The organism is Streptomyces sp. NPDC002680, assembly GCF_042889145.1.
Classification (GTDB): Bacteria; Actinomycetota; Actinomycetes; order Streptomycetales; family Streptomycetaceae; genus Streptomyces; species Streptomyces adonidis.
This window is the reverse complement of record NZ_JBIAQP010000030.1, coordinates 1-107,230: the sequence shown is the minus strand read 5'-3', so window position 1 is coordinate 107,230 and position 107,230 is coordinate 1. Positions and strand designations below refer to the sequence as shown.

Genomic DNA, 107,230 nt, shown 5'->3' with positions numbered 1-107,230 from the left:
ACGCAGAGAACGTGACACCACCACTGACCAGTGGGTTTGTGTTCTGGTCGAGGATCTGAGTCCTGGATTTTCCGACAAGGTTTCCCACAAGCCCCCGCCTTCGTAGCTCAGGGGATAGAGCACGGCTCTCCTAAAGCCGGTGTCGCAGGTTCGAATCCTGCCGAGGGCACAGCGGAAATCGCAGCTCAGGGCCCTTCCGTCCGACAGACGGGAGGGCCCATGAGCTGTCGGGGACCCGGTCGGTGCCCGCCCGGTCACTGGCGGCTGATCGCCCGGGAGATTCCCGCCGTGACCGTCGTCGCCAGGATCCAGCCCGACGCGATCAGTGTGTAGGCCAGCCATTGGCCCGTGTTCCGGGGGGCGAAGGCGGATTCCTGGCCGAAGGTGATGATCGGGACCAGCAGGTCGAGGGTGTAGAAGACGGCGTTGAACTGTGGTGCCTTCCCCGCTTCGAGTGGGGCCGGGGGATGCGGGCCGAAGTACAGCGCGCCGCCGACGAGCAGGGCCAGCAGCCAGAGGCCGGCGCGGAGGGGGCGGTAGCCGTAACCGACGGCCGCGTCCTGGACGTACCCCCAGACGCGGACGTGCGGGGCGAGGATCGTACGGCGGTGGCGCTGTCTGGCGAGCAGTACCGTGCGCGCTTCGTCCTCGTGCCCCAGTTTCCGGTAGGCCGCGGCCAGTTGCTCGTACGGCTGGGGCAGGTAGCCGTCGCCGGTGCGTCTGATCCAGCGGACTCTCTCGGCGGCCGGGAGGGGGTTCGCGAGGGCGTCGTACGTCGTCTCGGCGAGGCGGAGGTCGGCGGGCCAGGTGTCCGGGGCGTCGTACAGCGTGCCCAGGTGGGCGTTGCGGGCATCGACCGTGCCGTCGACGGGCCGCCGGGTGCGCAGGTCGGTCTCCCTGGCCTGGGTCGCGCGCAGGGACAGAGCGGTGGCGTCGGGGTGGGTGAGGGTGGCGTCGCGGAAGCTGAGTTCCGTGCCGATGCGGGTGCCGTCGAGTTCGATGCCGCCCTCGACCGTCAAGCCACGGCCGAGGTCGATGTTGCGGTTGACCGTGACATCGATCGCTTCCAGGGCGATGTCACCGGAGTTGGTCAGTCGGGCGCCGCAGAAACCGAGGCCCGCTCCGACCGTGGCACCGGAGAGGATGATCCGCCCCTCGGCGCTGAATCCCGGGTGGAAGGTGACGTCCTCGGTGATCCGGACGTGGTAGGCGTCGAGGGCGTGACCGCCGGGGTTGCGCAGGGTGGCGCCTTCGAGATCGAACTCGCCGTCTATCGACGCCCCGGAGAGACGGAACCCGCCGTCGACGGTCAGGTTGGCGCACAGTGCGTCGCCGCCCACCGTGGCGTGGACGGCTGATATCGCCTCGCCGCCGGGAGCGGTGATCGTCGTGTCGCGCAGGTCCAGGTCGCCGTCGATCTGAGCGCGGGTGAGGACGAGAGGACCCGTCAACCGGCAGTGGGAAAGCACCAGTCGGGCGTCGATCTGCGCCGCGTCGGCGACCAGACCCGGCAGGCCGCAGCCGGTCATCACCAGCTCGCGGGTCCGGGCGCCCCGCAGGTCCGGGGCCTCGTCGAAGCGGCAGTCGGTCAGGACGACGGGTACGGCGATCTCGGTGAACCGGAGATCCAGGCGGCCGGTGACCCGCGCGCCGGTCAGGCGCAGCGCGGGGCGGTCGCCCGGAGCCTCCGCCTCCTCCGCTTCTTCCGCTTCTTCCGTCGACGCCGACGCTGTGGCGTCCCGGAGGTCGACGGTGCGCCCTTGGGCGAAGGAGTCCCACAACTGTCGTTCTGGAGCGTTGAGTTCGTCGAGGCGCATGATCGACGATCATCCTGGCAGGGCGACGCGCCGGACAAGTCCTTTCAGACGTCCCGCGCCCGGCAGTCGCGAGAGCGTTCTTCCTGCGCTCGTATGTCAGTCGCCGGGAGTGGCAGCCAGCGCGTCGACCAGTTGCCGGGCGCGTGTCCCCTCGCTCAGGAGGAGCTCGACCAGGGGGCCCGTGCCCGGGTCGGCCGGCGATTCGCCGCCGGAGTCGGCCGTACTCACCGCGCTCGGGCCCGTGGCCTCGTCGAGGTACTGCTGGACGGGCCGGGCGTCGGCCGTCAGAGGGACGCGCTCGCCGGTCAGCGCGCTGTACACCGAGGCGTAGTCGATGCCCAGGCGGGCCAGCCGCTCGCCGCCCGCGTACCGGGTGTCGGGAGCGGGAGCGTTCTCCCTCGCCAGGTGCGGGTACCGGAGTGCGACCTCGTGGGTGGCGAGGACCGCCAGCAGGACGTGCTCGGTGCCCACCGTGCGGTTACCGAGGCGGTGTGCCTGCTCGTAGGTCTCCATGGCGGCCCACCAGGCAGGCTTCGACGCCAGGTTGGTCCCGGCGCTCTTGACCAGCCACCGCTTCCAGAAGGTCAGATGGCGGTAGGGGGCGCGGCCGAGAAGTACGTCGCGGGTGGCGTGCAGCTGGGGTGCGAGGCCGTCCTCCCGGCCGCCAGCGACTCCGGTGCCTCCGGTGCCTCCGGTGCCTCCGTCGAGGCGGTCGCGTACGGCTTGCGGTGAGATCCCGCAGACGCCCAGCAGCTCGACCGCGCGGTTCTCCACCGCACGGTTCTCCTCCGTGCGGCTGTCCTCCGTGCTGGTGTCCTCCTCCAGCAACGCCCGCAGCAGATGAACCGCGCCGAACTTCGCCGCGCCCTCTCGTCGCGCCTGCCCCATCGCCGCCGTCAGTGCCCCGGCCGCGGCGCCCGTGAAGCGGTCGCGCCGGTCTCCGTCCTCCCCCAGCACGTCCTGCGCGCCGACGCTTCCTTCCACGCCATCGGTACCGCGCCACGCGTCGTCCCGACCCATCCTGCCCCGTATCACCGCCAACAGCGCGGTCTGGGTGGCCCCTTCGTCGGCGAGAGCTTCACGCGCGGGCCCTTTGGTCGTGGTGATGGCGGCGAGAAGGTGCTCGGTGCCGATGGCCGCCCCGTCGGTCGCCAGCGCGCCGCCCCGAGCAGCCCCCAGGATGCCCACGGTCTTCCAGTCGGGCTCGATGATCGCTTCCACAATCGCTTCCATGCTGTCTTCCCGCTTCTCGCCGGTCATGGCATCCAGCCTCCCCGACGGCGGGTGGAGATCGCGTCGCACCAGGGGTGGATCTCCTTCTCCATCTGTGGATAGGGAACGGGCTCGAATGACGGAATGCGGGGGGGGCGGCGTCCCGTGACCGGGACGCCGCCCCCCGTGTCGCCGACGCGGATCAACTGGTCGCGCAGGCGGTGCCGTTGACGGTGAAGGCGGTCGGCGCCGCGTTGGTCGCCCCCTTCACCCCGATGAAGCCGACCGTGACCGAGCCCGCCGCCGGGATCGTGGCCGTGTAGGAGGCGGGTACGACGCTCACGGCGGCGCCCGTCTGGGTGGGCGTGCCGCCCCACATGTTGCTGATGGTCTGGCCGTTGGCGAAGGAGAAGCCCAGGGTCCAGTTGGTGAGGGCGGCCGTGCCCGTGTTGCGGAGGGTGATGTCGCCCTGGAAACCGCCCGGCCAGTCGCCGACGACCCGATACGCGACCGAGCAGCCGACTCCGGGGGTGCCGCCGCCCTGGGACGTGGTGACGTTCACCGTGGCCGAGCGGGGCGAACGGTTGCCGGCCGCGTCACGGGCGTACACGGCGAAGGTGTACGCCGTGGCCGCGGTGAGGCCGGTGACCGTGACGGTGCTGGTGGTGGAGGCGGCGACCGTGGTCTCCGTACCGCCGCTGCCCACTCGTACGACGTCGTAGCCGGCGACGCCGACGTTGTCCGTCGAGGCGGTCCAGGTCAGGGTGGTCGAGGTGGCGGTGGTCGCGGAGGCGGCCGGGGTGCCGGGGGCGGTCGGGGCCTGGGTGTCGGTGCCCGTGCCACCGCCGTAGATCGTGGCCTCCTTGGACGTCTGTGCGATGCCGTTGGCGCCGTTGAAGATGCGCCGGCCCCAGGAGCTGAGCTGCGTCGGGTCGAAGCCGATCGACAGGTCGAGGATCGGGTCCGTGTTGCCGCTCCAGGACCAGGCCAGGTAGCCGAGGTCGAGTTGCTCGGCCGTGGCCATCATGGTGTCCTCGTCCGGGTCGCCCCACTGGTCGGCGGGGCCACCGAACTCACCTATCAGGATGGGGAGTTCGGCCGCGACGAAGGCGTTGAGATAGTCGGTGATCTCGGCCGCCGTGTCGAACACGCTGTACATGTGGATCGAGAAGATCAGGTTGCCGGTGGTGTCCGCGTCGTACACGGCCTGGGCGTTGGCGCGCATGACGCCCTGCCAGTCCTGGCCCCAGTTGGGCGCGTCCACCATGATGGTGTGCTCGAAGCCGGCGGCGCGGAGTTTCTGTACGGCGGCGATGGTGGGGGCCGTCCAGCCCGCTGGATCGGTGTTGCCCCAGGGCTCGTTGCCGATGTTGATGATGACGTAGTTCTCCTGGCCCGCGAGCACGCTCTTGAGACCGATCCAGTAGTCGGCAGCCTGGTCGAGCGTGCCTGCGGCAGCGTCCTCGCCGTAGCCGGTGGTGTCGTGCACCTCCAGTACGCAGATCAGCCGGTTGGCCTTGCACTGGGCGACGACAGCGGCGACGTCGGCGGCGGTGTTCGCGGTCCAGCGGTGACCGTCGGCGAGGACGACGCGGACGGCGTTGGCGCCCAACGCCTTGACGTCCCTGAGGGATTGGGTCTGGTTCGGGTACCAGGTGTGGGCGTGGTTGACGCCCCGCATCACGAAATCGTTGCCGTTGCCTTCGAGGAGACGGCCGTTGGAGATGTGGATGCCGGTGGCCTGGGTGGCGGGGAGCGGCTCGGCCGCCTCATATACCTCTGCCCGGGCGGGAGTTGGGGCGAGTGCCAGGAGACCGAGGAGGGTGATCAGCGCGGTCAGCAGGACGGCTAATGGGCTCTTTCGCGTGGTGCTTCTCGTTGTTCTCACTGCGACTCCAGAAAGTGAGCGCCAAGAAACTTCAGCATCAGCGGAAACGTGGGAGCGCTCCCATGAACCCACCGCGACAGGGACACGTCAAGGTGTCGCGCACGCACAGGCGGCCCGGGCTTATACTTGCATAAAAGAAAGTTTCATTGCCGAAACGCTCCCAGCACGGAGCCGACCATGCGAGGTCGTACGTCGTGAACGGGTTCATCGGACGCCGAACCGAGCTCTCGCGGCTGGACGCCCTGACGCACGCCGTCCAAGCCGGCGGGCGCAGCGGACGGCCAGGGCGGGCGGTACTGATCCGCGGGCGGCGCCGCGTGGGCAAGTCCCGGCTGGTCGAGGAGTTCCTTGAGCGCGCGGAGATTCCACATGTCTTCTTCACGGCCGTCGGCGGATCCCGCGAGGAAGATCTGGCAGGTTTCGCTACCGAGGTGGCCGCATCCAGCCTCCCCGAAGCCGCCCGTTTCGCAGAATTCGCAACCCCTCAGTCCTGGGACGCGGCACTAGGTCTGCTCGCAACGGCCCTGCCCACCGACAGGCACAGTGTCGTCGTACTCGACGAGATGCCCTACCTCGTTCGCGAGGACCCCGCCTTCGAGGGCGCCCTGCAGAAAGCCTTCGACCGGAACCTGTCCAAGTTGCCCGTACTGCTGGTCCTCATCGGCTCCGACATCGCCATGATGGAGAAGCTGAACACCTACGGGCGCCCCTTCTACCAGCGCGGCACCGAGATGGTCGTCCCCCCGCTCACCCCGCACGACGTCGCCACCATGCTCGATCTGCATCCCGCGGATGCCTTCGACGCCTATCTCGTCTCCGGCGGGCTCCCTTTGATCCTGGAGGAGTGGCCGCACGGCACAGACCTCTGGGGGTACTTGCGGCAGGCTCTCCGTATGCCCACCTCGGCCCTGCTCGTCAGCGGCGAGCGCTCCCTTGCCGCTGAATTCCCCACTGAGGCACAGGCCCGTACCGTCCTTGGTGTCATCGGACACGGCGAGCGCACCTTCACCCTCATCGGCCGGGCCGCCGGCGGCCTCAACCCCGGCTCCGTCACCCGCTCCCTGGATTTTCTCACCGGCCGCCGCATGGTCGCCGCCGAGCTGCCCCTGTCCACCAGGCCGAGCCGTGAGACCCGCTACCGCATCGACGACCCCTACCTGCGCTTCTGGCTCTCGTTCATCGGCTCCGGTATCCCAGCCGTCGAGCGCGGACGCGGCGACCGAGTACTGGATGCCATCCACACCAGCTGGACCTCGTGGCGCGGCCGGGCCATCGAACCCGTGATCCGGGAAGCGCTCTGGCGCCTGGCCGACGACCGCCTCCCCGAGGACACCAACGCCATCGGCGGCTACTGGACCCGCACCAACAACCCCGAGATCGACCTCATCGGCGCCGACCGCTCCCCCATCGCCAAGAAGATCACCTTCGTTGGCTCCATCAAGTGGCTGGAGAACAAGCCCTTCGACCACCGCGACCTCGCCCGCCTCATCACCCACCGCTCCCAGCTCCCCGGAGCCGACGACGACACTCCACTCGTCGCCGTCGCCCGCAGCAACTGCACCGCCGAAGGAGTTCTCGGCTTCACCCCCGAAGACCTGATCAACGCCTGGTCCTGATCCGACGGATCGTCATCCAGCGCTGGATCGCGAGCTGCGGAACGTACGGCGATACGTGTCCGGGGGCACTCCGATCGTGCGGTTGAAGTGGCGGCGCAGGGTGGTGGCGGTGCCCATGCCGACGGCCTCGGCGATGGCGTCGACGCTGTCGCCGGTGGCCTCCAGCAGCTCCTGCGCGCGCCGGATGCGCTGGGTCAGCAGCCACTGGAGTGGGGTGGTGCCGGTGATCGTCCGGAAGTGGCGGCCGAGGTTGCGCGAACTCATGTTCGCCCGGCGGGCCAGGTCCTCGACGGTCAGCGGGTGGTCGAGCCGTTCGATCGCCCAGGGGAACAGTTCGGCGAGCGGATGGTCGTCCCGCGCGGGCACCGGCGCGGTGACGAACTGCGCCTGTCCGCCTGCCCGGTGCGGGGGTACGACCAGGCGGCGGGCGACGGTGTTGGCGATCGCCGAGCCGTGGTCGAGGCGTACGAGGTGCAGGCACAGGTCCATCGAGGCCGCCTTGCCGGCGGAGGTGAGGACGCTGCCGTTGTCGACGTACAGCACGTCCGGATCGACCTCGACGAGGGGATGACGGGCGGCGAGGACGTCGGTGTGCGCCCAGTGCGTGGTCGCGCGCCGCCCGTCCAGGAGTCCGGCAGCGGCCAGCACGAAAGCGCCGGTGCAGAGCGAGGCGATACGCGCTCCCGCCTCGTGGGCGGCACGCACCGCGTCGACGAGTTCGGCGGGCGGCGCCTGATCCACGTCGGCCCAGCCGGGGACGATCACCGTGTCGGCGTACGGAAGTCGGTCGAGGCCGGCGTCGGGTTCCAGGAGGAACCGGCCGACGCGGACCGGGGCCGGGCCGCAGAGGGCGACGTCGTACCAGGGAGCGGTCACATGGGAGAGGTCGGAGCCGAACACCTCGTAGGCGATGGCGAGTTCGAAGTGGAGCATGCCGTCGGTGAGGGCGAGCGCGACAGTGCTGGTGCCCGTACCGGTGCCCTTTTCCATGTCCGGAACTGTACGGGGTGTGTCGTTCCGGACACTCGTGCGGGTCGGATGTCGCGGCCAGGATGACGACTGGCAACGATTCGTGAAGCGCGACGGGGAGAAGACATGGGATCGGTATCGGGGTCGGGGCAGACGGTTGCGGTGTTCGGCGCGTACGGGCACACCGGGCGCTTCGTGGTGGCGGAGCTGCTGGTACGGGGGTACGTCCCGATCGTCTCCGGCCGGGACCCGGAGCGGCTGCGGGCGCTGGCCGCGTCGTACGAACCGGGGCTCGACGCCCGCCCGGCCCCGGTCGACGACCCGGCGGCGCTGGACCGCGCGCTGGCCGGTGCCGCGGCCGTGATCAACTGCGCCGGGCCCTTCGCCGTGACGGCCGCGCCGGTGATCGAGGCGGCGCTGCGGGCCGGGATCCCGTATGTGGACGTGGCGGCCGAGATCGAGGCCAACCTCGACACGTTCACGCACTTCGGGGAGCGTGCCCGGGCCGCGAACGCCGTCGTGATCCCGGCGATGGCCTTCTTCGGCGGCATCGGCGACCTGCTGGTCACCGCGGCGATGGGCGACTGGACGTCGGCCGACGAGGCGCACATCGCGTACGGCCTGAGCAGCTGGCACCCCACGGCCGGGACGCGCACCGCGGGCGCGGTCTCCCGGGAGCGCCGGGGCGGCCGCCGGGTCCGCTACAGCGGAGGGCGGCTGGAGTACCACGAAGACGCGCTGCCGACCCTGAAGTGGCCGTTCCCGGACCCGATGGGCCCCCGGGAGGTGATCGGCGAGTTCTCGATGGCGGATGTCGTCACCGTCCCGAGCCACCTTGACGTACCCGAGGTGCGCAGCTACATGGCGGCCGAGGCGGCCCGCGACCTGACGGCAGCCGACACTCCGGCGCCGGTCGCGGTCGACGAGGACGGGCGGTCCGCGCAGACGTTCGTCGTCGATGTCGTCGTACGCGCCGGTGGGGTGGAGCGGCGGGCGGTGGCTCGGGGGCGGGACATCTACGCGGTGAGTGCGCCGTTGGCGGTGGAGGCGGTGGGGTGGGTGTTGGCGGGGCGGGGTCGGGGGGTGGGGGTGGTGTCTGCGGGGGCGGTTTTCGAGGCGGCGGATTTCCTGGGCGCTCTGTCGGCGCACATCTCGGTCGAGTTGTTCCGGTAGGTGGCCGTCAGGCCCTGCGCCAGGCGCCGAGGAGTTCCTCGGGGCCGTATGCCGCCTGGAGCCCGGTACAGCTGACGCCGTTGCGGGAGACCGCCACGAGCGGTACCGGCTCATCGGTGATCGCCGCGCGGTGTTTCTGGAGGGCGGCCAGGTCGTGGCTGTCGAACGCGGAGTTCTCCAGCCACTTGACGGAGCCGAGGAAGAGAAGGTGCCTGGCCACCGGCTGGCGGTCGGCGCCCACCAGGTCGATCTCGACGTCGTTGCTGCGGGTCCAGTACCCGCCGATCGCCGGGGTGGCGGGCAGGGTGCCGTCCGGCAGGAGTCGGGCGAGGGACTCCCGGACCAGGGGCTCGACCGCGCGGCCCCGCCAGCTCGTCCACCGTTCCTTGATCCGGCTCAGGGTGAGGTCCCCTCGCCCGCGTTCGATCTCCGCCATGTGCGGGTCCAGGAACGCCAGCCAGAACCGCAGGTAGGGGTCGGCGACCCGGTAGCGGCGTTCCTTCGACGGCCGTAGGGAGAGGGGCAGCTCGGCCGCCACGACACCTTTGCCGGTCAGAACGTCCGTGGCCCGGGTGAGGGTGGTGTGGGAGATGCCGCCGGCAGCGCGCGCGATGTTGGTGAAGGTCCGCTCGCCGGTACCGATGGCCCGTAGGACTTCCCCGCTCATCGCCTGCGGCGGGAACTCCGCGGCCAGTGAACGCTCGGCGGAGACCAGCAGTGCCGAGATGGGATTGTCGAGGGAGTCACGAAGGAAGTCCCACACGTCCGCGCCGGGCCGCCACTCCGCGCAGATCAGCGGGAGGCCGCCCGTGATCAGGGCGGCATCGAAGGCGGCCGCCGGTTCCAGGTCGAGCATCTCGCCGATGTCGGCGGGGTTGAGCGGGCCCACGACCATCTCCCGCCCGCGCTGGTGGAAGGGGCGGTCGTAGCTGTTCAGCGCCTCCATCATGGACAGGTCGGAGCCGACGAGGAGGAGGAGTACGGGTTTGCGGCTGAGCAGCCGGTCCCAGGCCCTCTGCAGCATCCCCTCGAAGGCGTCGATGCGGTCCATGAGATACGGGACCTCGTCGATGACGACCACGCTCGGGCGGTCGTCGGGCAGGGCCTCGGCGAGGAGCCTGAAGGCCGCGTTCCACTGCGTCGGGGTCTCCTCCGAGAACAGCTCCCGGTCGGGGAGCGTGGACCGGGCGACGGCGTCGAGCAGCTCCGTCAGCTCGTCCTCCGCCGTACCGCCGGCCGCGGTGAAGAAGAGGTACGGCGTCTCGGTACGCCGGAGGAACTCCTCGACGAGGCTGGACTTACCGACTCGGCGCCTGCCTCGCATGAGGACGCACCGGCCTGGTCTGGGTGCCCCGGCGGCATCGCCGACCGCTTGCAGGGCGGTGCGGAGGACGGTCAGCTCGCGGTCCCTGCCGATGAAGCGGCGCATGAGAACACTCCCGTGGGCAATGGTATCGATAGCGATACTATCTCCGTCGATACCATCTTGCCCGCGGTCCTGCGCAGACGCGGCTCCTCAAGGAGGCCGTGCCCCGGGCAGCAGCCGATGGCTCGCCAGGCAGACCTCCCGTATCTTCGGGCAGCTCTGCCTGCTCGGGCTGGTCGGCGACCGGGCCGGCGGAAGAGGATCGCCTCAACGGAGTGGCACGTGAGGCGAGTTCGTCCCGAAGGGTCGCTCCGCCTCTGCTCCTGGAAGGTGGACAACCCCCCATGAAGCAAATCGCCAAAAACGCGGTCCTGGCCGCGCTCACGTCCGTCGCGGTGACGGCCTCGCTCACCGTCGGCGCGACGAGCGCGTTCGCGATCAACGAGGGCACGTGCAGCAGGACCGATTTCCTGCAGATCACCATCCACCGGCCCGGCGAGAGCTCGCAGATGCGGTGTTACGCCAACGCCGGAGAGGCCGACCTGATCTCCACGAACTGGTGGGTCACCCGGATCTCGACGGGCAACAACCGCGTCCAGTGGCTCGGGGACGGAAGCTGGCAGCCCGCTTCCGGGATCAACAAGTGGACCGTCATGACCTGGCCGAACCACCCCGGCGGGGTCAGCATCAACAAGGTCAGGATCCTCTGAGGCACCGGCTGACCGGCTGACCGGTTGCACGGGACGGCGGTCCTGGCGATCGCCGTCTCCGGCCGACATGGCCGCGGCAAGGCCACGGCACGCCTATGAGAAAGCCCAGCCGCTCCACTGCCCGACCCGAACGGCGACCACGGGGCCCTGGGGAGGAGAATCCCCGTACTGGCCGTACCGGTCGTACTTCCCGCACAGCGACTCCACCGCGTGGAGCCGCTCCTCGCCGTCCACCAGGAGTTCCCCGCGCCCGTCGGCACGCGCCCACCACAGCCGTGACCAGTCCTCGTCATAGTGGTCGACCAGCACCGACACCGACGGGTTCTCCCTGATGTTGCGCAACCGCCGCAGGTCCCACGTGGTTTTGGGCTTGTGGTCGACGGCGAAGTACAGGATGTCGTCCAGGATGACGAAGGTCACGGGTACCGCGTGGGGTACCCCGTGGCGGTCGGCAGTCGCCAGCCGGGCGACGGACGACGCGATGAAACGTTGCCGGGCAACGAGCGGCGAGAGTTTCATGCGTCCCACGGTAGTCACGCGGATCTCCATTGCTCCTGCCGTCATCCGCTGCTTCTGCCGTCATCCGCCATGAAACGGTCGCCAGGAGTCGGAGGTCGCCCTGCGGTCGGCATGGGCGCACTTTTGCAGAGAAGAGACAGGGGTGGCCCGGCACAGCCGACGGCTGCGCAGGGCCGGCGGGGGCGGGTGGAGGGACTTTGGCGCAAGCACTTCTTACCCGCGCGCCGACAGGCCGGTCTTTGGCGGGCACTCTTCCGGAAAGGTGACGCGGTCCCCGGGACGGGCGTGGCGACCCCGGAGGAGACAGACGTCCAGGAGCCCCCGGCCGCCGACGAAGACCCGGAAGCCTCCGTCGCCGTACCACCGGCCCGGGGCGCCAACTCGCCGCGCCCCGACCGGAGTTCGAGCCCCTCCCCCGCGTACGACACCCTCGCCCGGCTCGGCCTCCAGGAACCCCGCCTCGCCCTGTCCGCCGCCGACTGCGCGGCCCTGGAACAGCTGGCCGCCGAGTGGGTGGCCCGGGGTGCGACGCGCGAGCACCTCACCCATGCCCTCCTCGCCGGACTCCCGGACCCCGTCCACTCACCCCGGGCGTTCGTCCAGCGGCGGCTGCTCGACAAGATGCCGCCCGAGCGGATCGTCGTACCGCCCCCTCCCGGACCCCGGCGCAGTCTGCTGATGGAGTGCACGGATTGTGGGGTACCGGTACGTGCGGGGATTCACGTGCCTCAGCGCGTCTGAGGCGTACGCACGGACAACCACGGCAACCGCCTGAACGCCCGAAGGGCTCACCAGCGCTGCCGCTGGTGAGCCCTTGGCTCTTCGATGTCGCGTCAGACTCTCGACGGGGCCGCGTTCCTAATCGGGGTCGCCGTACACCTTGACCTGTTCGGCGATCTCCTCCACCGCCTCTGCCCCGATGGCGCCTTCCAGGGAGTCGATGACGAATCTGCGATCCCGTGCCAGTCGCGCGGGAAGGCCGTGCTCGACCACGTAGTCCACAAGAATGCCGGGGTCGTCCCCCGCACCGATCCTCGACAGCACCCGGTCCAGAGACACCACGTAGCTCTCCAGATCTCGGTACAGATCGGTGAAGCCCGCCAGTTCGACCTGAACTGTCCGCGCCACGTCGGTCACCCCCTCACCACCCTGATGTTGTCCACTGCGAGATCACCGTCGGCGACCCATTCAGTGATGTTCATCCTGGCATTGTGCCGCGAACGAACCCTGCTGACCGGGACATCGAACTCGAGGACCACGTTGCCTCGGCCCTGGCGGATACCCAGTTTGTCCACCGCGTCACGCGGGCTGTACGGCTTGCCCTTCGCGGGAAGCAGGAAGACCTTGTTCTGGTCGCTCGCCCTGATGACCTTGCTCTCCAGGATGCCCCGCTTGCCGGCCGCGTTCGTGTAGTGCCGCATCCGGATGGTCGCTTCCGGCTTGGCGTTGGAGCTGCCACCACCGGCCGAAGGACAGTTGTGGACCAGAACCGGTTCGGACCCGGCAACCACGTAGTACGTGTGCAGGTTGCTGACAGTGAGGTTGTGGACAGTGGCCTGCAGCGTGGTCCACCGCTCGACGGCGGTGATGCGGACCAGGGAACCGGTGGTCGTCCGGAGCTGCTCGCCGGCCTGCAGGTCGGTCGCGTAGATCCATTCCCGCAGTTCCGGCACCCAGAAGGGGTGATGGTCGGTCGCGGTGACCTCGGCGGTCTTCGAGCCCTTTTCGCCATCGGTGTCGATGGTGACCTTGACGAGGTGCTTGATGCCCTCGCCCTTGATCTCGGCGGTGACCTCCTCGGCCTCGGTCTCGCCCGTTTCGGGGTCGGTGGCCATGACCTGGTCGCCGACCTTGATGTCCTTGATCGCCTTGGTGGAACCGTCGGCCATCAGGACCGCTGTGTCAGGTGTGAAGCTGTTGGTCGGGTCGCCGTCCTTGCAGCTGCCGCCGGAGCCGGAGTCCGACCCGCCGTCGGAGTCACCACCCGAATCGTCCTTGCCGGAATCGTCCCGGCCCGAATCGCCCCGTTTCCCGCCCGACTTGGACTCGGCCCGCCCGCCGCCGGACGACCCCTTCTGCTGGGCGGTCTTGCGGGCCTGGACCTGCGGAGTATTGCCCCGAGCGCCCTTGGAACCGGTATGGGCCTTCTTCTTCGCGGCCTCAGCCGCAGCCTTGGCCGCCTCCCTGGCCTTGCGTTTGGCCTCCGCAGCGGCAGCCTCCGCCGCCTTCTTCGCCTTGATCAGCGCGGCCTTCGCGGCCTTGGCCACCTTCATGCCGGCTTCCGCCGCCACCTTCGCCGCGCGCCACGCCTTCACAGCGCTCAGCGTGCCCTCGAAGGCCCGCCACATCTTCTTGCCCTTGGAGAAGATGCTGGTCCACGGAATCGCGTCCATCAGGAGGCTGCCGCAGGCCCACAGGTCGCCCTGCGAGAAGCAGCCGACCACGTCGTTCCAGCCGATGAACTCCTTGAACACCGCCCAGCCGACCGACAGGATCACGTCGCCGATCGAACGGGACAACGTCCGCTGATATTCGGCGATCTTCGCGTCCAGCGCCGCGATCGACGCGTCGAAGCTCGATGCCGTCGACGTCAGACCGCTCGGGTCCGCGTGCGTGACCGGGTTGTTGTTCGCGTAGGAGTAGCCGTTCGCCTGGAGCGGGTCGCTCGAATCGAGCACGGGGTCCGCGGTGATGAAACGCCCGGTCCACGGGTCGTACTCCCGCGCCCCCAGGTGCACCAGGCCCGCTGCCTTGTCGTCGTCGCCGGTGGCGAACGTCGTGTCCGAGCGGGCCGGCGTCTCGGCGGTGCGGTCGACGCCCCACGGATCCTTCTTGGTGATGCGGACCGACTGGCCGCCGTCCAACCGCACCTCGGCGAGCGGGGTGCCGTTGTGGTCGACCGCCTGGGCGAACACCTGCTCGGAGGCTCCGGTCGTGGAACTGGTCTCGCGGTAGCGCGTCACCGTCGGGGCGCCACCGAGCGAGTAGGAGCGCTCGGCGGAGCGGAGCTTGCCCGTGGCCGTCAGGGAGACGCTCGTGTCAGGCAGGTGCAGCACCGCACCGGCGCTCGAACGCTCCAGCAGACGGTTGCCCAGGGCGTCGTACACGTACGTCGTCTGTGACGCCGGCTTGAACACCTGGCCCGTCGCCGACGCCGAACACGTCGCCAGGGTCAGGTCGGTGCTGTTGGTGAGCGCCGAGGCGGACATGCACAGGCCGGTCGCGACGTGCTTGATCAGACCGGTGCTGAGGGTCTGCCAGCGCTGCGCCGTCGAGGCGTTGTCACACACCTGGACCAGGACGGCCGCGCCCGCGGCCGTGCCGTTCGGCTGTGCGCAGGCACCCGCCGCGATGAACTGTCCGATCGTGGGGTCTTCGACCGTGCCGTCGTTGTTGGTGTCGGCGGCCTTGAGACGGAAGCTCTGTGCCTTGGACGCGTTGCACACATAGATCTGAAGGACGTTGCCGGCCGTGGGGTGGCCGCCCGACAGGTCCAAACACATGTCGGACGCGCCCACCCAGGCTCCGGAGCCGTCGGGGCCGAAGCCCGTCACCGACTCGATCTGCCCGTCCCAGGTCCACTTCAGGGCCTGGGCCGTGTCGCCGCTCGTGACGCGTTCCTTGAGGTTGCCCGCCGCGTCGTAGGTCTGCGTGGAGCGGGCCTTGACCTCGGCACCGGCCGCCGTCCTGTACGTGGTGTCGTACGTGGTCAGGGTGTGCGGCTGGTCGTTCTTCTTCGTGTCATCGCTGTTGGTGCCGAAGTTGTAGTCCGTGACGACGTCGTTCTTGGTGTCGACCACCCCGGAGGTGACCGTCGGGTCGGCCTTGTGGACCGTCTTCGTCTCACGGTTGCCCAGCACGTCGTAGGTGTACGACTGCCAGTAACCGTCGTTGTTGGACGAGACGTTGACCTTGCCGTCCGAGTACACCGGCTCGGCCGTCGACTTGCCGGATGCGGTGCAGGACGCTCCGCCCGGTGTGGTCCACGCGGTCGTCAGCTGGCCGAGTGCGTCGTACGTGAAGCACTGCTGGTCGGTGGTCCCCGTGCCGATCTTGTCCGAGACGGACAGGATGTTGCCCGAGGGGTCGTAGGCGTAGGCGCGCTTGCTCACCGTGTTGCCGGTGATGGTGGCCGTGTCGGTCGCGGTCTCCCGGACGAGCTTGCTGGTGAGCAGTTCGCCGGTGGACTCGTCGAAGGAGTTGTCCTGCCAGACCCGGTGGCCGACCTCGCCCACCGTGGAGCGCATGACCTGGCCGTAGGGCGAGTAGGACGTCTCGGCGACGTACCAGTCCTGGCCGGAGAGCGTGGTGGGGAGTCCGGCCTCGTTGTAGCGGGTGATGACGGACTCGGCGCTCAGGCCGCCCACCTCGGGGGTGGTGTACTTCTCCAGCTGACCGTCGTCGTTGTACGTGTAGTTGTACGTGTACTCGGTCTTGAAGCCGTCCGCCGTCGTGCCCGATGTCGTACCGTCCGGCATCTTCATTGTCATCGACGTCGGCTGGTAGTCGGCCGTGTAGCCGGCGACCGAGGACGTGTACGCCTTGCCGTCGGTGTAGCGAGTCGCCGAGGCGAGCTGGCCCTTGCCGCCGGGGGCGGAGTCGTAGACATAGGACTGGACCGCCGTGCCGGAAGTGGCTCCCACCGCGGTGAACTTGATCTCCGACACCCGGTTGTAGCGCTCGTAGCTGTAGGAGACCTTCTGCCCGAGGGCGTCCGTCGCCGTGTCGACCCGGCCGTAGGCGTCGTACGTGGTGTGGGTGGCGCCGGTGTCGGGGTCGGTCGTGTCGGTGACGCGGCCCAGCGCGTCGTACTTCCAGGTGCGGGTGTGGCCCACCTCGTCGGTGGACGTGGTCATGTCGCCGCGCAGGTCGTACTCGTACGTGGTGGAGATCGCCCCGGCCTCGGTCAGCGCCGTGTCGCTGTACGTGTCCTGCTGCACCGTGCGGCCCAGCGCGTCCGTCCACACCCGGGAGCCGGGCGTGCCCTTCGGCTGGCGGACGATCGTGTAGTCGAGGCCGTACTGGTAGCGGGTACGGCGGTCCGTCGTCGGCACTGTGGTGTTGCCGTCCGCGGCCGGTTCACCGGTCTGCGCGAAGGAGTGCTGGACGGGGGTGACCGTGAGGACGCGGCCCAGGCCGTCGTACGTGTAGGTGGTCGCGTTGGGAACCTGCGACTCGGAAACGGGAACGATCAGGTCGGTGCCGGGGTCGCCCGCCATGTAGTAGGCGTTGCGGGTGAAACTGACCTGGCCGGCCGCGTTGTGGAAGGTGTCGGTGATCAGCTTGCCGCCACCCACCGCCGGGGTCTGGGACTGCCGTTCGCGGCCCAGGCCGTCGTAGATCGCGGTGGAGGTGGAGTACACGCCGTCGCCGGACGCGCTGCTGGGGTTGTCCTTCAGCGACTCGGTGACCACGGACACGGGCTTGCCCTCGACCGTGTTGTACGTGTACCGCGCGGTCGGGTCGTCCGTAGCGGGCTGGGTCGGGTCCCAGGCTGCCGTCGTGCGGCCCAGCGGGTCGTACGTGTACGACGTGGCGCGGCCGTTGGGGTCGGTCGAGGTCAGGGTGGCGCCACGGCCGGGCTCCACGGTGGTGACCGTGGTGAGGCCCGTCTCCACGCTGTCCACGACCTTGGTTCCCTGAACCGTCGTGATCTTGTAGACCTGGCCGGAGGACGGCGTGTAGGTCGTGGTGTTCGCCAGCCCGGTCGCGTCGGTGACCTTCGCGACTCGGCCGAACTCGTCGTATTCCGTGCGCGACTCGGGGGTGGCCGAATCCCAGACCGTACCCGCCGTCGTCGGCGTCACCGTCTTGGTGATCTGCCCCTTGGAGGGGGTGGCGGTGAGGGTTGTGGCGCTGTCGTAGAAGACCTGCGAACCCGAGAGCAGCGTCGAAGCCGTCGCCGCCGACAGGTCGGTCGAACAGGTCGAGGTACCGGTCGTGGTGAGCGTCTGGCTGACCAGGCCGACCAGATAGACGCTGTCCGTGGCCCCGGAGTTGTTGTGCACGTACGACGTACGCGTGCACGACTCGTCGTTGGGCTTCGCCACGTCGCCGAACTCTCGAACCTCGGTAGGCAGACCGTACGTCGAGTCGTAGTCCGTCTCCGTCCGTTCCGTCCGCAGCGTCGCCGAATCCCCCGGCCGCGTACCCGACGACTTGGTCACCGTCTTGACGGCACCCAGAGTCACCCGCTCCGAGACCACGTCCGGCCCGTCCGTGCGATCCCGCGTAGCCAACCGCACCGGCGCATCCGGATAGTTGACCGTCCGCGACAGCCACCCCGACGCCGTCGACGCACCCGAGTCCGGATAAGTCAACGACTCCGCGACCATCCCCGCATACGCCTTGCGGTCGGTCGCGATGTCCGCGCCCGTGACGTCCTGGACCGCGAACGAGCGCTTGACGTCGTCGCTCGAGTCCTTCGGCGTGCTGTCGTCCAGGACGTCGTCGCTCATGCCCCGGAAGTAGCGCGTCACCGACTTCGACGCCACGCTGCCGTCCGGTGCCGACGGGACGCCCGAGATCGTCGTGATCACCGGGTAGCCGCGCCAGTCGTCCCAGGTGCGGGTCTTCGGGCGGGAGAACTCCGCCTGGTTCTTGGCCCAGAGGGCGCCTACCGTCTTGTTGGACGTGTCGGTGTCGTACTCGTATGTCGTCGTGACGTCTGTGGCGTCAGCCAACTGCGGGTACTCCGTGATCGACTCGACCACGTACTTGTGGAACCACGAGATCCGCTTGTCGGTCAGTTCGCCGTCCGCGTGCCAGTAGGCCGGGTAGCAGCGCAGGGTGTTCTTGTCGACCGCCGGGAAGTTGTCGCCTGTCGCGCAGGCGCCCTCCGGTGCCTTGTACGTGACGTGCGTCCGGCCTCCGTACTCCGAGACCACGTCCTGGATGCGCAGGCGGCCGAACAGGGGGTCCGTGTCGCCCGTTGCCTTCTTGACGCGGTTGGGCAACACCAGCTTGTTGCGGCCGAAGATCACCGGGTTCAGGCGGTCCGTCGAACCGTCCACCGCGTAGCCGGTGCGGGTGATCGACTCCAGCCAGAGTGCCGTGTATTCGCCCGTCAGGCCCCACGGGAACGACTGGGCCAGGCTCCAGGAGTCCACCTTCGAGAGGGCGGTCGTGCCGTACGTCGAGTCGTCGATGCCGCAGGCGTTGCGGGCGCCCGTGTCGTCCGTGGAGTTGTACTCCGTCAGCTTCACGCCCTGCTCGCGCTGGGCGCACGCCGTCACCGTCGCCAGGCGCTTGCGCGACCAGAACGTGGGGGCGTACGTCGAGCACTTCGAACCTGTTTTGCACGCCAGGTCTGCCGGGGTGTCGAACCACGGGCGGGTCAGGTACGACTGCTTCGAGTCGAAGCTCGTGGTCGAGCAGTCCCAGGTGTTGTCGCCGTCCTTCTCGAAGCAGCGCTCCTGGGCCGTGAACTTCATCCGGCCGAGCGGTTCAGTGGTGAACAGGGTGTTCGCGCGCTGGCCGTAGTCGATGCGGGAGAGGTAGCCGGCCCGGTCGTACTCGACCGCCTTCGCCTCCTTGTTGTTCTTGGCGTAGGCGTTGGTCTCCTTGTGCCACCACAGCGACATCGCGTTGCCGTTGAGGTCGACGACGTAGTCGAGCTGGAAGCGCCAGCCCTGGTCGCAGAAGGAGTCCTCGAACTTGGTGGCGTGGCACGGGTCGCTGCTGTGGTTGCCGGCGACCGGCACGTTCAGGACCGACTTGGTCTCCTCCTTGCCGGAGGTCCAGCCCGGCAGGCGGTTCATGCCGAAGTAGTACTGGGTGCCGTCGCTGGTGGTGACCCGCCAGAACTCCCCGTTGTTGTCACCGTTGTTGGAGCTGGCGATGCCGGTGATACGGGTGTAGTCGGCCGAAGTCAGCAGTTCCACGCGGGTGTTGTCGCCGCGGGAGGTCTTCCACGTTCCGTCGGCGTCGGCGCGCACCAGCTCGGTCGTCGTGCCGTTCAGCGTCAGGACCGCGTTGTTCGAGCCCCAGCACTGGTCGCCCGTGAAGTGCTTGTCGTTGTTCGCGTCGGCCGTGTCCGCCGCGCAGCCCACGAAGGTGCGGGTGATCGCGCCGGGGTTGTAGTCCCAGCCTTCGCCGATCCACGAGACCTGGTTGTTGGTGCCGGACGTACGGCCGTCCGAGGACTGGGAGTTGTAGCTCAGCGTCACGTTCGGGGACGGGCCGGACGGGACCTGCGGGCCCGCCATCGTGTACGCGTACGTGAACGCGCCGGACGAGCCGCCCTGCGACCACGTGCCCGCCGAGGACAGCGGGGTCGCGGCGAAGTCGCCGCCCGAGCCGGCGCCGTAGGAGGTGCCGACCAGCAGACCGCCTGCGGAGTCGGCCACCTGCTGCACGCCGGTCGCGCTCTCACCGCGCCATACCGCCGAGTCGACCGATCCGTCGTCGGTGCTCGCGGCCGTGGAGGCGCTCGTCGACGTGGCCGTGGACACCGAGGCCAGGGCGGCGGTGTCGACGGTCAGGTTGAGCAGGGTCTCCTGGATGTCCTTGGTGGTCGCCGTGGAGTCGGAGGTTTCGTCGGTCGCGGTGTCCTCGCCTGGGTCCGCCTCCGAGCCGGAGTCGTCGCCGCCCGCGTCTACCGAGACGGTCACCTCGTCGGTGGTGCGCTCGACCTCGGTGGTCACCGGGATGCCCGTCGAGCACGCCTCTTCCTCCGGCGTGGTCGCGTAGCAGGCCGGCATCAGGGCGAAGGACAGGCGGTCCAGCCACTGCGCGCTGTACGTCTCGGCGAAGCGGGTCGCGTCGATCTGGATGACCGCGTTGCCGGTGGCGGTGTCGGGGGCGTCGACCTGGAGCAGCACACCCTGCGTACCGGCGGCCACCGCGTCGGCCTCGGGCTCGACCGTGACGTTCCAGGCACCTTCGAGGGAGTCGGCCTGGGCCTGTGTCGCGCCGTCGGGTGCGGTGACACCGACGGTCAGCGTGCCGTCGGTGGAGGCGGCGACCGGCTTGGGCGTGCCGCCCGCGGTCACGTCGGCGACCGGGGCGGTCACGTCGACGGCCTCGGGGACCTCGACCACGGCCGCCGGGGCGTAGTCCGTCAGCTTCTCCAGCGCGGGCGCTTCGAGCTGCTCCAGCTTGTCGGTCTTGGTCTCGTCGAGCGGGACGGTGTCCGTCTCCTGCAAGTCGTCCAGCTCGACCGTCGTACGGGCGTCGTTGTCGGGGCCGAACGCCACGGCGCCCTGCAACGAGGCGACGTTGAGGGCGAGGAAAACGGCGGCGACGACTCCTAGTCGCGCTCTTCGGCGGAACAGCCGATCACGTGGCGATCTCTCCGTCAGCCAACCTTTGCCGCACCACGACAAACCCCCACGCATGGCCGGAACGACCTTTCCCCGTTTCCCCGTATCACCGTGTGCCGCAGGCCATCCGGAAAACGTTCGGAGTGATGGCACACGGTGATCAATGACGGGATGAAATTGACGCGTCGTGAAGATCTGCGTCAAGGCCAGATAAGTTTGTGTTAGCTATGTCACGCGCCAAAATCAGACAAAGAACAGCAAAGAATCTCCATACCCCACAGTCACTTACGCCCCTCCTACTTCTCGGCTTCACAGGGGTGTTGATCTCGCCGGGGTGGCTTGCACATACTCCACACGTCCAAAACGGGGGGTCGTGCGTTCAAGCGAGGCCCAAGGACAACGGGAGAAGGGTCCCTTGAGCGACCACGACAGTCATGACATTTCATCAGAAACCCCTGACAGACGGGGAGTTCGACGCGGCGTCGCCGCCGCGGTCGCCCTCGCGCTGCTCGCCGGCGGTGCCACCGTCCTGGCCCTGAGCGACGACGGGCCGGCCCCGGAGAAGTCACCCGCGGCAGGCGCGAAGGCCAAGGCGGCGAAGAGCGAGGCCGGCGCCGAGGACACGGCTCAGAAGAAGGCCCGTAAGACCGGCAAAAAGGTCGAAGTGGCCGCGCTGACCGACGAGTTCTCCCAGACCTTCGCCAATCCCGACGGCTCGTTCACGTATACGGCCTCTGTCGCGCCGGTGCGGGCGAAGAACGCCAAGGGGAAGTGGGCGCCGGTCGATGTCTCGCTCCGGGAGGGAAAGGCCGGCTGGTCCACCGTCAACAGCCCGTATCCCGTGACTTTCACGTCGGGGGACTCGGACTTCGCGCCTCCCACAGGAAACTCAAAGGTAAATAACGCGGGCTTTTCCGGTAAAACCACGGTCAATCACGCCGCCTTCACCACCTCCACCCACGGAAACGGCCCGAACTCCTCAGGTGAATTCCAGGTGAACGGCACGCATTCCGCCGACACCGTCGCCGACGACGCCGAGAACACCTGGACCCCGCTCCTGACGATGTCCGCCGAGGGCCACGAGATCCAGGTCGAGTGGCCCGGCGGGCTTCCCGAGCCGGTCGTCGAGGACAACAGGGCACTGTACGAGAACGTGCTGCCCGACGTGGACCTGATGCTGACCGCGCGGGACACCGGGTACACCCACGTCCTGGTCATCCACACCCCGGAAGCCGCCGCCGCACTGGCCGCCGACCCGCCGCGCTACCGCTTCACCTCGCCCACCCTCGCCTTCTCGCTCGACCCGTCCACCGACGTCGTGCACGGCAAGGACAAGGACGGCAACGAGGTGGCCGTCTCGCCCACCCCGTTCCTGTGGGACTCGGCGGGCACGCACGACTCGGACACCCCGGCCGCCGACCCGGACGCCGCCACCGGAAGCAACGAGGACACCGAGGACGTAGAGGCCTGGACCTCGGAGGTGGACGAGTCCGCCGAGGCCAACCCCGAGGAGAACGCCGGGAGTTCGTCGGACGACTCCGACTCCCAGCTCGCCGGCGCGGACATCGACCCCGCCGCCTACGCGCTCCCGGCCGCCGCCGCGAACGAGACCCTCGCGCTGCCCGCCGTGAACGGGCCCGGCGAGGGCGCGCACGCCACCACCGCGGGGGCCTCCCTGAACCAGGTCAGCCGCGTCCTGACCATCGACCCGCCGAGCGGATACCTCGACGGGACCGGTGCCAAGGCCCCGGTGTACCCGCTGTTCCTGGACCCCTCCACCACCGCGACCCGGTCCAACTGGACCACCGCGTACAAGAAGTTCCCCAGCTCCAGCTTCTACGACGGCGCCAACTACAACCAGGACACCAAGGAAGCCCGTGTCGGCTTCGAGCGGGACACCTGGGGCACCGCCCGGTCGTTCTTCAAGCTCAAGCTCCAGAAGGCCATCAAGGGCGCGGACGTCTCCAGCGCCACCCTGAAGGTCCTGGAGACCCACTCCTGGTCGTGCAGCAAGCGCACGATGCAGGTGTGGCGCACCGGCGCCTTCTCCAGCTCCACCACCTGGAACAAGCAGCCCAGTTGGAGCCGGAAAATCACCTCGAAGTCGTTCGCGTACGGCTGGAAGTCCAACAGCTCCTGCCCCGACACGAACGTCAACTTCACCGTCACCTCGCTGGCCCAGGAGGCCGCGGACGCCGGCTGGACCTCCTTCAACATCGGTCTGGTGGCCTCTACTTCGTCCTCCGCGCCGACCGGTTCGGCGTCGAGCCTGGAGACGGACACGTACTCCTGGAAGAAGTTCAAGGCCGAGGGCGAGGGCTCGCCGTCGGTGGCCATCACCTACAACCGCAAGCCCGGCCTGCCGACCTCGGTCACCATGAGCCCCGGCTACTGCGACACCAGCGCGTCGCCCTACATCAGCCTCGGCAAGACCGTCCCGACGATCAGCGCCAAGGCCACCGACCCCGACAGCGACCTCGCCAAGCTGGAGTTCGAGGTCTGGCGCGAAGGGTCGTACGACGCCACCCACAAGTACTTCTCCGACGCCGTGGACGACGGCGAGACCGCCTCGGTCAAGCTCGACTCCACCAAGTTCACGCTGGCCAACGGCTACAAGTACGTGTGGCGGGTGCGGTCCTGGGACGCGAAGGTCAGCAGCGCCTGGTCGCCCACGAGCGGCGCCGGGCTTTGCCGCTTCGCCTACGACAGCGATCTGCCCGACTCGCCCACCAAGGTCACCTCGGCGCAGTTCCCGGCCGACACCGAGAACGACAGCAACGGCGAGGTCTGGTCCACGGTCAAGTTCGGTACCGCCGGTGACTTCACCTTCACCAAGGGCGCCGACTCCGACATCGTGAAGTTCGTCTTCTCCGTCAACAACACCACCTACAACTACTACGCCTGCGCGGGCACCAAGCAGGGCACGGGCGCGGCGACCTGCACCACCGCCATCACCTCGACGGAGAACTACACCGGGTTCCAGCCCCCCGCGGCCGGCCCCAACACCCTCTACGTCAAGGCCGTCGACTCGGCGGGCAACATCTCGCCGAACCCGTACAAGCACACCTTCTACGTCACCCCGCGCCCGACCGCCGACGCGGCCGGCGACCTCAACGGCGACGGCTCCCCCGACTACGGGCACGTCACCGCCGCCGGGAACCTCTGGATCAACACGACGGACCAGGCCGGCAAGTGGAACGTCAGCTCCTGGGGCACCCACGACAACGGCACGCTGCTGCGGGACGCGGGCACCGCCCCGCACATCTGGAACGGCGACAGCGCGGCCCCCGCGTACTCGCTGGTGACCCACAACGGCGACTTCGCGCCCGGCGACGGTGTCACCGACTGGGTGATCCGCACCCCCGACAACCGGCTCTTCATCTACCCGGGTGACGGCTACGGCGCCATCAACGTCAGGGAGCGCGTCGAGGTACGGCTGCCCGCCAACATGCCGGCCCCGTCCACCTGGTCCGAGATGAAGGCGGCCGGCGACCTCACGGGCGACGGCCAGCCCGAGCTGTTCGTCGCGGGCGGCGTCAACGGCGCCGAGCTGTGGATCCTGTCCGGCTACACGGGCGGCGCCTTCACCACCGCCACCCAGCACACCACCACCTCCTGGGAGGGCCGGGACTTCGTGGCCATCGCCGACTACAACGGCGACAAGGCGATGGACATGACGTACCGGACCGCGGCGGGCAACATCATCCTGCGCAAGGGCATCCTCGGCAGCGACGGGGTGAGCACGGTCCTCAGCAGCCTGGGCACCTCGGGCGGCAGCCTGGACGGCGACGACACCTACGGCGCCACCTCGTTCACGGTCGCCAACTACCCGCTGGTGTACGGCAGTCCGGACCTCACCGACGACGGCATCCCGGACATGCTGGCGACCAACACCGCCGGCGCTCTGCTCCTGTTCGCGGGCACCGCCACCGCCAACGACGCGTCCCCGGACACGCTGGACGCGGACGGGTGGACGACGGTGAGGCAACTGGGCTAGCAGCCGGCAGTACGACGAGGGGCCCTGTCCATCCGGCCGGATGGACAGGGCCCCTCGTCGTATGTCAGGCGGCCGGTGTCGGCGACCCGGTCGCGGTCGTCGCCTCGCCCTTCGCCAACGGCCACTCCTGGTGCAGCTCCCCCAGCGGAATCCGGTGCTGGAAGATCGGCGTACCGAAGATGGTCAGCTGGATCTGGAGGGCGCCGGAGAGATCCACGCCCCCGTACAGCGCCCAAGAGCCGCTCGCCGATCCCGTCCCGTCGCTCGACCCCTCGGCCGCCGCGTCCGCCTCCACCCGGAGATACGGGGCGAGGTCGGCGCTGACACCGACGGTGCCGTAGAGACCGATCGACGCCTCCGCGCCCAGCGACGCCTTGACGTCACCGGTCGCCGTGACGCTCACGTCCAGCGGCGTGCCGGTCATCGCGGACTCGCTGACCGGCGTCCAGCCCTTGCTCCAGGAGAAGCTGCCGCCGACGCGGAAGTCGCCCTTGAGGTCCTGCTCGACGTCGACGGTCACCGTGCCGTCGGCGGCGACCTGGAAGTAGCAGACCAGATCGAGGTTGACGACGATCGGGACCGGGCCCGCCTGGATGACGGGGTCGGCGTGCAGCTCCGCGAAGGGGATGCGCAGCGGCTTGCCGTCGGTCGTGGTGGTCCCGGCCGCGCGGCCCTTCAGCGACCACTGCGAGGCCCAGTCACCGGTCAGCCCGAGGAAGGCACCGCCGGGCGCGGCCCCGGTCCCGCTGCCGGAACCGTCGTACGAGAAGGCGACCTCGGGCGCGAGCTGCACGAAGCCCTGCACGGAGGCCGCCGCCGAGGCGGGAGCGCCCTCGGCCGTGGCGATCGCGGCACCCACGTCGATACGCAGGCTCCCCAGCGGGAGCTTGGCGCCCTCGGGGCCGAAGGTGAGGTCGCCGGTCTTCGCCCAGGAGACCTTCACGCCCTCGACGAGCGGCTCGACCTCGATGGCGGCCGGGTCGACCGGAACCTCGCCCTCGGCCTTGGACTCACCGAGTACGGAGCTGAGTTCGGCGGCCTTGGTGATGACCTCCGTCCCGCCGCTCGCGTCCTCGCCGACGACCTTCGTCACCTCGGCCAGCAGACCGTCGGGCGCACCGGGAGCGGGCGCACTGGCGATGACGTCACCGACGGCGACGGGGGCGGTCGTCTCCGACGTGGGAGACGAGGACGGGGTGGCGGTGCCGTCGGCCGGGGCAGTCACCGACTTGGCGGCGATGACCGCCCGCCCGCTCTTCTTGTCGTACGAGGCGACCTTGAGCGACGACTTCCGCGCCGCGTCGCCGGTCTCCGTGGCGTCCTGGGTGGCCAGGGCGGTCGGCGCCGACTTGCCCAACGGGGCCTGTACGACGGCGAGTTGATCCGGTGTGGAGGAGGCGGCGGGGGTCTCGGCCGCAGCCGCGCCCGCGTTGTCGGTCTCCGTCGACGAGCTTGCGGAGCAGCCGGTGGTGAGCAGGGCGGCGACGGCGACGGACGCCAACAGGGCATGTCTGGTGAGCTTGTGCACGCGTGGGGGTCCTCGGGATCGAGTTGATCGAACTGGGGGACGGGGCACGGGGGTTGGGGTGGAACACGAATGGTTACCCCTCAGTAGCCACGCATGAGCATGCCAGCACCGCGCACCCCGCGAGGCACGCTTCCTTCACTTTCTTCACATCACACGCCAGTGATGTGGATCACTCCCCGGCTCGCTGTTCTCCGTCGAGGCGGTACTGCTCCGACTGCACCAGATACATCCGCCGGAACAGCCCCGGCCCCTCGCCCTCGGTCCTCATCAGGTCGTCGAACGTGCCGTGTTCGGCGACCCGGCCCCGTTCCAGGACGTAGATCTCGTCCGCGTGCCGGACGCTGTGCAGCCGGTGGGTGATCAGGATGATCGTCTGGCCGGCCGCGGCGAGGCTGCGGATCTGGTCGAAGACGCGCTGCTCGGTCTCCGCGTCCAGGGCGCTGGTCGGTTCGTCGACGACGAGGATGCGGGCGTCGCGGTGCCGGGCGCGGGCGATACCGAGGCGCTGCCACTGGCCGCCGGAGATCTGGTGGCCGCCCTTGTATCCCCGGGCGAGGAGGGTGTCCCAGCCCCGGGGCAGGGCGGCGATGGTCTCGTCGGCGCCCGCGTACTCGGCGGCGGCGCGCAGGAGTTCGTCCCCGTGCGGGGCGTCGGGGCGGCCGATCGCGATGTTGACGCGGGCCGTGAAGGGCCACCGGTAGAAGTCCTGGGCGACGACCGCGATCCGGTCGAAGAGGTCGGTGCGGTCCAGCTCGGTGGAGTCGAGCCCGTCCCAGAGGATACGGCCGGCGTCGGGCGCGTACAGCCCGCACAGCAGCTTGGCCAGGGTCGACTTCCCACTGCCGTTGTTGCCGACCAGCGCGACGATCCGGCCGGTGGGGATGGTGACGTTCACGGCGTCGAGGGCGGGTTCGGTGGCCGTGCCCGGGTAGGTGAAGGAGACGTTCTCGAACCGGATGGCGTCGACGCGGGCGGGCAGTTTGACACCCGTCTCGGGGATGAGCCGCCGGTCCGCCTCCTGGCACAACCGCTCCAGGTCGGCCACGAACAGGCTTTCCTCGTAGAGGTAGTTGAGCTGGACGACGAGCGCCTCCAGGTTGGCGGACCCGGTCCGGATGGCGATGACGGCCGTACCGGCGACGGCCAGATCCATGGCCCCGGTCCACAGCAGCAGCCCGAGCACGCCGTACGCACCGGCGGTCGTGATCCCCGTCCACCCGGAGGCGATCAGCCCGGTACGGGCGGCCAGCGAGGCCAGCCGGGTCTGTTCCCGCTCCCCCGTCTCGGCCATGGTCCGGAAGTGCCGCAGCAGGAACGGCCCGATGTTGTGCACCCGCACCTCGGGCGCGGCCTCGGTGTCGATCAGCAGCCGCGCCAACAGCTGCCCCGCGCGGGCGTGTTGAACCCAGGTGTGGAAGGAGACGTAGCGCCGACGGGCGATGGTGAGCGCGCTCCAGGCGCTGGGCAGCGTCATCAGCGCGAGGAGGGGCAGCAGGGCCGGATGCAGCACGGTGAGCACACCGGCGGCGGCGATCAGCGCGATGGTCGCGGTCATGACGGACGTACAGAACCGGATCATGCGCCGCGCGGACTCGGCGCCCCACTGGGCGGAGTCGAGCAGTTTATGAAACTCCTCGTCCTCGACGGCGGCCAGCTCCACCCGGGCCACCCGCTCCAGATACTCCTCGGTCGCCACCCGGAACACCTTGGGCTCAAGGCGCCCGGTACCGGCGGTGGACGCGGACCGCAGCAGCGCCCCGACGAGCGAGGTGACCGCGACGACGACCAGCGCCGGTACGGCGTCCCGCAGCCGGTCGGTAGTGGCCCCGCCGCCGAGCAGCTGGGCGAGCACCCGGTTGACGGCCACCAGCCCGACGGCCTGCGCCACTCCCCCGCCCAACTCCGCGACGGCGACGGTACGCAGGGCGCGCGGGTCGGCGCGGTGGGCGAGCCGGATGGTGGCGCCGATCAGCCGGGGCATCCGCGCGACCATGGTCCGCAGCCCCAGCTCCAGGAACGACCCCTGATGCTGGTTGAACCCCATGTCGTACCGCAACGGCCCTCCGAACAACAGCCGTTCGGACTCGGAGACACCGTCGTCAGTGCCGGACTCCCCCTCGGTCGCCTGCTCCGCCTTCTTCGTACGTTCGTCACGCGTCGTCATCCGGGTGGGTCCCCCTTGGCGAGCCGGTCGAGTCGCGCCCACGCGGCCCAGGCGCATAGGTCACGCCCTGTTCTTCCCGCGCCACGGGCGTGGCGCACTCGTTCCCGGGCCTGCCGCGCTCCGCTCGCCGCCCCGCCACCACCAGCCCCACCGTCACGCACACCGACCCCGCAGCCATCACCGTCATCGCCGCGCCAGGGGACGTGAGTTGGGCGATCGTGCCCGCCAGGGCCGCGCTCACGCCCTGCATCGTGAGCATCCCGGCGGAGTGCAACCCGAGGGCGTGGCCGGAGAGTTCGGGCGGGGTGAGGGACATCAGGCGTTCCTGCTGGACGAGGCTGGCGCCGTACCCGACCGAGGCCACGCACACCGTCAGCGCGGCCACCCACGCCCCGGGTCCGAAGGCGAAGAGCAGGTTCGGCACGGCCAGCAACAGGAGGAGCGGCACGGCCAGTTGGCGCCGCACCCGGGGTGGCACGAACCGGCCGATCGTCACGTCCCCGATCAGCATGCCGAGGGCCGCGCAGGCGAAGAGGGTGCCGGCGGAGCCGGGGTCGTAGGAGACGTACAGGGACTCGACGCCGACGACCAGGCCGTTGGGGATCCAGAGGCCGAGGTAGGTGAGGCGGCGCGGGCGTACCGACCACAACTGGGCGTTCGTGCGCCAGGTTTGGGCGATGGACGGGCGGCCGGAGGCACGGGGTGGCCGGTGGGTCAGGCCGACGGCGGCGACCAGGGCGGCGACCAGGTGGAGGGCCGCAGCGAGCAGGAGCGTGACCTGTGGGGAGAAGGCCGCGACCAGGATGCCGCCGGTCGCGTAACCGGCGATCTGCATCAGTCCGTTCGCCATGTTGAAGACCGAACGCCCCAGCAGATAGCTCCCTTCGCCCTTCTTGGCGAGGATCTCGTTCAGCAGGCCCCAGCCGACCCCGCCGCCCAGCGACGCGATCAGGCCGAGGAGGAAGACGATCCCGAAGAGCGCCCAGATCGGGAGCCCTGGTATCGCCATCGCCGCCGTACCGATCGCGAAGCCCAGCGCGATGCCCGTCAGCGTCGCGCGCGGCGGCAGGCGGTCGGCGGCCGAGAGGAGCGTGGTCGCGCCCAGCACCTGGGCCAGTTGGGGACCGAACATGCTCAGGGCGGTGAGGAGCGGGGAGCCTGTGGCGCGGTACGTGAGAGTTCCGCGGGCCAGGCCGCCGACCGTCGACGCGGCCAGCCGCAACGATGCGGACAGGAAAAGCGTGGTGAATTCGGGCGTGCGGAAGAGAACGGAGTAACTGCGCATGCGCGGAGTCTGCGAGGACGCGCAGGGCGGTCGTTATTGTTTCGCGTACGCGCGAAACCGCGGGACAACGGGGAAGGGCGGGGGCCTTGGGCTGGTGGAAGGTCAACGCCGACACCCTCGCCGGGAGCCGGTTCGTCATCTCCCCGCTCGCCGAGACCTTCGCGAGCCTCAGACTGCTGCACTACGCCACGGCCGCCCACCCCGGCGAGCGCGCCTGGCTGGACGCCCACCTGCCCGCGTACCGCCGCCACCTCGCCGACAACCCCGTGACCGCCCTCCTCTTCCGCGCAGGTCTCGGCCGGGACTGGATCGCCGACTTCCTCATCCCCACCCCCAAGGACCGGGAGACCGTCGCCGAGGGCGTCGCGCGGATCCGTACCGCCACCGCCACGGAAGCCCACGCCAACCTCACCCGCTCCCTCCTGGGCCCGCTCCCCGCCGCCCTCGCCGACCGGGACGACCTGCCCGAACTCGCCGCCGACCTGATGGAGTACGTGTGGGAGGACGCCGTACGCCCGTACTGGGACCGCCGACGCCGGATCCTCGAAGCCGACGTCGTCGCGCGGACCGCTCGCGTCGGTCAGGTCGGCTGGGCCGCCGTCCTGGACGCGCTGCGGCCCGGCACACGCTGGCTCGGTGGCGACCGGCTCCAGATCAACCTGTACGCGAACCCGCCCCGCGAGATCGCCGGCGCCGAGCTGGTCTTCGTACCCGTGACACCGAAGTCGGGGTGGGTGGCGTGGGAGGAGCCGGAGCGGTACGCCGTGATCTACCCCTGCGCGGGGGCGCTGGCCGAGCACGGCGGGCGTACGGCGCCGCCCGCTGCCCTCGGGGCACTCCTCGGGCCGGCCCGAAGCACCGTGCTCGTCCTCCTCGACTCGCCCCACAGCACCACCCAGCTGACCGCCGTGACCGGGCAGGCGCTCGGCTCGGTCGGGCGGCATCTGCGGGTGCTGTTGGACGCGGGGCTGGTGGAGCGGCGGCGGGCGGGGCGGTCGGTGCTGTACTCGCGTACGGCGGCCGGTGAGGTCTTGGTCACGGCTTCGGGGGCGGGAGCCTCGACCGACAACTAGCGGAGCTAGCATCCGCTTATGACCACAGATGCCAGTTCTTCCCCCCTCGATGTCGAGATCGGTGCCCTCACGGGCGGTTCCGCGGACCTCGCCCAGTACGCGGGCCAGGCCGTCCTCATCGTCAACGTCGCCTCCAAGTGCGGGCTGACCCCGCAGTACGCGGGCCTGGAGAAGCTCCAGGAGCGGTACGCCGAGAAGGGCTTCACCGTGCTCGGGGTGCCCTGCAACCAGTTCATGGGCCAGGAGCCCGGCAGCTCCGAGGAGATCGCCGAGTTCTGCTCGGCGACGTACGGCGTGACCTTCCCGATGACCGAGAAGATCGAGGTCAACGGGGACGCCCGACACACCCTCTACGACCGCCTGGTGGGCTTCGCCGACGGCGAGGGCCACACCGGGGACATCCGCTGGAACTTCGAGAAGTTCCTCATCGGCCGCGACGGCCAGGTCGTCGCCCGCTTCTCCCCGCAGACCGAGCCGGAGACGGCGGAGCTGGTGGGCGCCCTGGAGAAGGCCCTCGGCTGACCTCCTCCGTCCACCTGGGTTGACCTTGCCCCTGGGGCAAGGACGAGCGTCCTGTGTCACCGGGCCGACCGTGCCCGGTGACGGAGGATGTCGGAGTGGACGTGGACGGGGACGACGAGCTGCTCACCATCGGCGCGTTCGCCGCGCGGGCCCGGCTCTCGGCCAAGGCCCTGCGGCTGTACGACCGGCTGGGACTGCTCGCCCCCGCGCACGTCGACGAGGTGAGCGGGTACCGCTACTACCGCGCGGCGCAGACCGAACGCGCCCGCCTGGTGGCCCTGCTGCGGCAGCTGGACATGCCGCTCGCCCTGATCGGCGAACTGGTGGAGCTGGTCGAGCGGGACGGACCAGCCGCTTCCGGGCGGCTCGCCGCCTACTGGGCGGACGCCGAGGCGCGGCACGCGAGCCGGCGCACGCTCGCCGACTACCTCCGTGGACGACTGTCCGGGAGGAGCCACGAGATGGACGAGCTGTACGGAAAATTCGCGGTCGAGACGGTGGACGTACCCGAGCGGGTGGTGCTGACGGAGACGCGGCACACTCTCGCGGATGAGCTGCCCGCGTGGATCGGGGCGTCGCTCGGGCGGCTGGAGGCGGGCGCCCGGGAGTGCGGAGGCGTGACGGCGGCGCCGTTCGTCGTCTACCACTCCGAGGTGTCCATGGAGAGCGACGGCCCGGCCGAGGCGTGCGTCCCGGTCGCCGACGAGGCCGCCGCGCGGGCCTGGGCCGAGACGCACGGGCGGGCCCGGGGGACGGCGGTACGGGTGGAACCGGCCCGGCGGCTCGCGTACACGCGGATCAGCAAGGCGCAGGTCGCCCACCCGCAGATCATCGCCGCGTTCGAGGCGGTGGAGCGGTGGATGTCGAGGGAGGGCATCGAGGCGACGGGGCTCTGCCGCGAGGTGTACTTCGCGGACTGGGAGGCGGCGGGGCCGGACGACGCGGTGTGCGACATCGCGTTCCCCATCTGACCCTGGGGACAGTGTCGGAGATGTCCTGAAGGGCGCGGCCGGAATTATCCGGTCGCGCCCGCCCGGGAACCGTCTCAAGCTGATGGGGCTCTATTCCGTCATGCCCCGGTCACCACCTGGTCACATGGGGCCGTGTCAGCCAACTCCTGGGGGACGGTTAGCGTCTACCTCGGAGAGACCTCCACAGGACAGACACCCGCCAGTCACGTGCGCGCGCCCGAGCCGAACCGAAACGGAATTGCAGTGGCCTTTGCCGAGCTGACCCCACGCAGACCTGCCATGCGCGCCGACAAGCCCACGCAGGCACGTGGGGTGTGGCACGAGCGCCACCGGGTGGCCCTGACGGTGACCGTCTGTGCGGTGCCGCTGTACTTCGTGTGGTGGGCGGTCTTCGCGACCGGCGGCGGCGATCTGGCCGCCCAGGTGGCGTGGGCGGAGTTCGCGAAGATGTATCCGGGCTCCGCATACAACCTGTTCTGGTACGGCGGTCTGCACGCGGCCAACTACAGCCTGATGTCCCCGTACCTGATGGCCGCCATAGGGGTCGTCGCGACCACCATGCTGTCCGGGGTCACCGCCACGGTCCTCGGCGCGGAACTCGTCGCGCGCACGGGCGTGCGCAAGCCCATGTGGCCGGCGATGGCGGTCGGCTTCTCGCTGTGGTGCCAGGTGATCTCGGGGCGCTCGACCTTCGTGCTGGGCACCGCCTTCGGTATGGCGGCCGTGCTCGCGGTGGTCAGCGGGCGCGGCGTCCGGCATCTCGGCGTCGCCGCGCTGTGCGCGACGCTGGCCACGACGGGCAGCCCGGTCGCCGGTCTGTTCGTCCTCGTCGTCGGCGCCGCCTACTTCCTGTCCCGCGACTGGGGCCGGGCCGCGGCCCTGCTGGTGCCCCCGGTGGTCGTCGTGGGCGTGACGACGCTGCTCTTCCCGTTCGAGGGCGAGCAGCCGATGCCGTTCGCCCGTATATGGCCGCCGGTCGTGATGTGCGTGATCGTCGTCCTGACGGCCCCGCGCGCGTGGCGCACCCTGCGGCTCGGCGCCGCGGTGTACGCGCTCGGTGTGGTCCTCTGCTATCTGATCCCGACCCCGATCGGTACGAACGTCGAGCGGCTCTCGGAGCTGGCGGCCCCGGCGACACTGCTCGCGATCATGATGTACCGGACGGAGCAGCGGGCGGACGAGGAGGCGGACGCGGGTGCCGTCCCGGCCGTCGGCCCCCGGCTGTCGCTCCTCCCCCGGTTCACGGACCGGGTGCCGCTCCCCCTTCCCTGGTTCACTGCCCGGCGGCGCATGGTGGCGCTCGGGCTCGCCATGGCCGTCGCCGTGAGCTGGCTGTCCGGCAAGACGATCGCCGACATCGTCACCAACACCACGGTGCCCGAGTGGGCCGTGAAGACGGACGGTGTCGTGAACGAGCTGAAGCGGCTGGGCGCCGAGGAGACGCGCGTCGAGGTCGTCCCGGCCCGCGACCACCGCGAGGCCGCCATCCTCGCGCCGTACATCAACATGGCCCGTGGCTGGAACCGGCAGGCGGACGTCGAGCGGGGCCGGCTCTTCTACGAGGGCCACGGCGGCACCGAGGAGCCCGAGGGCGGCTTCTCCGCCGCCTCCTACAAGGCCTGGCTCTCCCAGTGGGCGGTGGGCTTCGTCGTCCTCGTCAACGGCGAACCGGACGGCCCGGCGAAGCTGGAGCACGCGCTGGTGTCCAGCGGGCCGAGCTATCTCCAGCCGGTCTGGGAGGACGCCAACTGGAAGATCTACCGGGTCAAGAACGCGACCCCGCTGGTCGACAAGCCCGCCTCCGTGGTCAGCGCCGACGGCGCCAACCTGGTCGTCCGGATGCCCAAGGCGGGCGAGGTGACCGTACGGATCGCGTACTCGCCCTGGCTGTGGGCGGAGAACGGCTGCCTGACGGACGAGGGCGAGTTCACCAGGCTGACCGTCGAGCGCCCCGGCGACATCCGGATCAGCTCCGCGTACGGCGGTCCTTCCCAGGACACGACGATGGAGTGCGAAGCGGTGGAGAAGGCACACGAGAAGGAGAAGGAGGAGAAGGAGAGGCAGAAGGAGGAGCTGGAGGGGGAGAACAACTGAGGGAGCGGGGCGGGAGTGAGGGAGGAGGGAGTGGGGGGAGGAGCTAGGCGGGAGTAAGAGGGCGGCGTCCTCCGCAGCCGAACAGCGGGCCCGAGGCCCGACACCGGTCCGCGCCCTACCGCCCGGTCCACGTCCCACCGCCCGGTCCACGCCCTACCGACAGGCCGCGCCCCACCGCCCGGTCCACGTCCTACCAACAGGCCGCTCCCTACCACCCGGCCCGCGTCCTTACCGCCCGTCCGCGTCCCCCAATACACGCCGAGCCGCCGCCACATACCCCTCCCTGGTCGCCCGCAGCGCCCGGAAGGCCGCCGTGTGCTCCTCGGTCAGGTTCCGCTGGATCCTCGTCTCGGCGGCCGACCAGACGGTCACCAGGCCCGTCTTCTCCTTGCAGCGCACATCGGACTCGGCGGCCCGGAGCTCCCGGGCGGACGGGGTCGTCGATCCGCCCCAGGCGGGGTCGTTCGCCGCGGTGAGTGGATCGGGGTAGCGGAAGCCGTCCTTCTTCACGCACGCGCTCCACGCCCGGAAGACCTCGCGTACCGCGCCGTCGCGCCGCCCGTCCTCGAACGCCTGCTTGGCATACCGGTTGAGGATGCCGTAGTCGGACTCGGGCACCCCGTCGAGCAGCCGCTCGTGTGCCCGCTTCCAGCAGCCTCCGGTGCCGTCCGCGCCATACGCGGCGAACTGCCCTTCCTCGTCGAGGGAGTTCGCGCGCCGGTCCCGTTCCGTGGTGAAGCGGACCTCGGCGGCGGGGTCCGGCGGTGCGTGGAAGCCGTACCGCCGGGCCACGGCCGCCTCGATGACGCCGTACCGGCGCCGGTTCGGCGGGTCCGTCCCGGCGGCCGGCACCGGCTCGCGGGGCGTCCAGCCGACGCCCGCGTCCTTCATGCAGTCCCGCATGAGCACGTCCTCGGCGGCCGCGATCAGATAGTCGTCCGCCTTGGAGATCTTGTACGTGTCGAAGGGCAGGAGCAGTTCCCTGGCCTCCGCACTCGCCGCGGGCCCGGCGGGCGCGGCCCGGACGGAGGACCCGGCCGACGGGTCCGGCCCCCCGTCGCCACCGCCGTCACCACACCCCGCCACGGCCGCGACGAGACCCAGCACGACGATGCCCTTCAGCCGCCGTCCGGACATGGGGAAACTCCTTACGGGTAGCCGGTACGCGCGAGAGGGGCGCCGCGACCGGCGCGGCGCCCCGTCGATGGCGCGGTGGATCAGTGAGTCAGTGGATCAGCCGGTCAGAACTCGACGCAGCTCACGGAGTTGTCACCGACGTCGTTGTTGCTCAGGTCCGCGTCCGCGCTGTTCGCGGCGGCCCGGTAGTGCTCGCCGGTCTTGCCCGCGCCCTGCCACAGCCACACGGACGAGTCACGGCCGTTGGACATGGAACTGGTCTCGTCGTTCATGTTGACGCTGGTGCCGGCCCAGTTGTTGTTGGCCAGGTTGCAGTCCGTGGCGCTGAACGCGGCCTTGCGGCCCCCGAAGTCGTCGTGCTCGAAGAGGGTGATGCTGCCGGCCCGGACCTGGCGGTCCGCGCTCGGGGCGGCGGTGGCCGCCGGGGAGACGGCGATCAGGCCGGCGCCGAGGCCGAGGGTCGCGACCGCGATGGCGATCTTGCGCATACTCTTCAATCCTCCGTTGCGGTGTGCCGGCCGACGGTCGTCGGCCGGTTTCCGTGCACTTCCGATGCTTCCGCGCGGCGCTCAGGAAGTCGTTGACGTTGCGTGTGCGCCTCTTGGATACGCGTGCGTCATATGGGTTCTGCGGTATTCGCTGGGCGGGATGCCGTACGTGGTGCGGAAGACGCGGCTGAAGTGCGCCGCGTCCTGGAAGCCCCAGCGGGCGGCGATGGTGTGGATGGCGGTCTCGGCCTGCCCGGGGTCGGCCAGGTCGCGGCAGCAGCGCTCCAGCCGGGACCGGCGGATCCAGGCCGCGATGGTCAGCCCCTGCTCCCGGAAGAGCTGGTGGAGATGGCGTACGGAGATCCGGTGCGCGTCGGCCACCTGTCTCGGGCCGAGCCCGGGGTCGCCCAGACGGCCCTGGACATAGGCGTGGATACGGTTCTGCAGAGCCAGCCGCCCCGGTTCCTGGACCGCGGGTTCGGCGGCGCCCGGTGCCCGGGTCAGCAGCGCGGCCATGAGGTCCACCGTGACGACGGCCAGCCGTGAGCGGTCGGCCGCGCGCCAGCGACCGGCGTGCCGTACGACGTCGTGCAGATGCCGGGTGAGCATCGACACCATCGCCTCGTCGCTCCGGAACCGGGCCAGCAGCTGGGGCTCGGGTCCCTCCGCGCGCACCGGGATCAGTTTCCGTGGCACCAGGGCGGTCAGGGCGGCGGCCCCGGCCTGCGGCGCGCGGTCCGGGCCGGTCATCCGCACGGTGAACGGCCGGGAGGCGTCGCAGAAGGTGAGTTCGCCCGGGGCGAGGTGGACGCCGCCGTGTCCGTCGTCGACCTCGATGTCCCCGGAGCGGTTGAGCACCAGCGCGTAGTGCCCGGCCGTACGGTGTGCGCCGCCGTCCTGGCGCCGGGCGCGGCGGGAGGCTTCCAGCGGGGGCGAGGTCATGGTCGCGATCCGCAGGATCCCGAGGTCCACGAGGCGCAGGGTCGCCGTGAAGTCCGTCTCGTACGGGGTGCGTACGTCGACGGGGGCCAGGGCGCGGGCGAGGTGGCGGCGCCAGGCGGCCAGCCGTTCCTCTCTGGGCAGCAGTGCGGTGTGCAACTCTGTGGCGGTCACCGTGTGTAGTCCCCCTGGTCGGGGCTACAGCCGACACATATGGCAAATATGTTCGATTTTAAGCCAAAACAGCCGTTCAGGCCCATGTTTTCAGGCATGGTCGATCCTCCCCGTAGCGGATGGTCAGTCCGGGCCGCAACCGTGAGCTACCGCGGTGCCGCCGGGGTGATCAAAGCATTCGTCGGTGAGATTCGTCCACGACGCGGAAGGTCGCAACGACGACGCCCGGTGTCTCCGTTCGCGTGGACGGGAACACCGGGCGCGTGCGTGGTGGTGCGTGCGCGGTACGGGGTCAGCCGACGCGGGTCAGCTTCTTGTCGAAGCCGGGCTCGACCAGGTCCGCCTGGAGTTGCACCGGTACCTTCACCGCGCCGCCGCTGCCGTCGCCCACGGTGAGGGTGCCCACGGTGGTGCCCGCCTTCGCGGTGTGCGGCAGGTCCTCGGCCGCGGCGAACGACAGCTCGACCTTCATCCCGGCCCAGCCGACCGCCGTGACGTCCTTCGACAGCACGACCGGGGTGTGCCCGCCGAGCCCGTCGTCGACGTACCCGACGACGTCGCCCTTCTTCAGGATCTTCGAGGAGAGCAGCGCGTCCCGGGCGGCGATCATCGCCGTCTTGCTGACCGCGTTGACGGTGTCGATGATCGGCGCGGTGTGCTGGCCGAGGATCGCGCCGACGACGATGACGGTCTCGCCGCCGACCTCCTTGGTGGCGGCGAAGAGCAGGTTGCCGCCGGCCGCGGTGGTGGTGCCGGTCTTGATGCCGATGGCGCCGTTGTAGGGGACGAGACGGTTGAAGTTGTCCCACTTCTTGCCGGTGTGGTCGTACCAGACCGGCAGCTTGGTGATGTCCGTGAAGGCCGGGATCTTCACCAGCTCGTTGCCCAGCTTCACCTGGTCCTCGGCGGTGGAGACGGTGGTCTCCTTGAGGCCGGAGGCGTCGGTGTACTTGGTGTTCTTCATCCCGAGTTCCTTGGCGGTGTCGTTCATCTTCTTGATGAACGCCGTCTCGGTGCCCGCGTCCCAACGCGCCAGCAGGCGGGCGATGTTGTTCGCCGACGGGATCATGATGGCCGAGATCGCCTGCTTCAGGGTGAGGGTGTCACCCGCCTTGGCGGTGGTGAGGGTGGACTCGCCGTCCTTCCAGTAGCCGGCCTCCTTCTCCGCGAGCGCGTCCACGGTGATCTTCGGGCCGTCCTCGCCGGACTTCAGCGGGTGGTCCTTGAGGACGATGTAGGCGGTCATGGCCTTGGCGACGGACCCGATGCCGACGGGCTTCTGCTCGCCGAACTTCCCCATGGTCCCGATGCCGTTGACGTCCATCCAGCCCTGACCCTCTGACGGCCACGGCAGTGCGGCGGCCGCCCCTTCGAAGGTGTAGGAGTCCTCGGCGGTCAGCGTCAGCTCGGGGGTCGGCAACGGACGCACAGCCTGTACGACTGCAAAGACGATCGCCAACAGAATGACCAGTGGCGTCCAGATCTTGATCCGGCGCGCGATCGTCCGCACCGCGGTGTTCGGCGGCGGCGGAGTGTTCGTCAGCTCCGCGAGCAGATCCAGCGGCGGCAACGGAGGCAACGGCTGCTGCGTCGTACGCTCCGGCCCGACCTGCGGGATCGCGGCGGTGGCGTCGGCGACGGGTGCCTTCGGCGACTGGGCGGCGGGCGGGTTGGCCGTCTCGGCGGCGGGCGGCGCGGCGCTCGGCGGCTTCCGGGTGGCCGGGTCGTCCAGCTGCCTGAGGGCTACGAATTTGCTGGTGCGCTCAGCAACGGACTCACCGTTGGCGTCCTTGCCGTCCTTGCCGTCCGCCTCGGCCGCCTTGGCCTTTGCGGCCGCGACATCGCCCAGCTTGAGCATCGTCGTCGGCTGGTCGACCGGGGGTGCGGCGGGCGGGCGCACGGCCTTGAAGATGGCGGTGGGCTGGTCGACGGGGGGCTGCTTGGGAGCCGGGGCATCGACGCCAGCGGCAGGAGCAGCGCCGCCATCGGCGTCACTGTCGGCTTCGGTGTCGGCTTCGGTGTCGGCTTCGGTGTCGGTGTCGGTGTCGGCGGCTGCGTCCGGCTTCGACTCCGAGTCGGCCGGACCCTCGGGCTCCGCTCCCGGCTTCGACTTCGGCTCGGACGCGTCCGGCTCGGCCTTCGAGTCGGCCGCACCGTCAGTGTCCGACTTCGGCTCGGCCGCCGCGTCGGCGTCCGACTGCGACTCGGCCGCACCCTTGGACTCCGCGTCCGGCTTCGACTTCGAGTCGACCAGGCCATCCGCGTCGGACGTCGACTCGGCCGACAAGTCTGCGGCCGGCTTCGGCTCGGCCACCACGCGCGGGTCCGGCTTCGACTCCGAGTCGGCCACGCCCGCCACCTCGGACTTCGACCCGGCCAGCACGTCCGCGTCCGAGCCGGCCGCGCCCTCGGGCTCAGCGGCCGGCTTCGGGTCCGCCGTGCTCTCGGGCTCCGCATCGGTTTCGGGCCGGGGCTCCGGTTCGGTCCCGGGCGCCGGTTCGCTCGCTTGTGCGCTCTTCGGCTCAGAGGAGTCCTCGTCGGAGTCGCCGGAGGCCCCCTCTGCGCCCACAGGAGCCTCGTCGGCGGCCTCGGAGGGCTCTGCGGGTCCGGCGTCGGCGGCGGTGTCCCCCACGGGCTCCTCGTCGCCCTCAGGGGCTTCGGCCGCCGCGTCCGTATCCGGGTCCGGGTCGGCGTCCGCATCGGGGCCGGCCTTCTCGGCGGCACCCTCGGCGCCTTCGGACCCGCCTTCGGACCCGTCCTCGCCCTCGTCCGCGCTGGCGACCCACGCGGCCACCGCCGCACGCAGCCGGGTGCTGCCCGTCCCGTCGGTGCCGTCGGCGCCACCGCCGGCCGGGGCGGCGTCCTCAGGCTCGCCCTCTGCTTCCGGGGCCGTGTCCGCCGTACTCGCGTCGGCGTCGTCCGCCGGGAGCGGCGGGCGGGAGAACACCCGGGTCGCCGTGTCCACGCCACCTCGCGCCGCGGGTTCCCGGTCCCGGGCCACCGCGAGCCGTGGGTCACGTGCCCCGGCGCCCGATTCACCCCTGGCCCCGGGAACCGGACCCGCGCTCCCCGACGTCGGTTCTTCCGACGACTCGCGCTGCTTCGACCTGTCGGGGAACTCGCCCGCCACCGATGCCTCCTCCATGCGTCGCACGCTCACCGTGCGTGTGTACCGAACCGTGAACCGTCAAAACGCCGCCCGAACGACACTGTCCGAACCGCCTACCAGTGTCCTGTGCGCAGCCTTGACTCCTGCGGTAGACGAGAACGACATACCTACTGGTTCCACTACGAACCGGTCACGCCCTCTCGACAGATGAATGTGAGAGGGGTCACCCTGTCATTCATCCACGCGGGGAGGCATGGATGGGCAGGAGCCGCAGATCAATTCCGGAAGAGCTTCTTCTGCTGGCGTTGGACCCGGCCACGGGCACCACCGCACAGCCGCAGTCGCTCGACCTCGGTCTGGCCGGAGCACAGCTAGTGGAGCTGGCGCTGGCCGGACGGATAGCCCCGGACGGGGATCGTATCGCCGTGGTCGTACCACGGCCGACTGGAGATCCAACACTGGACTGTGCGTTGGAACTGCTTCGCCGACGCGGAGCACCCGTACGCGCAGTGAACTGGATTGGCGGGCCCCGCCTGGGGCTGCGTCAGACCTACCTCTCGCATCTCGAGCGGTGCGGCATGGTGCATGCCGTGGCGGGACAGATGTGCGGGGTGCTTCCGACGACTCGCTATCAGGCGACGGACACGGAGATCAGCCGGGAGATCAGAGCCCGACTGGACACGGCCATCCGCACCGGCGTCCCGCCGGACCCGCGGACGGCCGCGCTCGCCGCGCTGGCCCATGCGGTCGGTCTCGGCAAGCACCTGTATCCGGGTAATGAGGGACGCTCGTCCCGCTCCCGGCTGCGGGACCTGATCCGGCACGACCCCATGGGCGGACTGGTGGCCCACGCTGTCATGGACGTGCAGAACGGCGTCGCGGCCCAGCCGCGCCGCAGCCCGGCACCGGCCGGCCGTCAGGCCGCCCCCGGAGCCAGGTCCGCACCGGAACCCGCTCGCGGCGTTCCGATGCAGCCGCACCAGCACCGCGGATCCATGGCGCGCGCCGTGGCTCACTGAGCCGCAGTCCCACGGCGAACACCCGATCCGCGAGGCACCCGCACCACCCCGCACGACGCAGGACCTCAACAGCGCCGCACCGCAGTCCCCAAGACCGGTTCGGGAGCCGCTGGCCCGCGCGGGGCGGTGAGGACCACAAGGCTGTCCGAGAGGACAACCGAAACGGCCCTCACCGCCCCGCGCGGCCGCATGTCCGGCACCTGACGGTCGACGGCCGGCGCTCGGGGTACGCCCGGTACGCCCCCTCGGCACATGGCGTCGGGCATATCCGGGACGCCGCCGGAGCCGGGCAGCGGCCGGGGGACAAGCGGAATCCGCCGAACTGGCCTGTACCGGACGCATATCCACCGACTGACCACCGGATATCCGCAGTTTTCCAGCGGTACGACACACCTTGGTGGCAGTCTGCTCAACAGCAGATACGGAAAGTGGCAAGCCACGAACAGGCCCGCAGCCGGAGGTGCACGTCCCATGGCGTCCAACGTCAATCCCACCGTCAGGCGACGCCGGCTGGGCCAGGAGTTGCGCAGGCTCCGCGAGGAGAAGAACATGACGGCCGAGCAGGTCGCCGAGCGGCTGCTGGTCTCCCAGTCGAAGATCAGCAGGCTGGAGAACGGCCGGCGCAGCATCAGCCAGCGTGACGTCCGCGACCTGTGCGGGGTGTACGAGGTCGAGGACAAGCGGATGGTCGACTCCCTGATGGAGATGGCCAAGGACTCGCGCCAGCAGGGCTGGTGGCACGCGTTCGGGGATGTCCCGTACAGCGTGTACATCGGGCTGGAGACGGACGCGGAGTCGCTGCGCGTCTACGAACCCCAGATCATCACGGGCCTGTTGCAGACCCGGCCGTACGCCGAGGCCATCATCCGGGGCGGGTCACCGGAGAGTTCGACGGAGGAGACCGAGAAACGCGTCCAGGTCCGCCTGCGGCGGCAGGACCGCATCACCGCCGAGACGGACCCGCTCCGGCTGTGGGTGGTCCTGGACGAGGCCTCCCTGCGCCGGGTCGTCGGGGACAAGCGGGTGATGTGCGAGCAGCTGGAGCACGTCGCGGAGATGTCCCAACTCCCCCACGTCACCGTGCAGGTACTGCCTTTCGGGGTCGGCGCGCACCCCGGCATCAACGGCCAGTACGCCATCCTGGAGTTCGCCGACGCCGCGGATTCGAGCGTGGTGTACATCGAGGGCGTGACCAGCGACCTGTACCTGGAGAAGCCCCATGAGGTACAGAAATACACGGTGATGTACGAGCATCTGCGGGCCCAGGCGCTGAACGTGGACGACTCCCTCCACCTCATCCAGGATGTGGCGAAGGAGTACGCGCGCTGAGCCGACCCGACACAAACGGCCGAATTTTACACTCCGATAAGGCCAGTCGGAAGGTTCTCCGGAATATGCCATCCGGTCGAGTGAACGACTGCTCCGAACGAGAGCGTCGACGAGTAGCGTCGATCACGCCAACGATCAGCAAAGGTTGGCGCAAACCGCACCGCGTGCCCGTGGGGCAGCCGTGGTGCGGCGACAGCAACTCGGCATCTGAACTACCGGAGCAGAAATGGCAATTCCTCAGGGCGCCACGGAAATGTGGACGAAGTCCTCGTACTCCAACAACAACGGCGCGTGCGTCGAGGTCAAGTCGCCCACCGTCTCGGCGCTCGCCGTCCGCGACTCGAAGGTCACCGAGGGTCCGACCCTCTCGTTCCCCGCAGCCGCGTGGAACTCGTTCGTGACGTCGGTGAAGTAACACCACTCACCACGATCGCCACGCAGTAGAACAACTTCACAAGCTCCACCGAAGAGCCCTCTCGACTGGCCCGCCGTCCTAGCCGAGGGGGCTCGGCCTTTGCCTCAGGAGCGCAACTTGTCGACGTACCGGTCCGTCCCCGGCACGGTGGGAACGAACGGCGCCACCAACTCCACCCGCCCCAGCCCCGATTCGCGGACCGCCTCCCCCAGCCCCGCGAAATGCGCCTCCCAGCAGTCCCGTGGATCCACCTCCAGGAACCACAGCAGTGTCAGCCGTACGTCCACGCCCTCGACCTGCTTCACGTACGTCATACGGTCACCGGGCAGCGGTGTAGGCCGGAAGACGGTGACCATCGCGGCGGGCGAGCCGGCGAGCCGCTTGGGCAGATGGCGAGCACGCAGCCACTCCAGCAACTCCGCCCGCCCTTCCGCACTTTCGGCGTCGATCACCTGCAACACCAGCCCCGCGTACGGGTGGTCCAGCGCGTGGAAGTCACGGGGGCCGGCGGCACCGTCCCGGTAGACCGTCGCCCGGTGGTCCTGGAACGCGGTGAAGACGTGCGTACGGTCGTGATAGACGCGGGCGTCGCGGTTGAGGCGCTTGTTGATGCCCACGGTCCAGCGCATGTGGTCGGCGTAGCGGCCGTCCGTGATCCAGTAGGTCGAGAGATAGCACCCTGCCGTGACCGGCTGCGCGATCGCCGACTTCTCGGGGTAGCGCAGGAGTTGGAGGTCCCGGGTCGCGACCCAGCGGCGGCCGGAGAACATCCAGGGCATGGCCATCGCGCCAGAGATGAAATGATCGTCTTCGTACCAGCGGTTGTACGCGTACTCGTGGCCCGGGTGCGGTTCGACCATGGTGATGAGCGCATGGCCGGGGCGGACTCCGTACGGTCCTACGGCCGCGAGTTGGGCGTACACCTCGCTACGGGTGTCCTCACTGCGGGTCTCTTCGCTGCGGGTCTCTTCGCTGCGGGTCTCTTCGCTCATTGCCTTCCCCTCTCGCTCTCTTCTTTCTCTTCCTTCCTCCTTCGGACGCCCATACTCTGACGCTCCGTCAGATAATCCGCCAGTGTCGGGGAGGGCTTCGATGTCGCTGCTCACAGGGAAGACCGTGGTGGTCTCGGGGGTCGGTGCCGGGCTGGGGCTTCAGGTCGCGGCGGCCGTCGTGCGGGACGGGGGGAACGCCGTGCTGGGGGCGCGTACCGAGGCGCACCTCGTGAAGACCGCCGCCGAGCTGGATCCGGACGGGGCGCGTACGGCGTACCGGGCGACCGACATCACCGACGAGGCGCAGTGCCGGGCGCTGGCCGAGCTGGCGTGCGAGCGGTTCGGGCGGATCGACGGGGTCGTCCATGTCGCCGCCTGGGACAGCTACTTCGGGGGGATCGAGGACGCGGACTTCGAGAGCTGGGCGGGGGTCGTGGACGTGAATCTGCTGGGCACCCTGCGGATGACGCGGGCCTGCCTGCCGGCCCTCAAGGAGCGGGGCGGGAGTGTGGTGTTCATCGGCACGCAGTCCGCCGTGGCCGCCCCCTCGCAGGTGCGGCAGGCCGCGTACGCCGCCTCGAAGGGGGCGCTGACGAGCGCGATGTACTCGCTGGCGCGGGAGCTCGGGCCGCATCGGATACGGGTCAACACCGTGCTGCCGGGGTGGATGTGGGGGCCGCCGGTGGAGGCGTACGTGCGGTTCACGGCGCAGGGGGAAGGGGTGCCGGAGGACGAGGTGCGGCGGCGGCTCGCGGAGCGGATGGCACTGCCCGAGCTGGCCACGGACGGGGATGTCGCGGACGCGGTGGTGTTTCTGGCGTCGGAGCGGGCGCGGGCCATCACCGGACAGTCGTTGCTGGTGAACGCGGGTGAGCTGATGCGGTAGCCGTAATTCCGCCATTCTTCGACGTTCGCGGTTTATTCATGGACATGAACGGAGGTCAGTTCCGCGAACTTTTTTACTCCCTCTTGACTCACCGGGCTGTTGTCGCTGCCATGTCAGCGAATCGACGATGAGCGGGCGCTCGACACCCCCGCTCGACTTGCTCGACGCCCCTGGGAGGGAGCACATGAACGGTCTCGACTGGGCCGTGCTCATCGCTTACTTCGGTGTGATGGTCGCGATCGGTGTCTGGTCCCACAAACGGGTGGACAACGTCAGTGACTTCTTCACCGCGGGCGGAAAGATGCCCTGGTGGCTGTCCGGCATCTCCCACCACATGTCCGGCTACAGCGCGGTGATGTTCACCGGCTACGCGGGCATCGCCTACACGTACGGCGTCACGTCCTTCGTCACCTGGTCCTTTCCCATCGCACTCGGCATCGCGATCGGCTCCAAGCTGTTCGCGCCGCGCATCAACCGGTTGCGCTCGCGGCTCCATGTGTCGTCCCCGCTGGAGTACCTGAAGAACCGGTACGACCTGAAGACGCAACAGGCGCTGGCCTGGTCCGGGATGCTGCTGAAGATCGTGGACGTCGGTGCCAAGTGGGCCGCGATCGCGACCCTGTTGTCCGTCTTCACCGGCCTCTCCCTCAACCAGGGCATCCTCATCACCGGTGCGATCACCGCCGTGTACTGCACGATCGGCGGGCTGTGGGCGGACGCGCTAACGGAGTTGGGGCAGTTCGTCATCCAACTCCTCGCCGGTATCGCGATGTTCATCGCCGTGGTGGCCAAACTCGACGACCACGGAGGGTTCTTCGGGGTCTGGGACGAGCCCGCGCTGCAAGGGCACGGCAAGCCGCTGGTGGGCCCCTACGGCACGGTGTTCCTGCTCGCGTTCCTCTTCATCAAGCTGTTCGAGTACAACGGCGGCATGCTCAACCAGGCCCAGCGGTACATGGCGACGGCCAGTCCGAGGGAAGCCGAGCGGTCGGCTCGTCTGTCGGCGATCCTGTGGCTGGTCTGGCCGTTGGTGCTGTTCTTCCCCATGTGGATGTCTCCGCTGCTGGTGGAGTCGCAGAAGCCGGACGGTTCCGACTCCTACGCCCTGATGACCGAACAGCTGCTTCCGCACGGTCTGTTGGGGCTCGTCATCGTCGGGTTCTTCTCCCACACGATGGCCATGTGCTCGTCCGACGCGAACGCCATCGCCGCCGTCTTCACCCGGGACTGTGCGCCGGTGATCTGGAAGCGGGCGCGGGCGTGGACGGACTCGTCCGGGCTGGTGGCCGCGCGCGTGACGACGGTGGTCTTCCTCGGGCTGTCGATGGCGGCGGCGACGCAGGTCAATTCGCCCGCGTTCAAGGACATCATCACCGTCGTCATCAAGTGGGTGGCCGGGTTGATGGGGCCGATGGCGATTCCGATGATGCTGGGGCTGTTGCGGCCGTTCCGGCGGTCGGGGCCGACGGCGGCGCTGGGGAGCTGGTCGATGGGGCTGCTGGCCTTCTGGCTGGTGAACTACCCGATCAACTGGAACGTGGAGGGCGGGGTGCCGCTCCAGTACCAGGTGTCGATCCCGCTGGCCGTGTCGCTGGTGCTGTACATCCTGATCGGGTTCCTGCGTCCGGAGGACACGCCTGAGCGGCTGGCGATCATCGAGACCGTGAACACGGACGGGGACGACAGCACGGCTGTGCGGGTGCCTGTGCCGGAGCCGGCGGATGTGGTGCCGGCGAAGGGCTGGGTGAAGGACTAGCTGTTCTCGCCCCCGCCGCCCCTACCCGTTCCCATCCTTCTGGGGGCTGCGCCCCCAGACCCCCTTTGTCCTCAAACGCCGGACGGGCTGGTATGTCAGCCCGTCCGGCGTTTGAGGACAAGGCCCCTTCAGGGCCGTAGCGGGGGTCTGGGGGCGCAGCCCCCAGGGGACGGGAATGGGTAGGGGCGGCGGGGGCGAGGAAAGTCCCCTCACACCCCGGACGGCTGGGCCGCCCGTAACCGTTCGCGGACGCGTTCCGCGTCTCTGTGGCCCAGTTGCTCCAGGAGTTCCACGGCCTCCCGCCAGCAGGCCGCCGCCGCCTCGCGGGTGCCGAGGGACAGGTGGGACTCCGCCAGGTGGTCCAGGGTCTCCGCGATCTCGGCCAGGTCGCCCCGCTCCCGGCGCAGCCGCAGGGAGTGCGTGTAGCAGGTGATCGCCTCCTGGTGGGCGCCCAGGTGGTGGTGGGCGCGGGCCAACGTGTCCCAGGTGGCGCCCTCGCCGTCGCGGTCGCCCAGTTCCTGGAGGATGCGCAGGGACTGGACGCTGTGGTCTACGGCCCGCCGGTGCTCGCCCAGGAAGGACAGGTGCCAGCCGATCTGGTTCAGGACCCGGCCCTCGCCGATACGGTGTCCGGCGGCCCGGAACAGGCCCAGCGCCTGCCGGGCGAGGTCCAGCGCCTCCGCGTGCCGGTCACGGCCCCCCGGCACCGCCGTCATACGGCCGAGCACCGTACTCATGTTGCGCAGCGCCTGCGCCTGCGCGACCGGATCGCCGAGTTCACGCCCGAGCCCCAGCGAGCGGCGCAGATGGACGAGGGCGTCCTGGTGGCGGCCCTGCCGGGAGCGGACCCGGGCGAGGTTGCGCCGGGTGCGGGCCTCGCCGACGGTGTCGCCGGAGCGTCTGGTCGCGTCCAGCGCCTGCTGGTGCGTGGCGACCCACTCCGGCCAGTGGCCGGCGAGGTCGAAGAAGGCGACCATCGTCCAGGCCAGTTGCCAGGCGTGGGTCTCGAAGCCGGCCCTGGCCGCCCTGCGTACCGCCGCCGTCAGATTGGGGAGTTCGGCGGTGAACCAGGCCAACGCGTGTGCGGGGCCGGTCAGTTGTTCCGGTGTCGAGTTCGGCAGAGGGTCCATGGGCTGGATCGGGTCTCGGTACCAGCTGAGGTTCTCGGACGCCGTGGTCGCCGTATGGAGGTAGTGGTCGAGGAGGCGGTGGAGTGCCGCGTGCCTGCCGGGTTCCGGGTCGTGCTCGTGGGTCAGTTCGGTGGCGTAGGCGCGGAGCAGGTCGTGGAGGGTGTAGCGGCCGGGCGTGTGCTGGTCGATCAGGTGCGCCCGGGTGAGTTCGGCCAGGTGCGGGCGTACCCGCTCGGGTCTCAGGCCGGTCAGGGCGGCCGCGGCCGGGGCGGTGATGTCGGGGCCGGGGTGCAGGCCGAGGAGGCGGAAGAGACGGGCGGCCGCGGGGCTCAGCCGGTGGTACGACCAGGAGAAGACGGCCCGTACATCCGTCGCGGGGTCGTCGTCGGTGAAGGCGTCGAGGCCGGCGCCGGCGCCCGTGGCGCGCAGTTCGCCGGCGAACCGCGTCAGCCGGAAGTGCGGGTCGGTGGCCGCGCGGGCGGCCACGATCGACAGGGCGAGGGGAAGTCGGGCGCAGCGGTCGATGATCTCCGTGACCGCCTGGGGGTCCTCGGCAAGGCGGGCGGGGCCGAGCCGGTGGGCGAGCAGTTCCCTGGCCTCGGCCATGGTCAGCAGGTCGACGCGGAGCGGGTGGGCGCCGTCGGAGGCGACGAGGCCGGTGAGCTGGTTGCGGCTGGTGACCAGGGCGAGACAGCCGGAGGCGCCGGGCAGCAGCGGTCTGACCTGCTCGGCGTCGCGGGCGTTGTCCAGCAGGACGAGTACGCGTTTGCCCGCGCACAGGCTCCGGTACAGGCCGACCTGTGCCTCGGCGCCCGCCGGGACACGCTCGGCGGGTACCTCGAAGGCGTCCAGGAAAACCCGTACCGCCTCCGCCGAGGTCATCACCGCGCCGCTCGGATGGAACCCGCGCAAGTTCACGTACAGCTGCCCGTCGGGGAAGCGGGCGGCCACCCGTGACGCCCAGTGCAACGCGAGGGCCGTCTTGCCGACGCCCGCGGTGCCCGCGATGGCGGAGATGACGACGGCGCCGGTCGTGGGCAGTTGATCCTTTCCGCCGTCCAGCAGGGCGTCCAGCGCGCCGAGTTGCTCGGTGCGTCCGCTGAAACCCGGGTGGGCGGGCGGCAGTTGGGCCGGGGCGGACTTCGTCGCCGGGTACGGCGGCCGCGGCGGGCGGGGCGCGTCCGGGAGGCCGGTCGCCGCCTGCCGGAACTCGTCGAGGTCCGTTCCCGTCAGGGCCAGCGCGTCGGCCAGCCGGCGTACGGTGGCCGGCCTCGGGCGTTCGATACGGCCCGTCTCGACATGGCAGATCGTGCGCACGCTGACACCCGACCGCTCCGCCAACTCCTCCTGCGTGAGCCCCAGTCGGCGCCGGTGGTCACGCAGCACCTCGCCCAGCATCGGCAACCCCCCTGGCCCCCGCTGCACGGTCACCCCACCTTCCCACTCCTCCGCACCCATCGGGTGAGACCGCATTCGGCCACTTGCCTGGCCGAATTGCCGGTGAGTTGCGGGTCAGCTGCGTGCGGCATTCCTGGTTGCACCCGGGGTCCCGCTGCGACTGTTCGCATACGCCATCACACATTCCCCACACCCAGGAGGAAACGTGTTCACGAACTTCAGGTCCAGGTCCGCGAGATACGGGCTCGCGTCCGTGGCAGCGGTGGCACTCGCCGTGCCGGCGGCCCTGGTCGGAACGGCGGGTCCCGCGTCCGCGGCGGCGGCCTGCGGCGCGGTCGGGCCCTACAAGGACGGCACCATCGTGGATCAGACCGCGGGTGTCGCCGCGAACATACGCACCGGCTCGAGCACGAGCTGCGGGGTCAGGGGCTACGCCGACAACCAGGACACCCTGCTCTACTACTGCTACACCCGTAACTCCAGCGGGTCGACCTGGACGTACCTCTGGGACGCCAACGACAACAAGTACGGATGGGTGAGCGACTCCCTGCTCCCTGGCAACGGCTCCAACTACTCCTGCGGCTTCTGATCCGCGGCCTCAGGCCCGTGGATACCGCGTGAGCCACCCCGGGGAGGACCCCGCCGGACCGTGCAGGGCCGGCCCCTGGGTCATCTCCATCGCGAAGTCGTCCGCGAGGACCAGCATCGTCGGGCGGCCCTCCAGCTCCGCCAGCCAGGCGGGCGGCAGGGCCGTCTCGCCGTGCAGGGCGCCCAGCAGGCCGCCGGTCAGGGCGCCCGTCACGGCCGACTGGCCGCTGTGGTTGACGGAGAGGGCGAGGCCGTGGCGGACGTCCTCGCCGACCAGCGCGCAGTACACCGCCACTGACAGGAGGCCCTCCGCCGTGCCGGCGCCGGCCAGGTCGTCAACCCGCGCGGGGGTCGGGATGCCCTGGCGTACGGCGCCCAGGGCACGCTGGAGGGCCTCCGCCACCGGTTGGTGGCCCGGTCTGGCCGACAGCAGGGCGAGGGACCGCTGCACGGCCGCGTCCATGCCCTCGCCGCGTGCCAGCCCGTGCACGATCACGGCGTACGCGCCCGCCGCGAGGTAGCCGATCGGGTGGCCGTGGGTCTGCGCGGCGCACTCCACCGCCAGCTGCATCACCAGCTGCGGCTCCCAGCCCACCAGGAGCCCGAACGGGCCCGACCTGGCCGCCGCCTCCGCGCCCGCCTCGCCGGGGTTCTTGGGCGCGTCCAGGGTGCCCATCGTCTCGTCGCCGAGGCCGAGCAGGCAGGCCAGCGACGGGTCGCGGCGGGCGTAGAGCCACTCCTCGTGGGCCAACCAGCCGTCCTCCTTGCGGCGCTCGTCGGGGCCCCAGTCGCTCTGGGTGGCCGCCCAGCGGCGGTAGGCGCGGTGCAGGTCGGTCGGCGGGTGCCAGGCGCCGGTGTCGCGGCGCACCTGGGCGCGGATCAGGCCGTCCAGGGTGAAGAGGGTGAGCTGGGTGAGGTCGGTGATGGCGCCGCGTCTGCCGTACGTGAAGGCCAGATCGGCGAGGCCCTCCGCGCCGTACGCCTCGTGGATGGAGTCGAGGGTGAGTCCGTCGAGCGGGCTGCCAAGGGCGTCGCCGAGGGCCGCGCCGAGCAGGGTGCCGCGCACCCGGCTGCGGAAGTCCTGCTGTTCCGAGCGGCCCCAGATGGCGCCGGACGCGGCACCGGTCATACCCCCGGATGTCATCACGCCCACCTCGGGCCTCCCTCACAGCACGTTCGTACGATCGACAGCTCAGCACTGTAATCGACCGGGAACGGTCTGTTCAGGGGCCTGATTGGTATGCGGAATGTGACATGAGTGGGCATGAGAGCGCACTAGTGATCCCGACTGATCACCAATTCGACAGCCGTTCGACAGCCCCCACACCCTCCCCGCAAATCCTCCATATCTGCTTTACGTCGCCCTCACTCCGCATATCGCCTCCTGATCCGCTCCCTCGCCTCCCGGACCCGTTCCAGCCGTACGGCGATCCGAGCGCCGTCCGCCGCCGGTACGCCCGGTGCCGCCGCCAGCTCGCCCAGCAGGTCCGCCAGCCATGCCACGTCGGCCCACTCCCGCGTCCCCGTGAGCAGACTGGCGAGGCGCTCGTCCAGGTCCGCCCAGTCACCGAGGCCCGCCGCGATCACCGCGTGCAGGAAGTCGGAGGCGCCCTCGGTCAGGTCCCAGCCGGAGGCCAGCCGGTGCGCCTCGCGCCAGACCGGGCGGGCGGCCTCCGTGCCCCGTTCCCCGCCGACCGCGAGGGCGAGACAGAAGGCGCCGCCCGCCTCGTGCAGGGCGCGCATACGGTCCGCCGTCTCCCGGGCGGCCGCCCATCGGCCCGCCTTGCGCTGGGTGCGGGCCAGCTCCTCCATCCCTGCCGGTTCCACAAGACCGTGCCGCGCGGCCTGAGCGAGCGCCGCCGCCGCTTCCTCGGGGCGCCCGTCCAGGAGGTGGATCTGCGCGAGGGTGTGGTGCGCCCAGGCCAGGTCGTCGCCGATCACCAGGAAGCGGGCGAGGTCGGTACGGGCGTCCTCGGGGCGGCCCACCGCCAGCAGGGTCATGATCCGGCGCATCAGATGCCAGGCCCCGTCCGGATCGAGCGCGACCGCCCGGTCCAGATCCGCCAACGCCTCGCCGTACAACCGCAGTTCGTGCAGCACGGCGCCCCGGCAGCCGATCGCCCACACGCTGTCCGGGGCGAGTGCCAGCGCCCGGTCGAGGTCGGCGCGCGCCTCCTCGAAGCGGCCCAGACAGCGCAGCGCCTCGCCCCGGTTCCACAGCGCCCACGCGCTCTCCGGCTCCAACTCCACTGCCCGGTCGGCGTCTTCGTACGACGCCTCGTAGCCGTCGACCCGCCGGTGCACCACCGACCGCTGCACGAGCGCCCACGCGTACGACGGATACAGCTCCAGCGCCTTGTCCAGGTCCCCCAACGCCCCTTCGTTGAGCCCGAGTCGACTGCGGGAGACACCCCGGCTGGCGTACGCCGACGCGTAGGCCGGATCGAGTTCGAGGGCGCGGTCGTAGTCGGCGAGGGCGTCGGCGTCGCGGTCGGCGACCCGGAGCGCGTCACCGCGCTCGCACGCGACCCAGGCCAGCTCGGGGCCGAGGGCCACCGCCCGGTCCAGATCGGCGAGTTGACCGTCCCGGTCCCCGCGCGAGCGGTGCACCCGGGCCCGCCGGACCAGCGCCCACACGTGCTCGGGGTCCAGTTCGAGGGCCCGGTCGAGGTCGGCGAGGGCGTGCTCGGTGTCGCCGGTGCCGTGCCGGGTGACCCCGCGGGAGGCCCAGGCGCCGGCCAGGTCGGGGCCGAGGACAACCGCCCGGTCCAGGTCTCGGACGGCTTCCTCGTGGTGGCCGAGGATGCGGTGGTAGTCGCCGCGTACGAAGAGGATGCGGGCGGTGTCGGGGGCGAGTTCGTCGGCGCGGTCGAGGTCGGCGATGGCGGCGGCGTAGTCGCGCTGTTCGGCGCGGGTGACGCCCCGGCCGTAGTAGGCGCGCTCCAGCGCGGGATCGAGGGCGACGGCCTGTTCGTACTCGCCGAGGGCCTTCTCGTACTCCCGGCCCATTCGCAGTTCGCGCCCGCGCAGCATGCGTGCGACGGCCTGGCCGTGCGCGTCGAGCCCGCCCCGGTTGAGGAGCAGCGCCAGTGCGCCGAGCACTCCGCCGTCGCCGCCGTATCCGCCTCCGTCGGCTCCGTAGGCGCTCGCGCCGACCTGCCTGCGCGCGTTCCCTTCCCCGCCCGCCTCGTCGGAGTCGTCGGCCCCGGTGGAGTCGTTGGCCTCAGTGGAGTCGTCGGCCTCGTTCGCGGCAGGCACGGAGAGGGCGGCGAGCAGGTCGCGCCCCCAACCACCCACGATCGGCGCCTCGTTGTCGTCACCCGCCTCGACCAGCACGTGCGCCCAGCGCCGGGCTACCACCTCCCCGTGGTCGCAGGCGTCGACGACGTCCCGCAGGACGACGGGCAGCGCGGTACGCGGGGACGCGCACAGCAGGTGGTACGACTCCGCGAGCCGCAGCTCCCGCCACTCCTCCGTCGCCCACAACTCGTCGGCGGGGAGCGGCACTTCGGCCTCGGCGCGCCAGCGGGCGAAGGTGTCGGCGAGACCGGTGTGCTGCTCGGCCCAGCGGCGCGGGGAGCGCCGACGCTGGAGTCGGAGCATGGGCGCCCGGACGACATCGTGGTACTGGATCCGGTCCCCCCGGTCGCTCACGAACGGCAGCGACCTCAACCACCCGAAGAGCAGGTCGAGTTCGGTCTCGTCGCCCGGCAGTACGGGGGCCGGGAGAGCGGCCCGGAAGATGTCCGCGTCCAGCCGGCGGGGCAGCGCGCAGGCGAGGGCGGCGGCCTGGCGTACCGGGTCGGTCTCCCACTTCAGGAACCGCCCCACGGCGGTCGCACTGGGATCACCGACATCGTCCGGGTCGGCGGGGCGGGCCTCGGCGAGGGTCGACACCAGCACCGGCAGCCCGCCGGTGAGCCGCAGCACCTCCTCCACGACCGGCTCGGCCGTCACGCCCTTGTCGGCGAGCAGTCCGCGCGCCTCGGCCTCCGTGAACGGCCCGAGCGGCACCTCGGTGACGAAGTCGGCGAAGCCGCCCCAGCGTCCGGTGTCGAAGGGCCGCTGACCCGCGGTGACGAGGACGAGGTTGGAGGGGAAGGAGAGGTCGCCGTAGCGGTCGGTGGTCATGATGTCGTGCAGCCAGCCGTCGAGGAACGGTCCGGTGCGCTCGTACGTGTCGAGGAACAGGACGATCCAGGGCACGGCCGTGCAGATGCCGTCCAGTTCGGCGAGCAGTACCGGGGTGAGGACGCGTTCGGGCGCGAGGACGAGCTGGACGTCGTCCTGGTTGCGCAGCCGGGCGGCGATCCCGGCCCGCACCCGGTCGGCACCCTGGGCGATCCGGTCGGCGTCGAGGGCGCCGGCGAACGGTCCGACGACCGGGATGAGTCCGGCGCCGACGAGCCCCATCCGGGCCGCCGTGAGACTCCCGGCGGAGGGCCCCTGGGGCTGCGGTTCAAGGCTTTCGAGGCTCGCGACGGCGGACTCGGCCTCGTGCCGCCGCTCCCGATGGGCCGCGAGGAGCCGCTCCAGCTCCTTGAACCGCCGTCCCTGGGCAGCAAATTGACGGCACATCACCGCGAGCGCCTCCGGCACACTGCCGACGCCCTCGTCGACGTACGCGGTGAGCGCGCCGCGTTCCTTGGCCTGCTGCTCCAACTCCCGTACGAGGAAGGTCTTTCCGACTCCGGCGTTGCCGTGCACATGGAAGCGGAAGCGGTGGCGTTCGTCGTCCGGCGGCAGCTCGAAGTTGGCCCGGAACGCGGCCCGTTCGGCACCCCGGCCGACGAATCCGGCGCGTCTGCGCTGCTCGATCAGCTGCCGCATCGACGGCCGCGAGGCCTGAGCCATCCGTGGGTCCCCTCGTATCGGTACTGTCCGTTGGCGCGTACACCAGTCTGGCCCAACTCCCGGACGGTGAACGGGAGGTCAACCGGGGAGGGAACGGGGAGACGGCGTGCGGGCCGATCCATAGAGTTGCCTCATGACCACAACAGGTACCCCCCACCCCACCCGTACCTCCCCCTCCACCCACACCGCGCTCACCCTCGCCTCGACCCTGCTGACGGCGACGGTCGCGCTCTACATAGCCCTGGTGGCACTCGGGAACATCACCGACTTCGACTCGAACCAGCAGTTCGTGCGTCATGTCCTCGCGATGGACACCACGTTCAAGGACGACGACCTGATGTGGAGAGCCATCACGTCGAAGGGCCTCGCGGACACGGCGTACGTGGCGATCATCGCGTGGGAGACAGTCGCGGCGCTCGTGCTCATCGCCGGTACGTGGCTGTGGGTCCGCCGCGACCTCGAACGGGCGCGGCGCGTCTCGACGTACGGCCTGCTGATGCTGATGCTGCTGTTCGGCGCCGGTTTCATCGCGATCGGCGGCGAGTGGTTCGCGATGTGGCAGTCGGGCGACTGGAACGGGCTGGACGCGGCGACGCGGGTGTTCCTGCTGAGCGGGCTGGTGCTGCTGGTGATTCATCTGCCGGTGGGTGGGGCGACCGTGGCCGAGGGCAAGTCCGAGGAATAGGCAGGGGCACTACTTGACGACCGTCACCGCGGTCCCCGCGTCCCCGAAGGCCCACAGGGCGGTGCCGTCCGCCTTGGACATGCGGATGCCGCCCGTCTGGACGCCGGACGCGGGCTGCGGTGAGGCGCCGTCGACGGCGTTGGAGAAGGCGATGGAGAGTCCGGAGCTGGTGGCGAAGAACATGACGTGCTCGATGGCGACGCCGTCGGAGCCGGTGCGGGCCTCGTCCCGCTGGCCCACCGAGTACGTCCCCGGCTCCGGGCTCACCGAGCCCGGCCACACCACGAACGTACGCCGGGTCTGCTCGCTCGCGTCGATCAGCCAGACCCGCTTCTGCCCGAGCGAGTAGACGACCCGCCGCCCGGTCCCCGACCCGTCCGGCACGACCGGCGCGGCGGCCTGGCTGGGCTTGGCGGAGGGCTGCGCGGAGGCGGACGCGCTGGGCCTGGCGGCGGCGGTGGCGTGGGGCTGCGGACCCTGTTCGGCCTTCACGGCCAGGGCGGCGACGACGGCGACCGCGCCCAAGGTCAGACCGGTGACCCAGACCGATGAGGGAAGCCGTCGGGCAGCCACGGTCACGCATCTCCTCAGCTCCGGAACCCGCCGCCGGGTACTCCGCCGGGGGTCGGATCATCGTACTCCGATACGGGGTCCGTCCCCGGCCGGAAGGGTGCCGGGGACGGGTGGCCGAGAGAGTGGGGTCGGGCGTCAGTCCTGGTGGACGACGTTGCGGCCGGGGCCGCCGCTGAGGGTGTCCTTGCCGGGGCCGCCGTACAGCTTGTCGTTGCCGCTGTTGCCCTGGATCGTGTCGTTGCCGCTGTTGCCGTAGAGGATGTCGTTGCCCGGGCTGCCGTAGATCAGGTCGTTGCCGGTGCCGCCGCGGACCGTGTCGCTGCCGTCGCCGCCAGTCAGGGTCTGCCGGCCCGCGCCTCCGTAGAGGAGGTCGTTGCCGGTGCCGCCGTCCACGCGGCTTCCCTCACCGTCGGCCTGGATCGTGTCGTTGCCGTCCTGGCCCCAGGCGCGCCCCTTGCCGTGCACGGTGATGTTGTCGTTGCCGGGGCCGCCGTAGACCAGGTTGGCGTCGAGGTCGCCGGTGTGGGTCGACGTGTCCTTTCCGGCGCCCAGGTCGATCATCGCCGGGTAGCTGTACAGACTGGGGCGGTCGTCGTAGGTGACGTCGTCGTTGCCGTCGCCGAGTTTCATGGTCAGTGCTACGTGCTCCTGGGCGTCATCCCCGAGGTACAGCTCGCAGGAGATTTTGGTGCGGTCCGCGGGGTCGGGGTGGCTGCAGAAGTCCCCCGGGCCGTCGATCGGGACCACGTCGTCGATGGAGTAGAAGAAGACGACTGACATGCCGCCGTCGCTCACCACACTGACCTTCACCTTGTTGGCCTGGCCCTGCGCCGCCGTGTAGATCAAGGACCGGCCGTCAGGAGCTTTCGTCACGCTGGCCGCCGGTTCCGCAGCACCGGCGGTGGCGGGCAGGGCGACCAGGGCGGTCAGTCCGGTGGTGACGGCCAGGGTCAGGGCCGAGGCGGTGCGGAGCACTTTGCGGCTTACGGAGCGAGAGGGCATTGCACAACCTTCATGAGGAGCAGGCGAATTGCAAGACGCCTAGGTGACTCGCGACGAGCACGGAGGGTTGTGCGCAAAGAATCCTCACAGCGTTGCCGGAGTGATTGACGAGCAGGGTGGTGCGATCTACCTTCTGATCGACTTTCCGAACCGCGTTCGAAATCTCGGCCAATAGCCAGCGCCAATTAGCCAGCCTGGCTACGTACTTCAAGTCCCCGCACCCGCTTGGAGACAAAGATGAGCGCAAGACCCCAGCCGTCCCGCCGTCTCTTCCTCGGCATGGCAGCAACAACCCCCCTGGCCATGTCCGGCGTACTGACCCTGGGCGCCGGCACCGCCCACGCCGCGGACTCGGCGTACGTGATGTGCTACTTCACCGAGTCGACGAGCCTCGGGCTCGGCACGGACTACGGCCTCCACCTGGCCGTCAGCACAGATTCACTGAACTGGACACCGCTGAACCAGAACGACCCCGTGGTCACTCCCACCGCGGGCGCGCTCGGCCTGCGGGACCCGTTCCTCATGCGGAAGCAGGACGGCACGTTCGTCGTCCTCGCCACCGACCTCAAGGGCACGGACTGGTCGTACAACAGCCAGTACATCCACGTCTGGGACTCGGCCGACCTGCGCACCTTCACCGGCTACCGTCGCCTGAAACTGCACGACATGACGACCCACAGCTGGGCACCCGAGGCGTTCTGGGACGCGGGGCGGGGCCAGTACGCGGTGATCTACTCGTCGGTCAACTCCAGCGGCCACAACGTGATCATGGTGAACTACACGAGCGACTTCGTGACGGCGTCGGCACCGCAGGTGTTCTTCGACCCGGGCTACGACGTGATCGACGGCAACATGGCGGTAGGGGTCAACGGCTACTCCTACCTGTTCTACAAGAAGAACCAGACGCTGGTCTCGGCCCGCTCGACGTCCCTCAACCCGGGGAGCTTCACGGAGTACAGCGCGGGGGTGGCGCACGGGGGTACGGAGGCGCCGACCGTCTTCAAGTCACTGACGTCGAACACGTGGTACCTGTGGGGCGACACGTACACGCCGAACGGCGTCTTCTACGCGTGGCAGAGTTCCGACCTGGCGTCGGGCACCTGGACGGTGCTGGACCAGAAGACGTACACGCAGCCGGTCAACTCCAAGCACTGCGGCATCGCGACGATCACGACGACGGAGTACAACAACCTGCTGACGAAGTGGGGCTCCCCGGCCTGGAACCGCCTCAAGTCGTACAACTACCCGGCGCGTTACGTCCGCCACGCGAACTTCGTCGGCCGGATCGACGAGTACCCCTTCGACCTGTACACCGACTCGGAGTGGAAGCTCGTCCCGGGCCTGGCGGACACGGCCGGGGTCTCGTTCCAGTCGGTCAACTACCCGACCCGCTACCTCCGGCACTACAACTACGCCCTCCAACTCGACGTGAACGACGGCACGTCGACGTTCGCGGGGGACGCGACGTTTTACCGGACGGCGGGGTTGGCGGACAGTACGTGGTCGTCCTTCCGGTCGTACAACAACCCGACGCGGTACATACGGCACTCGAATTACGTGCTGCGGATCGATCCGGTGTCTACGGCTACTGAGCGGCAGGACGCTACGTTTCGGGTGGGGTACTGAGGCGGGAAGGCTTTTCTTTCCCCCCCCGGGGCCAGCTCCTTTGCCGGTGCCGGAGCGCTTCTCCTGCACCGGCAACTCCGGCATCCGCACGGCTTCTGGGGCCCCGCAGGTGCCGGGAGCAGCGTGACTCGCGGCCTCGGTCGTCGCATGCCTGGGAAGCATCCCCGCAGGTGCGGGGAGCAGCCGGGAACGAGGCGGTCGGGGTCGACGTAGCTAGGACCATCCCTGCGGGTGCGGGGAGCAGTTCAGCGTGACCGACGAGCAGGCCGCCGACCAGGGACCATCCCTGCGGGTGCGGGGAGCAGCCAATGTGGGCGGCCGGCTGCTGGACGGGGTAGGGACCATCCCTGCGGGTGCGGGGAGCAGACTCTTTGAGCTGGTCGTTTGTCTCAGGTGTGCTGGATTTCGAAGTACTTTTGCCGACTCTGACAAGAGGCCTGAAAGTCCATGAATACACCTCACCCTCGACCAAACCGACGACGTCTAGCCGCCCCACTCCACCCCGAAGGCGCAGAAGTCGGTCGGCTCGCCTCCGCCGACGGAGGTTTCGGATTGGGGCGGTGGATCAGTGTTGCCCCGTCGTAGTCGATGGGGTGCCACGCGTGATCGTGGGTCAGGAAAGTGAATCCCTGCTCATTGTTGGTGGTGTGGGCCAGCAGAGCGCGTCCCTGGTCTGCGTACTGCTGGACTTCCTGCCACAGCACATCTCGGATGCGAGCCGACGGATTGCCCACGAACACGCCCGCCGAGATTTCCAGCAACCAACGCGTGAGGAAGCCACGCAGCCCCGCGGGGCAATTCGTGAGGACTATGACGGTCACCAGCTCACCCGTTCATAGTCGTCCGATGATGAGCCGCCGTAGTTGAAGCCGGACGGGACTTCGTGGCCACCGTCGCTCTGAAGCGTGACCACGTCCCGGTCGGCGCCCGTGTCCGTGGCCCCGTCCTCTTCCGGCAGCAACAAGTGCTTGATGTCCTCCACGCACCGCTCCAGCAGCGAGGTCTCGTTGATGCGGTCACGCAACGCTCGGCGCGTGCGTGGGCCCACGTCCTCCTCGTCCTGTGCTGCGACGTCGAAGGCCAGTGGGATGCCGATCTCCGTCTTGTAGAGGTCCGCGATGTCCAGGACGAAGGACAGTTCATGGCCGGAGTGGACGAAGCCGAGAGCCGGGCTGCAGCCCAGTGATGTGACGACGGCGTGGGCGATGCCGTACATGCACTGCGCTGCCGCGGTGATGCCCTGGTTGACGGCGTCTCCGGTGGTGAAGTCGCCGGGGGTGTACTGGCGGCCGCGCCAGGGAACGCCCGTGCGGGCGGCCTGGGCGCGGTAGCAGTCCTTGACCCGGCGTCCCTCGCGGCCCAGGAGTTCATGGCGGGTCAGACCGGCCGGGTCCTCGTCGGGGAAGCGGAGCCGGTACATCGCTCGGGCCACGGCAAGGCGGCTGCGCGTGTTGGCCCACTGTCGTGCCTGCGCCTCCATGAGGGCCGACGAGCGGCTCAGGGCGCGGCCGGCCGCGTAGTAGCGCACGCCGCGCTCGCCGACCCAACAGACGGCCGCCCCTGTTTCGCCGAGGACGCTCATCGCCTGGTGGGTGATGCGCGTGCCCGGGCCGAGCAGCAGCGTGCCGATGGTCGCCGACGGGATGTGGGTGGTGCCTTCGGCGTCCTGGGCGGTGATGGCGTTCGCGTCCCGGTGGACGGTGCACCGTTCCAGGTAGATGAAGGAAACACGGTCCGCGACGCGGGTGAGTTGGCGCGGGGTCAGGGCCGCGCGCTGGGAGATCGTGGTCATGGCGTCTGGCGTGGGGTGAGGGGTGCCAGGGTGAGGAGGCCGCAGCCGTACGCCTTGGCACGGCCGATGCCTTGGGTGAGCGTGCGGCGCAGAGCATCGGGGTCGGTGACTTCGAGCCGTCCGTCGAAGGTGACGGCGACGAGGGTGACCGACCGGCCCTTCCGTTGCCCGTCCGTACCCCTCGACTTGTCGAAGGAGAGACCCTTGTGATCGCGGACGGACAGCTCGTACCGGTCGCCGTGGTGCTCGTGCTTGCCCTGGTGCGTCGTACCGCCGGGCAGCAGCCGCTTGCCGTCGGTCTTCTCCAGGATGCGGAAGCCGCACTGTTCCTGGCGTTCCAGCAGCCAGCCCATCTGGTGTACGGGGGTGAGATGGGCGGTGATTTTCCGAGGCTCGGCGGAGTTGCGGCGGATGGTGTGAACCGGGTTGGCGGTGAGCCGGAACGCCCAGCGGTCTCCCGGGGACAGCTTGTCGAGGAGCGGCCCGTAAGGCCTGGTCTGCCAGCCGGGTGTCTGGGGATCGGCTGCCGCCGCCGCGGGCCAGCCGGCCTGTTCGACCAGGTGGGTCAGGTCGGGGCGGTCGGGGCTGACGACGTACAGCAGTACCTCGGCGCGGGCGTTGTGGTCCAGGCGCCACAGCACCCGCGGTGCGCCCGGGGTGGGCGCGTCGGTGGGCAGCAAGGCGGGGAACGAGGACATGACGGCCGCGTGCAGTGCCTGCGGCGAGGACAGCAGACGGCGGGAACCTGGCCGCGCGGTGTTCACGCGGAAGCGGGTGAGGAACATCAACTGCTCTCCTCCTCCAGAGCATCGGGCAGGGCGTCGAACGGGTCGTGCCGCGTGACACCCGGCGGGACGCGCGGCACCGGGGGCACCGGTACGGGCACCGTGGTGGTGACGACGGTGCGCAGGGCGTGGCGGCGATGTGCGGCGGCGAAGCTGAGCGGCTGGTCGCGCAGGGTGTCGGCGGCGGTGTGCTCGTCGTCGGCTGCCGCCTCCCGCAATACGGTCAGCGGCTCCCCCGTACGAGAGCGGTGCCGTCTGCGATACCAAGCCGACGCCTGCCACGGCACCTCCTGGAGCACGTCCTCCAGCCGTGTGCCCTCGTACAGACCCAACTCGATCCGTTCGGCGGGCGGGCAGGAGCGGCGGCCGAGGAAGGGCGGGTACGCCGGGGACCTGAGCGCCTCGTGCAGCTGCGCGAGCAATGCGTCCTCGCCCTCGACCGCCGCGACGAAAACGGCGTCCGCGAGGTAGTAACGCTCCGACAGCGGCATCGACTTGCCGGTGACGCCGTGATGCGCGGTCTGGAAGTCCCTTATGCGGGTGCCGGGTTGGTCGATGCGTACGCCGAACCGCAGGGCGGCCAGCGGCGCGAGCGCGTTGTCGTCGCCGCGCTCGATCCCCGCGGCGGCGGCGAGCAGGCCGATGACGCCGCTCTTGGTGGGGGCGGACTCGGTCGTACGGCGGGTGAAGCGGGAGGAGGCCCCCCAGGACTGGAGGGGGCCCGCCAGCCGCAGGGCGAGCACGCTGTTGCCCACGATGCCGCTGCTCACGCGGGCTTCTCCAGCCGTTCGGTGACGGCGCGTCCCACCGCCGTGACCAGCTCGCCCAGGGTGTCGGACTCCGTACCGAGGTCGGCGAGTTTGAGGGTGTTGGGGCCGACCCGCAGCACCCAGGTGAGGGTGGATTCCCGTTCCCCGTAGGCGCGTTCGATGTCCGGGACGTAGGCGGCGAGCCGGTCGGATGCCTCCCGTACATGGCCGCCCTGGTCGCCGCGGACGGGTTCCTCGAAGGCGGCGACGAAGCTGATCGGGCGGGTGGTACGGAGCTTGACGACGACAGCGTCGGGCAGGGTGTGGTGGCCGAAGGTGTTGATCTTTCCGGTGGGGAGGGAGGCGACGAAGCTGTGCACGAACGCCTCGACCGCCCGGCGCACCGGTTCGGTCCTAGGCTCGTCGTCCCGCAGCCCTTGGCCGAGGTTGGCGGCGAGCTGGTGGACGCCGAGGGCGGCGTAGCGGTAGAGGGTGGCGGAGTTGAAGTCGACGGTGCCGATCATTCCGGCGCCGGTCTCCTCCTCGGTGTTCTCGTCGTCGACGGCTGTGTAGTAGTCGGACTCGTTCTCCACCCGGTGGACGCTGATGGCATGGGCGACCTGCACCGCCGCGTCGACGTTGAAGTCGGCGGCGTCGGCCACCATCCGGCCGAAGAGGGCGATGTCGACGGAGTGGCGGCTGTCCGCGATCTCCTTAGCCTTGTCCTTGTTCGCCTTCTCCTTGAGGAACGCCGCAATGTCGGCGGCGCCGTCGAGGGCGAGGCGGGCCAGGCCATCGAGTTGGCGGGCGCTGAGGAAGACCAGATACTTCGCCTCGGGCGCCGGAGCGTCTGCGGCGGACTCCTTGGCCGCGTCGGCCTTCCGCTTGGGCACCTCGGTCTTCAGCCCGGTGGCCTTCACCGTCTCGTCGGCGAGCATGAGCGTCGTCTCGCGGCTGAGAGCCGGATCGAGCGCGGCGATCCGCTCGGCGACGACCTCCACAACCTTCTTGGTCCGCACGCCGAGTTCGCTCGGTTCGAGCAGGTACTCGTCGCCGAAGTACGTGCGGGTGGCTCGTTTCCACGCCTGGCTGGAGATCCTGGCGCGCGGCACGCCACCGTACACGGCCGTCTTCGGTGCGCCCGTGTCGTCGCGGTTCAGGTTGCTGGGCGGGACGGTCTGCAGAGCGTGTACGTCCAGAAAGATGCGGTTCACGGGGCGTCCTTGTCGCTGTCGTCGGGGCCGGTGGTGGCGGCGGTGTCGTTGTCTGCGGCGCTCCGGCCGGGGACTTGTGCGGTCTGTTCCTGCCCTGAGTGGAAGGCGTGGAAGGAGCGGCCCCACTCGCGGCGGACGACGGCGGCTCCGTCGGGCCACTGCCACTGGTAGAGCTGTCCGGCGAGCAGGCCGTAGTCGAGGGGGATGTCCGCGCGGCGCAGCAGGACGACCAGGTCACGCAGCCGTTGGGACAGGGCGGTCAGGTCGGGTGCGGTGCCGGCACGGACCAGTCGCTTGAGGACGGGTTCGTCGATCGTGTCCGGCAGCATCAGGCGCCGTACGGCCGCGCCCAGTCCGGTCGGTCGCTGGTAGGTGTGCGGTCGGTGCATGCGTACGCCTCGGGACTGCTGGTGCAGCGCCCAGAGGGTGAGGGCCGCGTGCAGGGCGTCCTCCGCGCGGACAAGTTCCTCCTCGCCGAGCGGCCGGACGCCTTCGACGCGGGCGTGCAGCGGTGAGGTGTCGACCAGCGCCCACAGGTCGGGCAGGTCACCGGCGTCCCGGCCCGCACCGCGGCGCAGCCGGGCGAGCGCGGCGACGTCCTTGGAGTTGTCCCGCAGATAGCCGTTCTGCCAGGGCGTGATCCGCGTCGCGGCCAGCTCGGCGACCCGAGTGCGGACCGAACCGACCGTGGACGGGGCTGTGGTGGTGGTCATACGGGTGCCTCCGTGCCGGTCGTGGAAGAGACGCTGTCTTCTTCGCTGCTGGGCGGACCCGGCCGGAACAGGTCTGGCCGAGACAGGTCCACGGCGTCGCGCTCACCGCGGTCGAAGGGATGGCCCAAGACCTTGAACAGGCGCGCGCGGAACCATTTGTCGGCCAGGTCGGCGTTGAGCCAAAGCGCACCCTTTTTGTCGGTGACGGTCATGCCCTGCCAGGCGGCGTCGCCCGCCTCCGCGACGAGACGGTCCCCGAGGCCGCCGATGATGCCGTGGACGTCGCGCTGCCACGCGCTGCGCCGCTCGAACGGGTCATCGGCGCCAGCCAGGGCGGCGACCCAAGTGCGGTACGGGTGTTCCAGTGCGGTGAACCCGAGTTCACGTGCCGCGGAGCGCGCCCCTTCCCCCTCGGAGCCGGTGGCACGGGCCAGATCGGTGGCGAGGTCGCCCAACGCCCGTACAGCGAGGTCCGCGTCCTCGGCCGCACCGATCGCCTGCTGCGCACACGTACGGTCCTGGCAGTGAAGCAGCACGACGGGCATGGTGAGCCGGTCGTCGGCGATCTCGTCGATGACCGACTGCTGGGTCCCGTACTTGGCGCCGATGACACGGGCCCGGATGAGGAAGTCTCGCGGCAGTTCCCCCTCGGTGACCAGGCGGGCGACCCACTCCAGGATTCCGGGACGCAGGTAGGAAGCAGCCTCCGTGCCCTGGCCGGTCTCGGACCGGTCGGCGACGAGGGAGGCGATGCCCCGCCAGGCCGAGCGTGCCGGGTCGTGCTCCCGGGGCAGGTAGACCGGTGACCGGCGCAGCTTCTTCTCCTGGGCCGGGCTGCGCCGCCATGCAGTCATCGGCTCGCGGCGGTGCATGTTCCGGGAGGCCAGCGGGTCGCCGTAGCCGAGGACGACGCCCGTGACGGTGCCCTCGTCGTTCTCGTCGTCCTCGTCGTGGCGGAGGTCGTGATGGAGGCGCAGTCGGCGCGTCTGCCAGGTGTACAGGTCGCGCAGTCCGGTGGGCGCGCGTTCTGCTCCGCCAGGCGGGCTCGGTTCGCGGCGCCAGGCCGGCCGGTCGTCCGCCGTGAAATCGAAGGCGTCGGTGTCGGCGGCCACCAGATTCAGCAGCAACGTCTCCCGGAGGGTCTCCCCTTCCGCGAAGACACCGCCGAGGCCGCCGGCCCACCCCGTGCCGAGCGGATACACCTTGCCGCTCTTGACCCGGTCGTCGCCCACGGCGCCGGACTTGATGCCGGAGGTGTCGTAGGCGTGGGCGTGGACGACCCAGCGGGCGGCCTCGGCGAAGGTGAGCCGTTCGACGGTGGGCATCCGGGCGGTGAAGAAGGGCTCGCCATTGGGTACGTCGGCCACGATCCGGTTGAGCGAGAAGACCTCGTCCTTCGCCGTCCGCAGTCCGGCGGTCTGGAAGAACGGGGTGGCCGGGTGGAGCAGGTCGAAGCGCTCGCGGTACGTGTCGAGATAGGCCCCGACCGGCGCGAAGCACTCCGGGTCGGCCCAGAGTTCGCCCCAGGTCTCGATGTCAGGGGGGCCGTCGAGGGCGTCGTGGGCGACGGCCAGCAGCAGGCGTAAGAGGGCGAACTCCTGGGTGGCCAAGTCCCCTGCCACGCGCCGCAGTTGACCGGCCTCGGCGAAGACCTGCCGCAGCGACAGCTCCTGCTCCGAGCCGTCGCGCAGAAGGACCCCGATCCACGGCTCGTCCGTAAGGTCGAACGAAGGAACGCACGGAGCGCATGGAACCTCGGCAGCGCTGCCGAGGCGCAGTTCATTCATTTCGTTCACGGGTCACCTCCAGACCGTCGGATCGGCTGTAGCGGAGTTCAAAGCCTGCCAGGTGGGTCTGACAATCCTCATCGAGCGCAAGAATCAGCTGGTCAGCGAGCCAAGGGCTGTCCTTGCCCTGCCAGGCGGGCATATACAGCTGCTCCAGTTCGGCGATGGCGTTGTCGAGGGTCTCGGCGTACGAGAACTGGATGGGCAGCCGCAGCCCGCAACTCGCCGCCGCACGGGCCGCGTACGACGTGGGCGCCTGCTCCTGCGGCAGTTCGAGCCCACCGCGCGGCCGTCCCTTCCGGTCCACCTCCAACCACGGCAGGGTGACGAGCGCACCGTCGGCCCGCCGTTGTACGACGACGACCTCCAGGCTTTCGCGGCTGTCACGGACCTGGGCCCGCCCGGCCCGGGTGTCGTCGGCATCCCCGACCCCGGCCGCCACCCACCCGAACAACGGCCGCCCGGGCCGTTGGACTTCGCCGAGCCGGAACACGGCCGCCCGCTCGGCCTGATCACCCCGGTGCCGTTCGAACCGCACGCGCGCGTCCTCCAGCGCGGACGCCCAGTGCTCGGGCACGACAGGTGTCTCGGCGTACGCGCCCTGCACCAGCGGGCTGATGTCGTCGGGCAGCAGTACGGGGCGTTGTGGCCCACGGTCGAGATGCGGCAGCAGGACGGCAGCCGAGCGCAGCAGCGCGTACGCCCCGTACACGGCGACCGACCCGCGTACGGGAGCGGGCACGTCCGCGTCCCAGTCGGCACCGGTAAGCAGGCATCGGGCTGCCCGCAACCGTTTGGGCCGCTCGCCACGCTGGTGCCGATGCAGTCGTCCCATGCGCTGCAACAACAGGTCCACCGGGCACAGATCACTCACGAGGAGGTCGAAGTCGACGTCCAGCGACTGCTCGGCGACCTGGCTGGCCACCACGATGTGCCGACGCTCAGGCCTCCCCGTGGCCTTGCCCGGCGGACCGAACCGCCGCAGCAGATCACGGTCCTTGGCCGCCCGGTCGACGTCGACGAAGCAGGAGTGGGCGACGGTGACGTCCTCGTCGCCGAACCTCTCCCGCAGCACGCGGGCGGTCTCCAGCACGCGCTTGACGGTGTTCCGTACGACGAGCACGCACCCACCGTCCACCAGCTCGGCTTCGAGCCGGTCGGCCAGCGCGTCCGGGCTGTCCGCAAGACGCTCCAGGCGGACGTCCGTCGTACGGCCCGAGGCAGCGGGCGCACGCGCGACGGGTGTGCCGCCGGGCACGACAGCGGTGAGCAGCGGATACGCCCCATCCGGCGAACTGTCGGTCTGTGTGCCGCCCTTCCCGGAGTATGCCTCGACCAGTTGGCGCCGACGCGTGGCGGGGAGCGTCGCGGACAGCACGACCACAGGAACCCGGTAAGCGCCCAGCCAGGCGAGCACCCGGTCGAGGTAGACGCTCATGTAGGTGTCGTAGGCGTGCGCCTCGTCGATCACGACGACCTTGCCCGCGACGGCCAGATGACGAAGGGCAAGGTGACGGCTTTTGAGTCCGGCGAAGAGCAGTTGGTCGACGGTGCCGACGACAAAGGACGCCAGCATCGCTTTCTTACGACCACGCAGCCAGGCGTGTGCCACCAACTCGGCGCCCGCGAACGACACGTCTGTCCCCGGCCGCCGGGGCATCATCGCTGCGGGGGCATCGACATCGACGGCCGCGACCCGACCACCACTGGCCAGCAGCCCCGCGAAGTCCTCGTTGAGAGCGGCCTTGGAGTGGGCCAGGTAAACGGAGTGCCGCGAACCCCGACCGAACGGCAACCGCTCCAACCACTCCAGGAGTCTGGGGAACATGGCGTTGCCGGTTGCCATGGTCGGCAACGCGAAGAACACCCCGCCGGCTCCCGAACGGGCCGCGAAGACCTCGGCCACGGCCAGTGCCGCCTCGGTCTTCCCCTCCCCCATCGGCGCCTCGATGACCATCAGCCCGGGCGCATCCATCTCCCGGGCGAAGTCCACGGCGGCCTCCTGAACAGGCCGCACCTTGGCCTCCACGGGAAGCCCGAACCGCCCGGCGAACAGCTCGTCGACATCCCCACCCGGCTCCTCCGCGCGCCAAGGCGCCGGCAGATCGAGCCCGCGCCAAGCGGCGGCGAGCCGTTCCTCGCTGCTATGAGATGCAGCATCCGGGAAGTACGGGAAGAGAGCAGGATTGCTGGCGATCCAGTCGGAGACGATGACGAGAGCGGTGAGCAACACCTGTGCGGGCTGCGGCAACTTGACTGCCCGCCACGCGTCCAGCCTCTCCATCGCCCCAAAGCGCTCGGCACAGCCATCGAGCAACTCCGCCTGGACGCGCCGCCACACCGCGTTGCTCGGCCCTGGGGTGCGCAGCAACTCGTCATGCCCGTAGAGGGCCTTGATCTGTCCGTTCTCCGGCGGCACCCCATGATGTCCGCCCACGGCGACCGTGAACTGCCCGGTCTGCTTCGGCAGCCACCCGTACCGCTCCTCCAGCCACTCACCGAGCAGCACCTGCCCGGCCAGCCCATGCGGCGCCAGCCGCCGATCCGGCCCCATGGTCTGACGGGACCGCATCTCCAGCCCCTTCTCCCGCATGGCATCGGCGAGTTGATCGACCTGGCAGGCGAAGGCGGGGGTGGCTTTACCGATGTCGTGCACCCCGGCAAGCCAAACGGCAAGGATGCGCCCGTCCGCCTCACCACGGGGCAAGGCTTCACCAACAAGGCGCCGCACGCTCGCGGGCAGCCACTGGTCCCACAGGAGACCGGCGACAGCAGCGGCATCCTCCATGTGCCGCCACAACGGTAACCAGCCGTCGGTATCCCGATCATGCTTCGCCCACACCGACCGCGCGGGGGCGTGGAGCCGCGAAAGCAGGTCGGCGCGGGGAACTTCCCTACGCGTCATATGAGATGCCTACACGCAGGTCGGGGGGTTGGTGAGTGGATTGGAGGAATCGGGCGTGATGTGCGCCCGATGCGGCTGTACGGGGCGCTATGGGCAGGCTGGAGTTTTACGATGGCTTGTTTGCCGCCAGGCGGCGCCGCTCTGAGGGAGGTAGACATCGGATGCCCTATTTGCCGGAGTTAGGGAAAGTGTGTGAAACCTTGCCCCCAGAGCGATAGAACCACAGCTCAGCCAGTCTGCTCCCCGCACCCGCGGGGATGGTCCCTCCGGCATTTCATCGACATTGTCGAATACATCCTGCTCCCCGCACCCGCGGGGATGGTCCCCGCGCCGTGGTCATGCTTCCCGCACATCTGCTCTGCTCCCCGCACCCGCGGGGATGGTCCCTCCTCCGGATCGGTCCCCGCGATCCCGAAGGCCTGCTCCCCGCACCCGCGGGGATGGTCCCGCGCGGATGCGGGGGTTGGTCTTGGCCAGGTTCTGCTCCCCGCACCCGCGGGGATGGTCCCCTCGGTGACGAACTTCCGCTCGATCTCGCTGGCTGCTCCCCGCACCCGCGGGGATGGTCCCTCCGCAGCCCTGGCCATGATCAAAATGGCTCCCTGCTCCCCGCACCCGCGGGGATGGTCCCCAGATGAACGACTTCTACGACGCGCTGTCGTCCTGCTCCCCGCACCCGCGGGGATGGTCCCCGGTTCTTCCGCACCCGCGAAGTGTTCATGGACTGCTCCCCGCACCCGCGGGGATGGTCCCTGGGCCGTCAGCTCAAGCGGCTGATCCTCCGGCTGCTCCCCGCACCCGCAGGGATGGTCCCCACCTGCACTCGTACGGCCCACACCACGCCGACTGCTCCCCGCACCCGCGGGGATGGTCCCGCGACGCCTGCGGCCTCGTCGATGGACGGGGGCTGCTCCCCGCACCCGCGGGGATGGTCCCTGCTGGAACTTGTCCTCGCGGGTGCCAGTGACCTGCTCCCCGCACCCGCGGGGATGGTCCCGCGCGGTGGGCGAGCATGTCCCGCTTCAGCTGCTGCTCCCCGCAGCCGGAGCATGATCCCGAGGGTGCCATATGCCCAGCGGTTTCGTACTCCTGCTCCCCGCATCTACGGGGATCGCCTCTGCCGCTCGCGCCGACCGTGCCGCTTCAGCGGTTGCTCCCCGCACCCGCGAGGGCGTATTGCTCAGCCAGCAACCCGAATCATCACCGTAAGAACCGGCGAAGCCGCCGACGGCTGGCTCTCCCCCAAGTCCTCGTATCCCCATGACCGATAGAGCGCGTGCACCTTCCCGTCCCCCGCTGCCGAGTTGACCATGAGCGTCACGTACGGCTCGTCGCGTGTGGCGAGGAAGGCGTCGTGGAGGCGCCGGGCGGTCCCCGTGCCCCGCCACTGGGTGCGTACGCCGATCTCCTTCAGGGCCGCAGCCGGGCGTTCGGTGTATTCGTCCGCCGGAGCCGGTTCCGTGCGCTGCCAGTACCGGTCCCCGTGCTCGATCGTGTTGCCGTAGACGTAGCCGACCGGATGCCCGCCCGCGTACGCGAGGACGGCCGTGAAACCCGGCTCGGTGGCGTGCCGGTCCAGGCGCTCGCCGAATGCGGTGGCCGCGTAGTTCGGCAGGTGGAGCAGTGGGGCGCGTACGTCGGCGTATACGTCGAGGAGGTCGCCGCGGGCGGTGTCGAGGGTGGTGAACGTGCGCAGTTCGATGGGGGGCGCCGTGGTCATGCGGTCATCCTCCAGGTGGCGGCGTGCTCGGTCCAGGTCTGCACGGTGGTGGTGCCCGGTGCGGTGGCGCGTAGCGCGGCCCCGAATTCCTGCAGCATGCGCGCTACCCGAGCATGTTGAGTGGCGGCGTCGGCGGAGACCTTCATCGCTGTGGCCGTGGCGGTGTCCGCGTCACCCTGGGCAAGCTGGGCGTGTGCCAGCCGGGTGGTCGTGATGGCCCGGGAGCGGATCATGTGGGGCCGGAGTGCGGACAGGCAGCGGTGGGCATGGAACTCGGCGGTCGGGTGGTCACCGAGCGCCAAGTACGCCGACAGGGCCAGGGCGTCCAGCTCAGCCTGGTCGTAGAAAGCGAGCATCCACACCGGGCGGTAGTCGGCGGGGTCGGCGCGCAGCATGGCGTCCTGGGCCTGCTCGAACGCACGGCGGGTGCCGGTGCGGTCCTGCGCGGCCCCATGAATGGCCGCCTGCCGGGCCAGACCGAGGGACGCGAACAAGGGGTCGCGGCGCGTGAGGTGCAGGTTGCGGGCGACATCGTTCGCAGCGAGCGCATCAGCAGGGCGCCCCATGTGCCGGTACATCGTCCCCGCATGACTCCAGATGCGGAACTTGATCGCCTGGTCGCCGGACATCTCGGCGAGGGCCTGTGCCTCGCGCATGTGCATCTTCGCGTCGTCGTAGCGGCGGCCGTCGATCGCCGCCCACATCGCCGAGGAGCGGAACGAGGCCGCGCAGGCATACAAGTTGCCGCGTACGCGCTGGCTGGCGCTGCCGGCGTTCTGGAGGTTCAGCGCCTCGTCGGCGAGCGCGGCGGCCCGCTGCTCGATGCCGAGTTGGCCGCCGTGGCGGTGGTCGCTGGCGATGATCTCGCCGAACCGGTGCTGCAGACGGTCGACGTCGCCCATGCCGATACGGCGGGGTCCTGCGGTGCCGGGGACGGCTGCTGCTGCTGCGGCGGCAGCGGCGATGCCGCCGACGAGGGTGCGGCGCTTCATGTCGAGGTCCTCCTGCTGCCGTGGGGCTGGGGTGGACGGAGTCCGGCCCCGTGGCACGAACCCTAAAGCCGTGGCGGGCAGGCCGGTGACGTCCTCAAGAGCCTTGCGGGTAGCCGATTTGGGCCATCGCACCCGGCCTGCTTTCCAGGAGCGGATCGATGATCCGTCCAGGCCTCCGGTCCGCCCTGTCAGCCGCTCGACGGCTGCATTCACCGCGTCGGCAAGGGAGTTGGAGCTGTATCCGTGCTCGTTCATCCACGCCTCAAGAACGGTGTTGCGCGTGATGCCCATGTACGCACGGTAGCCGCCCACCCCTCCCTCCGTCAGGTAAAGGCGAGGTCAAAACGCCCTAGGTCTCTTCGTCGGACACCCACCTGACCGCCCTAACCGGCTTGCTGCGAACGGGAGTTGTCTGGTCACTGGTCGCCCGTCACCTCCGTGCGGGCGGCTGTTGACGGCCCGGCCTGCCCCTGAGTCCGCCGAGGGAGCGAGCTGGGCGCCGAGACAACAACGAGGGCTCCACCAATGACGAGTCTCAGTACGCCAGTTCAGGCCGCCCCGATCGGGCCACCGGCCTACAGCCAGACCTTCCCGTGCGAGCCGAGGACGGCCGCGATAGGCCGCAAGCTCGTCCGTGACGCCCTCGCCGTATGGCACCTGAACGGCCTCGCCGACCCCGCCGCGCTGATCATCTCGGAGCTGATCGCGAACGCCTCCAGACACACACCGTGCCACTCGATCCGCCTGCTCGTCCGACGGCCGAGTACGGCACGGGTACGCGTCGGCGTCGTGGACCGGGCGCCCTCGCGCCTGCCGGTGCTCGGCTCGGCCGATGGCGGCGCAGAGTCCGGCCGCGGCCTGCTCCTGGTCGACGAAATCGCGGACCGCTGGGGCTACGACCTGCGGGGCTCCGGCAGGCGCCCATGGGGCAAAGAAGTGTGGGCCGAACTCCTCACCGGGGCCGACGGATGACCGTACTGCCCTCGGCGCTCCCGCCTCTCCCTGCAGCGTCGGAGCCGGCCGGGCAGCCGCCACCAAACCACAAGTGCACCAACAGCCAGAAGCGCGCCTACGGAAGGAACCCAAAGTCATGACCATCCCGCTCCCGAAGACGGCCGTGGACTGGACCGCGCTGCGGAACTTCGCCATGCTGCGCGGCCAGCTCAGGGTCTCCCTGACCCCGAAATGCAACGAGAAATGCTGGTTCTGCCACAACGAGGGAGACGTCCCACCACCCTTCACGCACCTGTACCGCGATGTGCTTCCCCGCGAGCGCGAGATGACCGCCGAGGACTTCCTGAACGTCCTGGGCGGTCTGATGAACGCGGGGCTCAAGCGGGTGTACTTCACCGGCGGGGAGCCTCTCTTGTCCCCCTTGGCCCGGCCCGTCCTCACCCAACTTCCTGCGCACGGCCCGGACACGACGTACACCCTGATCACGAACGGCACCCTGGTCCGTACGCATCAGGAATGGCTCTCCACGACCGCCCTGGACAAGGTGAAGGTCTCCCTCCACTACTTCTCGGACGAGTCGCTCAAGGCCATCGCGAATACGCGCATCGGTATCGCGACCATCCTCGACGGGATCGAGGCGGCCCGCGAGATGTTCGAGCGAGTGGAGCTGAACACGCTCGTACAGCGGGAGAACGAACACGAGCTGCCCGACATCCTCGCCTTCGCTCTCGACCGGCGCCTGCCCGTGCAGTTCATCGAGCTGGTGGACACCGACTTCAACACCGGCCGGAAGGGCTCCGCGATCGGCGCCAAAGGCATCATCGATCACCTGCGTACGCTGACCACCGACGAGGAGGTCGAAGTCTCCGGGGTCGGGCAGGGGCGGCGTATCTTCCGCATCGACGGTATCGAGATCGACGTCATCCACCGTGAACTCGGGCGCCACCACGTCGGCCAGTGCGGCACCTGTCCCGTCAAGTCCAAGTGCGTGGAAGGGTTCTGGTCCCTTCGCGTCGACCACGCCGGCGGAGTACAGCCCTGCCTGCTGCGGGACGACCTCCGCATCGACATCCGGCCGCTGCTGGCTGACCCGGAGCAGATCCCCGCGATCGTGGCCCAGCACGTCTCCGCCTTCACCGAGGGCACCCTGTGACTCTCCTGCGCGGCCCGTACACGCCCGGGACCGAGGGATGCCAGGGGCCGTTCGTGGTCCTGGAAGGCGTCTCAGGGGTCGGGAAGTCGACGCTCGCCCGCTTGTTGGCCAAGCAGCTCGGCGCCACGGTGATCCACACCCTCACCGATCCGCACACCGGCTGGTCCGGCACGGTCAACCGGGAGTTGCGGCCGCTTCCGCAGTTCACGTTCTATCTCTCCGGTCTCCTGCATGTCGCCGACGTCGTACGGCAGGCCCTCAGGGTGGGGCCAGTGGTCGCGGACCGGTACGTCGCCTCGGTCATGGCCTGCCATGCCGCCGTCAACCGCGTCGGCCTGGGGCAGGTGCAAGAACTGACGGCCCCGTTCCTGCCGTACCTCGTGGCACCGGACGCCACCTTCTACCTGGTCGGCTCCGACAGTTCATTGAAGGAGCGGGTGGGCACCAAGACGGACGTAAAGCAGGACGACACCGACCTGTTCGACGTCCCCGGCCGCCTCGCCAGGCTCCGGGAGAACTTCCGAGCGGTGGCTGACGGGGACCCCACCGCAGTCACGCTCCCCACCGACGGCCGCAGCCCGGCCGACCTGGCCGACATCATCGTCAAGCACCTGGAGGCCGGGCGTGCTTAACCCGATCGACAGCGATGCCGTCATCCGCGACGGTCGCATCTCCGGCGCGTTCCCGGACGAGATTCACGAGGGCGTGGCGTGGTGGGTCGCCGCCTGCTTCGTCGTGATCAGCCAGGCCCGGCAGCTGGCCGTGGCCCACGACGAGCACCCCGCCACGGCCGAGTTCCACCAGCGCTTCTGCCGGGGGGCCATCAACGCCGAGCACTGGGGTTGCCAGGTCTCCAGCCTCGGCACGGCCGACGAAGCGCAACTCCTGTACGCCATGAAGGAACTCGGGGGCGTCCCCGGAGCCTTGCTGACCACGACCGACAGTGGCGACCGGCAGACGATCACGATCCGCCTCTACGACGCGGACGGCCGGCCGGTCACCGAGGAGACCGGTCTGGCCAGGGTGCGAAGGATGATCGCCTCCGATCGGGTTCCCATCCCAGTCAACGACCAGGCCAAGGGCAACGTCACCGAACGCCGCGACTTGGTGGAGGCACTGTGATCGACGCGACCGAGGTCATCCGAAGCGGCACCAGCATCCTGCTCGTCACCTTGGACTCCCTGCGTCACGATGTCGCCCGCGCAACCCTGTACGCCGGTCAAACGCCGCATCTGGCCAAGGTCCTGCCGGGCGGGGTGTGGGAGGAACGCCGTACCCCCGGCACCTTCACCCTCCCCGCCCACATCGCCTTCTTCTCCGGCTTCCTCCCCAAACTCCCGCAGCCCGTGCAGCCGCCACGGCTGTGGGAGTGCCGCCCGCCCACCTTCAAGACTGTCGATCCGGGCACGTTCGTCTTCGACGCGCCGAACCTCCTCACCGGACTCTCCCAGCATGGATACCGCACCGTGTGCATCGGCGGCGTGACCTACTTCTCGCGGGAGACACCGCTCGGGTCGGTACTGCCCGACATGTTCGACGAGGATCACTGGCGGCCCGAGTTCTGCTCCCCCGAGCCCGACTCCACGCGCCACCAGGTCGACCACGCACTGGCCGCCGCCGAGCAGTACGCCGACCGGCCGCTGCTCCTGTTCGTCAACGTCTCCGCCACCCACGTCCCCCACGGTCACTACACCGGTAACAGCGTCGACTCCTGGCAGTCCCAAGCCGCCGCACTCGCATACGCCGACGCACACCTAGGTCGCCTGGTCGACGGGCTCACCGGCAAGAAGCGCTGGCTGATCATCATGTGCGCCGACCACGGAGACGCCTTCGGCGAGGACGGCTATCACGGCCGCGGCATCGCTCACCCGGCCGTGCTGAACGTGCCGTTCGCGGCCTGGCTGTCCGAGTAGGCGGCTACGCTCCCGGGCCATGACCGACACATCCCAGCCGGAGGCTGTGCGCGACGCCTCCGTGATCGTGGCCCGAGACGCGGACGGCACGGTCGCCGTCCTGGCCGCCGAGTTCCCCCTGCACGGCGGCGAGTACGTGTTCCTGCCCGGGGGACGCAGGGAGCACGGCGAGACACCGGAGGAGTGCGCTCGGCGCGAGCTGCGCGAGGAGGCCGGCGTCACCGCCCGGACCTGGCAGTCCCTCGGCTCGTACGCCATCACCTTGAACTCCGCCGCCCGCGTCCACCTCTTCTTGGCCGAAGGCCTCACCTGCGGCCCGCAGCAACTCACGCCCAGCGAAGCGGACTTCAAGCTCATGTGGTGGCCGATGCCCGACACGATCCGGGCCGCCACCGAGGGGCGCTTTCTGCTGCAAGGGGGCCCACTGGCACTGCTGCTCGCCCAACAGATCGCCGTTACCTGACTGGACAGGAGACCGACCGTGACTGACCCTTCAAACGAACCCTTGGAGGAATGGGCTGCCCGGCGTGACCGGCGACGAGCGGCAGAGCGTGAGATCACCGGCGCCCGCCGCGTGATCCCACTCGCCGAAGGCGCACGCGCCGCTCACGTCACCCCGGACGCCCCAAGGCTGCTGCTGGAGTGGGACGGTGCCGCCTGGACAACGGTCGGCGTAGCCCAAAACTCCGACGACGCCCGGGAGTTCCTCGGTCACTACCCGCAGCCTGCTCCGGCCTGCGACGCGGAGGCCCGACCGTCGCACCCCGGGCTCGGCCCCGGTCGCGGCCGTCACCGTCGAACCTGACATACACATTGCCCTGGTTCCCCTCCTCGCCTGGCACTCTCCTCCCCCAGGAACCATGAGTACCCCACCCGCACAACCCATCATCGACACCCACGTCATCCTCCGCGACGGCGACAAGATCCTCATGTCGCAGCGGGGCAGCCCCTACGGCCGCTACCGCTGGCACATGCCCTCGGGCAAGCTCGACAGGGGCGAGCCCTTGAGCGTCGGCGCCGCACGAGAGCTGTATGAGGAAACGGACGTCACCGTCGCCCCCGCTGACCTTCGCCTCGTACACGTCGTACATCACCATCAGAACGGGGAGGGCGAACGGATCGGCTTCTTCTTCGAGGCCACCAAGTGGGAGGGCGTACCCCACAACCAGGAACCCGAGAAGTGCCTCGCCCTCGAATGGTTCCGTGTGGACGAACTGCCCGACGACATCATCGAGTACCCCAAGGCCGGCTTGCTCGGCTACTTGAACGGCACCAACCTCCTTGAGGAACACGGGTGGTAGTAGCGCTGCGCGTCGTTCATCGCCTGGCTGCCGAAGCAGAGAGCTACGACTTCCGGGCCATGACCGACGCATCCCGGCCGGAGGCTCTGCGCGACGCCTCCGAGATCGCGACCCGAGACGCGGGCGGCATGGTCGCCGTCCTGACCGCCGAATTCCCCACGCCGGGCGCAGTGTGCGTCCGCAGCCATACGGTGTCCTACGGACATGCTGGACGCATACGATTAATTGATTGCTGCCGGACGGCGCCACTCCGAGAGAGGCAGGCGCCAGATACCCCATTTGCCGGAATCGGCGAAAGTGTGCGAAACCCTGCCCACAGAGCGATAAACCGGCAGCTCAGCCAGTCTGCTCCCCGCACCCGCGGGGATGGTCCCAATGCTGACTCGGGAGGCTCCTCCCGCATGCGCTGCTCCCCGCACCCGCGGGGATGGTCCCTGCTCCGTGTCGCGGTCGGCGCAGTCGGTGCTCTGCTCCCCGCACCCGCGGGGATGGTCCCCGAAACGGTTCAGCACGTACAGCTTCCAGCTGCTCCCCGCACCCGCGGGGATGGTCCCGCGTCGTAGGTCTCCATCGCGTGCGTCCACTCCTGCTCCCCGCACCCGCGGGGATGGTCCCCAATGGCGGCCGGGCTGGACGCGCTCGCCGCGCTGCTCCCCGCACCCGCGGGGATGGTCCCACCGTATCCATGGAGGATTCGTGGCAAGGTTCCTGCTCCCCGCACCCGCGGGGATGGTCCCGGTCCGCGCGGACGCCGACGCCCGGCGCACCGAGCTGCTGCTCCCCGCACCCGCGGGGATGGTCCCGTCGCTCTGTGGGCGGGGAAGCGGGCGATGCTCTGCTCCCCGCACCCGCGGGGATGGTCCCGGTCCACCGTGGTCACCGTCGGGAGCGGCTCACTGCTCCCCGCACCCGCGGGGATGGTCCCTCGCCGCGTGGGAGGCCGCGCTGCACAACGTCCTGCTCCCCGCACCCGCGGGGATGGTCCCGCTACGCAGCCGCCTGGCACGCCGCCGCCGAACTGCTCCCCGCACCCGCGGGGATGGTCCCCGTTACGCCCGGCTCGGCCCCGAAGCCCAGGCCTGCTCCCCGCACCCGCGGGGATGGTCCCAGGTCAACACCTTCTGATCCCCAGTCCCACGGCTGCTCCCCGCACCCGCGGGGATGGTCCCGGCGTCGCGTTCGGCGCGCTGGAGGACGAGACCTGCTCCCCGCACCCGCGGGGATGGCCCCTACCGCGCTGGCCGCCACAAGGGGCCGCATCCTGCGGCGGCGACTCGATCTCGACGTCCGCCAAGCACCAGGCCGCTACATTCCACATGACGCTACCGATCAGGAAGGGGCCGTCGGCCATGGTGCTCAAGGTGCAAGGCATCGTCCTACCCGAGCGCGAGCACCGGACCCTCTGGATCCACCATGGCCGACTATGGACCGAGCCCGTCCCAGACACGGGCGCGGACGCCGAACTCGTCGTCGATGGAGGCTGGTTGCTGCCCGGGCTCGTCGATGCCCACACCCACCCCGGCGCCGAGAGCGTCGACGACTCGTTCACCGACGAGGCCCTGCGCCGGCATCTCACCGATCACCGCGACGCCGGCGTCCTGCTCGTGCGTACGCCGGGGTCCGCCGCCCGTATCCCGAGCTGGGTGGACGACGATCCCGATCTGCCGCGGGTTCGTTCCGCCGGGCGTTGGCTGGCCACGCCCGGGCGGTTCTTTCCCGGGTTCGGGCGGGACGTCAGCGAGGCCGATCTGGTGGACGCCGCCGTCGAGGAGGCCAAGGCGTCCTCGGGGTGGTGCAAGGTCATCGGGGACTGGAAGTACTACGAGCCCGCGCTGCCGCTGGAGATCCTCAGCGCCGTGGTCGAGGCCGTGCACGCCGTCGGCGGCAAGGTCGCCGCGCACTGCCAGACCGCCGACGGCTGCCGCAACGCCGTACTCGCCGGGGTCGACAGCCTGGAGCACGGCATGCATCTGGACCTCGGCCTGATCGACCGCATGGCCGCCCAGGGAACCGCGCTCGTCCCGACGCTCAGCGTCTTCGGCGCCGGTGCCGAGCGACGGCGGGCCGCCGAGCCGAGCGGTGCCCGGGACTGGTGGCTGGCCGGATGGGACGGCATGCTGCCCAGCGTCCGGGCGGCCTACGAGGCCGGTGTCACCGTCCTGGCCGGTACCGACAGCTTCCCGTGCGGCACCGTCGCCTCGGAAGTGGAGTGGCTGGTGAGGGCCGGTATGCCGGCCGAGGCGGCATTGGGCTCGGCGTCCTGGTCGGCCCGCTCCTGGCTCGGCCTGCCAGGCCTGACCGACGGAGCCCCCGCCGACCTCGTCGCGTACGACACCGACCCCACGCGGGATGCTGCCGCGCTGGCCCACCCGCGCCGGATCATCCTGCGGGGCCGTGTCGTCGTATGACGGCGGGCGGGCGAGCCATCGGCAGCCGTTCGATCGCCCCGGGAAAAGCGTTCGCGACGCACCCCGAGCCGATGACAAGGTGCCCCGCATGGCAGCACCCCAATACCAGATCCGCGCCGACTACGACGCCCAGACGATCGTGGTCTACCAGGCATACGCACCTGCCATCGCCGACGCGGCACTGCAAGCGGGCCGCTTCGTCGTGCCGTTCTCGTTTCACCGGATGACCTGGATCAAGCCCTCGTTCCTGTGGCTGATGCACCGCAGCAACTGGGGCCGCAAACCCGGTCAAGAGCGTGTGATCGCCGTGCGGATGACCCGGGAGGGCTGGGAGGAAGCCCTGTCCCAGGCCGTGTTGACCACCGCCGACCCCTCAGCCATGGCTCAGGCAGCCGTGCATGTCCAGTGGGACCCGGAACGCTCCTCCCGCGGAGCGGCACTGAACCACTACAGCATCCAGGTCGGCGTCGGCCGCCGGCTGATCCGTACCTTCACCGACGACTGGATCGTCAGCCTCACCGACCTCACCCCCCAGGTCCGCAAGACCGCGGCACTGATGCAGACCGGGCATGCCGCCAAGGCGCAGCGGCTGCTGCCCGCAGAGCGCGTCTACCCGCTGCCACGGACACTGGAGGGCCTCCTTTCCCCCGGCTGAATGCCAGTCGGCTGCTGACGGAACCACCGTCAGATCTGGTTCTCGCCCCCGTCGACGTACAGGTTGGCCCCGAGGACGTAACTGCTCTGCTCGGAGGCCAGGAACGCCACCACCGCCGCCACTTCCTCCGGGCGGCCCATCCGGCCCATCGCCACGCTCGCGGCGAGGCTCACCTTGGCGTCGGCCGCGTTCTCCTCGCCGAAGACGGTCGTGATTCCGGGGGTGTCGACCGGGCCCGGTGAGACCGCGTTGACCCGGATGCCACGGCCCTTGAGTTCATTGGCCCAGGTCCGCGCGTAGGACCGGACGGCGGCCTTCGACGCCGCGTACGCGCCGAACGCCTCCGTGCCGTTGTCGGCGGCGGTGGAGGCGTTCAGGATCACCGAGGCGCCGTCGTTGAGCAGTGGCAGTGCCTTCTGGACGGTGAACAGGGTGCCCCGCACGTTGACGCCGAAGATCTGGTCGACATGGTCCTCGGTGGTCTGTTCCAGACTCGCGAACGAGAAGCTCGCCGCGTTCGCGAAGACCACGTCCAGACCCCGCCCCCGGGCGCGGACCGCGTCGTACAGCCGGTCAAGATCCGCCAGGTCCGAGATGTCCCCCGGCACCGCGGTGGCCCGTGCCGGGCCGATGGCCGCGACGGCCGCGTCCAGCTCGGTCTTGCGCCGGCCGGTGACGAACACGTGCGCACCCTCCGCCGCCAGCCGTAAGGCGGTGGCCAGGCCGATCCCGGTGCCGCCACCGGTGACCACGGCGGTCTTGCCCTCAAGCTGTCCCGTGCTGCTCATGCTGCCCATGCTGCCCACGCCAATGACCTCCACAAAGTTCAGTACCGATCGGTACTGATTGCCGACGAATGAGACCGTAGCACCTTCGGGGCGACTTTCGAACCGACCAGTACAGAAGAGGTAGGGTGGATCGCATGGAGAACCAGCGGAAGGCGCCGATCGGTCGCCCCAGGGGCTTCGACGCCGACGAAGCCCTCGAACGCGCCGTGCACGTCTTCTGGGAACAGGGCTACGAAGGCGCCAGCCTCACCGACCTGACCAACGCCATGGGTATCACCCGCACCAGCATGTACGCGGCCTTCGGCAACAAGGAGGAACTGTTCCGCAAGGCGCTGGACCGCTACACCGACGGCCCCGCCTCGTACGCGGCCCGCGCCCTGCAAGAGGCGACCGCCCGGCAGGTGGCGACGGCCTTCCTGAACGGCGCCGTCCGGGCCAGCACCCGCCCCGGCTGCCCCACCGGATGCCTCGGCGTCCAGGGCGCCCTCGCGGTCGGCGAACCGGGACGCGGCGCGCGCGACACCCTCAGCGCCTGGCGCGACGAGGCCGTCTCCAGCCTCCGGCACCGGTTCCAACAGGCCGTCGACGAAGGCGACCTGCCCCCGGACACCGATCCCGGACTGCTCGCCCGCTACCTCATGACCGTGGGGAACGGCATCGCCGTCCAAGCCGCCGGCGGCGCCGGCCGCGACGACCTCCAGCGGGTGGCCGACATGGCACTGCGGAACTGGCCGCCCACCTGAACCAGCCGCCTGAACCAATCGCCTGAACCAGCCACCAGGACCGACATCCATCGGCGGACCAGCGGATAGTCGGTTGCCTGTCGGCGACGGTGGTCGATGCAATGACCGCCATGGTCACCCCGGCCCGGCCGAGAGCCCAGGCACGACAAAATCCCCCTGCGAACCCCCTTGCTAAGGTGCGCCGATGCCATCGATCAGGAAGATCCAAGTCACCTTCGACTGCGCGGAACCCGAGCGCGTCGCCCGATTCTGGTGCGAGGTGCTGGGGTACGTCGTACCGCCGGTCCCGGAGGGATTTGCGACTTGGGCCGAGTACGAACTCTCCCTGCCTCCCGAGCGGCAGGGTGCGGGGTTCGTCTGCAGTGATCCCACGGGCGTCGGCCCGCGACTGTATTTCCAGCGCGTCCCCGAGGGCAAGGTCGTCAAGAACCGGGTGCATCTCGATGTGCGGGTCGGCACCGGGCTGGTCGGTGAGGAGCGTCTGGCCGCGCTCGAAGGCGAGTGCGCGCGACTGATCCCGCTCGGGGCGACACGTGAGCGGCTGCTGATCGCCGACGAGTACAACGAGTCGTGCCTCGTGATGCTCGACGTCGAGGGCAACGAGTTCTGCCTCGACTGAGACCCACCTGTCCATCTGCCCCCACGCACATCGACCCCGGCGTTTCGGCCATCCCCGGACCCGGGGTCGATCCGTACGCCCCAAGGGTCGATGCATGGGCCAGGACACCCGCGTCGCGCGATCGTGCGGAATCCGCTCCGTCTCAAATACGTGTGTTCGATATCTCGGTGACTCTCGTTGACCCGTGCGTCGTCAGTTCGTTCGCAACGACCGTGCAGGGGAGTGCAGTTGACATCCGTTGACGAGGACGCCAAGAACACCCGAACCGAAATTCCCCCACCGCCACCGGCAGAGATCGTCTACAGCGGCGAGCACTCGGTCAACCCGCTGGGCAATGTGTCCTTCCGGCAGTTGTGCGCCAAGCTGCCGTCCGTGCTGCGGGGCATCGCGCGGATGGCCTGGCAGCTCGACCGGACCGCCGTGGTCCTGCTGCTGCTCTGTCAGGTGGTCACGGGTGTGGCCGCGGCGGTCCTGCTGGCCGCCACCGGCCGTGCGATGCAACCCATCCTGAGCGGCGGCGCCGTTTCGGACCGCCTCCACCAGGCCGTGCCCGCGCTGCTCGTGGTGGCGGGTGCGGCGGCCTGCGGCCGGGTCGCCGGCGCGGTGTCCTCGTACGCCGACCGGAGGATCACACCGCCGCTCACGACGCGCGCCGACACGGCCCTGGTCGAGGCCGTCTGCCGGGTCGAGGCCGCCGCGTACGCGCAGGACGGCTTCGCCGACCGGCAGGAAGCGGCGGAGATGGGGGTGGTGCGTACGCACGTCATGGTCAATGACGCCCAGCGGTTCATGTCGGCCCTGATCAGGATGGTCGCGGCCAGCGGGGTGCTGTCGGTGCTGCATCCGCTGCTGGTGCCGCTGCTCGTCCTGGCCGTGCTGCCCGCGGGCGTCGGCGCCGTGCTCTCCGCCCGCGTCGACTACGAGATGCACTACGCGAACGTCGCCGACCGCAACGTCCGGCACATGATGCGCTGGTGGGCCACGACGCCCAAGCACGGTGACGAGGTCCGCGCCAACGGCATGACCGGCTACCTGCTGTTCTGGTACCGCGCGCTGTCCGAACGTATCGACCGCCGGATGCGGGCCGTCGCCCCGCGCACCCTGGGCATCGCGCTGGTGTCCTCCCTGGTCGGCGGGCTCTTCCTCGTACTGACCTGGATGGCGCTCGCCTGGCTGGCCGTGACGGGGCGGATCGAACTCGCCGTCGCCGCCCTGGCCGTCGTCGCCGTGCAGACCACCCTGGCCGCGCTGTCCCAGGTCGTCATCAACGGCGCCGCCCTCTTCCACACCAGCCTCTACCTGACCGACATGCAGGCCTTCCTCGACGACGCGGCCCAACGTGCCCCTCAGCGCGGCGAGTTGGGGGTCGGCCTCCCGGTCGAGGAGATCCGTCTCGACGAAGCGGTCTACCAGTACCCGGGCAAGGAGCGCCCCGCCGTCGACGGGGTGTCCCTCACCTTCCGCCGGGGCGAGATCGTCGCCGTCGTCGGCGAGAACGGCTCGGGCAAGTCGACCCTGCTCCGCCTGATCACCGGGATCTACCTGGCGGACAAGGGGAAGGTGACCTGGAACGGGGCGGATCTGGCAGCGGTGGACCAGGACGCGGTGTGGGCGCGCACCGGCCTGGTCCCGCAGCTCTTCGCGCAGTGGCCCCTGCGCGTACGGGAGAACGTGACCCTCGGCCAGCCCCGCTCCGAGGACGACACTCCCGTGTGGGAGGCCGTCGACGCCGTTGGCATGCGCGAAGCCGTCGAGGATCTCCCGAACGGGATGGAGACCCTGCTCGCCCGGGAGGTGTTCGGCGGCGCGGAACTGTCCGGCGGTCAGTGGCAGCGGCTGGCCTGCTCGCGGGCCCTGTACCGCCTGCCGGAACTCCTGATCCTGGACGAACCGACCTCGCAGATGGACCCGCGTGGGGAACACCGGATCTTCGAGGAGATCAAGCGCGTCGCCGCCGACCGCATCACCATCGTCGTGACCCACCAGCTGGAGAACACGAAGATCGCCGACCGCGTGGTCGTGCTGGAACACGGACGGGTGACCGAACAGGGCGCGTACGAGGATCTCGTCCACGCCGACGGTCTCTTCGCGGAACTCCTCCGCCTCGCCAAGGACCGGTAGACCTCACCAAGGACCGATAGGCCTCACCTAGGAACGGTAGGAGGAACGGTTCCCGCCCTCGGCCGGACCATGGTCATCAGGACACGTTCGCCGAGGGCGCGGCCGGAAGCTGCTCGCGCAGGCGTTGCGCCTCCTCGAACAGGGCGTTCGTGCGGCCGGCCAGCACCCCGCCCAGCAGCAGTTCCGGGGTGTAGAGGGACCGCGCGGCCGCGGCCACCTCTCTTGCGGTCAGGGCGATCTGGCTGATGTCGGTGCGGCGGATCTCGTCGATCGAGCTGGCCCAGACGACGCGCCGCAGATTCGCCCACGCCATCGCGCTCATGCACATCGAGCAGGGCTCACCGGTGGTGTAGAGGGTGGTGTCGGCCCAGCCCTGGTTGCCGTTCCGGCGTACGTAGTCGTTCATGGCGACCACCTCGCCGTGGAACATCGGGTTGTCCGCCCCGGTGTTGACCCCGCTCCCCAGCACCTCGCCGCTACGGGTGCCGACGATCACCGCGCCGAACGGCCAGTAGGCGTTCTTCCGGGCCTGCTCGATGGCCAGCCGCATGTACCGCTCATGCGTGAACCGCTCATCCGGGCGGACCCGGCTCTCCGGAAGCTCGGAGCGAGCTACCTCGGGGCGAGGAACCTCGGGGCGCGGAACCTCGGGGCGCGGAACCGCGAACGGCACCGCGGCCACCCCCGCCGCCGCGCTTCCCCACCGGCCCAGGAACCGACGCCTGCTCGAATCCACACGCTTCTCCTCGCCCGATGCCGATGACGATGACCATGCCGATGCCGATGACGATGACGCCGACCGCCCCGCACGGCAGCCGAGTCATCACAGTCACCCCAGACGGTCCCCCGTCGCGCCCGGATTCACACGCTCCTTCACTCCAGCACAGGCAACAGCTCCGGCAGATGCCCGTCCGAAACAGCCGCCGCCCGCTGCCGCTCCTCCGGCACCTCCCCGTAGAGGGTGGTCCGGGGCCGAGCAGGCCGCCCCGCCGCCTCCGCCACCCCGATCAGATCCTTGACCGACTTGTACGAGCCGTACGACGACCCCGCCATCCGCGAGATCGTCTCCTCCATCAGCGTGCCGCCCAGGTCGTTCGCGCCCGAGCGGAGCATCTCCGCCGCACCCTCCGTCCCCAACTTCACCCAGCTGGTCTGGATGTTGGGGATGTGGGTGTGCAGGAGGAGGCGGGCCATCGCGATGACCGCCCGGTTGTCGCGCATCGTCGGGCCGGGGCGGGCGATGCCGGCCAGATACACCGGCGCGTTGGTGTGGATGAAGGGGAGGGTGACGAACTCCGTGAAGCCGCCCGTCTGTTGCTGGATACGGGCCAGCGTGCGGAAGTGGCCCAGCCAGTGCCGGGGCTGGTCCACGTGGCCGTACATCATCGTCGAGGACGAGCGGATGCCCAGCTCGTGGGCCGTCGTGACGACTTCGATCCAGGTCGCCGTCGGCAGCTTGCCCTTGGTCAGGACCCAACGGACCTCGTCGTCGAGGATCTCCGCCGCCGTGCCGGGGATCGTGTCGAGGCCCGCTTCCTTCGCGGCCGTCAGCCACTCGCGGATCGACATCCCGGTGCGGGTCGCACCGTTGACGACCTCCATCGGCGAGAAGGCGTGTACGTGCATGCCGGGGACCTTCTCCTTCACCGCGCGCGCGATGTCGAAGTACGCCGTGCCCGGCAGGTCGGGGTGGATGCCGCCCTGCATGCAGACCTCAACTGCCCCCACCTCCCAGGCCTGTTGGGCGCGGTCCGCCACCTGGTCCAGCGACAGCGTGTACGCGTCGGCGTCCGTGCGGCGCTGGGCGAAGGCGCAGAAACGGCAGCCGGTGTAGCAGACGTTGGTGAAGTTGATGTTCCGCGTGACGATGTAGGTGACGTCGTCCCCGACCGCCGACTTCCGTACGTCGTCGGCGATTTGGCACAGTGCGTCCAGCGCAGGGCCGTCCGCGTGGAAGAGGGCCAGTGCCTCTTCGTCGGTCAGGCGCGTGGGGTCATCGGCCGCCGTCGCCAGCGCCGCCCGTACGTCCGTGTCGATGCGCTCCGGCACCATTCCGGGCGCCGCCGCCTCCCGCAGGGCGCCCCAGTCGCCGTACACCTCGTCGAAGTCGTCGCGCCGGTCGGACGTACGGCCGTCGGTGTCGATCGTGGAGTGCAGATCCGTACGGCCCGACGCCACGAACACCTCCTCCGGCTCCTGCCAGGGGTGCCCCTCGACAACCGCGTCCTCGCGCGCGAGGCCCGTCTCCGGGTCGGCGAGCGCCCGTACGTGCGGGAGCAGGCGCGGGTCCAGCCAGGGCTCGCCGCGCTGGACGAACTCCGGGTAGACGCAGAGGCGTTCGCGGAGCTCGAAGCCGACTGCCGCCGATTTCGCGGCCAGTTCCTCGATCTGGGGCCAGGGGCGTTCCGGGTTGACGTGGTCGATGGTGAGCGGGGAGACGCCGCCCCAGTCGTCGATACCGGCGCCGATCAGCCGCTCGTACTCGGAGTCGACGAGGTTGGGTGGGGCCTGGAGGCACGCGCTCGGGCCCAGCAACAGCCTCGCCACCGCCACCGTCGCGACCAGCTCGTCCAGTTCCGCGTCCGGCATTCCGCGCATCGCGGTGTCCGGCTTGGCGCGGAAGTTCTGGATGATCAGTTCCTGGATGGAGTGGTAGGCGCGGGACACGCGACGGAGGGCGAAGAGCGACTCCGCGCGCTCCTCGTACGTCTCACCGATGCCGATCAGGATCCCGGAAGTGAAGGGGACGGACGAACGGCCCGCGTCCTCCAACACCCGTAGCCGTACGGCGGGTTCCTTGTCCGGGGAGCCGTAGTGCGGGCCGCCCGGCTCGGACCAGAGGCGGGTGGCGGTCGTTTCGAGCATCATGCCCATGCTGGGGGCGACGGGCTTGAGGCGCTGGAAGTCCGTCCAGGACATCACCCCGGGGTTGAGGTGGGGCAGCAGGCCCGTCTCCTCCAGGATGCGGATCGAGATGGCGCGGACGTACGCGATCGTGTCGTCGTAGCCGTGCGCGTCGAGCCACTCGCGCGCCTCGGGCCAGCGGTCCTCGGGCTTGTCGCCGAGGGTGATCAGCGCTTCCTTGCAGCCGAGGGCGGCGCCCTTGCGCGCGATGTCGAGGACCTCGTCCGGGGACATGAACATGCCGTGTCCGGCGCGGCGGAGCTTGCCGGGCACGGTCACGAAGGTGCAGTAGTGGCATTTGTCACGGCAGAGGCGGGTGAGGGGGATGAAGACGCTCTTCGAGTACGTGATGACGCCGGGGCGGCCGGCCGCCTCCAGGCCGGCGTTCCGGACGCGGGCGGCGGACGCGGTGAGGTCGTCGAGGGCCTCGCCACGGGCCTGGAGCAGTACGGCCGCCTCGTTGACGTCGAGGGCGACGCCGTCACGGGCGCGTTTGAGGGCGCGACGCATGGAGTTCTCGGTCGGGCCGGAGGCGCCGTGGCGCTCGGTGGGGCCGGTTCCGGAGGTCTCGGGAGTCGTCATCCTTCGAGCATACGATCGATGTGATCAGGTCTTGCAGGGACCGCCCTGTCCGTTCGGGCGACCGAACGTTACAGGGCGGCACTGGCAGCCGTGGCCCGCTGAGCTACAGATACGGGGCGTACGCGTCCAAGAGGCTCAGCGCCTCCGCCTCGCCGACCGGCGGCAGCTGCACCACGGCCTCCTCGATCCCGAGGTCGGCGTAGTGCGCGAGCTTGCCCGGGGTCGGCTGGATGGCGTACGGGACGACCTGGAGGGCGGCCGGGTCGCGGCCCGCGTCGGCCCATACCGACCGCAGCACGGGCAGCGACTCGGTCAGACCGCGCCCACCGATCGGCAGCCAGCCGTCGGCGTACTCGCTGATGTGCGCGAACAGTTTCGGCCCCGCAGAGCCGCCGATGAGGGTGCGGGGGCCGATCACCGGCCCGCGGGCCTTCTGCACGGGCTTCGGATACGCCGTACTCGCCCGCACACTCTCGAACTCGCCCTCGTACGCGGTCGGTTCGTCCGACCACAGGGCGCGCATCAGCGCCATCCGGTCCCGGATCAGCGCGCGCCGCGTAGGCCACTCGACACCATGGTCGGCGGCCTCCTCGACGTTCCAGCCGTAGCCGAGGCCGAGGGTGAAACGGCCGCCGGAGAGGTGGTCGAGGGTCGCGATCTGCTTGGCGAGGTCGATCGGGTCGTGCTGGGCGACGAGCGTGATGCCCGTGCCGAGGGCGAGCCGCTCGGTGACGGCGGCGGCCTGACCGAGCGCGACGAAGGGGTCGAGCGTACGGCCGTACTCCGGCGGCAGGTCGCCGCCCGCCGGGTACGGGCTGGTCCGCTCGACCGGGATGTGCGTGTGCTCGGGCAGATACAGCCCGGCGAACCCGCGCTGTTCCAGCTCACGGGCGAGGCGGGTCGGGGTGATCGTCTCGTCGGTGAGGAAGATCGTGACGGCTAGGCGCATGTCCATATCTGTACCGGGCGACACGTCGTCTGTCCATACCGACCAGTCGGCATCAACAAAAGCACGCTGTCGCCGTGAGGTGTGCGCTGCGCGCTCGAAAGACCGCGATTCCCCTGTCTTGTACGGGCGTTCACTCCCGGACCCGAGAGTGGCTATGAATGTGCTACACGCCACCACTGCGTCACCCACGTCACATCGCCACCGTCATACCCCGACACTCTGGGAGCAGCAGCATGTGCGAAGACGACCACGGAACCGGACTCGGCAGACGCGCCCTCTTCGTGACGGGAGCCGCCGCCGCGCTTACGTTGGGAAGCGTGACCTTCTCCGATGGCAACCCGGCGGCCGCGACCCCCGGCACCGAGACGAAGACGGTACGGGGCACGCTGCCCACCGGCTCCCCCGACTTCGTCTATCTCCCCGTCGAAATCCCCGCGGGCGTACGGGAGTTGAAGGTCGCGTACAGCTACGACCGCCCTTCCGTCCCGGCCGGCACCGCGGGCAACGCGCTCGACATCGGTGTCTTCGACCAGCGCGGCACGGAACTGGGCGGCAAGGGCTTCCGGGGCTGGTCGGGCGGGGCGCGCACGGAGTTCTTCGTCCGCGCGGACGACGCCACCCCCGGCTACATCCCCGGCCCGGTGAAGCCGGGCACCTGGCACATCGCGCTGGGCCCGTACACGGTCTCCCCCCAGGGTCTCTCGTACGAGATCACCATCACGCTGACCTACGGCGAGCCCGGCGAGGTCGTCGCCCCGGTCTACCCGCCGGAGCGCGCGAAGGGCAGGGGCCGGGCCTGGTACCGGGGAGACTGCCACCTGCACTCCTGGTACTCGGACGGCCGCCGCACCCCGGCGGAACTCGCGGCTCTCGCCCGGGCGGCGGGCCTGGACTTCATCAACTCGTCGGAGCACAACACCCAGTCGGCACACGCCCATTGGGCCGACGAGGCCGGCGACGACCTGCTGATCCTGCTGGGCGAGGAGGTGACGACCCGCAACGGTCACGTCGTCGCGCTCGGCATCGACCCCGGCACCTTCGTGGACTGGCGCTACCGCGCCCGTGACAACCGCTTCGGCAAGTACGCGCGCCAGATCCGCCGCGCGGGCGGCCTGGTCGTCCCGGCCCACCCGCACGCCACCTGCGTGGGCTGCAACTGGAAGTTCGGCTTCAACGAGGCGGACGCGGTGGAGGTGTGGAACGGCTCCTACTCGCCCGAGGACGAGGTGGCGCTGGCGGACTGGGACGGCATGCTGGTCGCCTCTGTACGGGAACGGGAGGGCTCCTCGGGCTCGCGCGGCTGGATTCCGGCCATGGGCAACAGCGACGCCCACCGCGACCCCGACCCGGTGGGCGTCCCGCAGACGGTGGTCCTGGCCGACGACCTGACCCGGGAGGCGATCCAGGAGGGCCTGAAGGCAGGACGTTCCTACGTAGCCGAGTCCAAATCAATCACCCTCTCCTTCACGGCGTCCGGCCCGAAGGGCGAACACGCGGACATCGGGGGCCGGTTGAAGGTCGCGAAGGACGCCCCGGTGACGGTCTGCCTGGAGGTGTCCGGCGCCCCGCGCTGCACGGTCCGCCTCGTGACGGACCAGGGCGTGCTGTTCACGAGCGCGGTGCTGCCGGTGGCGGGCGAGGGTGTCGTGGAGTGGCGTACGACGGCTCAGTACGCGGCGTACGTCCGGGCGGAGGTGCGGCACGAGGCAGTGCTCGCACCTCTGCCCGGGGCGTTGGCGGCGTTCACGAACCCGATCTTCCTGGGCCGGTAGCAGGGTCGGGCCAGGCTGGGTCAGGTCAGGTCAGGTCAGGAGACCTCGGTGCCGGACTTACGGCGCCGTACGACGTACACGGCGCCAGCGCCGAGACCCACGGCGACGGCGCCCACGCCGGCGATCACCGGGAGGGCGGAGGAGGAACCGGTGTGGGCGAGGTCGCCGGTGGGGGTGGTGGTCGCGGAGGACGACGGGTCGGCGGGGGCGGTCGTACCGGCCTGCGGAGTGGGCTCACTGCTGCTCGGCGGCTTGGTGCCGCCGCCTTCGCCGGTGTCGGTTCCGGTCTTGTAGATGTTGAAGTCCATTTTCTTCCCCTCGGCATACAGGCACACGCCGTCGTCGCCGGGGCGTTTGGTGCGGGGCCAGAGGTCACCGTCCCCGACGAAGCCGGATTCCACGTAGGCCGAGCCGGGGAAGGGATTGGGCATGCGAATGTCCTCGTCGACACTCATACGGAGATCGAGGGTCACGGTCTTGCGTGCGGCCAGGTCGAGGTCAGGCAGATAGCCGGTCATCGCGAAGTCCTCGAACGGGACGTCCACCCAGGTACGGGTCTTCGCGTCCCGCCGCTGGATGTTGATGTACTCCTGTATCTCCAGGAGGGCGTCGGGCCCGTCCAGGTAAGCGATCTTGTGCAGGCTCATCTCGACGCCCTTGAACGCGGTGTCGGCACGGTTCTCCACCTTGACCGTGACGTCGTACCAACTCCCGTCCGGTGCCATCCTCTTGGTGTCGCCGGAGATGGTGACAGCCAGACTCTCGTCCTGCTTGTCACCGGTGCAGGCCACAGGATCGGTGGGCCCCGACGACGGTGACGGGGAGACGGACGCCGACGGAGACGCGCTCGCCGAGGGCGACTCGGACGCGGAGCCGGACGGAGACGGTGACGCGGACGGCGACGCGGATTCACTCGTCGCCGGGAGCGAGGCCGACGCGGACGGACTCGGCGACTCCGTGGCGTACGCGGCGGTCGTCGCGACCGTCCCGGACAGCAGCGCCGCCGGGATCAGCGCGGCGGCGACCGCTGCGGCAGGGCGCGCCAAAGCACGGCGAGATCTCATGAAGTGGCCCCCGGTGAAAGGAAGTTGGCAGCGCGAAGCGCACGTCGTCGCGCAAGTTCTTCTGTCACCGGTGTGACCGCTGTGGCGCCCCGATGGTTGTAGCGGGACGCCACCCGCCGCTCAGCTCACGGCTCAGGCGGACGCCAGATCCGCCACCACCGCCGCGTGATCGGACGGCCAGATGCCGTCCACGGCCCCGTGCCCGGCCCGCTCCACCTTGCGTACATGCCCGAGCCCGCCCCGCCCCGGAGGCCCGACGAAGACGTAGTCGATCCGCACGCTCGGCCCGAACCCGGCGGCGACATACGGATTGGCGGCGTCCCAAGTAGCGGCGGGGGCCGCCGGATCGGCCAGTTCCCAGGCGTCGAGAAAGACCTGCCCCGGAACGGCCGGGGCCGTCTTGTAGCCGCCGAGCAGCCGGATCTCGTCGGAGTCGGGCCAGGCGTTGAGGTCGCCGGTGATGACGGGCGGGAAGGCGGTGCCGTCACGCCGTTTCGCGACGAACTCCGCGAGGGCGGTGACCTGTTGGCACCGGACCGCCGAGGCGTGGGGCGCGGAGGTGAGGTGGGTGGTGAAGAAGGGCACGTGATGGCCGGGGGCGGCGAGCCGCGCGTACAGCGCGAGCCGTCCGTCGTCCAACTCCTCCGGCGCCGACAACCGCATCGCCTCGCTCTCGACGACGGGCCAGCGGCTCAGCACCGCGTTCCCGACGTCGACCTTCGCGCCCCCGATACGCCGCCGCCAGCGCTCGGGGACATCGGAAGGGGCCCAGGTCCAGTGCAGCCCAAGCTCTTCGGCGAGCCAGGCGGCCATGTTCTCCCCGTCGGCTTCCCAGACCTCCTGCAGCCCGACGACATCCGGCCGCAGATCCCGCAACACGGACAGAATCGCCTTCCGCCGCGCTTCCCAGGGCCCGAACCGCCACCACAGGTTCCAGGTCACCACGCGCATACTCGCCACCGCCCACCCATTTCACCCAGCTCTTGCCCCTCTGGGAGACCATTCAAGAGCACGCGACAGCAGCGGCACGAGAGCAGGAGGAACAAGACCAACATGTCCCGCTTCACAGAGTTCAGATTCAAGGCCGCCACCACCTTCCAGCGCCGCATCGGCAACCCCGTCACGCGCCGCCTCCCCTTCCAGACCCTCCTGGAGACCACGGGCCGCACGTCCGGCCTCCCCCGCGTCACCCCGCTGGGCGGCCGTCGCATCGGCAACGAGTTCTGGCTGGTCTCGGAGTTCGGCGAGAAGTCCCAGTACGTACGGAACATCAAGGCGAACCCGCGCGTACGGGTGCGAGTCGGCGGCCGCTGGCACGTGGGCACGGCCCACCTCCTGCCGGACGACGATCCGATCGCGCGTCTGCGGACGCTGCCTCGGGGCAACAGCGTGGGCGTACGGACCATGGGGACGAATCTGCTTACGGTGCGGGTGGATCTGGGGGAGTGAAAGAAGAAGTGAAGGGAGAACAAGTGAAGGGAGTGGACAGTGTCCTGGGCGCACTGTCCGGTTCCCTGCGAGCAACGGACCTGGTGCCCTGGTGAGAACGGCCAACACAATTCGTCGAGGTGAGGAGGTCGGGCTGCGGTCAGGAAGGCAACCCTCGGGTGTTCTTGAGGACCGCACCATTGAAACCGGCTGTCAACAGGTTCCTCGCGCCGGTGAAGTCGGCGCCGGTAAGGTCCGCTCCGGTGAAGTCCGCGTCACGGAGATCGGCCTCCCTCAAGTCCGCTCCGCGCAGGACCGCGCCCGGCAGACTGGCCCGGATGAGGCTGGCCCGCCGCAGACGGGCGTCCTCCATTTCGGCCCTGGTCGGATGCGTGTCGTCGAAGTGCGCTCCGGCCGCCTGGATCCGCCTCAGGTCGGCTCGTACGAGGTGCGACCGCGCCAGATCCGCATTGGGCCGCCGTCACCCTCACCTCCCAGATCCCCGCCACCGAACCTGTCACAGGCTGGGCCTTCGTGAAGGACCTGGCGACCCACACCGGCGGCAGCCCGGCCACCACCCGCTGGGACACCGGAACCGTCCTGCGCATCGTGGCCCAGCTCGCCGGCGAGGACCTCCTCAGCCGTATCCTCGCCCAACTCCCCTCCGGCTACGCCCTGCTGTTCGGCCGCGCCGAACTCACCCAGGCCGCCTGACAGCGCACGGAGACGGAACGCGCAGCACGCCACCGAACCCGCCCAACGGTCCCGTGGTGCATCCCGGCAAGGATCGAGGACGGGATGCCCCGCTTCAGCTCCGCGGTGATGTCCTGCGTGAGCACCGAGGTGTCGAAGACCCCGGCCGGAAGCCGCGGACTCGCTCGGATGAACCCGTGCAACACCGCGCAACAACCGTCAGCGCGCGTGATCACGCGCGTGTCGGCGGCCCGCATCCCGTAGCGCCACGCGCACGGGCTCGGCCGGATGCGGGCCGCCGGTGCTCACGGCGACGATCGCTTCGGCGACGTCGCGGAGCGCCCGGCCACCCGGACCAGCGAGGCGGACGCGAGCAACCCGGGCACGACCCACCTCCCGCCGGACGACGATCCGGTTGCGCGGCATGGGTCAACATGATGCGGGGAAACGCCTCCGCGTACACCGCCCGGATACTGCGCCGCCAGATGCTCTCCGAGGAGCTGGAAAAATCCGCGCGGGTGCGGGCCGAGGCCGGATTCATGACCAGCGCTGCGGAACCCGCCGAAACCGAGGACACCACGTTGGAGCGAACGGGTCATGGAGGCCGTCGGGATCGGGCTTCGCGCCGTCTTCGACCTGTAGCGCCCCGATACGACTCAGAGCGGAAGTGGCTGTGGCCGAAGTGGCTGAAGTGGCCTGATTGTTGGCGCGCCGATCCATTGTGGCCGTACGCAAGCGAGCGCAGCATTCCCTCCGGTTCGGATCAAGGGGGAGACCATGATGGTGACGGCCTACGACAACGGTGCGCTGCCCGCCGCAGAGCGGGTGCCACACTGGCACGACCACATGAGTCGTTCACTCGCGGCGTCCGACCTCTACGTCCACCGTCCGAACGATTTCCGGGCGTCGATGAGATTCCTGGATCTGGGCACCGTGCAGGTGAGTCACCTGTCGTTGTCGACCATGCGGTTCCAACGGACCCCGAGGCTGATCCGCGAGAGCGACCCCGAACAGCTCTGTGCCGGGCTCATCCTCAGCGGCAGGCAGGCACTGTCCCAGCACGGCCGTGACGCCCTGCCCGGCCTGTACGACCTGGTCCTCTACGACACCTCCCACCCCCACCAGGGCTGGGTGTCCAACGGCGAGGGTCTCGCCGGGAACCTCGTCGTCCAGATCCCCAGATCCCTGCTCGCCCTGCCCATGAACCGCGTCCTCGGCCTCACCGCCGTTTCGCTGACCACGCAGCGCGGTGTGGCGGCGCTGCTGGCGCAGTTCATGCTGCGGCTGTCCCAGGACGCCGACCAGTTCCGGCCGACGGACGGACCCCGACTGGCCACCGTTCTGGTCGACCTGCTGTCCGCGACCCTCGCGCACGAACTCGACGCCGGACGCGCCCTGTTGCCGGAGAGCCACCAGCGCGTATTGGTCCTGCGCATCCAGGCGTTCATTCGGCATCACCTGGCCGATCCGGAGCTCAGCCCCGGACTTGTCGCCGCGGCCCATCAGATCTCCCTGCGCCAGTTGCACCGACTCTTCGAGCAACAGGACACGACAGTGGGCGCGTTGATCAGGCGGCAACGCCTGGAGCGCTGCTGCCACGACCTGGCCGACCCGTCACTCGTCTCCCGCACCATCCACTCCATCGCCGCACGGTGGGGTTTCCGCCGCCCCGCCGACTTCACCCGCTCCTTCCGCGCCGCGTACGGAATGCCGCCCAGCGACTACCGCGCCCTCGCGCTCCCCACCGGTACCCCGAGCCACATGACACCCGGCACGCAACGCTAGGCACTGGGCGCCGATCGCTAACGACCTTCCGGGCTGCGCCGCACAGGATGGCCGAGGAGCGGGGAGATCAGCTCCCCGTGTTCTCAGGAGGACGCCTGATGGCAAGTTCCAGAGTTTCCCGCAAGGTACGTCGCACGCTGGGCGTTTCCCTCGCCGCCCTCGGTCTGGCGGCCGGCGCCAACCTGGCCACGGCGACCCCGGGCAGCGCCGCCGCGGCGATCAGCTGCAGCGGCTGGGGCCACAGCAACAACGACTCCGGCGCGGGTTACTCCAAGGGCACGTACGCCCTGAAGACCGGCCCCTACGCCGCTTGCGGCAACACCGGCCAGACGTACGCCGGGACCTACCTCTACTACCACTGCTACGTCGTCAACGACTACGGCAACACCTGGACGTACGCGCGTATCTCCGGCACCAGCACCGAGGGCTGGTTCTCCGACGACAACCTCGACGACGGCGGAGCAACCGCGGCCTGTTGACCCCGGCACTGCCCCACCGGCTCCGCGGGCCACGAACGTTCTCGACACGGGCGTACGGGCTGTGGGGAAGGGTCTGTCGGCGGTGCGGGGGGGGCGAAGCCCATGTACGGGCCGGACGACCCGTACATGGGCTTCGTCGATCTGTAGTGCCTGCTCGGCCAGTGGCTGCGCGCCGCATGTTCGTCGTGGACATTCCCACGTACTTGGTGCCGTCGTTGAGGTGAATGGTGTAAACACCTGGCTGCTCAGGCACGTTGAATGTGCTGGCAGGTCCGCAACTGGAGTCCGTGCTTGTTGCCGTCAGCGCTGCCGTCAGGGGTGTAGACCGCTGGTCGGCCTACGGCAGGAGTGTCAGCTCGGGGACGTGGGCGGGCTTGACGACGCTGAATGGTCGGCGGGAGTGAGGTGGACCAGCTCGAATGTTCCCCGTGCGACCTCGGCGAGGAACGCCGCTTCGACCTGGGGCCAGCGCTCCAGCAGACCTCGGTCATGACCGGGCTGGGCAGCAGACGGCGGCCGGTCAGCGACGTCAGCAGGGAGGCACACTCCGGGTGACGCCGGTCGGCCGCGTTGAACGCCGCAGCCAGGGGTCCGGTGTCCAGGACCGTGGCGATCACGCCGAGTCGCCGAAGCGCCCGCGCATCCGCTCACGGATGTAGTCGTCGTGCCGTTCAGCCAGATCCTCTGGGCCGTTCACGCTGCCGATCAGGGCCAGCAGCCCGGCCGGGACCGGCACCTCGTTCGGTCTCCAACCACTGCAAGGCGAACCACAGTTCCATCCGCACCCCGGGATCCTGAAGGTCGACCCCGAGCGCCTCGCCCACCCTCGCCAGGCGGTGGCGGACCGTGTTGCGGTGCACCTGGAGAGCTGCGGCCGTGCGGTCCCAGCTGCCGTGGAGGGTCAGCCAGGTGTGGAGGGTGTTCAGGAGGATCGCGGAGCCCGGGGTGCCCGCCTCGTCCAGTGGGGCGAAACGGGTGCGGGCCAGGTCACGGGCGTCGGACGGGGGGACCAGGGCGTGGACCGTCAGCGGGTCCTCCGTGTGGACGGCGGCCGGTAGCTGCGCGGCCAGTGCGCGTCGCAGGGCTCGTTCCGCCTGGCGGTCGGCCTGGGGGAGGTTCGAGGCAGGTACGGGCGTGCTGAAGCCCAACGTCCAGCCCAACTCGGCCACTTGTGCGGGAGCCTCGGGGCGCGCGTCCGGTGTGCCGGGGATCAGGGCCTTCAGGTCGGGGCCGTCCACGTACAGGTAAGGCGTACCCAAGGCCGTTCCCAGGGTGGCCAGTTGGGCCGGGTCCTCGCCCGGGGAGACTGAGCGTGCGTGGTGGCCGTGGACCACTGTCCAGTGGTCGGCATCGAGGGCGGGCGCTACCTCCGCCGGGGTCGCTCCCAGCATCAGCCGTACCAGCGCGCCCGCGCCACGCGTGTCGGTGCCCAGGGCGTGGCGCGGGCTGGTCAGCAGGGCCAGCAGGACCGTTGCCGTGCTGGTGATCTGGCGGTGGACCGGGGTCGGGGCCACGGTCGTGGCCTGGCCGAGGGTGAGCGTCGTGGTCGTGCCGTCCGGGCCGGGGAGGGTGTGGACCGTCAGGTGGGTTCCGGTCCGGTGGTCGGCCGCCGCGGACCGGGCGGCACCGCGTGTGCGTACGGCCAGGTCGCGCAGGCGTTCCGGGGTGGGGGACGCGGGGCGGGGGCCCGCGCTGAAGAGTTCGTTGCCGTGGGCGTCGTAGAGGACCGCCCAGGCGCCGGCGTGTGCGGCGAGCCGGTCGAGGACGGCCCGTAGCGCGTCCGGCCTGGCCGCTGCCGTGGCCAGCGCCGACTGTGCCCGGGAGATCTCGCGCAGTTCGCGGGTGCGGACCTCGGCGATCGCCGTGTACGTGGCCTGACCGACCGCCACGAACGGGGTGGCCGGCGGGATGCGCAGGAGTGGGAGGCCGTGGCGGTCGCAGGCGGCGACCAGGTCGGGCGGCACCTCCTCGTACACGGGTGCCACCCCGAATCCGAGCGCGCTCACCCCGACGGCGGCGACCTGTCGTACGTACGTGTCGATGCCGTCCGCGTCGCGAGGCAGCCGTACGCCCGCGGTGAGGAACAGTTCGCCGCCCACCAGATACGGTGCCGGGTTCTCGATCTCCGTCGTGCCGACCGTGCTCACGCGGCGGTCCTCGGCGGGGCCCGCGATCTGGCGCAGGCCCAGGGCGGGATCGGCGAGCAGTGCGCTCAGCGGTACGGACGGCTGTTCGGACGGCCGTTCGGGCTCGGTCATCAGGAGACGTCCTCTCTCCGTGCGAGTCTCCCGTGCGAGTGCCGGAATCGTCCAATGGGATTCTCCATATTGGAGGAATCCGCCACTTCGGCACCAGTGCGGTCCGCCGCTATCGTCGTGCCACCCGCAGGCACCCAGAGGCACCCACAGGGCAACATCCCCGCCCTCGCACCCCCGCGCGCGCATCTCCCTTCTCCGGCCCGGCCCGCACCCGGTCGCCGACATCCCCTCCCCTCTCCCTCGTTCCCCGGAGGATCTGATGACCGTCGACTACCTCGTCATGGCCGCATACCTGCTCGGCATCGTCGGTGTCGGCTGGTGGGGCAAGAAACGTGCCGCCTCCAAGAGCGACTTCCTCGTCGCCGGCCGGCGGCTGGGGCCGCTCATGTACACCGGCACGATGGCCGCCGTCGTCCTCGGCGGCGCCTCCACCATCGGTGGCGTACGGCTCGGCTACACGTACGGGATATCCGGCGCCGCCATGGTCTTCGCCATCGGGCTCGGACTGCTGGCCCTGAGCGTCTTCTTCTCCGCCCGCATCGCGCGGCTCAAGGTCTACACCGTCGCCGAGATGCTCTCCCTGCGCTACGGCGACACCGCCGCCGTGATCTCCGGTGTCGTGATGTGGATCTACACGCTCATGCTGGTCGTGACCTCCACGATCGCGTACGCCAGTGTCTTCGACGTCCTGTTCGACGTGCCGAGCTGGGTCGCGGTGCTCATCGGCGGGACGATCGTCGTCGGCTACTCGGCGCTCGGCGGGATGTGGTCCATCACGCTCACCGACATGGTGCAGTTCGTGGTCAAGAGTCTCGGGGTGCTCGTCCTGCTGCTGCCGATCGCCGTCGTCAAGGCGGGCGGCTTCTCCGCCATGGCCGACAAGCTGCCGGACGGCTTCCTCTCCCCGACCTCCATCGGCGGGCAGACCATCTTCACGTTCGTCCTGATCTATACCTTCGGCATGCTCATCGGGCAGGACATCTGGCAGCGGGTCTTCACCGCCCGCTCCGACAGGGTCGCCGCATGGGGCGGTACCGTCGCCGGCGTCTACTGTCTGGTCTACGCCCTGGCCGGAGCCGTCATCGGCATGGCCACCAAGACCCTGTACCCGAGCCTCGCCGCCGCCGACCAGGCGTTCGCCACGATCGTCCAGCACGCCCTGCCCACCGGTGTCCGGGGCCTGGTCCTGGCCGCCGCGCTCTCCGCGATGATGTCCACGGCGAGCGGTGCGCTGATCGCCTCCGCGACCGTCGCCAACAACGACATCTGGGCGCGGCTGAGCCGACGTACGGCACCGAGGGACCACGACGAGATCAGCTCCAACCGGCTCGCCATCGTCGTCCTCGGAATCGCCGCCATGGCCATCGCCGTGGTCCTCAGCGATGTCATCGAAGCGCTCACCGTCGCCTACAACCTGCTCGTGGGCGGGCTGCTCGTGCCCATCCTCGGCGGGCTGCTCTGGAAGCGCGGGAACCTGCAGGGCGCGATGGCCTCGATGGTCGCGGGCGGTACGACGGTCATCGCCTTCATGGTGACCGACGGTCTCCTCGCCAACGAGCCGATCTACTACGGCCTGTTGGCCGGCCTCGTCGCCTACGTGGCCGTCAGCCTCCTGACCGAGCCGACCGAGGAAGCGGTCGTCGAGGCATGGCACCGCCGTCTGGCGGGCGAACCGGCCCCGGCCGCACCGGAGTTGAGCGTGGCCTGACCGGCCTTACCGGAAGCCTCCCCCTAAAAACACACCCGCACCCGCACGTGCCGTACCTCAGCGAAAGGCCCCCATGTCCGCCCCCGCCGTCTCCCCGGAAGAACTGCGGCTGCGCCGCGAACTCGCCGCGGTCTACCGCCTCGTGGCGCACTTCCGGATGACCGACCTGATCTTCACGCACATCTCCGTCCGGCTCCCCGGCCCGGAGCAGCACTTCCTGATCAACCCGTACGGTCTGCTCTTCGAGGAGATCACCGCGTCGAACCTCGTCAGGATCGGCCTGGACGGCCACCCCGTCGGCGAGAGCCCCCACCCGGTCAACCCCGCCGGCTTCGTCATCCACGGCGCGATCCACGCGGCCCGGTCCGACGCCCACTGTGTCCTGCACACCCACACCAGGGCCGGCTGCGCCGTCGCGGCCCAGGAGCACGGTCTGCTCCCCCTGAACCAGATCTCCATGGAGTTCTACGGCAGGCTCGGCTACCACGACTACGAGGGCGTCGCCCTCAACCTCGCCGAACAGAAACGCCTCGTCGCCGATCTCGGCGGCCACCCCGCGATGATCCTGCGCAACCACGGCCTGCTCACGGTCGGCGAGACCCCGGCCCAGGCGTTCCTGCGCATGTACTACCTGGACAAGGCCTGCGAGATCCAGACCACAGCCGCTGCCGCAGGCACGAGGCTCATCACCCCCACCCCCGACATCTGCGAACTCACCGCCCGCCAGCTCACGGGCGAGGACGACACCTCGGACCTCCAGGACGACCAGGCCTACGCCCTCGCCTGGTCGGCCCTGCTCCGCCTGGTCGAGCGGGTCGCCCCCGACTACAAGGACTGACCAAGGACTGACCTGGGCGGCACCCTTTGGCATTCCGGTCAGGGCACGCGCCGCTGCTGCCGTTCCACCGCGTCCCGCAGTGCCGTGCGTACGGGTTCCGTGGGGGCGGGGCCGCCGGTACTCACCATCACGAGGGCCTCGGCGACGGTGCGGAGTTTGGTGTTCGCGTGTTGGGAGGCGTCTCGCAGGGTGTCCCAGGCCTGGTCGGCGGTGCAGGATTCGACGGCCATGAGGATGCCCCGGGCCTGGTCGATGACCGGGCGGGACGCGATGGCCTGCTCCAGTTGCTGGACCTGCTCCTGGAGTCTCTCCACCTGTTCCGCCCGTTCCGCGGCCACCGCCGACAGTCCCTGGTCGGAGCGCAGGGAGGCGAGCAGTTGGCCGGTGTCCGGGGGCGCGGAATCCGGTCCCGCGGGGTCGGCCGCCGGGACCGACAGGCCGGTGATCTCCAGGATGCGGCGGGGCTGGCCGGTCCAGTTGACGGTCCGCAGGGAGATGCCGGCGAGGTCGCTGTAGTCCTCCAGGCGCTCCAGGAACTGCAGTCCGGCGGTGTCCATGAAGGTGACCTCGGCCATGTCCAGGACCAGTCGGTCCGTCCCGGCGGGGAGCTTGCCCAGGACGGGGTCGAGCACCGTGGTGCAGCCGTGGACGATCTCCCCGCCCGGTATCAGGACCGCGGTGCTGCCACGCGTCTCGGTGCGGATCGTCAACGGCCCCTCGGCGCCGGACAGTAAGAGTGGGCTGACGGTCAGGGCTGACATGTACTCACCTCGGGTCTGGATCCAGATGCGTTGTCGGGGTCCGCGCCGTGCTGCACTGCGCGACTCTGGTGTAGCCCGCGGCCGTTGTGCTCTGGCTCCTTCCCCGTCCGGTACGGCCTACTCCGGATCCGGTGTGGAGATGCGGGGCCGGTTTCCCGTCCGTGCCCACCCTCCGCTGGCGGCGCGGCACCGTGATACTGGGGTGGGAGCGGCAGCGTAATACTGGGGTGGGACACGGGAGGTCCCACCGGCGTACGGGGGGGGGTGGGTGCGTGGACAGTGTGCGGCAGTTGGATGCCTCGGCGTCGGTGCCTGCTCCTGCTGCGGCGGAGAGCCCGTCGCTGCTGTGTCCGTTGACCGAGGTGGTGGCCCGATGACCGGCACGCCGACCGCCGAGCCGTTCGTCCATCCCGCCCTGTTCTACCGGGGCGAGGAGGAGTACCTCGACGGCACGGTCCCCTTCGTCCGTGAGGGGCTGAAGGCGGGGCAGCCGGTCGCGGTCGCCGTGCCCGGACGGCAGCTGGACCTGCTCAGGCAGAGCCTGGACGGGGACGCCGCGTCCGTGTACTTCGTCGACATGACCGAGGCGGGCCGCAACCCGGGCCGGATCATCCCGAGGGTGCTGCGCGCCTTCGCCGACGCCCACCCCCGGACCCACGTACGGATCATCGGCGAGCCGATCTGGCCCGGCCGCAGCGGCGTCGAGTACCCGGCGTGCGTGCAGCACGAGGCGCTGATCAACCTGGCCTTCCAGGGCCGGGACGTGACCATCCTGTGCCCGTACGACGCCGAGCGCCTCGATGAGCATGTGCTCGCCGACGCCTACGCCACCCACCCGGTGACCGTCTCCGGCGGAAGCGGAACCCGGCAGCCCAGTTCCTCGTACGCGCCGGGGGAGGTCATCGCCCACTACAACCGGCCGTTCCCGGCGGCTCCCGCCTCGGCCGAGCCCCAGTTCTTCGGCGTCGACGAGCTGCCGGTCGTCAGGCACTACGCCGTCTCGCGGGCCGCGCGGCTGGGCCTGTCCGGCGTACGCCTGGACGATCTCGCCCTGGCGGTGGCCGAGTTGACCACCAACAGCGTGGTGCACGGCGGCGGCTCCGGCACCCTGCGGATCTGGGCCGAGGACGCCCAGGTGGTGTGCGAGGTCCGCGACAGCGGGCAACTGACCGATCCGCTCGCCGGGCGCCGACCGGCCGCGCGGGACCAGCGGGGCGGCCGCGGCCTGCTGCTGGTGCACACGGTCACGGACCTGGTCCGTATCCACACCGGCTCCGGCGGTACGGCCGTCCGCGTCTACCTCGGCCACTAGTCAGCCGGACAGCCAGTCGCCAGCCGGTCGCTCGACGCCGTATCCCCGCCGAAGGTTGCGCCGGGCGCTGTTGCGGACATCACGGGTGGTTTTGACCAATCGTTCATGTACGGACATGCACTATTCCAGGTGGACCACTCATCGCACGGGGAGAGACGTCCATGGCTCGTCGTCGTTCGGTGCTGGGCGCCTCGCTCACCGCCTGTCTGCTGGCCTGCCTCGCCGGATGCGGCGCGGCGGACGGCGGGCTACGTGTCGAGGGACCGGCCCCGTCCCGGATCCCCTGGTCGGGGCCGGTGTACGTGCTGGACTGGAAGTCCCTCGCCTGGCAGCACCCGGACGTGATGGACCTGACCGGCCGCACCGTGCTGTACGGCGTGGAGTGGCACGGCTGGGGCTTCCCCCGGGCCACCGCGACGGCCACGGTGGTCGACTTCGCCTGCGCAGGCGGCTGCCCCCACCACGACTACAAGAGCTTCCCCGTCTCGATCGCCTTCAGCGGACTGGTGGAGCGCCAGTACGCGGCGTACTACAGCCGGGCGTCCGTCACCCCGGTCCGGCAGCCGGCGCCGGGCTGGGCGGAGGACACCAGCCGTGTCCGACTGCATGTGCCGAAGCCCTGACAAACCGAGAACCGAGAACCGAGACCCCGACCACCTCGCCCATCCCGGAGGGACGCCCCATGCCCGACATCCTGCTCGTCGAGGACGACGAGATGATCCGCGAGGCCACCCGGCTCATATTGGAGGGGCACGAGTACCAGGTCCGTACGGCGGCCGACGGCGTCACCGGGCTCGCCCTGTTCCGGGAGCGCCGGCCCGACGTGGCGGTGCTCGACATCATGCTGCCGGGGCTCAACGGGGTGAGCCTGGCCGGCCGTATCCGCGAGGAGTCCGGTGTGCCGGTGCTGCTGATCTCCGCGCGCAACGACCCGGTGGACGTGGTGATGGGCCTGGAGGCGGGTGCCGACGACTACGTGACCAAGCCGTTCGACGGCCCGGTCCTGGTCGCCCGGATCCGCTCGCTGCTGCGGCGCGCGGCACCGGCCGAGCCGTCGCCCGGGCGGCCGGAGACGTCGTCGGCCCAGCACTTCGGCGACCTGGCGTTCTGCCCGGTGACCCTGGACGTACGGCGGGACGGGCGGCTCCTCGCCCTGACCACGACCGAGCTGAAGCTGCTGCGGGAGTTCACCGCCTCGCCCGGCACCGTGCTCACCCGGGACCTGCTCCTGGAGCGGGTGTGGGACTACGCCTGGTCCGGCGACACCCGGGTCGTGGACGTCCATGTGCAGCGGCTGCGCGCGAAGATCGGCCGGGAGCGCATCGAGACGGTGCGCGGCTTCGGCTACAAGCTGCGCGCATGAGACGGCCGCCCGGTGTGCACGTCGGTACGAAGGTCGCCCTCGCCGTGGCCGCCGCGGCCCTGGCGGTGGCGTCCGTGGTCGGCGTCCTGGTCCACCGTCTCACCGCCGCCGACCAACTCGCCACGGCCCGCAAGGAGTTGGACCGGCAGCTGATGAGTGCCGCGTACGACTACGCGGCCGCCCGCAAGTCCCCGGCGCGGATCGACCCGCCGGACCTGCCCGCCCCGGTGGCGAAGGCCGTGCGGGACGGGGTCCGGGTGACCTATCTGCGGGACGGGACGCGCCCGGTGCTGTGGGCGGCGACCCGGGTGTCGGACAGTGAGGTGCTCACGCTGTCGCGGTCGTACGTCCCCGAGGCGCGGTCGCTGGCCACGCTGGACCGGACGCTGGCCGCCGTGGGCTCGGCGGCCACCGTCCTGGTGTCCCTGGCGGGCCTGTTCCTCGGGGTGCGGATGGGCCGCCGGGCCACGGCCGCCGCCCGCACCGCGGAACGCATCGCGAACGGCGACCTCGACGCCCGGGTCCGCCCCGACGGCCGGGACGAGATCGCGCGGCTGTCCGCCGCCGTCGACACGATGGCGGACGCGCTCGGCGCCCGGCTGGAAGCAGAGCGCCGGGTGACCGCCGACATCGCGCACGAACTGCGCACCCCCGTCGCGGGCATGGCGACCGCGGTCGGGCTGCTGCCGCCGGGCCCCGCCACGGACCTGATCGGGCGGTCCGTGAAGAACCTGCGCGGGCTGGTCGAGGACGTACTGGAGGTGGCCCGCATGGACGCGCAGGTCGCGGTGTTGGAGACCGAGCAGCGGCAGGTCAGCGCGATGGCCCGGCGGGCGGTGGCGGGACTGGCGGAGGTGGAGGTCCGGGTGGTCCGGGACACGGTCGTGACGACCGACCCGCGCCGCGTCGAACGCGTCCTCGCCAATCTGGCCTCCAACGCGCTGCGGCACGGAGCCCCGCCGGTCGAGGTCGAGGTGGACGGCCCGGTGGTGCGGATCCGCGACCACGGACCCGGCTTCCCGCCCGACCTGTTCGCGGTCCTGCACACCTCCGGGCCCCAGCGCTTCCGTACGACCGCGCCGGGCACCGGAACCGGCCTGGGACTGACGATCGCGGTCGGCCAGGCCCGGCTGCTGGGCGCCGGGCTGGCCTTCCGCAACCATCCGGAGGGCGGGGCGGAGGCGGTATTCACGCTGCCTGATCGGACCTGAGCGTGAGACCGGCCTCCTGGGTGACGGTGTCGACGATCGCCAGGAACGTCGCCAGCTGCCGCGGGTCCTCGTCCACGAGGAGCAGACCGGCGTCCCGGACGAGAACCGTGAGGGGGCCGTCGGCCGAACCGGTCACCGTGAGGAGGCACTCCTCGAAGGCGTCCCAGTTGTGCCCGAAGTACTCCGGGAAACCGAGCGCTTCGGCCCATTCGGCGAACAGGTCGAGGGTGGTGCGGCAGTAGCTGCCGCGGACCTCGGGGCCCTCCGACATGACGTCCTCCTACCAGCGGCCGAGGTAGTGGAAGGAGCCGTAGTGGTCGAACGTCGCGTAGACGTGGCCGTTGCGGACGTTGCGGACGATGCGCTCCCTGCCCCGGCTGGCGGTGGTGGTGCTCCAGGAGTTGACGTCGTACTCGCGGTAGACGGTGTTCGAGCCGCTCGCGTTGTTCTGCGTGACGTGGTGGGACTCCTCCAGGTTCTCGATCCGGTGGTCGCGGTCCTGGAACACACCGCCGTAGACGATGTAGTGGTGCTCCGGGCGCCAGCTGCTGCCGGTCTCGAAGTGGTACCAGGCACGGGCGCTCGCGCTCGTGTTGCCGGGCCAGCCCTGTCCGGGGTAGCCGGTCTGGCCGCGCATCACGAGGTGGTTGCGGTCGCCGGACGCCGTACTGATCCCCTCGTTGCTCCAGAAGGTGGCCGCGGTGGTCGCGCCCCGCCACTGCTGGGTGGAGACACCGGCGGGCTGCGAGCCGCGCGACGGCAGAGGGTCCGCGGCCGGGCCCGGGGCGGGGCAGGTCTGGCCCGGGACGCTGGCGCAGCTGGGCCCCTCGGCGGCGTGCGCGGTGGCCGACACGCCGACGCCACCGACGGTGAGGCCGAGCAGCACGGCCGGGACGGCGACCTTGCGGGCGTGGGCGCGGAGGCGGGCCGACAGGCTCCGCCCGGAAGTTGGGGACATGGTGGCTCCCTGGTCTGTTCTCGGGTGTCCGCCGGGGCGGTACGCCCCTGGCTGGGCCCAAGAAGACCGGGCGAACGTCTCGGTGGTCCGGCGGCCGGATCACACATGGCCGCCGGAAACGACGTACTGCTGTTACAGGGATGCGGAACGCCGACGCGAAAGAGCGGCCCCGCGTCTTCGGGGCCGCTCTTTCGGGGTCGTACGGGGTTCAGCCGGCGACGGACACCTTCCGGCGGACCGTCACCGCGGGGCGCGCGGGGCTCGGGGCAAGCTGCCCGCCGAGGGTCTTGAGGGCGACGGCCGTCGCGGCGGTCACCAGAACCCCGGCGGCGACGGCGAGCGCGAAGAGCAGCGGCCTGCCCATGTCACCGAGGGCGAGGAAACCGCCGTACGGGACGGTGATCGTCGTACCGAAGGCCATGACCAGGGCGCCTGTGACGGCTCCGCCGGCCATGCCCGCCGGGATCACCCGCAGGGGGTCGGCCACCGCGAAGGGGACGGCGCCCTCGGGTATGAAGGCGGCGCCGAACAGCCAGGCGACCTTGCCGTAGGCCCGTTCCGACCCGGTGAAGACCTTGCGTCGGACGAGGGTGGCGAGGCTCAGGCCGAGCGGGGGCACCATGCCGGCGGCGACCACGGCAGCCATCATGGTCATGTCGGTCGGGTTGAACTTCGAGGGGTCGAACCCGCTCACGCCCACGGTGCCGAAGGCGATGGCCGACTTGCCGATCGCGCCGCCGAGGTCGCAGCAGACCATCACTCCTAGAACCACGCCGGCCAGGACAAGGTGGTGGAACTCCAGCCACACCAGTTTCCCGTGCAGCCACCCGGTCAGGGCGGTCAGCTGCTCCCCGGCGAACGCGATGATCACCGCTGCGGTGAGGAGGGTGGCCAGCAGGGGGATCAGCGCGGTCGAGGCGAGGTCGCGCAGCGCCGACGGCACCGGAATCCGCTGGAGCGCCATGGTCGCCGCGCCCGCGAGGAGGCCGGCGAGCAGTCCGGTGAGGATGCCACCCTGGACGCCCAGTGCTGCCATGCCGCCGAGGAGGCCGGGAACCAGCGCCGGTCTGCCGGCCATGCCGTAGGCGAGGTGGCCGGCCACGGCCACGGGCAGGAAACTCAGCCCGCTGGCACCGAGCTTGAGGAGCAGCGCGGCCCAGGTGTGGGGCTGGGTCCAGTCGGCGGCGGCCAGGATCCGGTCGGCGGTGTCGGTGAGGTCCGGGCCCGAGATGGCGAGGGCGAGCACGGTCATCGTCGCCGCGATCGCGGTGAAGGGGGCGAACCAGGGGACGCCGGCGGCCAGCCAGCGGCTGGTTCTGAACCCGAGGGGCGGTGTCGGTACGTCGTGTCGTTCCGGGCGGGCGGGCTTGCGGGGGTGGGGCATGGGGGCTCCAGAGGGGGAGGCGGGGGGCCTTTTTCTCGCCCCCGCCGCCCCTACCCGTCCCATCCTCGGGGGGGGGGGGCCCCCCCCCCCCCCCCCCCCCCCCCCCCCCGCCCCCCCCCCCCCCCCCCCCCCGGCGGGGGCCCGGGGGGGGGGGGGGCGCCCGGGGGGGGCCCGGGGGGGGGTGACCACCCCCACAACGACC

The 107,230-nt window shown here is 70.2% G+C and carries 85 protein-coding genes, 1 tRNA gene, 1 pseudogene and 2 CRISPR repeat arrays; of the genes and pseudogenes, 44 read left to right on the top strand and 43 right to left on the bottom strand.

The genetic code is table 11. The features are described 5' to 3' along the window. The first annotated feature begins 96 nt into the window (after positions 1-96). A tRNA-Arg gene (locus ACFYXF_RS49050) sits at positions 97-169 on the top strand. Positions 170-254: 85 nt separating this feature from the next. On the opposite strand, the gene ACFYXF_RS49045 is transcribed toward ACFYXF_RS49050, so the two are convergent. The 3 genes from ACFYXF_RS49045 to ACFYXF_RS49035 all read right to left on the bottom strand — a co-directional run bounded on the left by ACFYXF_RS49045 (position 255) and on the right by ACFYXF_RS49035 (position 4,917). Further along, positions 255-1,817, bottom strand: a complete 1,563-nt coding sequence (locus tag ACFYXF_RS49045) for an oxidoreductase (protein ID WP_389360375.1) — start codon at positions 1,815-1,817, stop codon at positions 255-257. Positions 1,818-1,913: 96 nt separating this feature from the next. Next, a complete protein-coding gene (locus ACFYXF_RS49040) occupies positions 1,914-3,050 on the bottom strand; it encodes a Clp protease N-terminal domain-containing protein (protein WP_389360373.1) in 1,137 nt (378 codons plus the stop codon). Positions 3,051-3,231: 181 nt separating this feature from the next. Continuing rightward, positions 3,232-4,917, bottom strand: a complete 1,686-nt coding sequence (locus ACFYXF_RS49035; protein WP_389360371.1) for a cellulase family glycosylhydrolase — start codon at positions 4,915-4,917, stop codon at positions 3,232-3,234. Positions 4,918-5,111: 194 nt separating this feature from the next. Between ACFYXF_RS49035 and ACFYXF_RS49030 the strand changes: the two genes are divergently transcribed. After that, complete coding sequence (locus tag ACFYXF_RS49030; RefSeq protein ID WP_389360369.1) at positions 5,112-6,533, top strand: ATP-binding protein; 1,422 nt, start codon at positions 5,112-5,114, stop codon at positions 6,531-6,533. Between the two features lie 12 nt (positions 6,534-6,545). Here the strand turns inward: ACFYXF_RS49030 and ACFYXF_RS49025 are convergent, their stop codons facing one another. Further along, the gene (locus ACFYXF_RS49025) at positions 6,546-7,523 is read right to left on the bottom strand and encodes a helix-turn-helix domain-containing protein (RefSeq protein ID WP_389360367.1); all 978 of its coding nucleotides are present in this window, start codon (positions 7,521-7,523) and stop codon (positions 6,546-6,548) included. Positions 7,524-7,628: 105 nt separating this feature from the next. On the opposite strand from ACFYXF_RS49025, the gene ACFYXF_RS49020 reads away from it, so the two are divergent. Next, positions 7,629-8,675 carry a saccharopine dehydrogenase NADP-binding domain-containing protein gene (locus tag ACFYXF_RS49020; RefSeq protein ID WP_389360365.1) on the top strand — a complete coding sequence of 349 codons (1,047 nt, stop codon included), beginning with the start codon at positions 7,629-7,631 and terminating at the stop codon, positions 8,673-8,675. A gap of 7 nt (positions 8,676-8,682) precedes the next feature. Here the strand turns inward: ACFYXF_RS49020 and ACFYXF_RS49015 are convergent, their stop codons facing one another. Then, positions 8,683-10,104, bottom strand: a complete 1,422-nt coding sequence (locus ACFYXF_RS49015) for an ATP-binding protein (RefSeq protein WP_389360363.1) — start codon at positions 10,102-10,104, stop codon at positions 8,683-8,685. 281 nt (positions 10,105-10,385) lie between these two features. Between ACFYXF_RS49015 and ACFYXF_RS49010 the strand changes: the two genes are divergently transcribed. Then, entirely contained in the window at positions 10,386-10,751 is a 366-nt protein-coding gene (locus tag ACFYXF_RS49010) for a beta/gamma crystallin domain-containing protein (RefSeq protein ID WP_389360361.1), read from the top strand. 93 nt (positions 10,752-10,844) lie between these two features. Here the strand turns inward: ACFYXF_RS49010 and ACFYXF_RS49005 are convergent, their stop codons facing one another. After that, complete coding sequence (locus tag ACFYXF_RS49005; protein WP_389360359.1) at positions 10,845-11,270, bottom strand: TIGR03668 family PPOX class F420-dependent oxidoreductase; 426 nt, start codon at positions 11,268-11,270, stop codon at positions 10,845-10,847. 285 nt (positions 11,271-11,555) lie between these two features. On the opposite strand from ACFYXF_RS49005, the gene ACFYXF_RS49000 reads away from it, so the two are divergent. Next, on the top strand, positions 11,556-12,011 hold the full coding sequence (locus tag ACFYXF_RS49000) for a hypothetical protein (RefSeq protein ID WP_389360357.1): 456 nt from the start codon (positions 11,556-11,558) through the stop codon (positions 12,009-12,011). Between the two features lie 117 nt (positions 12,012-12,128). Here ACFYXF_RS49000 and ACFYXF_RS48995 read toward each other — a convergent pair whose 3' ends face one another. Both ACFYXF_RS48995 and ACFYXF_RS48990 read right to left on the bottom strand, forming a co-directional pair. Then, on the bottom strand, positions 12,129-12,398 hold the full coding sequence (locus ACFYXF_RS48995) for a hypothetical protein (protein WP_389360355.1): 270 nt from the start codon (positions 12,396-12,398) through the stop codon (positions 12,129-12,131). Between the two features lie 5 nt (positions 12,399-12,403). Next, a complete protein-coding gene (locus ACFYXF_RS48990) occupies positions 12,404-20,479 on the bottom strand; it encodes a polymorphic toxin-type HINT domain-containing protein (protein WP_389360353.1) in 8,076 nt (2,691 codons plus the stop codon). Between the two features lie 469 nt (positions 20,480-20,948). Here ACFYXF_RS48990 and ACFYXF_RS48985 point away from each other — a divergent pair, with 469 nt between their 5' ends. After that, on the top strand, positions 20,949-24,530 hold the full coding sequence (locus tag ACFYXF_RS48985) for an FG-GAP-like repeat-containing protein (RefSeq protein ID WP_389360351.1): 3,582 nt from the start codon (positions 20,949-20,951) through the stop codon (positions 24,528-24,530). Between the two features lie 64 nt (positions 24,531-24,594). Here ACFYXF_RS48985 and ACFYXF_RS48980 read toward each other — a convergent pair whose 3' ends face one another. From ACFYXF_RS48980 to ACFYXF_RS48970, 3 genes are all read right to left on the bottom strand, one after another. Then, positions 24,595-26,058: a hypothetical protein gene (locus ACFYXF_RS48980; RefSeq protein WP_389360349.1), complete on the bottom strand. Its 1,464-nt coding sequence runs from the start codon at positions 26,056-26,058 to the stop codon at positions 24,595-24,597. A 169-nt stretch (positions 26,059-26,227) separates the two neighbouring features. Continuing rightward, positions 26,228-28,102, bottom strand: coding sequence for an ABC transporter ATP-binding protein (locus ACFYXF_RS48975; RefSeq protein ID WP_389360385.1), 1,875 nt, complete (start codon positions 28,100-28,102; stop codon positions 26,228-26,230). Between the two features lie 106 nt (positions 28,103-28,208). Continuing rightward, entirely contained in the window at positions 28,209-29,507 is a 1,299-nt protein-coding gene (locus tag ACFYXF_RS48970) for an MFS transporter (protein WP_389360347.1), read from the bottom strand. Positions 29,508-29,593: 86 nt separating this feature from the next. Here ACFYXF_RS48970 and ACFYXF_RS48965 point away from each other — a divergent pair, with 86 nt between their 5' ends. The 4 genes from ACFYXF_RS48965 (at position 29,594) to ACFYXF_RS48950 (ending at position 34,167) form a co-directional block, all read left to right on the top strand. After that, a complete protein-coding gene (locus ACFYXF_RS48965; RefSeq protein ID WP_389360345.1) occupies positions 29,594-30,580 on the top strand; it encodes an ArsR family transcriptional regulator in 987 nt (328 codons plus the stop codon). Between the two features lie 18 nt (positions 30,581-30,598). Further along, positions 30,599-31,102, top strand: coding sequence for a glutathione peroxidase (locus ACFYXF_RS48960; protein WP_389360343.1), 504 nt, complete (start codon positions 30,599-30,601; stop codon positions 31,100-31,102). Positions 31,103-31,179: 77 nt separating this feature from the next. Continuing rightward, a complete protein-coding gene (locus ACFYXF_RS48955) occupies positions 31,180-32,073 on the top strand; it encodes a MerR family transcriptional regulator (protein ID WP_389360341.1) in 894 nt (297 codons plus the stop codon). Positions 32,074-32,352: 279 nt separating this feature from the next. Continuing rightward, complete coding sequence (locus tag ACFYXF_RS48950; RefSeq protein WP_389360339.1) at positions 32,353-34,167, top strand: hypothetical protein; 1,815 nt, start codon at positions 32,353-32,355, stop codon at positions 34,165-34,167. Between the two features lie 228 nt (positions 34,168-34,395). Here the strand turns inward: ACFYXF_RS48950 and ACFYXF_RS48945 are convergent, their stop codons facing one another. The 4 genes from ACFYXF_RS48945 to ACFYXF_RS48930 form a co-directional block, all read right to left on the bottom strand. Next, a complete protein-coding gene (locus tag ACFYXF_RS48945; protein ID WP_389360337.1) occupies positions 34,396-35,304 on the bottom strand; it encodes a hypothetical protein in 909 nt (302 codons plus the stop codon). 104 nt (positions 35,305-35,408) lie between these two features. Then, positions 35,409-35,792, bottom strand: coding sequence for a peptidase inhibitor family I36 protein (locus tag ACFYXF_RS48940; RefSeq protein WP_389360335.1), 384 nt, complete (start codon positions 35,790-35,792; stop codon positions 35,409-35,411). Positions 35,793-35,873: 81 nt separating this feature from the next. Beyond that, entirely contained in the window at positions 35,874-36,905 is a 1,032-nt protein-coding gene (locus ACFYXF_RS48935; RefSeq protein ID WP_389360333.1) for a helix-turn-helix domain-containing protein, read from the bottom strand. A 292-nt stretch (positions 36,906-37,197) separates the two neighbouring features. Continuing rightward, positions 37,198-40,050: a D-alanyl-D-alanine carboxypeptidase gene (locus ACFYXF_RS48930; RefSeq protein WP_389360383.1), complete on the bottom strand. Its 2,853-nt coding sequence runs from the start codon at positions 40,048-40,050 to the stop codon at positions 37,198-37,200. Between the two features lie 221 nt (positions 40,051-40,271). On the opposite strand from ACFYXF_RS48930, the gene ACFYXF_RS48925 reads away from it, so the two are divergent. From ACFYXF_RS48925 to ACFYXF_RS48915, 3 genes are all read left to right on the top strand, one after another. Next, on the top strand, positions 40,272-41,033 hold the full coding sequence (locus ACFYXF_RS48925; RefSeq protein ID WP_235477808.1) for a GPP34 family phosphoprotein: 762 nt from the start codon (positions 40,272-40,274) through the stop codon (positions 41,031-41,033). Positions 41,034-41,504: 471 nt separating this feature from the next. Beyond that, complete coding sequence (locus tag ACFYXF_RS48920; RefSeq protein WP_389360331.1) at positions 41,505-42,362, top strand: helix-turn-helix domain-containing protein; 858 nt, start codon at positions 41,505-41,507, stop codon at positions 42,360-42,362. Between the two features lie 226 nt (positions 42,363-42,588). Next, a complete protein-coding gene (locus tag ACFYXF_RS48915; protein ID WP_389360329.1) occupies positions 42,589-42,777 on the top strand; it encodes a DUF397 domain-containing protein in 189 nt (62 codons plus the stop codon). Positions 42,778-42,881: 104 nt separating this feature from the next. Here ACFYXF_RS48915 and ACFYXF_RS48910 read toward each other — a convergent pair whose 3' ends face one another. After that, the gene (locus ACFYXF_RS48910; protein WP_389360327.1) at positions 42,882-43,769 is read right to left on the bottom strand and encodes a hypothetical protein; all 888 of its coding nucleotides are present in this window, start codon (positions 43,767-43,769) and stop codon (positions 42,882-42,884) included. 100 nt (positions 43,770-43,869) lie between these two features. Here ACFYXF_RS48910 and ACFYXF_RS48905 point away from each other — a divergent pair, with 100 nt between their 5' ends. Both ACFYXF_RS48905 and ACFYXF_RS48900 read left to right on the top strand, forming a co-directional pair. Then, positions 43,870-44,655 (top strand): SDR family oxidoreductase, encoded by a 786-nt coding sequence (locus tag ACFYXF_RS48905; protein ID WP_389360325.1) that lies wholly within the window; start codon positions 43,870-43,872, stop codon positions 44,653-44,655. Between the two features lie 184 nt (positions 44,656-44,839). Further along, entirely contained in the window at positions 44,840-46,411 is a 1,572-nt protein-coding gene (locus ACFYXF_RS48900) for a sodium:solute symporter family protein (RefSeq protein WP_389360323.1), read from the top strand. Positions 46,412-46,620: 209 nt separating this feature from the next. Here ACFYXF_RS48900 and ACFYXF_RS48895 read toward each other — a convergent pair whose 3' ends face one another. Continuing rightward, a complete protein-coding gene (locus ACFYXF_RS48895) occupies positions 46,621-48,972 on the bottom strand; it encodes an ATP-binding protein (RefSeq protein WP_389360321.1) in 2,352 nt (783 codons plus the stop codon). 172 nt (positions 48,973-49,144) lie between these two features. Here ACFYXF_RS48895 and ACFYXF_RS48890 point away from each other — a divergent pair, with 172 nt between their 5' ends. After that, entirely contained in the window at positions 49,145-49,528 is a 384-nt protein-coding gene (locus tag ACFYXF_RS48890) for an SH3 domain-containing protein (protein ID WP_389360319.1), read from the top strand. 9 nt (positions 49,529-49,537) lie between these two features. Here the strand turns inward: ACFYXF_RS48890 and ACFYXF_RS48885 are convergent, their stop codons facing one another. Then, on the bottom strand, positions 49,538-50,671 hold the full coding sequence (locus ACFYXF_RS48885) for an ADP-ribosylglycohydrolase family protein (RefSeq protein ID WP_389360317.1): 1,134 nt from the start codon (positions 50,669-50,671) through the stop codon (positions 49,538-49,540). 221 nt (positions 50,672-50,892) lie between these two features. Beyond that, complete coding sequence (locus ACFYXF_RS48880; RefSeq protein WP_389360315.1) at positions 50,893-54,381, bottom strand: tetratricopeptide repeat protein; 3,489 nt, start codon at positions 54,379-54,381, stop codon at positions 50,893-50,895. Between the two features lie 133 nt (positions 54,382-54,514). Between ACFYXF_RS48880 and ACFYXF_RS48875 the strand changes: the two genes are divergently transcribed. Continuing rightward, positions 54,515-55,066 (top strand): DUF2165 domain-containing protein, encoded by a 552-nt coding sequence (locus ACFYXF_RS48875; protein WP_389360313.1) that lies wholly within the window; start codon positions 54,515-54,517, stop codon positions 55,064-55,066. A 9-nt stretch (positions 55,067-55,075) separates the two neighbouring features. Here ACFYXF_RS48875 and ACFYXF_RS48870 read toward each other — a convergent pair whose 3' ends face one another. Both ACFYXF_RS48870 and ACFYXF_RS48865 read right to left on the bottom strand, forming a co-directional pair. Continuing rightward, positions 55,076-55,645, bottom strand: coding sequence for a hypothetical protein (locus ACFYXF_RS48870; RefSeq protein ID WP_389360312.1), 570 nt, complete (start codon positions 55,643-55,645; stop codon positions 55,076-55,078). 129 nt (positions 55,646-55,774) lie between these two features. Then, complete coding sequence (locus ACFYXF_RS48865; protein ID WP_389360311.1) at positions 55,775-56,641, bottom strand: calcium-binding protein; 867 nt, start codon at positions 56,639-56,641, stop codon at positions 55,775-55,777. A 237-nt stretch (positions 56,642-56,878) separates the two neighbouring features. Between ACFYXF_RS48865 and ACFYXF_RS48860 the strand changes: the two genes are divergently transcribed. Beyond that, positions 56,879-58,267: a glycoside hydrolase family 43 protein gene (locus tag ACFYXF_RS48860; protein WP_389360309.1), complete on the top strand. Its 1,389-nt coding sequence runs from the start codon at positions 56,879-56,881 to the stop codon at positions 58,265-58,267. Between the two features lie 458 nt (positions 58,268-58,725). Here the strand turns inward: ACFYXF_RS48860 and cas2e are convergent, their stop codons facing one another. The 10 genes from cas2e to ACFYXF_RS48810 form a co-directional block, all read right to left on the bottom strand. Beyond that, a complete protein-coding gene (gene cas2e, locus ACFYXF_RS48855) occupies positions 58,726-59,088 on the bottom strand; it encodes a type I-E CRISPR-associated endoribonuclease Cas2e (protein WP_389360307.1) in 363 nt (120 codons plus the stop codon). Beyond that, a complete protein-coding gene (gene cas1e / locus ACFYXF_RS48850; RefSeq protein WP_389360305.1) occupies positions 59,085-60,059 on the bottom strand; it encodes a type I-E CRISPR-associated endonuclease Cas1e in 975 nt (324 codons plus the stop codon). Before cas1e ends, cas2e begins: the two co-directional genes overlap by 4 nt. After that, a complete protein-coding gene (gene cas6e / locus ACFYXF_RS48845; protein ID WP_389360303.1) occupies positions 60,056-60,844 on the bottom strand; it encodes a type I-E CRISPR-associated protein Cas6/Cse3/CasE in 789 nt (262 codons plus the stop codon). Before cas6e ends, cas1e begins: the two co-directional genes overlap by 4 nt. Further along, positions 60,844-61,602, bottom strand: coding sequence for a type I-E CRISPR-associated protein Cas5/CasD (gene cas5e / locus ACFYXF_RS48840; RefSeq protein WP_389360381.1), 759 nt, complete (start codon positions 61,600-61,602; stop codon positions 60,844-60,846). Before cas5e ends, cas6e begins: the two co-directional genes overlap by 1 nt. An 8-nt stretch (positions 61,603-61,610) precedes the next feature. Continuing rightward, positions 61,611-62,807, bottom strand: coding sequence for a type I-E CRISPR-associated protein Cas7/Cse4/CasC (gene cas7e, locus ACFYXF_RS48835; protein WP_389360301.1), 1,197 nt, complete (start codon positions 62,805-62,807; stop codon positions 61,611-61,613). Continuing rightward, positions 62,804-63,520: a type I-E CRISPR-associated protein Cse2/CasB gene (casB, locus tag ACFYXF_RS48830; protein WP_389360299.1), complete on the bottom strand. Its 717-nt coding sequence runs from the start codon at positions 63,518-63,520 to the stop codon at positions 62,804-62,806. Before casB ends, cas7e begins: the two co-directional genes overlap by 4 nt. Next, positions 63,517-65,307, bottom strand: coding sequence for a type I-E CRISPR-associated protein Cse1/CasA (casA, locus tag ACFYXF_RS48825; RefSeq protein ID WP_389360379.1), 1,791 nt, complete (start codon positions 65,305-65,307; stop codon positions 63,517-63,519). Before casA ends, casB begins: the two co-directional genes overlap by 4 nt. Continuing rightward, positions 65,300-68,212 (bottom strand): CRISPR-associated helicase Cas3', encoded by a 2,913-nt coding sequence (cas3, locus tag ACFYXF_RS48820; RefSeq protein WP_389360297.1) that lies wholly within the window; start codon positions 68,210-68,212, stop codon positions 65,300-65,302. The genes casA and cas3 overlap by 8 nt, the downstream gene beginning before the upstream one ends. Before the next feature lie 236 nt (positions 68,213-68,448). After that, positions 68,449-69,391: a CRISPR direct-repeat array (repeat unit 29 nt; unit sequence CTGCTCCCCGCACCCGCGGGGATGGTCCC). A 1-nt stretch (position 69,392) separates the two neighbouring features. Next, on the bottom strand, positions 69,393-69,932 hold the full coding sequence (locus ACFYXF_RS48815) for a GNAT family N-acetyltransferase (protein WP_389360295.1): 540 nt from the start codon (positions 69,930-69,932) through the stop codon (positions 69,393-69,395). Next, entirely contained in the window at positions 69,929-71,215 is a 1,287-nt protein-coding gene (locus ACFYXF_RS48810) for an XRE family transcriptional regulator (RefSeq protein ID WP_389360293.1), read from the bottom strand. Before ACFYXF_RS48810 ends, ACFYXF_RS48815 begins: the two co-directional genes overlap by 4 nt. Positions 71,216-71,449: 234 nt before the next feature. Here ACFYXF_RS48810 and ACFYXF_RS48805 point away from each other — a divergent pair, with 234 nt between their 5' ends. The 10 genes from ACFYXF_RS48805 to ACFYXF_RS48760 all read left to right on the top strand — a co-directional run bounded on the left by ACFYXF_RS48805 (position 71,450) and on the right by ACFYXF_RS48760 (position 79,308). Continuing rightward, positions 71,450-71,896 (top strand): ATP-binding protein, encoded by a 447-nt coding sequence (locus tag ACFYXF_RS48805; RefSeq protein WP_389360291.1) that lies wholly within the window; start codon positions 71,450-71,452, stop codon positions 71,894-71,896. Between the two features lie 118 nt (positions 71,897-72,014). Further along, positions 72,015-73,031: a radical SAM protein gene (locus tag ACFYXF_RS48800; RefSeq protein WP_389360289.1), complete on the top strand. Its 1,017-nt coding sequence runs from the start codon at positions 72,015-72,017 to the stop codon at positions 73,029-73,031. Further along, positions 73,028-73,663, top strand: coding sequence for a dTMP kinase (locus tag ACFYXF_RS48795; protein WP_389360287.1), 636 nt, complete (start codon positions 73,028-73,030; stop codon positions 73,661-73,663). The genes ACFYXF_RS48800 and ACFYXF_RS48795 overlap by 4 nt, the downstream gene beginning before the upstream one ends. Further along, the gene (locus tag ACFYXF_RS48790; protein ID WP_389360285.1) at positions 73,656-74,153 is read left to right on the top strand and encodes a hypothetical protein; all 498 of its coding nucleotides are present in this window, start codon (positions 73,656-73,658) and stop codon (positions 74,151-74,153) included. The genes ACFYXF_RS48795 and ACFYXF_RS48790 overlap by 8 nt, the downstream gene beginning before the upstream one ends. Beyond that, the gene (locus ACFYXF_RS48785) at positions 74,150-74,944 is read left to right on the top strand and encodes an STM4013/SEN3800 family hydrolase (protein ID WP_389360283.1); all 795 of its coding nucleotides are present in this window, start codon (positions 74,150-74,152) and stop codon (positions 74,942-74,944) included. The genes ACFYXF_RS48790 and ACFYXF_RS48785 overlap by 4 nt, the downstream gene beginning before the upstream one ends. Positions 74,945-74,963: 19 nt before the next feature. Next, entirely contained in the window at positions 74,964-75,407 is a 444-nt protein-coding gene (locus ACFYXF_RS48780) for an NUDIX hydrolase (protein WP_389360281.1), read from the top strand. Between the two features lie 18 nt (positions 75,408-75,425). After that, positions 75,426-75,749: a DUF6087 family protein gene (locus ACFYXF_RS48775; RefSeq protein ID WP_389360279.1), complete on the top strand. Its 324-nt coding sequence runs from the start codon at positions 75,426-75,428 to the stop codon at positions 75,747-75,749. Between the two features lie 55 nt (positions 75,750-75,804). Then, a complete protein-coding gene (locus ACFYXF_RS48770; protein WP_389360277.1) occupies positions 75,805-76,245 on the top strand; it encodes an NUDIX domain-containing protein in 441 nt (146 codons plus the stop codon). Positions 76,246-76,590: 345 nt separating this feature from the next. Further along, a CRISPR array of direct repeats spans positions 76,591-77,475; the repeat unit is 29 nt; unit sequence CTGCTCCCCGCACCCGCGGGGATGGTCCC. Positions 77,476-77,561: 86 nt separating this feature from the next. Continuing rightward, positions 77,562-78,653 (top strand): amidohydrolase family protein, encoded by a 1,092-nt coding sequence (locus ACFYXF_RS48765; RefSeq protein ID WP_389360275.1) that lies wholly within the window; start codon positions 77,562-77,564, stop codon positions 78,651-78,653. Between the two features lie 88 nt (positions 78,654-78,741). Then, a complete protein-coding gene (locus ACFYXF_RS48760) occupies positions 78,742-79,308 on the top strand; it encodes a DUF4291 domain-containing protein (RefSeq protein WP_389360273.1) in 567 nt (188 codons plus the stop codon). A 29-nt stretch (positions 79,309-79,337) separates the two neighbouring features. Here ACFYXF_RS48760 and ACFYXF_RS48755 read toward each other — a convergent pair whose 3' ends face one another. Beyond that, positions 79,338-80,096 (bottom strand): SDR family NAD(P)-dependent oxidoreductase, encoded by a 759-nt coding sequence (locus ACFYXF_RS48755; protein WP_389360271.1) that lies wholly within the window; start codon positions 80,094-80,096, stop codon positions 79,338-79,340. Positions 80,097-80,230: 134 nt separating this feature from the next. On the opposite strand from ACFYXF_RS48755, the gene ACFYXF_RS48750 reads away from it, so the two are divergent. The 3 genes from ACFYXF_RS48750 (at position 80,231) to ACFYXF_RS48740 (ending at position 83,579) form a co-directional block, all read left to right on the top strand. Continuing rightward, the gene (locus tag ACFYXF_RS48750) at positions 80,231-80,839 is read left to right on the top strand and encodes a TetR/AcrR family transcriptional regulator (RefSeq protein ID WP_389360269.1); all 609 of its coding nucleotides are present in this window, start codon (positions 80,231-80,233) and stop codon (positions 80,837-80,839) included. Between the two features lie 184 nt (positions 80,840-81,023). Further along, a complete protein-coding gene (locus tag ACFYXF_RS48745) occupies positions 81,024-81,458 on the top strand; it encodes a VOC family protein (protein WP_389360267.1) in 435 nt (144 codons plus the stop codon). Between the two features lie 393 nt (positions 81,459-81,851). Then, complete coding sequence (locus ACFYXF_RS48740) at positions 81,852-83,579, top strand: ATP-binding cassette domain-containing protein (RefSeq protein ID WP_389360377.1); 1,728 nt, start codon at positions 81,852-81,854, stop codon at positions 83,577-83,579. A gap of 76 nt (positions 83,580-83,655) precedes the next feature. Here ACFYXF_RS48740 and ACFYXF_RS48735 read toward each other — a convergent pair whose 3' ends face one another. From ACFYXF_RS48735 to ACFYXF_RS48725, 3 genes are all read right to left on the bottom strand, one after another. Next, positions 83,656-84,315: a nucleoside deaminase gene (locus ACFYXF_RS48735; protein ID WP_389360265.1), complete on the bottom strand. Its 660-nt coding sequence runs from the start codon at positions 84,313-84,315 to the stop codon at positions 83,656-83,658. 137 nt (positions 84,316-84,452) lie between these two features. After that, positions 84,453-87,065 carry a bifunctional FO biosynthesis protein CofGH gene (locus ACFYXF_RS48730; protein WP_389360263.1) on the bottom strand — a complete coding sequence of 871 codons (2,613 nt, stop codon included), beginning with the start codon at positions 87,063-87,065 and terminating at the stop codon, positions 84,453-84,455. 103 nt (positions 87,066-87,168) lie between these two features. Beyond that, positions 87,169-88,014, bottom strand: coding sequence for an LLM class F420-dependent oxidoreductase (locus tag ACFYXF_RS48725; protein ID WP_389360261.1), 846 nt, complete (start codon positions 88,012-88,014; stop codon positions 87,169-87,171). Between the two features lie 233 nt (positions 88,015-88,247). On the opposite strand from ACFYXF_RS48725, the gene ACFYXF_RS48720 reads away from it, so the two are divergent. Then, positions 88,248-89,786, top strand: a complete 1,539-nt coding sequence (locus ACFYXF_RS48720) for a CehA/McbA family metallohydrolase (protein WP_389360259.1) — start codon at positions 88,248-88,250, stop codon at positions 89,784-89,786. Between the two features lie 35 nt (positions 89,787-89,821). Here ACFYXF_RS48720 and ACFYXF_RS48715 read toward each other — a convergent pair whose 3' ends face one another. Further along, positions 89,822-90,577, bottom strand: a complete 756-nt coding sequence (locus ACFYXF_RS48715; protein ID WP_389360257.1) for an LAETG motif-containing sortase-dependent surface protein — start codon at positions 90,575-90,577, stop codon at positions 89,822-89,824. Here ACFYXF_RS48715 and ACFYXF_RS48710 point away from each other — a divergent pair. Continuing rightward, complete coding sequence (locus ACFYXF_RS48710; protein ID WP_389360255.1) at positions 90,567-90,926, top strand: hypothetical protein; 360 nt, start codon at positions 90,567-90,569, stop codon at positions 90,924-90,926. The two genes, ACFYXF_RS48715 and ACFYXF_RS48710, sit on opposite strands and share 11 nt — an antisense overlap. A 56-nt stretch (positions 90,927-90,982) precedes the next feature. On the opposite strand, the gene ACFYXF_RS48705 is transcribed toward ACFYXF_RS48710, so the two are convergent. Then, entirely contained in the window at positions 90,983-91,801 is an 819-nt protein-coding gene (locus ACFYXF_RS48705; RefSeq protein ID WP_389360254.1) for an endonuclease/exonuclease/phosphatase family protein, read from the bottom strand. Between the two features lie 102 nt (positions 91,802-91,903). On the opposite strand from ACFYXF_RS48705, the gene ACFYXF_RS48700 reads away from it, so the two are divergent. Continuing rightward, a complete protein-coding gene (locus tag ACFYXF_RS48700; protein WP_389360252.1) occupies positions 91,904-92,299 on the top strand; it encodes a nitroreductase family deazaflavin-dependent oxidoreductase in 396 nt (131 codons plus the stop codon). A 139-nt stretch (positions 92,300-92,438) separates the two neighbouring features. Here the strand turns inward: ACFYXF_RS48700 and ACFYXF_RS48695 are convergent, their stop codons facing one another. Continuing rightward, on the bottom strand, positions 92,439-92,651 hold the full coding sequence (locus ACFYXF_RS48695) for a pentapeptide repeat-containing protein (RefSeq protein WP_389360250.1): 213 nt from the start codon (positions 92,649-92,651) through the stop codon (positions 92,439-92,441). A 92-nt stretch (positions 92,652-92,743) separates the two neighbouring features. On the opposite strand from ACFYXF_RS48695, the pseudogene ACFYXF_RS48690 reads away from it, so the two are divergent. The 4 genes and pseudogenes from ACFYXF_RS48690 to ACFYXF_RS48675 form a co-directional block, all read left to right on the top strand. Continuing rightward, a pseudogene (locus tag ACFYXF_RS48690) lies at positions 92,744-92,992 on the top strand (DUF2267 domain-containing protein); the annotation flags it as partial. 756 nt (positions 92,993-93,748) lie between these two features. Then, positions 93,749-94,756, top strand: coding sequence for a helix-turn-helix domain-containing protein (locus tag ACFYXF_RS48685; RefSeq protein ID WP_389360248.1), 1,008 nt, complete (start codon positions 93,749-93,751; stop codon positions 94,754-94,756). Between the two features lie 98 nt (positions 94,757-94,854). Beyond that, entirely contained in the window at positions 94,855-95,235 is a 381-nt protein-coding gene (locus tag ACFYXF_RS48680) for an SH3 domain-containing protein (RefSeq protein WP_389360246.1), read from the top strand. A 405-nt stretch (positions 95,236-95,640) separates the two neighbouring features. Further along, positions 95,641-95,790, top strand: coding sequence for a hypothetical protein (locus tag ACFYXF_RS48675; RefSeq protein WP_389360243.1), 150 nt, complete (start codon positions 95,641-95,643; stop codon positions 95,788-95,790). Positions 95,791-95,906: 116 nt separating this feature from the next. Here the strand turns inward: ACFYXF_RS48675 and ACFYXF_RS48670 are convergent, their stop codons facing one another. After that, positions 95,907-97,493, bottom strand: coding sequence for a PucR family transcriptional regulator (locus ACFYXF_RS48670; protein ID WP_389360241.1), 1,587 nt, complete (start codon positions 97,491-97,493; stop codon positions 95,907-95,909). A gap of 259 nt (positions 97,494-97,752) precedes the next feature. Here ACFYXF_RS48670 and ACFYXF_RS48665 point away from each other — a divergent pair, with 259 nt between their 5' ends. Together ACFYXF_RS48665 and ACFYXF_RS48660 are read left to right on the top strand one after the other, a co-directional pair. Further along, positions 97,753-99,201 (top strand): sodium:solute symporter, encoded by a 1,449-nt coding sequence (locus ACFYXF_RS48665; protein ID WP_389360239.1) that lies wholly within the window; start codon positions 97,753-97,755, stop codon positions 99,199-99,201. A gap of 73 nt (positions 99,202-99,274) precedes the next feature. Then, positions 99,275-100,039, top strand: a complete 765-nt coding sequence (locus tag ACFYXF_RS48660; RefSeq protein ID WP_389360237.1) for a class II aldolase/adducin family protein — start codon at positions 99,275-99,277, stop codon at positions 100,037-100,039. Between the two features lie 38 nt (positions 100,040-100,077). Here the strand turns inward: ACFYXF_RS48660 and ACFYXF_RS48655 are convergent, their stop codons facing one another. Continuing rightward, the gene (locus ACFYXF_RS48655; RefSeq protein WP_389360235.1) at positions 100,078-100,800 is read right to left on the bottom strand and encodes an ANTAR domain-containing protein; all 723 of its coding nucleotides are present in this window, start codon (positions 100,798-100,800) and stop codon (positions 100,078-100,080) included. Positions 100,801-101,173: 373 nt separating this feature from the next. Between ACFYXF_RS48655 and ACFYXF_RS48650 the strand changes: the two genes are divergently transcribed. The 4 genes from ACFYXF_RS48650 to ACFYXF_RS48635 all read left to right on the top strand — a co-directional run bounded on the left by ACFYXF_RS48650 (position 101,174) and on the right by ACFYXF_RS48635 (position 104,686). Further along, entirely contained in the window at positions 101,174-102,112 is a 939-nt protein-coding gene (locus ACFYXF_RS48650; protein WP_389360233.1) for an anti-sigma factor RsbA family regulatory protein, read from the top strand. A 161-nt stretch (positions 102,113-102,273) separates the two neighbouring features. Beyond that, positions 102,274-102,735: a hypothetical protein gene (locus ACFYXF_RS48645; RefSeq protein WP_389360231.1), complete on the top strand. Its 462-nt coding sequence runs from the start codon at positions 102,274-102,276 to the stop codon at positions 102,733-102,735. A 59-nt stretch (positions 102,736-102,794) separates the two neighbouring features. Continuing rightward, positions 102,795-103,475, top strand: coding sequence for a two-component system response regulator CseB (gene cseB / locus ACFYXF_RS48640; protein WP_389360229.1), 681 nt, complete (start codon positions 102,795-102,797; stop codon positions 103,473-103,475). After that, positions 103,472-104,686 (top strand): ATP-binding protein, encoded by a 1,215-nt coding sequence (locus ACFYXF_RS48635; protein ID WP_389360227.1) that lies wholly within the window; start codon positions 103,472-103,474, stop codon positions 104,684-104,686. Before cseB ends, ACFYXF_RS48635 begins: the two co-directional genes overlap by 4 nt. On the opposite strand, the gene ACFYXF_RS48630 is transcribed toward ACFYXF_RS48635, so the two are convergent. The 3 genes from ACFYXF_RS48630 to ACFYXF_RS48620 form a co-directional block, all read right to left on the bottom strand. Continuing rightward, complete coding sequence (locus ACFYXF_RS48630; RefSeq protein WP_389360225.1) at positions 104,664-104,957, bottom strand: barstar family protein; 294 nt, start codon at positions 104,955-104,957, stop codon at positions 104,664-104,666. The genes ACFYXF_RS48635 and ACFYXF_RS48630 overlap by 23 nt on opposite strands. A gap of 9 nt (positions 104,958-104,966) precedes the next feature. Then, positions 104,967-105,644: a hypothetical protein gene (locus tag ACFYXF_RS48625; protein ID WP_389360223.1), complete on the bottom strand. Its 678-nt coding sequence runs from the start codon at positions 105,642-105,644 to the stop codon at positions 104,967-104,969. Between the two features lie 208 nt (positions 105,645-105,852). Further along, positions 105,853-107,028 (bottom strand): fructose-specific PTS transporter subunit EIIC, encoded by a 1,176-nt coding sequence (locus ACFYXF_RS48620; protein ID WP_389360221.1) that lies wholly within the window; start codon positions 107,026-107,028, stop codon positions 105,853-105,855. Positions 107,029-107,230: the final 202 nt, after the last annotated feature.

Bases quoted from the DNA above. Each gene is read 5' to 3' on its own strand.
- ACFYXF_RS49045 (WP_389360375.1), bottom strand. From the start codon at position 1,817: ATGCGCCTCGACGAACTCAACGCTCCAGAACGACAGTTGTGGGACTCC.
- ACFYXF_RS49040 (WP_389360373.1), bottom strand. From the start codon at position 3,050: ATGGAAGCGATTGTGGAAGCGATCATCGAGCCCGACTGGAAGACCGTG.
- ACFYXF_RS49025 (WP_389360367.1), bottom strand. From the start codon at position 7,523: ATGGAAAAGGGCACCGGTACGGGCACCAGCACTGTCGCGCTCGCCCTC.
- ACFYXF_RS49020 (WP_389360365.1), top strand. From the start codon at position 7,629: ATGGGATCGGTATCGGGGTCGGGGCAGACGGTTGCGGTGTTCGGCGCG.
- ACFYXF_RS49015 (WP_389360363.1), bottom strand. From the start codon at position 10,104: ATGCGCCGCTTCATCGGCAGGGACCGCGAGCTGACCGTCCTCCGCACC.
- ACFYXF_RS49010 (WP_389360361.1), top strand. From the start codon at position 10,386: ATGAAGCAAATCGCCAAAAACGCGGTCCTGGCCGCGCTCACGTCCGTC.
- ACFYXF_RS49005 (WP_389360359.1), bottom strand. From the start codon at position 11,270: ATGAAACTCTCGCCGCTCGTTGCCCGGCAACGTTTCATCGCGTCGTCC.
- ACFYXF_RS48975 (WP_389360385.1), bottom strand. From the start codon at position 28,102: ATGGGGTTCAACCAGCATCAGGGGTCGTTCCTGGAGCTGGGGCTGCGG.
- ACFYXF_RS48970 (WP_389360347.1), bottom strand. From the start codon at position 29,507: ATGCGCAGTTACTCCGTTCTCTTCCGCACGCCCGAATTCACCACGCTT.
- ACFYXF_RS48960 (WP_389360343.1), top strand. From the start codon at position 30,599: ATGACCACAGATGCCAGTTCTTCCCCCCTCGATGTCGAGATCGGTGCC.
- ACFYXF_RS48950 (WP_389360339.1), top strand. From the start codon at position 32,353: ATGCGCGCCGACAAGCCCACGCAGGCACGTGGGGTGTGGCACGAGCGC.
- ACFYXF_RS48945 (WP_389360337.1), bottom strand. From the start codon at position 35,304: ATGTCCGGACGGCGGCTGAAGGGCATCGTCGTGCTGGGTCTCGTCGCG.
- ACFYXF_RS48940 (WP_389360335.1), bottom strand. From the start codon at position 35,792: ATGCGCAAGATCGCCATCGCGGTCGCGACCCTCGGCCTCGGCGCCGGC.
- ACFYXF_RS48930 (WP_389360383.1), bottom strand. From the start codon at position 40,050: ATGGAGGAGGCATCGGTGGCGGGCGAGTTCCCCGACAGGTCGAAGCAG.
- ACFYXF_RS48925 (WP_235477808.1), top strand. From the start codon at position 40,272: ATGGGCAGGAGCCGCAGATCAATTCCGGAAGAGCTTCTTCTGCTGGCG.
- ACFYXF_RS48920 (WP_389360331.1), top strand. From the start codon at position 41,505: ATGGCGTCCAACGTCAATCCCACCGTCAGGCGACGCCGGCTGGGCCAG.
- ACFYXF_RS48915 (WP_389360329.1), top strand. From the start codon at position 42,589: ATGGCAATTCCTCAGGGCGCCACGGAAATGTGGACGAAGTCCTCGTAC.
- ACFYXF_RS48910 (WP_389360327.1), bottom strand. From the start codon at position 43,769: ATGAGCGAAGAGACCCGCAGCGAAGAGACCCGCAGCGAAGAGACCCGC.
- ACFYXF_RS48905 (WP_389360325.1), top strand. From the start codon at position 43,870: ATGTCGCTGCTCACAGGGAAGACCGTGGTGGTCTCGGGGGTCGGTGCC.
- ACFYXF_RS48900 (WP_389360323.1), top strand. From the start codon at position 44,840: ATGAACGGTCTCGACTGGGCCGTGCTCATCGCTTACTTCGGTGTGATG.
- ACFYXF_RS48885 (WP_389360317.1), bottom strand. From the start codon at position 50,671: ATGACATCCGGGGGTATGACCGGTGCCGCGTCCGGCGCCATCTGGGGC.
- ACFYXF_RS48880 (WP_389360315.1), bottom strand. From the start codon at position 54,381: ATGGCTCAGGCCTCGCGGCCGTCGATGCGGCAGCTGATCGAGCAGCGC.
- ACFYXF_RS48875 (WP_389360313.1), top strand. From the start codon at position 54,515: ATGACCACAACAGGTACCCCCCACCCCACCCGTACCTCCCCCTCCACC.
- ACFYXF_RS48865 (WP_389360311.1), bottom strand. From the start codon at position 56,641: ATGCCCTCTCGCTCCGTAAGCCGCAAAGTGCTCCGCACCGCCTCGGCC.
- ACFYXF_RS48860 (WP_389360309.1), top strand. From the start codon at position 56,879: ATGAGCGCAAGACCCCAGCCGTCCCGCCGTCTCTTCCTCGGCATGGCA.
- cas1e (WP_389360305.1), bottom strand. From the start codon at position 60,059: ATGACCACGATCTCCCAGCGCGCGGCCCTGACCCCGCGCCAACTCACC.
- cas6e (WP_389360303.1), bottom strand. From the start codon at position 60,844: ATGTTCCTCACCCGCTTCCGCGTGAACACCGCGCGGCCAGGTTCCCGC.
- casB (WP_389360299.1), bottom strand. From the start codon at position 63,520: ATGACCACCACCACAGCCCCGTCCACGGTCGGTTCGGTCCGCACTCGG.
- casA (WP_389360379.1), bottom strand. From the start codon at position 65,307: ATGAATGAACTGCGCCTCGGCAGCGCTGCCGAGGTTCCATGCGCTCCG.
- cas3 (WP_389360297.1), bottom strand. From the start codon at position 68,212: ATGACGCGTAGGGAAGTTCCCCGCGCCGACCTGCTTTCGCGGCTCCAC.
- ACFYXF_RS48815 (WP_389360295.1), bottom strand. From the start codon at position 69,932: ATGACCACGGCGCCCCCCATCGAACTGCGCACGTTCACCACCCTCGAC.
- ACFYXF_RS48810 (WP_389360293.1), bottom strand. From the start codon at position 71,215: ATGGGCATCACGCGCAACACCGTTCTTGAGGCGTGGATGAACGAGCAC.
- ACFYXF_RS48805 (WP_389360291.1), top strand. From the start codon at position 71,450: ATGACGAGTCTCAGTACGCCAGTTCAGGCCGCCCCGATCGGGCCACCG.
- ACFYXF_RS48800 (WP_389360289.1), top strand. From the start codon at position 72,015: ATGACCATCCCGCTCCCGAAGACGGCCGTGGACTGGACCGCGCTGCGG.
- ACFYXF_RS48780 (WP_389360281.1), top strand. From the start codon at position 74,964: ATGACCGACACATCCCAGCCGGAGGCTGTGCGCGACGCCTCCGTGATC.
- ACFYXF_RS48770 (WP_389360277.1), top strand. From the start codon at position 75,805: ATGAGTACCCCACCCGCACAACCCATCATCGACACCCACGTCATCCTC.
- ACFYXF_RS48765 (WP_389360275.1), top strand. From the start codon at position 77,562: ATGACGCTACCGATCAGGAAGGGGCCGTCGGCCATGGTGCTCAAGGTG.
- ACFYXF_RS48760 (WP_389360273.1), top strand. From the start codon at position 78,742: ATGGCAGCACCCCAATACCAGATCCGCGCCGACTACGACGCCCAGACG.
- ACFYXF_RS48755 (WP_389360271.1), bottom strand. From the start codon at position 80,096: ATGAGCAGCACGGGACAGCTTGAGGGCAAGACCGCCGTGGTCACCGGT.
- ACFYXF_RS48750 (WP_389360269.1), top strand. From the start codon at position 80,231: ATGGAGAACCAGCGGAAGGCGCCGATCGGTCGCCCCAGGGGCTTCGAC.
- ACFYXF_RS48745 (WP_389360267.1), top strand. From the start codon at position 81,024: ATGCCATCGATCAGGAAGATCCAAGTCACCTTCGACTGCGCGGAACCC.
- ACFYXF_RS48740 (WP_389360377.1), top strand. From the start codon at position 81,852: ATGGCCTGGCAGCTCGACCGGACCGCCGTGGTCCTGCTGCTGCTCTGT.
- ACFYXF_RS48730 (WP_389360263.1), bottom strand. From the start codon at position 87,065: ATGACGACTCCCGAGACCTCCGGAACCGGCCCCACCGAGCGCCACGGC.
- ACFYXF_RS48725 (WP_389360261.1), bottom strand. From the start codon at position 88,014: ATGCGCCTAGCCGTCACGATCTTCCTCACCGACGAGACGATCACCCCG.
- ACFYXF_RS48720 (WP_389360259.1), top strand. From the start codon at position 88,248: ATGTGCGAAGACGACCACGGAACCGGACTCGGCAGACGCGCCCTCTTC.
- ACFYXF_RS48705 (WP_389360254.1), bottom strand. From the start codon at position 91,801: ATGCGCGTGGTGACCTGGAACCTGTGGTGGCGGTTCGGGCCCTGGGAA.
- ACFYXF_RS48700 (WP_389360252.1), top strand. From the start codon at position 91,904: ATGTCCCGCTTCACAGAGTTCAGATTCAAGGCCGCCACCACCTTCCAG.
- ACFYXF_RS48695 (WP_389360250.1), bottom strand. From the start codon at position 92,651: ATGGAGGACGCCCGTCTGCGGCGGGCCAGCCTCATCCGGGCCAGTCTG.
- ACFYXF_RS48685 (WP_389360248.1), top strand. From the start codon at position 93,749: ATGATGGTGACGGCCTACGACAACGGTGCGCTGCCCGCCGCAGAGCGG.
- ACFYXF_RS48680 (WP_389360246.1), top strand. From the start codon at position 94,855: ATGGCAAGTTCCAGAGTTTCCCGCAAGGTACGTCGCACGCTGGGCGTT.
- ACFYXF_RS48670 (WP_389360241.1), bottom strand. From the start codon at position 97,493: ATGACCGAGCCCGAACGGCCGTCCGAACAGCCGTCCGTACCGCTGAGC.
- ACFYXF_RS48665 (WP_389360239.1), top strand. From the start codon at position 97,753: ATGACCGTCGACTACCTCGTCATGGCCGCATACCTGCTCGGCATCGTC.
- ACFYXF_RS48660 (WP_389360237.1), top strand. From the start codon at position 99,275: ATGTCCGCCCCCGCCGTCTCCCCGGAAGAACTGCGGCTGCGCCGCGAA.
- ACFYXF_RS48655 (WP_389360235.1), bottom strand. From the start codon at position 100,800: ATGTCAGCCCTGACCGTCAGCCCACTCTTACTGTCCGGCGCCGAGGGG.
- ACFYXF_RS48650 (WP_389360233.1), top strand. From the start codon at position 101,174: ATGACCGGCACGCCGACCGCCGAGCCGTTCGTCCATCCCGCCCTGTTC.
- ACFYXF_RS48645 (WP_389360231.1), top strand. From the start codon at position 102,274: ATGGCTCGTCGTCGTTCGGTGCTGGGCGCCTCGCTCACCGCCTGTCTG.
- cseB (WP_389360229.1), top strand. From the start codon at position 102,795: ATGCCCGACATCCTGCTCGTCGAGGACGACGAGATGATCCGCGAGGCC.
- ACFYXF_RS48635 (WP_389360227.1), top strand. From the start codon at position 103,472: ATGAGACGGCCGCCCGGTGTGCACGTCGGTACGAAGGTCGCCCTCGCC.
- ACFYXF_RS48630 (WP_389360225.1), bottom strand. From the start codon at position 104,957: ATGTCGGAGGGCCCCGAGGTCCGCGGCAGCTACTGCCGCACCACCCTC.
- ACFYXF_RS48625 (WP_389360223.1), bottom strand. From the start codon at position 105,644: ATGTCCCCAACTTCCGGGCGGAGCCTGTCGGCCCGCCTCCGCGCCCAC.
- ACFYXF_RS48620 (WP_389360221.1), bottom strand. From the start codon at position 107,028: ATGCCCCACCCCCGCAAGCCCGCCCGCCCGGAACGACACGACGTACCG.